Annotated in this window: 114 protein-coding genes, 5 pseudogenes, 1 riboswitch and 1 other annotated feature (2 of these 121 running past the window's edge); of the genes and pseudogenes, 44 read left to right on the top strand and 75 right to left on the bottom strand. The window is 40.6% G+C overall.

The features are described from left to right. The 3 genes from ABFG93_RS17215 to trmB all read right to left on the bottom strand — a co-directional run. Positions 1 to 183: the start of a DeoR/GlpR family DNA-binding transcription regulator gene (locus ABFG93_RS17215; protein WP_347549234.1), read on the bottom strand. The gene continues 570 nt to the left of window position 1, outside the view; only the first 183 of its 753 coding nucleotides appear in the window; it begins with the start codon at positions 181 to 183; its stop codon lies off the left edge, out of view. 145 nt (positions 184 to 328) lie between these two features. Next, positions 329 to 1,171: a YtnP family quorum-quenching lactonase gene (locus ABFG93_RS17210; protein ID WP_347549233.1), complete on the bottom strand. Its 843-nt coding sequence runs from the start codon at positions 1,169 to 1,171 to the stop codon at positions 329 to 331. 131 nt (positions 1,172 to 1,302) lie between these two features. After that, positions 1,303 to 1,944: a tRNA (guanosine(46)-N7)-methyltransferase TrmB gene (trmB, locus tag ABFG93_RS17205; RefSeq protein ID WP_347549232.1), complete on the bottom strand. Its 642-nt coding sequence runs from the start codon at positions 1,942 to 1,944 to the stop codon at positions 1,303 to 1,305. Positions 1,945 to 2,119: 175 nt separating this feature from the next. Between trmB and cydS the strand changes: the two genes are divergently transcribed. Next, positions 2,120 to 2,215 carry a cytochrome bd oxidase small subunit CydS gene (gene cydS, locus ABFG93_RS23165; protein WP_431522014.1) on the top strand — a complete coding sequence of 32 codons (96 nt, stop codon included), beginning with the start codon at positions 2,120 to 2,122 and terminating at the stop codon, positions 2,213 to 2,215. A gap of 95 nt (positions 2,216 to 2,310) precedes the next feature. Beyond that, entirely contained in the window at positions 2,311 to 2,589 is a 279-nt protein-coding gene (locus tag ABFG93_RS17200; protein WP_347549231.1) for a YtzH-like family protein, read from the top strand. Here the strand turns inward: ABFG93_RS17200 and ABFG93_RS17195 are convergent. The 5 genes from ABFG93_RS17195 to thpR all read right to left on the bottom strand — a co-directional run bounded on the left by ABFG93_RS17195 (position 2,573) and on the right by thpR (position 7,334). After that, the gene (locus ABFG93_RS17195; protein ID WP_347549230.1) at positions 2,573 to 3,370 is read right to left on the bottom strand and encodes a phosphotransferase family protein; all 798 of its coding nucleotides are present in this window, start codon (positions 3,368 to 3,370) and stop codon (positions 2,573 to 2,575) included. The genes ABFG93_RS17200 and ABFG93_RS17195 overlap by 17 nt on opposite strands. A gap of 136 nt (positions 3,371 to 3,506) precedes the next feature. Further along, positions 3,507 to 5,645 carry a type I pullulanase gene (pulA, locus tag ABFG93_RS17190; RefSeq protein ID WP_347549229.1) on the bottom strand — a complete coding sequence of 713 codons (2,139 nt, stop codon included), beginning with the start codon at positions 5,643 to 5,645 and terminating at the stop codon, positions 3,507 to 3,509. Positions 5,646 to 5,740: 95 nt separating this feature from the next. Then, positions 5,741 to 6,427, bottom strand: coding sequence for an LrgB family protein (locus tag ABFG93_RS17185; protein WP_347549228.1), 687 nt, complete (start codon positions 6,425 to 6,427; stop codon positions 5,741 to 5,743). A gap of 6 nt (positions 6,428 to 6,433) precedes the next feature. Next, positions 6,434 to 6,805 (bottom strand): CidA/LrgA family protein, encoded by a 372-nt coding sequence (locus tag ABFG93_RS17180; protein ID WP_347549227.1) that lies wholly within the window; start codon positions 6,803 to 6,805, stop codon positions 6,434 to 6,436. Beyond that, positions 6,786 to 7,334 carry an RNA 2',3'-cyclic phosphodiesterase gene (thpR, locus tag ABFG93_RS17175; protein WP_347549226.1) on the bottom strand — a complete coding sequence of 183 codons (549 nt, stop codon included), beginning with the start codon at positions 7,332 to 7,334 and terminating at the stop codon, positions 6,786 to 6,788. Before thpR ends, ABFG93_RS17180 begins: the two co-directional genes overlap by 20 nt. A gap of 196 nt (positions 7,335 to 7,530) precedes the next feature. Between thpR and cysK the strand changes: the two genes are divergently transcribed. Then, the gene (gene cysK, locus ABFG93_RS17170; protein ID WP_347549225.1) at positions 7,531 to 8,460 is read left to right on the top strand and encodes a cysteine synthase A; all 930 of its coding nucleotides are present in this window, start codon (positions 7,531 to 7,533) and stop codon (positions 8,458 to 8,460) included. 108 nt (positions 8,461 to 8,568) lie between these two features. Here the strand turns inward: cysK and pepV are convergent, their stop codons facing one another. Both pepV and ABFG93_RS17160 read right to left on the bottom strand, forming a co-directional pair. Then, positions 8,569 to 9,978: a dipeptidase PepV gene (gene pepV, locus ABFG93_RS17165; RefSeq protein ID WP_347549224.1), complete on the bottom strand. Its 1,410-nt coding sequence runs from the start codon at positions 9,976 to 9,978 to the stop codon at positions 8,569 to 8,571. A 5-nt stretch (positions 9,979 to 9,983) separates the two neighbouring features. Next, positions 9,984 to 10,994 carry a potassium channel family protein gene (locus ABFG93_RS17160; protein ID WP_347549223.1) on the bottom strand — a complete coding sequence of 337 codons (1,011 nt, stop codon included), beginning with the start codon at positions 10,992 to 10,994 and terminating at the stop codon, positions 9,984 to 9,986. A 411-nt stretch (positions 10,995 to 11,405) separates the two neighbouring features. Here ABFG93_RS17160 and ABFG93_RS17155 point away from each other — a divergent pair, with 411 nt between their 5' ends. Then, positions 11,406 to 11,645 carry a DeoR family transcriptional regulator gene (locus ABFG93_RS17155; RefSeq protein ID WP_159783850.1) on the top strand — a complete coding sequence of 80 codons (240 nt, stop codon included), beginning with the start codon at positions 11,406 to 11,408 and terminating at the stop codon, positions 11,643 to 11,645. A 111-nt stretch (positions 11,646 to 11,756) separates the two neighbouring features. On the opposite strand, the gene ABFG93_RS17150 is transcribed toward ABFG93_RS17155, so the two are convergent. Both ABFG93_RS17150 and ABFG93_RS17145 read right to left on the bottom strand, forming a co-directional pair. Beyond that, positions 11,757 to 12,365: a PRC-barrel domain-containing protein gene (locus ABFG93_RS17150; protein ID WP_347549222.1), complete on the bottom strand. Its 609-nt coding sequence runs from the start codon at positions 12,363 to 12,365 to the stop codon at positions 11,757 to 11,759. A 68-nt stretch (positions 12,366 to 12,433) separates the two neighbouring features. Next, entirely contained in the window at positions 12,434 to 13,138 is a 705-nt protein-coding gene (locus tag ABFG93_RS17145) for a pseudouridine synthase (protein ID WP_347549221.1), read from the bottom strand. Between the two features lie 115 nt (positions 13,139 to 13,253). Here ABFG93_RS17145 and ABFG93_RS17140 point away from each other — a divergent pair, with 115 nt between their 5' ends. After that, positions 13,254 to 13,679, top strand: a complete 426-nt coding sequence (locus ABFG93_RS17140; protein WP_347549220.1) for a DUF6884 domain-containing protein — start codon at positions 13,254 to 13,256, stop codon at positions 13,677 to 13,679. A gap of 74 nt (positions 13,680 to 13,753) precedes the next feature. Further along, complete coding sequence (locus ABFG93_RS17135) at positions 13,754 to 13,972, top strand: hypothetical protein (RefSeq protein ID WP_347549219.1); 219 nt, start codon at positions 13,754 to 13,756, stop codon at positions 13,970 to 13,972. 50 nt (positions 13,973 to 14,022) lie between these two features. On the opposite strand, the gene ABFG93_RS17130 is transcribed toward ABFG93_RS17135, so the two are convergent. Further along, positions 14,023 to 15,660 (bottom strand): putative polysaccharide biosynthesis protein, encoded by a 1,638-nt coding sequence (locus ABFG93_RS17130; RefSeq protein ID WP_347549218.1) that lies wholly within the window; start codon positions 15,658 to 15,660, stop codon positions 14,023 to 14,025. Between the two features lie 194 nt (positions 15,661 to 15,854). On the opposite strand from ABFG93_RS17130, the gene ABFG93_RS17125 reads away from it, so the two are divergent. Continuing rightward, positions 15,855 to 17,129 (top strand): NAD(P)/FAD-dependent oxidoreductase, encoded by a 1,275-nt coding sequence (locus ABFG93_RS17125; protein ID WP_347549217.1) that lies wholly within the window; start codon positions 15,855 to 15,857, stop codon positions 17,127 to 17,129. Between the two features lie 253 nt (positions 17,130 to 17,382). Here the strand turns inward: ABFG93_RS17125 and ABFG93_RS17120 are convergent, their stop codons facing one another. From ABFG93_RS17120 to ABFG93_RS17095, 7 genes and pseudogenes are all read right to left on the bottom strand, one after another. Then, positions 17,383 to 18,633, bottom strand: coding sequence for a DEAD/DEAH box helicase (locus ABFG93_RS17120; RefSeq protein WP_347549216.1), 1,251 nt, complete (start codon positions 18,631 to 18,633; stop codon positions 17,383 to 17,385). A gap of 126 nt (positions 18,634 to 18,759) precedes the next feature. Further along, positions 18,760 to 19,101: pseudogene (locus tag ABFG93_RS17115) on the bottom strand (lytic transglycosylase domain-containing protein); the annotation flags it as partial. Further along, entirely contained in the window at positions 19,096 to 19,386 is a 291-nt protein-coding gene (locus ABFG93_RS23160; protein WP_431522105.1) for a hypothetical protein, read from the bottom strand. The pseudogene ABFG93_RS17115 and the gene ABFG93_RS23160, both read right to left, overlap by 6 nt. A gap of 191 nt (positions 19,387 to 19,577) precedes the next feature. Beyond that, positions 19,578 to 19,922: a rhodanese-like domain-containing protein gene (locus ABFG93_RS17110; protein ID WP_347549215.1), complete on the bottom strand. Its 345-nt coding sequence runs from the start codon at positions 19,920 to 19,922 to the stop codon at positions 19,578 to 19,580. 26 nt (positions 19,923 to 19,948) lie between these two features. Beyond that, positions 19,949 to 20,257, bottom strand: a complete 309-nt coding sequence (locus ABFG93_RS17105) for a rhodanese-like domain-containing protein (protein ID WP_347549214.1) — start codon at positions 20,255 to 20,257, stop codon at positions 19,949 to 19,951. A 246-nt stretch (positions 20,258 to 20,503) separates the two neighbouring features. Then, positions 20,504 to 22,918, bottom strand: coding sequence for a leucine--tRNA ligase (gene leuS, locus ABFG93_RS17100; protein ID WP_347549213.1), 2,415 nt, complete (start codon positions 22,916 to 22,918; stop codon positions 20,504 to 20,506). A gap of 63 nt (positions 22,919 to 22,981) precedes the next feature. Next, positions 22,982 to 23,211: a binding site (T-box leader), on the bottom strand. Positions 23,212 to 23,402: 191 nt separating this feature from the next. After that, a complete protein-coding gene (locus ABFG93_RS17095) occupies positions 23,403 to 23,615 on the bottom strand; it encodes a hypothetical protein (protein ID WP_347549212.1) in 213 nt (70 codons plus the stop codon). A gap of 149 nt (positions 23,616 to 23,764) precedes the next feature. On the opposite strand from ABFG93_RS17095, the gene ABFG93_RS17090 reads away from it, so the two are divergent. Together ABFG93_RS17090 and ABFG93_RS17085 are read left to right on the top strand one after the other, a co-directional pair. Continuing rightward, positions 23,765 to 24,739, top strand: a complete 975-nt coding sequence (locus ABFG93_RS17090) for a TIGR01212 family radical SAM protein (protein WP_347549211.1) — start codon at positions 23,765 to 23,767, stop codon at positions 24,737 to 24,739. Next, a complete protein-coding gene (locus ABFG93_RS17085) occupies positions 24,736 to 25,308 on the top strand; it encodes a class I SAM-dependent methyltransferase (protein ID WP_347549210.1) in 573 nt (190 codons plus the stop codon). Before ABFG93_RS17090 ends, ABFG93_RS17085 begins: the two co-directional genes overlap by 4 nt. 29 nt (positions 25,309 to 25,337) lie before the next feature. Here ABFG93_RS17085 and ABFG93_RS17080 read toward each other — a convergent pair whose 3' ends face one another. The 3 genes from ABFG93_RS17080 to ABFG93_RS17070 form a co-directional block, all read right to left on the bottom strand. Beyond that, the gene (locus ABFG93_RS17080) at positions 25,338 to 25,640 is read right to left on the bottom strand and encodes a hypothetical protein (RefSeq protein ID WP_347549209.1); all 303 of its coding nucleotides are present in this window, start codon (positions 25,638 to 25,640) and stop codon (positions 25,338 to 25,340) included. 66 nt (positions 25,641 to 25,706) lie between these two features. Further along, positions 25,707 to 26,777: a tetraprenyl-beta-curcumene synthase family protein gene (locus ABFG93_RS17075; RefSeq protein WP_347549208.1), complete on the bottom strand. Its 1,071-nt coding sequence runs from the start codon at positions 26,775 to 26,777 to the stop codon at positions 25,707 to 25,709. A gap of 17 nt (positions 26,778 to 26,794) precedes the next feature. Beyond that, positions 26,795 to 27,613 (bottom strand): alpha/beta hydrolase, encoded by an 819-nt coding sequence (locus ABFG93_RS17070; protein WP_347549207.1) that lies wholly within the window; start codon positions 27,611 to 27,613, stop codon positions 26,795 to 26,797. Between the two features lie 90 nt (positions 27,614 to 27,703). Here ABFG93_RS17070 and ABFG93_RS17065 point away from each other — a divergent pair, with 90 nt between their 5' ends. The 4 genes from ABFG93_RS17065 (at position 27,704) to ABFG93_RS17050 (ending at position 30,432) form a co-directional block, all read left to right on the top strand. Beyond that, positions 27,704 to 28,219 (top strand): gamma carbonic anhydrase, encoded by a 516-nt coding sequence (locus ABFG93_RS17065; protein WP_347549206.1) that lies wholly within the window; start codon positions 27,704 to 27,706, stop codon positions 28,217 to 28,219. A gap of 70 nt (positions 28,220 to 28,289) precedes the next feature. Beyond that, entirely contained in the window at positions 28,290 to 28,508 is a 219-nt protein-coding gene (locus tag ABFG93_RS17060) for a hypothetical protein (protein WP_347549205.1), read from the top strand. A 225-nt stretch (positions 28,509 to 28,733) separates the two neighbouring features. Next, complete coding sequence (locus ABFG93_RS17055; protein ID WP_347549204.1) at positions 28,734 to 29,261, top strand: phosphatase PAP2 family protein; 528 nt, start codon at positions 28,734 to 28,736, stop codon at positions 29,259 to 29,261. 25 nt (positions 29,262 to 29,286) lie between these two features. After that, on the top strand, positions 29,287 to 30,432 hold the full coding sequence (locus ABFG93_RS17050) for a glycosyltransferase family 4 protein (protein ID WP_347549203.1): 1,146 nt from the start codon (positions 29,287 to 29,289) through the stop codon (positions 30,430 to 30,432). 250 nt (positions 30,433 to 30,682) lie between these two features. Here the strand turns inward: ABFG93_RS17050 and ABFG93_RS17045 are convergent, their stop codons facing one another. Continuing rightward, positions 30,683 to 31,303 carry an MSMEG_1061 family FMN-dependent PPOX-type flavoprotein gene (locus tag ABFG93_RS17045; protein WP_347549202.1) on the bottom strand — a complete coding sequence of 207 codons (621 nt, stop codon included), beginning with the start codon at positions 31,301 to 31,303 and terminating at the stop codon, positions 30,683 to 30,685. A gap of 123 nt (positions 31,304 to 31,426) precedes the next feature. Next, positions 31,427 to 32,623, bottom strand: coding sequence for a methionine adenosyltransferase (metK, locus tag ABFG93_RS17040; protein ID WP_347549201.1), 1,197 nt, complete (start codon positions 32,621 to 32,623; stop codon positions 31,427 to 31,429). Positions 32,624 to 32,842: 219 nt separating this feature from the next. Continuing rightward, a riboswitch (SAM riboswitch) is annotated at positions 32,843 to 32,952 on the bottom strand. A 466-nt stretch (positions 32,953 to 33,418) separates the two neighbouring features. On the opposite strand from metK, the gene pckA reads away from it, so the two are divergent. Then, complete coding sequence (gene pckA / locus ABFG93_RS17035) at positions 33,419 to 35,002, top strand: phosphoenolpyruvate carboxykinase (ATP) (protein WP_347549200.1); 1,584 nt, start codon at positions 33,419 to 33,421, stop codon at positions 35,000 to 35,002. 20 nt (positions 35,003 to 35,022) lie between these two features. Here the strand turns inward: pckA and ABFG93_RS17030 are convergent, their stop codons facing one another. Beyond that, the gene (locus ABFG93_RS17030) at positions 35,023 to 35,613 is read right to left on the bottom strand and encodes a phosphatase PAP2 family protein (RefSeq protein WP_347549199.1); all 591 of its coding nucleotides are present in this window, start codon (positions 35,611 to 35,613) and stop codon (positions 35,023 to 35,025) included. A 111-nt stretch (positions 35,614 to 35,724) separates the two neighbouring features. On the opposite strand from ABFG93_RS17030, the gene ABFG93_RS17025 reads away from it, so the two are divergent. The 4 genes from ABFG93_RS17025 (at position 35,725) to ABFG93_RS17010 (ending at position 39,327) form a co-directional block, all read left to right on the top strand. Further along, a complete protein-coding gene (locus ABFG93_RS17025; RefSeq protein ID WP_347549198.1) occupies positions 35,725 to 36,723 on the top strand; it encodes an ABC transporter substrate-binding protein in 999 nt (332 codons plus the stop codon). Positions 36,724 to 36,734: 11 nt separating this feature from the next. After that, a complete protein-coding gene (locus ABFG93_RS17020; RefSeq protein WP_347549197.1) occupies positions 36,735 to 37,511 on the top strand; it encodes an ABC transporter ATP-binding protein in 777 nt (258 codons plus the stop codon). Continuing rightward, positions 37,492 to 38,292 carry an ABC transporter permease gene (locus ABFG93_RS17015; protein ID WP_347549196.1) on the top strand — a complete coding sequence of 267 codons (801 nt, stop codon included), beginning with the start codon at positions 37,492 to 37,494 and terminating at the stop codon, positions 38,290 to 38,292. Before ABFG93_RS17020 ends, ABFG93_RS17015 begins: the two co-directional genes overlap by 20 nt. Positions 38,293 to 38,469: 177 nt before the next feature. Further along, entirely contained in the window at positions 38,470 to 39,327 is an 858-nt protein-coding gene (locus tag ABFG93_RS17010) for a cation diffusion facilitator family transporter (protein WP_347549195.1), read from the top strand. A 34-nt stretch (positions 39,328 to 39,361) separates the two neighbouring features. Here the strand turns inward: ABFG93_RS17010 and ytkD are convergent, their stop codons facing one another. Together ytkD and ABFG93_RS17000 are read right to left on the bottom strand one after the other, a co-directional pair. Beyond that, entirely contained in the window at positions 39,362 to 39,835 is a 474-nt protein-coding gene (gene ytkD / locus ABFG93_RS17005; RefSeq protein WP_347549194.1) for an RNA deprotection pyrophosphohydrolase, read from the bottom strand. A 162-nt stretch (positions 39,836 to 39,997) separates the two neighbouring features. Continuing rightward, the gene (locus tag ABFG93_RS17000) at positions 39,998 to 40,525 is read right to left on the bottom strand and encodes a hypothetical protein (protein WP_347549193.1); all 528 of its coding nucleotides are present in this window, start codon (positions 40,523 to 40,525) and stop codon (positions 39,998 to 40,000) included. A 151-nt stretch (positions 40,526 to 40,676) separates the two neighbouring features. Here ABFG93_RS17000 and ABFG93_RS16995 point away from each other — a divergent pair, with 151 nt between their 5' ends. Together ABFG93_RS16995 and ABFG93_RS23155 are read left to right on the top strand one after the other, a co-directional pair. Then, positions 40,677 to 40,835, top strand: coding sequence for a hypothetical protein (locus ABFG93_RS16995; RefSeq protein ID WP_347549192.1), 159 nt, complete (start codon positions 40,677 to 40,679; stop codon positions 40,833 to 40,835). 27 nt (positions 40,836 to 40,862) lie between these two features. After that, positions 40,863 to 41,537: pseudogene (locus ABFG93_RS23155) on the top strand (ABC transporter permease). Positions 41,538 to 41,903: 366 nt separating this feature from the next. On the opposite strand, the pseudogene ABFG93_RS16990 reads toward ABFG93_RS23155, so the two are convergent. The 3 genes and pseudogenes from ABFG93_RS16990 to ABFG93_RS16980 form a co-directional block, all read right to left on the bottom strand. Next, positions 41,904 to 41,975 (bottom strand): annotated as a pseudogene (locus tag ABFG93_RS16990) (YjcZ family sporulation protein); the annotation flags it as partial. A gap of 109 nt (positions 41,976 to 42,084) precedes the next feature. Further along, positions 42,085 to 42,423 (bottom strand): hypothetical protein, encoded by a 339-nt coding sequence (locus ABFG93_RS16985; protein ID WP_347549191.1) that lies wholly within the window; start codon positions 42,421 to 42,423, stop codon positions 42,085 to 42,087. 21 nt (positions 42,424 to 42,444) lie between these two features. After that, entirely contained in the window at positions 42,445 to 42,669 is a 225-nt protein-coding gene (locus ABFG93_RS16980; protein ID WP_347549190.1) for a hypothetical protein, read from the bottom strand. Between the two features lie 143 nt (positions 42,670 to 42,812). On the opposite strand from ABFG93_RS16980, the gene ABFG93_RS16975 reads away from it, so the two are divergent. The 3 genes from ABFG93_RS16975 (at position 42,813) to ABFG93_RS16965 (ending at position 46,493) form a co-directional block, all read left to right on the top strand. Continuing rightward, a complete protein-coding gene (locus ABFG93_RS16975; protein ID WP_347549189.1) occupies positions 42,813 to 44,990 on the top strand; it encodes a UvrD-helicase domain-containing protein in 2,178 nt (725 codons plus the stop codon). 123 nt (positions 44,991 to 45,113) lie between these two features. Further along, positions 45,114 to 45,302 carry a hypothetical protein gene (locus ABFG93_RS16970; RefSeq protein ID WP_347549188.1) on the top strand — a complete coding sequence of 63 codons (189 nt, stop codon included), beginning with the start codon at positions 45,114 to 45,116 and terminating at the stop codon, positions 45,300 to 45,302. Positions 45,303 to 46,196: 894 nt separating this feature from the next. Further along, complete coding sequence (locus ABFG93_RS16965; protein WP_347549187.1) at positions 46,197 to 46,493, top strand: DUF3817 domain-containing protein; 297 nt, start codon at positions 46,197 to 46,199, stop codon at positions 46,491 to 46,493. Between the two features lie 48 nt (positions 46,494 to 46,541). Here ABFG93_RS16965 and menC read toward each other — a convergent pair whose 3' ends face one another. From menC to ABFG93_RS16935, 6 genes are all read right to left on the bottom strand, one after another. Beyond that, positions 46,542 to 47,657, bottom strand: a complete 1,116-nt coding sequence (gene menC / locus ABFG93_RS16960) for an o-succinylbenzoate synthase (RefSeq protein WP_347549186.1) — start codon at positions 47,655 to 47,657, stop codon at positions 46,542 to 46,544. Next, entirely contained in the window at positions 47,645 to 49,117 is a 1,473-nt protein-coding gene (locus tag ABFG93_RS16955) for an o-succinylbenzoate--CoA ligase (protein ID WP_347549185.1), read from the bottom strand. The genes menC and ABFG93_RS16955 overlap by 13 nt, the downstream gene beginning before the upstream one ends. A 66-nt stretch (positions 49,118 to 49,183) precedes the next feature. Then, positions 49,184 to 49,999 carry a 1,4-dihydroxy-2-naphthoyl-CoA synthase gene (menB, locus tag ABFG93_RS16950; protein ID WP_347549184.1) on the bottom strand — a complete coding sequence of 272 codons (816 nt, stop codon included), beginning with the start codon at positions 49,997 to 49,999 and terminating at the stop codon, positions 49,184 to 49,186. Between the two features lie 40 nt (positions 50,000 to 50,039). Beyond that, complete coding sequence (gene menH / locus ABFG93_RS16945) at positions 50,040 to 50,852, bottom strand: 2-succinyl-6-hydroxy-2,4-cyclohexadiene-1-carboxylate synthase (RefSeq protein WP_347549183.1); 813 nt, start codon at positions 50,850 to 50,852, stop codon at positions 50,040 to 50,042. Next, the gene (gene menD / locus ABFG93_RS16940; protein ID WP_347549182.1) at positions 50,833 to 52,590 is read right to left on the bottom strand and encodes a 2-succinyl-5-enolpyruvyl-6-hydroxy-3-cyclohexene-1-carboxylic-acid synthase; all 1,758 of its coding nucleotides are present in this window, start codon (positions 52,588 to 52,590) and stop codon (positions 50,833 to 50,835) included. The genes menH and menD overlap by 20 nt, the downstream gene beginning before the upstream one ends. Next, positions 52,583 to 53,986: an isochorismate synthase gene (locus ABFG93_RS16935; protein WP_347549181.1), complete on the bottom strand. Its 1,404-nt coding sequence runs from the start codon at positions 53,984 to 53,986 to the stop codon at positions 52,583 to 52,585. Before ABFG93_RS16935 ends, menD begins: the two co-directional genes overlap by 8 nt. 412 nt (positions 53,987 to 54,398) lie before the next feature. Between ABFG93_RS16935 and ABFG93_RS16930 the strand changes: the two genes are divergently transcribed. From ABFG93_RS16930 to ABFG93_RS16920, 3 genes are all read left to right on the top strand, one after another. Beyond that, positions 54,399 to 54,680, top strand: a complete 282-nt coding sequence (locus ABFG93_RS16930; RefSeq protein ID WP_347549180.1) for a hypothetical protein — start codon at positions 54,399 to 54,401, stop codon at positions 54,678 to 54,680. A gap of 152 nt (positions 54,681 to 54,832) precedes the next feature. Beyond that, on the top strand, positions 54,833 to 55,777 hold the full coding sequence (locus ABFG93_RS16925; protein ID WP_431522013.1) for a 1,4-dihydroxy-2-naphthoate polyprenyltransferase: 945 nt from the start codon (positions 54,833 to 54,835) through the stop codon (positions 55,775 to 55,777). Positions 55,778 to 55,868: 91 nt separating this feature from the next. Then, a complete protein-coding gene (locus ABFG93_RS16920) occupies positions 55,869 to 56,249 on the top strand; it encodes a hotdog fold thioesterase (RefSeq protein WP_347549179.1) in 381 nt (126 codons plus the stop codon). Positions 56,250 to 56,500: 251 nt separating this feature from the next. Here ABFG93_RS16920 and ABFG93_RS16915 read toward each other — a convergent pair whose 3' ends face one another. Continuing rightward, entirely contained in the window at positions 56,501 to 56,659 is a 159-nt protein-coding gene (locus ABFG93_RS16915; RefSeq protein ID WP_347549178.1) for a hypothetical protein, read from the bottom strand. Positions 56,660 to 56,731: 72 nt separating this feature from the next. On the opposite strand from ABFG93_RS16915, the gene ABFG93_RS16910 reads away from it, so the two are divergent. Beyond that, positions 56,732 to 57,439 carry a thermonuclease family protein gene (locus ABFG93_RS16910; protein WP_347549177.1) on the top strand — a complete coding sequence of 236 codons (708 nt, stop codon included), beginning with the start codon at positions 56,732 to 56,734 and terminating at the stop codon, positions 57,437 to 57,439. A gap of 96 nt (positions 57,440 to 57,535) precedes the next feature. Then, entirely contained in the window at positions 57,536 to 58,087 is a 552-nt protein-coding gene (locus ABFG93_RS16905) for a DUF3231 family protein (protein ID WP_347549176.1), read from the top strand. Positions 58,088 to 58,154: 67 nt separating this feature from the next. On the opposite strand, the gene ABFG93_RS16900 is transcribed toward ABFG93_RS16905, so the two are convergent. From ABFG93_RS16900 to ABFG93_RS16880, 5 genes are all read right to left on the bottom strand, one after another. After that, entirely contained in the window at positions 58,155 to 60,179 is a 2,025-nt protein-coding gene (locus ABFG93_RS16900; RefSeq protein WP_347549175.1) for an ABC transporter ATP-binding protein, read from the bottom strand. After that, positions 60,180 to 61,931 (bottom strand): ABC transporter ATP-binding protein, encoded by a 1,752-nt coding sequence (locus ABFG93_RS16895; RefSeq protein WP_347552878.1) that lies wholly within the window; start codon positions 61,929 to 61,931, stop codon positions 60,180 to 60,182. A 350-nt stretch (positions 61,932 to 62,281) separates the two neighbouring features. Beyond that, positions 62,282 to 63,328, bottom strand: a complete 1,047-nt coding sequence (locus ABFG93_RS16890) for a M20/M25/M40 family metallo-hydrolase (protein ID WP_347549174.1) — start codon at positions 63,326 to 63,328, stop codon at positions 62,282 to 62,284. Positions 63,329 to 63,448: 120 nt separating this feature from the next. After that, the gene (locus ABFG93_RS16885) at positions 63,449 to 64,405 is read right to left on the bottom strand and encodes an aminoimidazole riboside kinase (RefSeq protein WP_347549173.1); all 957 of its coding nucleotides are present in this window, start codon (positions 64,403 to 64,405) and stop codon (positions 63,449 to 63,451) included. A 103-nt stretch (positions 64,406 to 64,508) separates the two neighbouring features. Then, complete coding sequence (locus tag ABFG93_RS16880; RefSeq protein ID WP_347549172.1) at positions 64,509 to 65,879, bottom strand: aldehyde dehydrogenase; 1,371 nt, start codon at positions 65,877 to 65,879, stop codon at positions 64,509 to 64,511. 204 nt (positions 65,880 to 66,083) lie between these two features. On the opposite strand from ABFG93_RS16880, the gene speD reads away from it, so the two are divergent. Continuing rightward, on the top strand, positions 66,084 to 66,476 hold the full coding sequence (speD, locus tag ABFG93_RS16875) for an adenosylmethionine decarboxylase (RefSeq protein ID WP_347552877.1): 393 nt from the start codon (positions 66,084 to 66,086) through the stop codon (positions 66,474 to 66,476). A 32-nt stretch (positions 66,477 to 66,508) separates the two neighbouring features. Here the strand turns inward: speD and ABFG93_RS16870 are convergent, their stop codons facing one another. Beyond that, complete coding sequence (locus ABFG93_RS16870; protein ID WP_347549171.1) at positions 66,509 to 68,338, bottom strand: terpene cyclase/mutase family protein; 1,830 nt, start codon at positions 68,336 to 68,338, stop codon at positions 66,509 to 66,511. Positions 68,339 to 68,482: 144 nt separating this feature from the next. Here ABFG93_RS16870 and ABFG93_RS16865 point away from each other — a divergent pair, with 144 nt between their 5' ends. Continuing rightward, on the top strand, positions 68,483 to 69,985 hold the full coding sequence (locus tag ABFG93_RS16865; RefSeq protein WP_347549170.1) for a hypothetical protein: 1,503 nt from the start codon (positions 68,483 to 68,485) through the stop codon (positions 69,983 to 69,985). A gap of 42 nt (positions 69,986 to 70,027) precedes the next feature. Here ABFG93_RS16865 and proC read toward each other — a convergent pair whose 3' ends face one another. Both proC and ABFG93_RS16855 read right to left on the bottom strand, forming a co-directional pair. After that, complete coding sequence (gene proC / locus ABFG93_RS16860; protein WP_347549169.1) at positions 70,028 to 70,822, bottom strand: pyrroline-5-carboxylate reductase; 795 nt, start codon at positions 70,820 to 70,822, stop codon at positions 70,028 to 70,030. A 79-nt stretch (positions 70,823 to 70,901) separates the two neighbouring features. Further along, positions 70,902 to 71,795: pseudogene (locus ABFG93_RS16855) on the bottom strand (cbb3-type cytochrome c oxidase subunit I); the annotation flags it as partial. A gap of 137 nt (positions 71,796 to 71,932) precedes the next feature. Here ABFG93_RS16855 and mobA point away from each other — a divergent pair. Then, on the top strand, positions 71,933 to 72,340 hold the full coding sequence (gene mobA, locus ABFG93_RS16850; RefSeq protein ID WP_347552876.1) for a molybdenum cofactor guanylyltransferase: 408 nt from the start codon (positions 71,933 to 71,935) through the stop codon (positions 72,338 to 72,340). Between the two features lie 270 nt (positions 72,341 to 72,610). After that, positions 72,611 to 73,744: a CapA family protein gene (locus ABFG93_RS16845; protein ID WP_347549168.1), complete on the top strand. Its 1,134-nt coding sequence runs from the start codon at positions 72,611 to 72,613 to the stop codon at positions 73,742 to 73,744. A gap of 77 nt (positions 73,745 to 73,821) precedes the next feature. Here the strand turns inward: ABFG93_RS16845 and ABFG93_RS16840 are convergent, their stop codons facing one another. Then, positions 73,822 to 73,992, bottom strand: coding sequence for a hypothetical protein (locus tag ABFG93_RS16840; RefSeq protein WP_347549167.1), 171 nt, complete (start codon positions 73,990 to 73,992; stop codon positions 73,822 to 73,824). An 87-nt stretch (positions 73,993 to 74,079) separates the two neighbouring features. On the opposite strand from ABFG93_RS16840, the gene ABFG93_RS16835 reads away from it, so the two are divergent. Then, the gene (locus tag ABFG93_RS16835) at positions 74,080 to 74,550 is read left to right on the top strand and encodes a divergent PAP2 family protein (protein ID WP_347549166.1); all 471 of its coding nucleotides are present in this window, start codon (positions 74,080 to 74,082) and stop codon (positions 74,548 to 74,550) included. Between the two features lie 370 nt (positions 74,551 to 74,920). Here ABFG93_RS16835 and ABFG93_RS16830 read toward each other — a convergent pair whose 3' ends face one another. Further along, on the bottom strand, positions 74,921 to 75,169 hold the full coding sequence (locus ABFG93_RS16830; RefSeq protein WP_347549165.1) for a hypothetical protein: 249 nt from the start codon (positions 75,167 to 75,169) through the stop codon (positions 74,921 to 74,923). 160 nt (positions 75,170 to 75,329) lie between these two features. On the opposite strand from ABFG93_RS16830, the gene ABFG93_RS16825 reads away from it, so the two are divergent. Beyond that, positions 75,330 to 76,448 (top strand): DEAD/DEAH box helicase, encoded by a 1,119-nt coding sequence (locus ABFG93_RS16825; RefSeq protein ID WP_347549164.1) that lies wholly within the window; start codon positions 75,330 to 75,332, stop codon positions 76,446 to 76,448. 69 nt (positions 76,449 to 76,517) lie between these two features. On the opposite strand, the gene ABFG93_RS16820 is transcribed toward ABFG93_RS16825, so the two are convergent. Both ABFG93_RS16820 and ABFG93_RS16815 read right to left on the bottom strand, forming a co-directional pair. After that, a complete protein-coding gene (locus ABFG93_RS16820; RefSeq protein WP_347549163.1) occupies positions 76,518 to 77,312 on the bottom strand; it encodes a TIGR00266 family protein in 795 nt (264 codons plus the stop codon). Between the two features lie 161 nt (positions 77,313 to 77,473). Beyond that, the gene (locus ABFG93_RS16815; RefSeq protein WP_347549162.1) at positions 77,474 to 77,860 is read right to left on the bottom strand and encodes a response regulator; all 387 of its coding nucleotides are present in this window, start codon (positions 77,858 to 77,860) and stop codon (positions 77,474 to 77,476) included. A gap of 284 nt (positions 77,861 to 78,144) precedes the next feature. Between ABFG93_RS16815 and ABFG93_RS16810 the strand changes: the two genes are divergently transcribed. Then, entirely contained in the window at positions 78,145 to 78,273 is a 129-nt protein-coding gene (locus ABFG93_RS16810) for a hypothetical protein (RefSeq protein WP_347549161.1), read from the top strand. Between the two features lie 97 nt (positions 78,274 to 78,370). Here ABFG93_RS16810 and ABFG93_RS16805 read toward each other — a convergent pair whose 3' ends face one another. The 4 genes from ABFG93_RS16805 to ABFG93_RS16790 form a co-directional block, all read right to left on the bottom strand. Next, complete coding sequence (locus tag ABFG93_RS16805; protein WP_347549160.1) at positions 78,371 to 78,994, bottom strand: YtxH domain-containing protein; 624 nt, start codon at positions 78,992 to 78,994, stop codon at positions 78,371 to 78,373. Between the two features lie 2 nt (positions 78,995 to 78,996). Then, a complete protein-coding gene (locus ABFG93_RS16800; protein WP_347549159.1) occupies positions 78,997 to 79,437 on the bottom strand; it encodes a DUF948 domain-containing protein in 441 nt (146 codons plus the stop codon). A 116-nt stretch (positions 79,438 to 79,553) separates the two neighbouring features. Further along, positions 79,554 to 80,108 carry an HD domain-containing protein gene (locus tag ABFG93_RS16795; protein WP_347549158.1) on the bottom strand — a complete coding sequence of 185 codons (555 nt, stop codon included), beginning with the start codon at positions 80,106 to 80,108 and terminating at the stop codon, positions 79,554 to 79,556. Next, the gene (locus ABFG93_RS16790; RefSeq protein ID WP_347552875.1) at positions 80,095 to 81,189 is read right to left on the bottom strand and encodes a DUF418 domain-containing protein; all 1,095 of its coding nucleotides are present in this window, start codon (positions 81,187 to 81,189) and stop codon (positions 80,095 to 80,097) included. The genes ABFG93_RS16795 and ABFG93_RS16790 overlap by 14 nt, the downstream gene beginning before the upstream one ends. Positions 81,190 to 81,533: 344 nt before the next feature. Between ABFG93_RS16790 and ABFG93_RS16785 the strand changes: the two genes are divergently transcribed. Both ABFG93_RS16785 and ABFG93_RS16780 read left to right on the top strand, forming a co-directional pair. Then, on the top strand, positions 81,534 to 82,070 hold the full coding sequence (locus tag ABFG93_RS16785) for a sigma-70 family RNA polymerase sigma factor (RefSeq protein WP_347549157.1): 537 nt from the start codon (positions 81,534 to 81,536) through the stop codon (positions 82,068 to 82,070). Between the two features lie 12 nt (positions 82,071 to 82,082). Then, positions 82,083 to 82,676, top strand: coding sequence for a hypothetical protein (locus ABFG93_RS16780; protein WP_347549156.1), 594 nt, complete (start codon positions 82,083 to 82,085; stop codon positions 82,674 to 82,676). Positions 82,677 to 82,714: 38 nt separating this feature from the next. Here ABFG93_RS16780 and ABFG93_RS16775 read toward each other — a convergent pair whose 3' ends face one another. Together ABFG93_RS16775 and ABFG93_RS16770 are read right to left on the bottom strand one after the other, a co-directional pair. Further along, entirely contained in the window at positions 82,715 to 84,010 is a 1,296-nt protein-coding gene (locus ABFG93_RS16775; RefSeq protein WP_347549155.1) for a DUF2254 domain-containing protein, read from the bottom strand. Between the two features lie 114 nt (positions 84,011 to 84,124). Continuing rightward, positions 84,125 to 84,430: a methyltransferase family protein gene (locus ABFG93_RS16770; protein ID WP_347549154.1), complete on the bottom strand. Its 306-nt coding sequence runs from the start codon at positions 84,428 to 84,430 to the stop codon at positions 84,125 to 84,127. 513 nt (positions 84,431 to 84,943) lie between these two features. Here ABFG93_RS16770 and proB point away from each other — a divergent pair. From proB to ABFG93_RS16755, 3 genes are all read left to right on the top strand, one after another. Beyond that, positions 84,944 to 86,086 carry a glutamate 5-kinase gene (gene proB, locus ABFG93_RS16765; protein ID WP_347549153.1) on the top strand — a complete coding sequence of 381 codons (1,143 nt, stop codon included), beginning with the start codon at positions 84,944 to 84,946 and terminating at the stop codon, positions 86,084 to 86,086. 32 nt (positions 86,087 to 86,118) lie between these two features. Next, positions 86,119 to 87,387, top strand: coding sequence for a glutamate-5-semialdehyde dehydrogenase (locus ABFG93_RS16760; RefSeq protein WP_347549152.1), 1,269 nt, complete (start codon positions 86,119 to 86,121; stop codon positions 87,385 to 87,387). 326 nt (positions 87,388 to 87,713) lie between these two features. Continuing rightward, positions 87,714 to 88,823: an NADH:flavin oxidoreductase gene (locus ABFG93_RS16755; protein WP_347549151.1), complete on the top strand. Its 1,110-nt coding sequence runs from the start codon at positions 87,714 to 87,716 to the stop codon at positions 88,821 to 88,823. A 349-nt stretch (positions 88,824 to 89,172) separates the two neighbouring features. Here ABFG93_RS16755 and ABFG93_RS16750 read toward each other — a convergent pair whose 3' ends face one another. The 16 genes from ABFG93_RS16750 to ABFG93_RS16675 form a co-directional block, all read right to left on the bottom strand. Beyond that, positions 89,173 to 89,802 carry a YczE/YyaS/YitT family protein gene (locus ABFG93_RS16750; protein WP_347549150.1) on the bottom strand — a complete coding sequence of 210 codons (630 nt, stop codon included), beginning with the start codon at positions 89,800 to 89,802 and terminating at the stop codon, positions 89,173 to 89,175. A gap of 170 nt (positions 89,803 to 89,972) precedes the next feature. Beyond that, positions 89,973 to 90,896, bottom strand: coding sequence for a peptidoglycan-binding protein (locus ABFG93_RS16745; protein WP_347549149.1), 924 nt, complete (start codon positions 90,894 to 90,896; stop codon positions 89,973 to 89,975). 679 nt (positions 90,897 to 91,575) lie between these two features. Further along, positions 91,576 to 92,619 (bottom strand): SDR family NAD(P)-dependent oxidoreductase, encoded by a 1,044-nt coding sequence (locus ABFG93_RS16740; protein ID WP_347549147.1) that lies wholly within the window; start codon positions 92,617 to 92,619, stop codon positions 91,576 to 91,578. Positions 92,620 to 92,845: 226 nt separating this feature from the next. After that, a complete protein-coding gene (locus ABFG93_RS16735) occupies positions 92,846 to 94,066 on the bottom strand; it encodes a sn-glycerol-1-phosphate dehydrogenase (RefSeq protein ID WP_347549146.1) in 1,221 nt (406 codons plus the stop codon). Between the two features lie 102 nt (positions 94,067 to 94,168). Further along, positions 94,169 to 95,152, bottom strand: coding sequence for a glycoside hydrolase family 43 protein (locus ABFG93_RS16730; RefSeq protein WP_347549145.1), 984 nt, complete (start codon positions 95,150 to 95,152; stop codon positions 94,169 to 94,171). A gap of 43 nt (positions 95,153 to 95,195) precedes the next feature. Then, a complete protein-coding gene (locus ABFG93_RS16725) occupies positions 95,196 to 96,335 on the bottom strand; it encodes a GntR family transcriptional regulator (RefSeq protein ID WP_347549144.1) in 1,140 nt (379 codons plus the stop codon). A 105-nt stretch (positions 96,336 to 96,440) separates the two neighbouring features. Continuing rightward, positions 96,441 to 97,931, bottom strand: coding sequence for an L-arabinose isomerase (gene araA, locus ABFG93_RS16720; protein WP_347549143.1), 1,491 nt, complete (start codon positions 97,929 to 97,931; stop codon positions 96,441 to 96,443). 36 nt (positions 97,932 to 97,967) lie between these two features. Beyond that, the gene (locus ABFG93_RS16715; RefSeq protein ID WP_347549142.1) at positions 97,968 to 99,656 is read right to left on the bottom strand and encodes a ribulokinase; all 1,689 of its coding nucleotides are present in this window, start codon (positions 99,654 to 99,656) and stop codon (positions 97,968 to 97,970) included. A gap of 24 nt (positions 99,657 to 99,680) precedes the next feature. Continuing rightward, the gene (gene araD / locus ABFG93_RS16710; RefSeq protein WP_347549141.1) at positions 99,681 to 100,370 is read right to left on the bottom strand and encodes an L-ribulose-5-phosphate 4-epimerase; all 690 of its coding nucleotides are present in this window, start codon (positions 100,368 to 100,370) and stop codon (positions 99,681 to 99,683) included. 340 nt (positions 100,371 to 100,710) lie between these two features. Further along, a complete protein-coding gene (locus ABFG93_RS16705; protein ID WP_347549140.1) occupies positions 100,711 to 102,051 on the bottom strand; it encodes an ABC transporter substrate-binding protein in 1,341 nt (446 codons plus the stop codon). A 141-nt stretch (positions 102,052 to 102,192) separates the two neighbouring features. Next, positions 102,193 to 102,834, bottom strand: a complete 642-nt coding sequence (locus ABFG93_RS16700; protein WP_347549139.1) for a YesL family protein — start codon at positions 102,832 to 102,834, stop codon at positions 102,193 to 102,195. Between the two features lie 43 nt (positions 102,835 to 102,877). After that, positions 102,878 to 103,717 (bottom strand): carbohydrate ABC transporter permease, encoded by an 840-nt coding sequence (locus ABFG93_RS16695; protein ID WP_347549138.1) that lies wholly within the window; start codon positions 103,715 to 103,717, stop codon positions 102,878 to 102,880. Continuing rightward, positions 103,717 to 104,679 carry a carbohydrate ABC transporter permease gene (locus tag ABFG93_RS16690; RefSeq protein WP_431522012.1) on the bottom strand — a complete coding sequence of 321 codons (963 nt, stop codon included), beginning with the start codon at positions 104,677 to 104,679 and terminating at the stop codon, positions 103,717 to 103,719. Before ABFG93_RS16690 ends, ABFG93_RS16695 begins: the two co-directional genes overlap by 1 nt. A gap of 60 nt (positions 104,680 to 104,739) precedes the next feature. Next, positions 104,740 to 106,251: an alpha-N-arabinofuranosidase gene (locus tag ABFG93_RS16685; protein WP_347549137.1), complete on the bottom strand. Its 1,512-nt coding sequence runs from the start codon at positions 106,249 to 106,251 to the stop codon at positions 104,740 to 104,742. A 391-nt stretch (positions 106,252 to 106,642) separates the two neighbouring features. Then, positions 106,643 to 107,755, bottom strand: a complete 1,113-nt coding sequence (locus ABFG93_RS16680; protein WP_347549136.1) for a GntR family transcriptional regulator — start codon at positions 107,753 to 107,755, stop codon at positions 106,643 to 106,645. A 198-nt stretch (positions 107,756 to 107,953) separates the two neighbouring features. Then, positions 107,954 to 108,115 (bottom strand): DUF6171 family protein, encoded by a 162-nt coding sequence (locus ABFG93_RS16675; protein ID WP_347552873.1) that lies wholly within the window; start codon positions 108,113 to 108,115, stop codon positions 107,954 to 107,956. On the opposite strand from ABFG93_RS16675, the gene ABFG93_RS16670 reads away from it, so the two are divergent. Then, positions 108,069 to 108,233 carry a hypothetical protein gene (locus tag ABFG93_RS16670; protein WP_347552918.1) on the top strand — a complete coding sequence of 55 codons (165 nt, stop codon included), beginning with the start codon at positions 108,069 to 108,071 and terminating at the stop codon, positions 108,231 to 108,233. The two genes, ABFG93_RS16675 and ABFG93_RS16670, sit on opposite strands and share 47 nt — an antisense overlap. On the opposite strand, the gene ABFG93_RS16665 is transcribed toward ABFG93_RS16670, so the two are convergent. After that, on the bottom strand, positions 108,227 to 109,708 hold the full coding sequence (locus ABFG93_RS16665) for an alpha-N-arabinofuranosidase (RefSeq protein WP_347549135.1): 1,482 nt from the start codon (positions 109,706 to 109,708) through the stop codon (positions 108,227 to 108,229). The genes ABFG93_RS16670 and ABFG93_RS16665 overlap by 7 nt on opposite strands. 731 nt (positions 109,709 to 110,439) lie before the next feature. Between ABFG93_RS16665 and ABFG93_RS16660 the strand changes: the two genes are divergently transcribed. After that, on the top strand, positions 110,440 to 112,809 hold the full coding sequence (locus ABFG93_RS16660; protein WP_347549134.1) for a LamG-like jellyroll fold domain-containing protein: 2,370 nt from the start codon (positions 110,440 to 110,442) through the stop codon (positions 112,807 to 112,809). A gap of 62 nt (positions 112,810 to 112,871) precedes the next feature. Here ABFG93_RS16660 and ABFG93_RS16655 read toward each other — a convergent pair whose 3' ends face one another. After that, entirely contained in the window at positions 112,872 to 113,189 is a 318-nt protein-coding gene (locus ABFG93_RS16655; protein WP_347549133.1) for a winged helix-turn-helix transcriptional regulator, read from the bottom strand. Positions 113,190 to 113,350: 161 nt separating this feature from the next. Between ABFG93_RS16655 and ABFG93_RS16650 the strand changes: the two genes are divergently transcribed. Together ABFG93_RS16650 and ABFG93_RS16645 are read left to right on the top strand one after the other, a co-directional pair. Continuing rightward, positions 113,351 to 114,199, top strand: coding sequence for an NAD-dependent epimerase/dehydratase family protein (locus tag ABFG93_RS16650; RefSeq protein WP_347549132.1), 849 nt, complete (start codon positions 113,351 to 113,353; stop codon positions 114,197 to 114,199). A 14-nt stretch (positions 114,200 to 114,213) separates the two neighbouring features. Beyond that, positions 114,214 to 115,230 carry an aldo/keto reductase gene (locus ABFG93_RS16645; protein ID WP_347549131.1) on the top strand — a complete coding sequence of 339 codons (1,017 nt, stop codon included), beginning with the start codon at positions 114,214 to 114,216 and terminating at the stop codon, positions 115,228 to 115,230. A gap of 48 nt (positions 115,231 to 115,278) precedes the next feature. Here the strand turns inward: ABFG93_RS16645 and ABFG93_RS16640 are convergent. Beyond that, positions 115,279 to 115,343, bottom strand: a pseudogene (locus ABFG93_RS16640) (SDR family oxidoreductase) (its annotated part continues 721 nt past the right edge of the window); the annotation flags it as partial.

Here is a 115,343-nt window from a genome sequence, read left to right as displayed (position 1 = left end):
AGAATGTAAAAGAGAAGCTCCACCATGAACACGTTTTAATTTACTATCTTCTTCCAATTGAAGAAGGTCTCTTCGTATGGTTGAAACTGATGCACCAGTGACTTCACTTAAAACATGCACAGTTGCTGTTTCCTGCTCTTTAAGAAATTGTAAAATGATGAAATGACGCTCAGCAGTTAACAAATCAACACCTTCCTTCTATTCTCATTATAATGAAAGCACTTTCATCAGTCAATCATTTTCGTTCAAAAACAATCATAAATAATCAAAAAAAGTCATTTATGTTCAAATCAAAAGGAAGACAGCTATTATACTGTCTTCCTTACTTTCATCTTTTTCGCTTCATTTCATTCGTAACACTATAGGTTTCATCCCATTTAAGAGCTCTGTAACTGGCATCGTGGTAAAATAGGAACCATGATTGTTTCCCTACAGCATCTTTAATCCACTTTTCTTTGGCATAAATTGATGTCATTGGATAATCATCATATGCCAGTACCCAGAGAGGGTTGGCATGTGCATGAGTTGGCATCAAATCTGCCATGTGGATCAAATGCTCTTCTCCTTCTTTCAATGTGATAATAGAATGCCCATCACTATGCCCGCCTGTATGGTGCATTTCTAAACCTGGTAATATTTCAATTGAACCTGTAAAGGTCTGAACTTGACCCTGAATCGCTTCCCAGTTCTCTTTCCAGTATGTATTCTTCGAACGGATATTGGGCTCTTTCATTTCACTCCACTCTACCTGAGAAGTATAAATCGTCGCATTTGGGAAAGTAGATGTGTAGCTTTCTCCATCTGGTTCTGTCAATCCGCTGGCATGGTCAAAGTGAAGATGTGTCATTAAAACACGATCAATATCCTCAACGGTCAGGGAAAGTTCCTCGAGTGATGTACGAATATCAGATTCTTCATTTACTCCATAGTTCTTTTTCTGTTTTCCGCCAAGTTTACCTTTACCGATACCTGCCTCAATTAATATATTTTCTCCCTGCCATTGAATGAGTATTGGATCCGTTCGAAGCTCAATTTGATTCTTTTCATTAACAGGGTATTTTTTACTCCAAAGCGGTTTTGGTACGACACCAAACATTGCACCTCCATCCATATGAGTTACACCACCTCGAAGCCATGTGATCGAAAGTGTTCCTACTTGTAAGTGCTCCATGAATATCCCCCTTTTTAAAGTTATTACCTTATTCTCTCACTAAAAGAAATCGCTTTCAATCCAATTCAAAATAAGCTCTTACCAACACCGTATATATACAGAACCAAAAAAAAGAACCGTTCGTGAACGGCTCAAGATCTAAATTGGGCTTCGCAACGATAAATTCGACTTCCCTTTGCAGAAAACTTCTCCTCATATTCGGTCATCACATTGTTTTCCATCTCACTACGATGCAAATCAAGACTTACTTGATTGAGGATCATTCCGTAAGCAGAGAAACTATGAAGAGAATATTCAAAAAGGCCCTGGTTATCTGTTTTGAAATGCACTTCGCCATCAGGCTTCATCACGAAGCGGTAAAGGTCTAGAAATGATTTGTAAGTAAGACGTCTCTTCTCATGGCGATTTTTTGGCCAGGGATCTGAGAAATTTAAATACACCCTGTTCACTTCATCTCCCTCAAAAATCGCTGTTAGATCCTGTGCGTTTTCATTCAAGAGGCGAACGTTTGTTACACCTTCTTCAATCAATTTCTCTAAAGCAGAAACCATCACACTTGCAGAAAGCTCCAATCCTACAAAGTTAACATCAGGATTTCGCTTCGCCATCCCGATAATAAATTGACCTTTACCAATTCCTACCTCCAGATGAATAGGATTGTCATTCTCAAATACCTCTTTCCAGTTTCCTTTTCTTTCAGGAGCGTTGGCTGGAACGAACTGTGGATGCTCGGCAAACATATCTTCTGCCCATGGTTTGTTACGTTGACGCATGATGTCACTTCCTTATATCTTCTTCCCGTTTTTTACACAATCGACATTTTACCACGAAATCATTAGAATAGAAAGGCTGTTTAACGGGTAAAAATTGTAATGCGATTGTTGAAAAATCATGAAGAATGCGAGAGAAAAAACGTTATGATAAGAAGTATGAAAGGAGAATGAATATATGGAAAATTTCCTCATTATTTGGGCTCCATGGATTGTTATCATTCTTTCCATCGTCGCTCTCTTCGGTTGGGGTGCTAAAGGAGACACACATTAAAAACACGGTTAACTCCGTGTTTTTTCTAGTTCAAGTGGGATAAATCCATTCATTCTGTACACGCTACTAAGTAGTACTGTAAAGGAGGAATGAAAATGCCATTATCCCATCAAGACCAACTCTACATTATGGCTGATATCTTGAATAACCATCACATTGATTGCACAGGCACATTATCTGAATGCCAACAAATTCAGAGACTAGCATCAGCTTTGCAACAGAATGCCGATGTAGCACCCGAAATAAAGGAAGTACTCCGTCAGATTGAAGAATATAGTACAGCGGGAGCGCACGAAACCGATCTGTTAATCCATATAGAAACCCACCGGCCTAATCTTAGCCAGTGGGTAGATACGATCAATCATTATCAATAAGCCGATAGTGATTTAAATTCTCAAGATCTTTTTTCCAAAATTCAACTTCCCCATACAGTCCTTTTAAATCATACCAGTAAATTGATAGAAGGGTCTGAGCCACCACGTACCAATACATGCGATGGCGAAGACCTTCTGTATTAGTAAGACCGTAGTGGCTAAGCCATTCGCTCCACTCTTCTTTTGGAACGTACCAGTAAAGAAGCATTCCTATATCAAGAGCGGGATCGGCTACGACTGCTCCATCCCAATCAATTAAATACAAATTCCCTTCCTCACTAAACATCCAATTATTATGATTAACATCACAATGACAAACGACCTTTTCAACATGCTCAAGGTCACTTTTATTTGATGATAAATAGGAAAGAGCTCTAATGACCTCCACATCTGTTCGATGGTGATCTTCAAATTTTTCCATGAGATCAAGGTAAATAACGTCTGGTGATAGGGGCTTTTTCCCAAGTCTATTAAGCATTCTAAGTAGTTCTGAAGACCGATGGATTTTGTACAGCATTTGTGCCACTCTTGGCTGCTTCATCTCATGTGACTTCAGTTCCCTCCCCGGTAGCCACTTCTGGGCTGTAATGACGTCTCCGTTCTCGAGGCGCTTGGTCCAGAGAAGTTTCGGTACGATACCTTCCGCCGACAAAACAGCCAGAAAAGGTGAGGAGTTCCGCTTTAGGAATAGTTTCTCGTCTCCGTATTGAGCTAAGTATGCTTCGCCTGTCGCTCCGCCAGCAGGTGTCACCTGCCAACCTTCGCCTAAAATGTTCTCCAACAATTTCACCTTCGATTCACGTTAGTTTGTAGATTCTGGAAGTTTTGCCTTTGTCTTTAGCGGTATTTCTCCGGACTTAGCTAAAAACCGTCTACGAATAAAAAATTATAACACAGGTTGAAGAAATCTTCATGTCTTAATCATTTGTCACAAGGACAAGAGTGTTAAACGGAGCCACAGTGAGAGCTTTTTCAGTCGTCCTTCTGATTGGTTCAACACCAGCATGACCCTCATCAGCAAGAATCCACTTCTCCCCTTCTCCTATATGAATAACATCAGCTTGAAAGCCCCCATTATGAACAACAATGATCGTTTCATTTGTTTCTTCCTGCTTGATGCGATAAGCAATTAATGGCCCCGGAGAGTCGAAAAATGAAATCCGGTGCATATCATGAAGTTCTGCCATCCGAAAAGCTGGAAAGTACTTTCGGATTGAGATTAGACCTTTAATATACTTCACATTTTCCTGAACAGCTCTCATTCTCTGCCAATCAAAACGGTTAATTTTATCAGGAGATTTATAACTATCCTCAACGCCATTCTTTGTTCTAAAAAACTCCTGACCTGCATGAATAAAAGGTATTCCCTGTGACAGGATGGTAATCGCTGTTGCAAGCCGATGCATGTTTTGCTTCACTTCTTCACTAACATCTGGATGACTCCTATTTAATCGATCCCATAACGTATGGTTGTCATGGCATTCTACATAGTTAATGGACTGAGAAGCGGTAATAAAATAATCCTCAACACTCCCCATTATACACTTCTTCACATCTTCTTTAACGGATAAATTTCCAGTCGCAAACCCTGTAGACCGGGTATCAAATAATTTACCCTTAACAGAGTCGCGAAAGTGGTCGTTAAAAAACCCGATGCGTGGCAATTCTCGTGCATGGGAGATCATGGCCTTTCGATGGTCCGGTAATATAGTATTCATATGCCAGCCTTCTCCAAACAACAAAATTGTCGGATCGATGCAATCAAGTGCATAACGAACTTCCTTCATCGTTTCTTTATCATGTATACCCATTAAATCAAATCGGAACCCATCAATACCATATTCCCTTACCCAGTAAACAACAGAGTCGACAATAAGCTTTCGCATCATCCTTCGTTCTGAAGCTGTATCATTTCCTACCCCGGTTCCATTTGAAGGCTTCCCACCCTGATCAAATCGAAAGTAATAACCAGGAACAATTTTTTCCAAATTTGAAGCGTGAAGCTGATAAACATGATTAAACACAACATCCATAATAACTCTTAACCCTTTTTGATGAAGGCTTGAAATCATTTCCTTCACTTCACGAATACGCGTATATGGCTCGTATGAATGTAGTGAGTAGCTTCCTTCTGGAACAAAATAATGAATCGGATCATAGCCCCAATTGTAAGAAGGCTCTGCCTTTGTTTCATCAACACTTCCAAAATCCTGAATAGGCAGAAGTTCAACGTGTGTCACACCAAGCCATTTCATATAATTAACCCCTGATGGAATGCCATTCTTTTCTGGTGGATCCTCAGTAAACGCTTTGTATTTCCCTCTGTTCTTCATACCCCCTCTGGCTTGAACGCTGAAATCCCTCACATGAAGCTCATAAATAATTGCATCAGATGATCTTGAAAGCGTTGGTTTATCCATCGGATCCCAGTTTTCAGGATTTGTTTTAGAAGCATCTACAACCATTCCAAACTTGCAATTCGAAGTAGCCGCTTTGGCATACGGATCCACGGTTTCTCTCAAATCTCCATTTACCTGCACACTGTAGGTGTATAATGTACCTTCCTGATAGGATGAAATACATTCAAAAACGCCTCGCTCCTGCTTCAACATAGGAATTTCTATCTGCTTTTCAAATCGATCGTTGTAAATGTTCACCACGACATCCGTTGCTGTTGGAGCCCATACTCTAAATATTGTTCCTGTTTCTGTTAAGATAGCCCCAAGTTCACCATCATAATAATAACGTTCGTCAAAGGCATCTGTTCTTACCACTTTCCCTGTAAAAACAAGACTCGACTCACCACTCGAATGAAGCAGGTAATAATCATTACCAGGAACATACTCAGAGCTAACTTGCAGAGAAACGAGTCGATTCTTTCCAAGTTTAGAATTCGCTTTTATTTCAATCGGAAGATCGAGATGACCATCAGTAAGAGAGTAGGCATCTTGAACATCTAACGAGATATCGGCCATAACTGTAATGGTTTGGAAGTCATCCCAATATGCTGTAAAAGCCTGACTTACTTTTTTAAATCCAGAGTAATCTCGTATCACACTAAACCCCATCCTTTGCTGAGATGCTTACAATCTCTGTCATTATCTATCTTATTTATAGAATCCCTTTTTGACATGTCGTCCGTTCACAATAATTAGGAAATCCATTTTAATAATAGTGGACCAAGAACGGAGACACAAAGGGCACATAAACCTAACACAATCGAACTGACTGCAGCCTCTTTTTGACCATATTCCAGTGCTTTAGCTGTACCAATGGCATGCGAAGCACCTCCCAATGCCATTCCAACTCCTAAAAAATGAGATATCCCAAGGATATTAAACACCCACGGCCCCGTAACGGCACCCCCAATCCCAGCGATCATAACGAAAATAACAGCTATAGCAGGTTCACCGCCAGACATGTTTGCTACTTCCATCGCAACAGGAGTGGTGACGTTTTTAGAAATGATTGTGTTTGTAATTAATTCGTTATAACCTCCAATTACAGCGAACCAGTAACCAGAAAGAATGCCAAGCAAGCTGGCTATTAACACAGTGGACAGGATCTCTACTTTATACTTATTTAGCAGCTTTCTTTGTTTATAGAGTGGAAAAGCGAGCGCTACGATCGCAGGGCCAAGCAATGCGTCTATCCACTGCCCACCGCTAAAGTATGTGTCATAAGTAACATCGAATGTTGTCAATAGGATAACGAGAAACACAGTACACGTTAATACCGGTATCATAAATGGGTATGGAACAAGCTGATAAAGCCTGCGGAACACGACATAAAGAACAAGTGTAAAAAGAAACCAGAAAATCATTTGCAATGCCATCATAACCATTTACTCCTTTCGATTCCCTAGTGTTTGCCCCATCCATCCTGTTACCCCCATCACAATCCAAGTACTTATGAGAACGATTGGGATTAGCCAGAGACTTTTTCCACTAAAGAAATCGAGGTGTTGCATGATCCCGACTGTCACAGGAATGAAAAGCAGAGGTAAATGGTTTAGCAATGCAGAAGCACCTATTGATATCCATCCGATTGGCACCCATTTTAAATAAAGGCCGATTAATAATAGAACCATCCCCATAACACTTCCAGGTACAGGAAGATGAAACGCATTTTGCAGAAAACTTCCGACAAGATAAAAACCAAACAGTAGGCCAATCTGTAAGGTGGTTACAAACAGGTTATAGCTCATTAAACGCATAAGACTCAACACATTGATATCGCGGCTTTTCATTTGGGGCTACTTTATAGAGCTTTAAAGAATAAACTTCTTGATTTTCACTTTTAAATACAGGCCAATCAGATGCTATCTTTCTGTCAGAAAAACGCCATTTCTTAGCAAGCGTGATGTGAGGACGGTACGCTCTTTGATCAGATACAAATCCAGCAGTCGAGCAAACAGCTACGACTTTTCTATGGAGCTGCTCTAATCTTTCGTTTATCTTAACTTCTGCAAAGAGGACGCGAGGTTGGTCCTTTGATCCAAATCCTGCAATTCGTTCAATTTCAATATTAAATGGACGGAAATTCTCTACCACGTTTTGTAAGCCGTTATGTAGAGAAAGCAATTGCTCTTCTGATGCTTGACCAAGGAAAGCCATTGTTACATGAAAATCTTCAGGATATACATGATGTTTATATAACCTTAGATCATAACCATGTTGAATCTTTTCTAGCTTATCTCTCAATTGTTGTTCAATAGGGAGAGCAATAAAATAATGAGTACTCAAAAAGTTCACTCCTTCTATCATGGTTCTATTCTATCAAAAAAACTGAATTCTCTTTCACTTTTTTACTTTAAGTCGACATCTTGTTCTTCCTAGGACAACTTTTGTTATAATGGGGAACAGTAAGTAGTCTGCTGCTCTTATACCAATGCTACAACTATAAGAAAGAACTTTATTCATTTAAAAAGGACGTGCTTACATGATCTATGAAAATATGGCTGATCTTATCGGCAACACTCCGCTACTTAAATTAAACCGTGTTCCGAATTCTAATGGAGCCAAAATTTATGCCAAACTTGAATATTTTAATCCAAGTCGAAGCGTAAAAGACCGAGCAGCCTACAATATGATTATACAGGCTGAAGAGAAAGGACTATTGAAAGACGGATCGACAATTATTGAACCTACATCCGGTAACACGGGGATCGGGCTTGCTATGAATGCTGCTGCGAATGGTTATCCTGCTATTATCGTCATGCCTGATAATGCTACACAGGAACGCATTAAGCTTCTAAAGGCTTATGGTGCAAAAGTTGTTCTTACTCCTTCATCAGAAAAGATGCCTGGAGCCATTAGGAAAGCTAAAGAAATTGCAGAGACAATTGATAATAGTTTCATTCCAATGCAATTCGAAAACGAGGCGAACCCTGATGCACATAGAACATCTACGGCGATCGAAATCATTGAAGGAATGAAGGAACTCGGAGTAACACCCGCTGCTTTTGTCTCAACAGCAGGAACCGGAGGGACAGTGACAGGGACTGGAGAAGTTCTAAAAGAACACTATCCAGACCTCACAGTTCATGTTGTGGAACCTGAAGGGTCCCCTGTACTTTCTGGAGGAAAACCCGGGAAACATAAGCTTGTAGGAACAAGCCCTGGATTTATACCTGATATTCTAAACACTTCCATTTACGATGAAATCATTCAAATCACTGACGAACAGGCTTATGAAGTAACGAGAAAACTCGCTCGCGAAGAAGGGCTTCTAGTTGGTCCTTCGTCAGGGGCTGCCGTTTATGCAGCAATGCAGGTTGCAGATCGCCTATCACCAGATCAAGTTGTCGTTACAATGACCTGTGATTCAGGTGAACGTTATCTCTCAAGTGATCTATTTAGTTCCTTATAATTTGCCCCTAGTAGGTTCTAACCATTAGTGGAGAATCAAAAAAAACCTCGCTATATGGAAGTTTCCTTTTATTAACGCCATGCCAAAACCGGCATGGCGTTTTCTCTATTATTTTGCAAGTTCATAGATAGCTTCGGCATAAATAGCAGCAGCTCTCAGTAAATCCGCTATATCTACATACTCATCTTTCTGATGTGCAACTTGAGGTTCACCTTTAAACAAGGCACCAAAAGCCACACCAGCTTTAAGGGAGCGGGCATAAGTACCTCCTCCGATTGACAGTAGCTCAGCCTCTTCACCTGTTTGCTTCTCATAAACACGTTGAAGTTTCTCGATTAGTTGATGATCTTTAGAAACATGATGAGGTGTCATATGATCTAGCACGTTCATTGACATTGAAAGAGGGTTTGTTACTCTTTCAAACTTTGCTGTTACTTCATTAAATTCACAGGTAACCGGATAACGAAGGTTTATCCCAATCTTACCACCTTCATTAAACGAATAAGAAAACGTTCCAGCATTCATTGTAAGGGTCCCAGTAACCTTATCCTCGAACTGGACGCCTAGACGCTCTCCATTAACATCGTCAACCAACCACTTAGAAATAAACCCTATATACATTGCCCCATTCTCATCAATGGGCTGGTTTTCGAGGAATGTGGAGAGCTTGAAGGCTGCATTAATCCCTTTATTTGGTACTGACCCATGCACTGATACACCATTCATTTTCAGGGTGAGCTCCCCATCAAGCGTGGCATCCCCATCCAGTTCATTTTCCATCAAATATAGCTTATATTCCTTTTGAATCTTAAGCAATTTCTCTTGATCACCTGCACAAACTGCTGATGCAAAATCTGGGACCATATTAAGACGCTCACCTGATTCGAAGGACTGAAGTGTAAGATCGCTTATATCCCCACCCAAAACAGGGAAAGTCCATTCAAAATCAGCAATTCCCTTTTCAGCATGAATGATTGGAAATACAGCGTCAGGAGCAAAACCCATAGAAGGCATTTCTTCATTCTTAAAATATGTATCGACACATCGCCATGAACTTTCTTCATCCGTACCTATAATCATGCGAATCCGCCTTGAAAGGGAAGGGAAAAGCTCTTTAACAATCATCATCGCCCAGTAAGAAGCAATAGTAGGTCCTTTATTGTCAATAGCACCTCTTGCAAAAAGTTTACCATCGCGGATCTCCGGTTCGAACGCAGGTGTTGTCCAGCCACTCCCGGCAGGGACAACATCAACGTGGCATAAAATCCCAATGAGTTCTTCTCCTTCGCCAAACTCCAGATGACCTGATACATGTTTCACATCTTTCGTTTGAAACCCATCACGCTTTCCTAATGCAAGCATATAATCCAGCGCTTCTCTGACCTCTTTTCCAAAGGGTGCTTCAACACTACTTTCTTCTTCGTTTAATACACTCTTAATTTCAAGCAGACCTTTTAAATCATTCAGAAGATGTTCTTTCCTCTTCAAGACTTCATCATGCCAGTTTACTGCACTCATTCCTACTACACCCGCCTTTTTAATTTGTCGTATACCCCTTGATCACAAATCACAAATAGTTTTGCATTCCTTGAAATCGCTTCGTCCAGACGACGATTAATATCCATTTTATCGCCATCTGCGATGAGGGTCGCACCCTCTTCCAACAGAGCATTGAATGCCTCCCGATAAGTCGTCCAATTTTGATGAACAGGTATTTCATATAAATTGTCGCCATAACTTCTACTTAAAAGTTGTGAATACACACCGGAAATTCCTTTTGTAAAAGCAGATCGAACCGCCATACGAGAAATCGCCTCGTGCGATAACACAAACTCATCTACTTGAACATGTCTGAAATTCTTAATGTGTTCTTCTTTCATTACTTCAACGGTAGTATGGATCTCTGCTGACAATCGTTCTATTGAACTCGCAATGATCAATGACTTCCCATCTGCTAGCAGAGCATCATAAATGCTATCATCTGAAAAAACAAGTACGGCCTTTGCGTTCATAATATCTGCTTTTCGAAGCACTGCTTCCTCAGCAGCATCCCCCTGAATGTAATGAATATGTTCTTCCAGGATAGGAGCCTTAGGCAGCTTATCAATAATGACAATTTCGCACTTCTCCGAATCCATGATCTCAGAAACTGCATAAGATGCTTTTTGTGACCAACCAATAATGACTATGTGATTATTACCCTCATATGGCACCTTTCCTTCCTCCCTTCTTTTTTTTATCTCAGCAAACCCATCAACAAATTTACCGATCACTACTCCAATCAACCCAATTCCTACAATATAGAGAAACATTGCATAGATTCTCCCGCCAATTGAAACTGGAAAATAATCTCCGTACCCAACTGTAGTGACGGTTGTCATTACCCACCATAACGCCTCGAACAGGGTAGGAAATGTCTCTGGCTCAATAAGACGCATAATCATTGCACTTACCAATACAAGGGCTAACGAAGCATAAAACAAGAAACGGTTATTAAGTTTGATCGCTTTTTTAATGAATATTCGTATAAACACAAGTATCCCCCTCTCCCCTTGATGATTCTATATCTATAAGAATAGCAAAGGAAGGAATGATAAGGAAGAAAGATCCAAATGAAATGAAATTTTTTGCCGAAATAACTGAATTATTGTAAAATAAACTTTAAAGAGGGGGTGTAAGTTATTTCGAAAAAGGGAAATGGCAATAAGAAAAATAAATAATGCCGATCAATCGCTTATCTTATGAAAGTGGTATGACCCTATTCGTCATTACACCAAGTTGTTCCCAATACATCCAGTTATCACTTCCAGACGCAATCGGAGCACTCAACCAGACAAACTTTCATGAAAAAAACGAAGGAATCCTTTGAAATTAAATATATCTTTACGTTTCCTTCATATGGTTTTAATAGTAGAAAACTATGCTAGGGATAAGGCGTTGATTACATGTTAGGGAGTGGTTCTTTGAGTATAACTTCAACTGATCGTATGATGACCCGTATCAAGTCTATCTATCTTTTTATTAGCAAGCATGGTACTGTCAGCACAAATGAGTTAGTTGAAGAGTTTGGGATTACCCAGCGAACAGTTCAAAGAGATTTGAACGTACTGGCCTACAATGAATTAGTCAAAAGCCCAAACCGAGGATTCTGGACAACCACGAGTAAGAGAGTTAAAGTAGGATAACAATTATAAGGACTGGCTTATTGACACCTTGTTGACGTAAGCCCTTGTTTTTGCCATTATTTATATCCATAAGAAAAAAGCCCATTCAAGGGCTTTTTTCTTATGTGAAGATTATTTTTTGAGATAATGATGATATCCTGCTGGAACAATCACTTTTCCGTGCTGAAAATTCACAGATTCATTCAATTTGAGATAAGGATGCTCGCTTGAAAGAAAATCAGATAAGAAACCTTTAGAAAGCTCTAACCCATCGATTTCGCCATCCGGTTTAATGACAACTTCTTTCACTTTCCCAAGTTCTTCTCCATCTTCTGTAAGTACTTCAGCCTTATGCAATGACGTGTAAGAGTGTTGATCAGCAAGGGCAGCGGATTGTACTTCTTCATTATGTTCGTTAAGCGTAATGCTATCTTGTTTCCACGTGAGCTGATTATAAGGAACAATGAGATTCTTATGCACGCCTTTCGTTTTACGATCATCATCAGTAACAGGATAGTTATCCGGAGTAAATTGCCCTCCAGATGCCTGGATCGAATGAAGCATTTCTCCCGCGTGATGATCCGGCACAGCATCTTTTTCGTTAGAAGCCTCTTTCCTATCAAGCTCAACATAGGTTACTCGACGTAAAGACGAATCAAAATAAATTTGCTTTACTTTAAATTCAGCAGTTGAACGACTGCTAAGTTTGCTACCGTTTAATTTTTCTCCAACCTTAATCATCAATATCCTCTCCCTCTCAACTGTCTACTCCTTGTTATTCCCTAGCTCAGTGAAAAGGAAACGAGAGATCACTTTTGTAGAAAGGCTACTTCATCTTCTGTTAGTTCTCGGTACTCTCCTGGTTCAAGATTGCGGTCAAGAAGAAGTTCACCCATTTGAATTCGTTGTAAATAAACAACCTTCTTCCCTACTGCTTCAAACATGCGTTTCACTTGATGAAACTTGCCTTCATGAATGGTTAATTCAATCTGAGAAGTTTCCCCTTCTTCAATAATGTTTAGTTCACCTGGCTTTGTAACATAACCATCATCAAGGGTTACGCCTTTCCTGAATGCTTCAACATCTTCTTCGGATACCATTCCGCTCACCCGTGCAAAATACGTTTTGGGGACATGATGTTTCGGTGATGTTAGATGATGAGCTAGTTTCCCATCATTTGTGATAACAAGTAAACCTTCCGTATCTTTGTCAAGACGGCCAACTGGAAATGGTTCAAAAACCTGATCTTCAGGAATTAATAAATCGATGACAGTTTCATCTTCATCTTCTGTCGCAGAAATAACGCCCCCTGGTTTATTCATCATCAAATAAATATATTCTCGATATTCTACGGGTTCATCATGTACGGTTACAATGTTAACCTCTGGATCAACATGTTGTTTCGGATCCTTTGAAACTTCTTCATCTATACGGACGATCCCGGTCTTGAGAAGCTTCTTTACCTCTTTTCGAGTTCCATATCCCATATTGGCAAGCAACTTATCTAAACGCATCAAATCGCTTCCTTTCCATAATTTTTCCAACATTTATTATTATTTTGAGCATAACTTGAGGGAATCAAGGGTATGTAAACGTTAAATGCCAAAATGCACGTTTGGAGTGAACAGAATGACAGAGAAAGTTGGACTTTTAGCAACTGCACGAAAGAAAAGCAACAAATCAGCACCTGTTACCGAGTTCTATCAGAGTCCTTTATTTCAAAAAACGCTTGAATACGCTTTGCACCACTATGACCGCATGTATTTCTATAATGCCAAAGACGGTCTATTATTACCAGACGATATAATGGATCCGTACGATGTTTCAATTAAAACATTTACACACCAACAACGAGAAGAATGGGCTCAAAAAGTGATTGAGCAATTCTCTTCGTATGAATCTTCCTCAAATATAACAGTATGTTTACATGGGGGCTCCGTCTACCGCAAACATCTCGAACCTCAGCTCAATCGTTTTGATTATTATTATGAAGTACCGCTCAAAGGTCTGGGCATTGGCGAACAGCTGAGCTGGTACCAGAAAAACTCAGTATAACACGTGACATCTGCCCAGCAACACTGCCTAATCTTCACATACACTATCTCGTAACCAAAAAGGGGGGATCGTGTATGTATGATCGACAGCAGGGGCAGAGTTATCAAATATTCCCAGGTTATCCAGGTGGACCAGGGTTCCCAGGCCAGCCAGGATATCCAGGTCAACCGGGATATCCTGGAAATATTGAACAACAGCTTCGAGAAATCGAACGCGAGCTAAGAAGACAGAATCGCCGAATTACACGCATTGAACGACAACTCGGCATTCGTGAAGACGAATACGGTTATTAATCATAACTGACGTATACCTTAAAAAATGAAGGCCCGTGGGCCTTCATTTTTTAACGGCGTTTTAAGAATGAGAATCGTTCACCAAGTACTAACCCAGCAAGATTTGAACGATAGGAAAGCCACAGATAAATAACTCCTCCTACTGTAATTCCAACTAAAAGATTAATAATGGAATAAAGCATGCTACCACCTTCACTTGCTGAAAGGTAAAGATTAGGCATAGCTGATTCAAGTGGTAATGTAGCTGCTTTTGCAGCAACTGCCATGATCCCAACAAAAATACCGATCAACAAAACCCTTCTAAAAATGAAGCCAAATTGATAATTGGTAAAACGCTTGATGATGAATATCGTAATAAGAACAGATGTTAATAGCCCGATGTTTGTAGCAAATATAGCACCTTTTCCTTCAAATAAAACAACGAGTGGATATGTTAATCCAGCTTTCAATCCTAAACCAGCTAATAAACTATAAACTGCAAACTTCTGTTTATTAACGCCTTGAAGAATCGCTGCTGTTACTGAAAAGAGTGCGAACAAAATCGCTGAAGGGGCGTACCACATTAACAATGAACTACCAAGGTCCTGATTAACGGTTGGATAAAGAACACGAAACACAGGATCTGATAGTACAGCTAGACCAATCGCAGCTGGCGTCGTAAGGAATAACAATATTTGAAACGTTTGTGTCAGCTGCTTCTGAAGAATCGCATCTTTGTTTGATGTAAATGATTTAGTAATTGCCGGGATAATCGTCATCGCAAGCGCTGTTGCAAGTGAAACTGGAATCATTATCAACTTGTGAGCAAGTCCCGTAATAATGGCAAAAACAGACTCATATGAAGGTTGATCATACCCAACACTCTTTAGGGCGGGATTTATTAGAAATGTATCAACCTGGAGATACAACGGAATCGCAAGACCTACCACTACAAACGGAAGGGCATACGTAATAATTTCCTTATACATATCTGAAAGGGAAACATTGTAATCCACTGTACTTTCAGCAAGATGCCGATCAAGTTCAGGCTTGCGCTTTCTGTAATACCAGAAGACTACCATCAGACCACCCACCGCGCCTACAAATGCACCAAATGTTGCATACGTGGCGGCAGTCGCTGCTTCACCGTCCATCACATTTATGATAATTACACTTGATGCAAGAATAAATACGATACGGAAAATTTGTTCAACAACCTGTGAAACCGCAGTTGGCCCCATGGATTGCAGCCCCTGGAAGAAACCACGCGTCAAACTCATGATCGGTACAATTAATAAAGCCATACTGACGACGCGAATAACGAGCGTAACATCTGCGATGGTGTTCCCTTCGCTTCCTTCGTCAATGACGATGCGAGCAATTGGTTCTGCCATTAAAAATAACGCAAGGAATGCGATGAAACCAGTGAACGTCATTAGTATAAGCCCTGATTTAAAGAGTCTTCTTCCTGTTCGATAATCCCCTAACGTGTGATATTTCGACACGAACTTTGAAACAGCAAGCGGAATACCAACAGTCGATAAGCTAAGCATAATCGTATATGGTGTATATGCATACTGATAGAGTGCTACCCCCTGTGTTCCAACCAGGGCAGTAAACGGAAACATGTAGATCATTCCCAGTACTCTAGAAAAAAGGGTCGCAGCTGTAAGCAGCATCGTCCCTCTGATCAAATTTGAATCAGACATTTCTCCAACTCCTACTTCTAACCATTCAACTATATATTTTCGTCATCTATCAACAATTTTCAACAGTTATAAAAATACACCTCTTCATTCTAAGCTATTTACCTGTTAACAACAATTATAAATTTCCGCGAAACTTTAATATGTATTGGAAATTGTGGTATGTTTGTCTGTAGCAAAATGAGAGAGGTGTAAGCATGAAATATGATGTCATTGTGATTGGCGGCGGTCCGTCCGGACTCATGGCGTCTGTATCAGCGGCGGAACACGGAGCATCTGTGCTGCTCGTTGATAAAGGAAACAAACTCGGTAGAAAACTGGCTATATCCGGGGGCGGAAGATGCAATGTTACAAATCGACTTCCGCTCGACGAGCTCATTAAATTCATCCCAGGTAACGGTAAGTTTCTATACAGCGCATTTAATATCTTTAATAATGAAGATATCATAAAATTCTTTGAAGATCTCGGCATTCAGCTAAAGGAAGAAGATCACGGGAGAATGTTTCCCGTCACAGACGATGCAAAATCTGTTGTGAACGCACTTCTAGACAAAGTACGGAAACTAAATGTGACCATTCAAGTAAATACGCCTGTTGAAAAGGTATTGTATCAAAACGGTGCTGTTTCAGGGGTAAGACTTCAAACAAAAGAAGAAATCACAGCGTCCAACGTAATTATTGCCGTTGGAGGTAAATCAGTACCACATACTGGTTCCACTGGCGATGGCTATGCATGGGCAGCAGAAGGTGGCCACACGATTACTGACCTTTATCCAACTGAGGTGCCAGTGACTTCAAGTGAACTTTTTATTAAAAACAAAGAACTACAGGGGTTATCCCTTCGAGACGTCGCCTTATCCGTTCTAAATCCGAAAGGAAAAGTGATCAAAACACACAGATGGGACATGATTTTCACCCACATCGGTTTATCTGGACCAGCGGTCCTTCGCTGCAGTCAGTATGTCGTGAAGGCAATGAAGAAATTCAATGCGCAGTATATCCCACTTCAAATTGATGCCATTCCCGATCAAAATGAAGAAGAAATTTATCGTGAACATATGAAAATCGCAAAAGAAGAGCCGAAAAAGGCCATTAAAAACATTTGGAAAAGCAAAGTACCAGAACGATATATGCTTTTCCTTCTTAATAAAGCAGAGTTATCACCTGAGACGACCTATGCACATTTATCAAAAGAAAAAGTGCGTGACTACGTCCGTCTTTTAAAACAATTCCAGGTCGCCATTGACGGCACACTGCCTATTGATAAAGCATTCGTTACCGGCGGCGGTGTATCACTAAAAGAAATACATCCAAAAGAAATGGCCTCCAAATTCACAGAAGGACTCTACTTCTGCGGAGAAGTCCTCGACATCCACGGCTACACAGGCGGATACAACATCACAGCAGCCTTCGTAACCGGCTACACAGCAGGAAAAAGCGCAGCGGAAAGAAAAGCGGAAGTGGCCGATTAGACCCGGCAGGCACTGGAGCCTTTCAAATTGAACACGTTCTTTGTGTTCGGTTTGAAAGGTGAAGTGACCGAGGGTCTAATCGGCCACTGCAGCTGGATCTCACGAAAAGCGAAGACGAGCGCTTAGAAACGGAGATATTGGAACGCTTGAACTGGAACACGCTTTTTGTGTTCCAGTTCAAGCGTGAAATAAGGAATTCTTAAACAAAACGAGAGGTAACTGCCCGATGCAGCTACCCCTCGTTTTTAATTCGTTATCGTTTCTTTCGATTTCTTCCACCGCTCCTACTTGATGAAGAGGGCTTACGAGATTGACGCTGACGGCCTCCTCTTTCATCGTTCTGTCTTCTTCCGGAATCTCGCTCTTCATGAGCTGGTAAAGCATTTTCAACCGTTTTACGCTCAAGCTTTTTCCCGATTCCTTTTTCAATCATTTGAATGAATTGCTGATCTTTCGATGCAATAAATGTATAGGCGGCACCATCCTCACCGGCACGACCAGTTCGACCAATACGATGGATGTAGCTTTCGGTATCCTGAGGAATGTCATAATTAAATACATGCGTAACACCCTCAATATCAAGTCCCCTTGCTGCTACATCGGTCGCTACAAGAAGCTGAATTTTCGCATCACGAAACCTCTTAATAACACCTTCACGCTTGGCTTGAGAGAGGTCACCATGAAGCTCATCAGATAAATATCCTTTGGATTTTAAGTCTCCATTCAACTTACTCACTCTACGCTTTGTTCGGCAAAAAATGATACCTAGAAACGGTCGCTCTTCGTCGATTGTTTCTGTCAATGATCCAAACTTTCTTCGATCAGTTGTTTCAATGACATATTGCTGAATTTCTTCTACTGTTTTACCCTTCTCTTTCCCTTTAATTGTCTTCGGCTTATGCATAAAACGTTTCGCAAGTTGTTTAATGTCGCTAGAAAGTGTAGCAGAGAATAGAGCAGTCTGACGATTTTCAGGTGTTTCATTGATGATATCTTCTACTTCTCGTAAGAACCCAATATGGAGCATTTGGTCTGCTTCATCAAGGATGAGAAAAGCTGTCTGAGACAAGTCGATTGTTTCTCTGCGAACATGATCGAGAAGGCGTCCAGGGGTACCAACAACAATGTGAACCTGTTTATTAAGACGCTTAATTTGCCTCTCTACATCTTGTCCTCCATAGACTGCAAGCACATTAATGTCATCGCGTCCCTCAACTAATTTCATTAATTCATTTGTAATTTGGATCGCTAATTCCCTTGTAGGCGTTACAATCAATGCCTGAACCTCTGGCGCCTCCGTATCAATCTTTTCTAAAATTGGAAGTAAAAACGCAAATGTTTTACCTGTACCTGTTTGTGCCTGTGCGATTACATCCTGTCCATTAAGCATGACCGGGATCGTTTCCCTCTGAATATCAGTAGGAGTATGAATCCCCTGTTCCTCTAACCGTTCAATAATCTGCTTGTCTATCTCTAATTCTTTAAATTCGTTCAAATTATTCACCTCATGTTTAGTATATCAATTGTTGCTTTCTTCTCTCAGAAATGTTGAATTCTTTTCTGTAGTAACACAAAAAGCTGCCTCCTTGACGACAGCCGGAGAGCGGTCGCTTGAGACAGCCATTTCTTATTATGCTAGATAGTTCCCCATTACTTTCGAAACGTAATTCTCTGTTTCCTTGAATGGCGGTATACCACCGTATCGATCAACATTGCCTGGCCCTGCATTGTATGCAGCAAGGGCAAGCTCTGTATCACCATTGTATTTATCAGTCATTTGCTTAATGTATTTAACGCCACCTTCAATATTCTGACGCGGATCGAAAGGGTCCTTCACACCCAGTGATGCCGCTGTAGCAGGCATTAACTGCATTAACCCCATTGCACCAGCACCACTTACACTCGATGATTTATAGCCCGATTCTTGCTTAACGATCGAATGTATTAGTTTAGGATCAACCTGGTACTACTCAGAAAGCTCCTCAATATATCCATCAATTTCGAGCGATGATGAAGAGTAGGAAGCAGACTGCGGTTGGACGATAGGAGCGAATGTATTTTCATTGTAAATATTCATAGAACTCATACCGGCAGGTGCCGGCTGTATTTCTTGTTCACTAGATTGATTAGTGAGAGCCTCTTCAAGCATGTCAGTAAAGGAAAAAGCTGATAATTGCTGATTCGCCATCACATTACCTGGGTGCAATTGACGCAATGCTTGTAAGTCCATCATAGCACGAATGAGTTCTGCCTTCATTTCAACACCTCGGTATAGTTGGTTCCCTCATTATAGCAGATACTTAAGAAGAACGAATCATTTTCTTCAAGTCTTTATACTTGGATCCTTAAGAAAAAGGTGTTATGATTAATTAATCTTATAGACTTACTAGGATTAAATATCAAGTTAAGCGCCTTTTAAGAGTGCTACTCCTAAAGGCGCAGACAGAACTATGAAGAAACGGTCATGTAATAAATAGGTTGCTTGCGCTGCTTCATCAAGATCTTGACAGCAAGTCGTGCTGCTTTTCGGTCTTCAGCAAGCACAATAATCTCTTTATCACATACATCGGTTTCCTTTGTCTGTCTTCCCAGGTAAGAAAGCGGAATGTTCTTAGCCTTCTCAAACGGCGCTCGGTGTGAAAGAATATAATCTCTCACATCAATCAAACAATATTTATCATCATCAAGCCGGTCAAAATTGATCGGTTTCATGTATGAATAGGGATAAAAAGTTCTCCATAATCCCAGTGTAAATACCGAAAAAGCAGCAACAACAGCTCCCCATAATGCCATTTCATCTCTCTCCTTTATAAGCAGGGCTACTTAACGTTTCCCTCCCATTTCATCATACCACCGACCATGTTCTTTACTTCATAACCATGTTCTTTTAAATATTCACAAGCACTTTCACTGCGTCTTCCAGATCTGCAAACCATAATGTGCTCTTCATCTTTGTTAATTTCATTCATTCGTTCTGGAATAGTGCCAAGGCGGATATGTTTCGCTTCAGGGATCATTCCCTCTTCTACTTCTTCATCCTCACGAACATCGATAAGTGATACTTTCTTTCCGTTGTTTAAAAGTTGTTGTACCTCTTCAGGTGTAATCGTCTTAATTTCATTACTCATAAAAGCATTCCCCTTCCATTAAGATCGAATATGATTTTCCATCGCTATTCACTTCAACAAAAACAATCGTACATGATTTGTAAGTGCAATACAAGAATTCTAGCTTCCTTCACACCACAGTTATATTCTTTCCAATTAATTTGGGTTATTCACTTCTTAAATATTTTTCAAGGCTATATCGCGAATGACTATTAATAAAGCTATTATTATAAAAACCCTCTCCTTTAAAGAAGAGGGTTCTCCACATTAGTTTGCTACGATGTTAACAAGCTTTCCTGGAACAGCGATCACTTTTCGAAGGGTTTTACCATCGAGTTGGTCTTTAATCTTCTCGTGCTCTAGTGCAATTTCCTGCATTTCGTCACGTGATGCTTCAGCAGGGATCGAAATTTTAGCGCGAAGCTTACCATTGATTTGAACAACAATTTCAACTTCATCCACTGTCAGCTTGCTTTCATCAAACATTGGCCAGTTAGCATATGCAAGAGTTTCCTCATGTCCAAGTGCCTGCCATAGTTCTTCTGCAAGGTGTGGCGCAATTGGCGAAAGTAATTTGACTAACCCTTCCATCAAGTTAACTGAAACAGTTTCCTGCTTATATGCCTCATTCACGAATACCATCATTTGTGAAACAGCAGTATTAAAACGAAGACCTTCCATATCTTCCGTGACTTTCTTAACCGTTTCATGGTAGACGCGTTCCATTTCCTCAGTAGGGGCTGCTTCTGTAATAGAGGAATTCTTAATATCACCCTCACCATACAAACGCCATACCCGATCAAGGAAACGACGTGCACCATCAAGTCCATTATTCGACCATGCAATGGATCCTTCAAAAGGTCCCATGAACATTTCATAAAGGCGTAGCGTATCGGCACCGTGACTTTCAACAATTTCATCTGGGTTAACAACGTTTCCTTTAGACTTACTCATCTTCTCATTGTTTTCGCCAAGTATCATACCCTGATTCCGAAGACGCTGGAATGGTTCCTTGGTAGGAACGACTCCAATATCATAAAGAACCTTATGCCAGAAACGTGCGTAAAGCAAGTGCAGAACCGCATGCTCCGCGCCACCAATGTACATATCAACTGGAAGCCAATCATTAAGCTTCTTTGGATCTGCCAGCATTTCATCGTTATCAGGATCGATATAACGTAAGTAGTACCAGCAGCTTCCAGCCCATTGAGGCATAGTGTTCGTTTCACGACGACCTTTTTTACCTGTTTCAGGGTCAACAACGTTTAACCAATCTTCAATATTCGCAAGCGGTGATTCACCTGTTCCTGAAGGTTTAATTTCATCCGTTTCTGGAAGGACGACAGGGAGATCTTCTTTTGGAACAGCACTCATTGTGCCATCCTCCCAGTGAATAATTGGAATTGGTTCGCCCCAGTAACGCTGACGACTAAAGAGCCAGTCGCGCAAACGATACGTGATTTTTTTAGTTCCTTTTTCATTTTCCTCTAGCCATATAATGCTCTTTGTGATCGCTTCTTCCTTCTCAAGACCGTTTAAGAAGTCGGAGTTTACATGTAGACCGTCTTCAGTATAGGCTTCTTGTGAAACATCTCCGCCATCTACAACCTCTTTAATTGGTAGTTCAAATGTGGTTGCGAATTCATAGTCTCGCTCATCATGAGCAGGGACCGCCATAATCGCACCTGTTCCGTAGCTCATTAAGACATAATCAGCGATCCAGATTGGAAGCTTCTCATTATTAATTGGGTTGATCGCATAGGCGCCTGTGAACTCACCAGTTTTCTCTTTGGAAAGCTCAGTTCGCTCAAGATCAGATTTGGTTTGAACTTTTGATCGGTACGCTTCTACTTTAGCTACTTGATCAGTTGTCGCAATTTGATCAACAAGCGGATGTTCAGGGGCAAGCACCATATAAGTGGCACCAAATAATGTATCAGGACGAGTGGTGAAGACGTCAATCGCTTCATCGTGATCAACGATCTTAAACGTAACTTCTGCTCCTTCAGATTTACCAATCCAGTTGCGCTGCATCTCTTTAATGCTATCTGACCAATCAAGTTCTTCTAGATCTTCTAGCAAGCGATCCGCATATTCCGTAATCTTCAGAACCCATTGTTTCATTGGTTTACGCACAACCGGGTGACCGCCGCGCTCACTTTTCCCATCAATAACTTCTTCATTCGCAAGAACCGTACCAAGCGCCGGACACCAATTCACGGCTACCTCATCAACATATGCAAGACCTTTTTCGTACAGCTTTGTAAAAATCCATTGTGTCCACTTATAATAACGAGGATCCGTTGTATTGACTTCTCGATCCCAATCATAAGAAAAGCCAAGCTCTTTAATTTGTCTTCTAAATGTATCAATGTTCTTCTTCGTAAAATCACGCGGGTTATTTCCTGTATCAAGTGCATATTGCTCTGCCGGAAGGCCAAATGCATCCCATCCTATTGGGTGAAGTACATTATACCCCTGCATACGCTTCATACGAGATAAAATATCCGTTGCTGTATATCCTTCTGGGTGTCCAACATGTAACCCAGCTCCAGATGGGTAAGGGAACATATCAAGGATATATACTTTCTCACCTTTTGCATCATTTTCAGTCTTAAATGTTTTCTTCGTTTCCCAGTAGTGTTGCCACTTCTTCTCAATTGTTTTGTGATCAAATGCCACTGTCACTCTCTCCTTCCAATCCTTACAGAAAAATAGAAAAACCTCCCATCCCCGTTGTTCATCAACAGGGACGAGAGGTTGAGAATCTGATGTTCACAATCACCCGCGGTACCACCCGGCTTAGTGCTAGAAACAGCACTCACTTCAGACCTTTAACGCAGGCATACGGGTTACCTTACTCCATTCAGGTTTCCGATTCAAAGGCGAGTTCATAAAGTTCTATGTTAACTTTCACCAGGCGTTAACTCTCTAGTAATAGAATCTTTATTACTATTCCTTATCATAATCTTTAGTTTCGTTAGTTAAGTATATAATTTGTATTGTATGAAGACTTGTGAAGATTGTCAAGAACATTATCAGAATAGACGATGTTTTTGTTTTTTATACATCTAAAGAAAGCACTTCCCCTTGAGGTTAATGATTTTGATAACAGTAGCTAACCTATAGCTTATAAGTAAAAAAATAACGCACCATTATCAGTGCGTTATCCCTCTCTATGCTTCTTCTGACTTGCTGATTTGTCTTTTGAATGTGGTTTGTCTTTCTCTTCTTGTTGTTCCTCTTTCAAATCTTCAAGCGGAATCGCATCGACATTCATTTCTGTTTCATCCTGATCAAGCTGATTTTCTTCTTTATCTGGAAGTTGTTCGGGGTTATTCGTTTTCCCTTTTTTATGACGCTTTTCATTATCTGCCATGTGATCACCTCTTAATTGAGTATAGTAATATGTACCACGCACCATATATCCCCAAACGTAATTACACTCATTTGGCGTATCAGACTGGACATGATAAACTTTTTCTATCTACTATTACACGGGTAATGGGTCCCAGGAGAGGAGTCCAAATGGACAGACAAAGAAATGACATCCCCACTCATTTCGCTTCAGAAAAACGTTACTATACCTTTAACAATTACTTACGCACGAAATTTGGTCATAAAGTAATGAAAGTTTCCTTGGACGGGGGCTTTGATTGCCCCAACAGGGATGGAAAAGTGGCTCACGGCGGCTGTACATTTTGCAGCGTTAGTGGATCTGGCGATTTTGCTGGTGATCGACGGGATGATCTTGTCACTCAGTTTCATGCTATTAAAAACAGAACGAATGAACGGAAATGGAAAGGCGCTAAATACCTGGGTTATTTTCAAGCCTATACAAATACATACGCCCCTGTTGAGGAACTACGGGAAAAATTCGAAGTAATTCTAAAGCAGGACGATGTTGTCGGTCTTTCAATCGCAACAAGACCTGATTGCTTACCAGATGATGTGATAAACTACCTTGCCGAGCTTAACGAGCAAACGTTTCTCATGGTTGAACTCGGCTTACAAACCGTTCATGATCAGACTGGCGACTTAATTAACCGCGCCCATGACTTTAAGTGTTATATAGAAGGTGTGGAAAAACTCCGAAAACATAACATTAATGTTGTCTCCCATATTATTAACGGTCTACCTGGGGAAACAACAGAGATGATGATGGAAACTGCCAGTACAGTTGCTCAGTTAGATGTTCAAGGTATCAAGATTCACCTTCTTCATCTTCTTAAGAACACAGCTATGGTTAAACAATATGAAAAAGGAATGCTCGACTTCCTAGACCAAGAAACCTACGTTAATCTAGTTGTTGATCAACTGGAAGTACTACCACAAGACATGGTGATTCACCGGATAACGGGTGATGGGCCCCCTGATTTATTAATTGGGCCAATGTGGAGTATGAATAAATTCAGCGTATTGAATGCAATACAGGATGAGCTCATTAGTCGAAACAGCTGGCAGGGTAAATTTTTCACGAAAGAAAGGATCAAAACAACATGACGCTTCAACGCATATTACCTTTTACAAGAACACTACTGGATGCCGTGCTCACGAAAGGTGACATTGCTATTGATGGAACTTGTGGTAATGGACACGATACCCTTTATCTCGCTGAATCCGTTTCAGAAACGGGGAAAGTATATGGGTTTGATATTCAGAAAGAAGCTCTAGAGTCAACTCACAAACGGCTTGAAGAAGCCGGTCAAACGGCTCAGGTCACATTGTTCCATAGAAGCCACGCTACTATAAATGATGTGATGGACACTGATGAAAAAGGGAAAGTAGCCGCGGCGATTTTTAACCTTGGTTATCTTCCAGGTGGAGATAAATCGATTGTGACAAACCCGGGGGAAACGCTTCAAGCAGTTACAAGGATACTTGACCTGCTACGCTCGGATGGACTACTTATTCTAGTCGTCTATCCAGGTCATCCTGAAGGAAAAATTGAAAGTAAATTGGTAACAGAGTTTACTTCACAACTGAATCAATCGCATTACCAGGTACTAAAATATCAATTCATCAATCAGGTGAATGAGCCACCCTATATTCTTGCCATTAGTAAAAAATAAGGCCGGTGTACTCGCACCGGCCTTCCGTTTCATAAAATTTTCATCGACTCAATATGTTCTTTCGTTTTCTCTGAGCCGAGCTTGTGAATAAGTGTATAAATTTGCTTCAAATGATCATCATAGTCGTCATTATTTTTATCTTCGTGATAGCTCATGGCCGGCACATGAGAGCGATAGAGCGAAAGACGACTATCTTTATCAGCAAGATCAAACAGTTCACTCAGTTTGAATACATCTTCCTCATCCGCATCAATTTCAAAATGATAGCCTGATGCCCCCTGATCTTCCAAAATTTCTCCTGAGCTCACTTCTACGTAATAACGCTTCTTCATGTAAAGAACCCCTTTCACAATCCTATAGGCTTCTTTTCTCACGAAACAGCGTATTTTATACCAATATTACTGAGAAGCTTTATGAAGTCTTCTGTACACCCAGCCATTAAAATAGAAAAAAATGCTTGATCGCCCACCATTCCGAATAATTTCCCTCGCTAATATACGGACGTCTTTTTGTGCCATTACTTTTCTGTCAGCAAGATAAATACCGAGTAACCCTCTGTTAATCAGGCGATGGAATGACGAGTGAGGAAGCCCTTCAACACTTTTATCAGCTTCCTTAATAAAGTGAGCAACTCGCTCAGCAAGCTCATCATTGTCTCTGTAATAAAAACAGAAATTCAAATCACCGCCAGCCCTGTCTTCCTCCTGATCAATGAAATAATCAAGCATAATATGAAGACCCTGCACCCATGGAAAGTAACCTTCTTTGATGACTTCTGTGCCACCTTCTGGGATCTTGTTACCAAGTGAATAGGAAACAAGACAGAATATGCCAAGAGTTGAACCTGCACATGCGGAGAATTCATTCCACGTCATATCTGGGAGCTGCTGTCTATGTTGTTCAAACCATCCCTGCAGTCTTGGAACACGATCTTCCTCCGTAACATGCTTATGTACTTGAAGGTCACAATAGTAATGACAGAGTTCAAGAAGAGCCGGTTGGACTTCTTCCTTGTTCGGCAATTCACGAATGACGCTCTGACATGTTTGTACTAGGGATAGGAGGTAGCCTCCATCGTTCTGTTCTTCTCTAAACCGGTAATAATCGTTTGAAGCTTCGATTTCAGGTGATAGAGCCTGATTCATCGATTCATGCAAAGCACTAAAGTCCGCTGGATCCAGTGAGGTACTTCGATCGCATAAATTATCCAGGTAATCGCTAATCGTTTGATAGGCGGCTATAAATGCAATCGACTTATCAATCTTGCCTCCTGCAAGAAGACCATAAATGGCTCCGCCTTCACAATGGAATGTTTTAGATTCGATACTATCGACTGCCTGTTTTCTTAGTTCTGGATCTGGGATTGCTTCAGCACGCTTCTTCCAATGTTCAAGCTCTTGATGTACCCTGGGTAATACACGCCTGTAAATACTATACATTAATGTCCAGGGATGATTTGGTACTTTCAAACAATTTCACTCCCATATCATTTATTTGCCGTCATGATCGTTTCTTTGTAAGTTAACATCTCAAGTTTTAATTCTACAAACGATCTGGCCGTTTTAAAAACCGCATCACGCTCCGGCTCATTAAATACTTCATGGTATAAACCATCCCACTCGCTATAAGCCTTATCTGTTAATGGTATTCGATTAAACCACGATACAACTGATTGTTTATCAACAATGCGGTCATCACCACCCTGCACCACGAGGAGAGGCTGGTTTGGAAAAGTCCTTGCTCCTTCACTAGCGATTTTAATCGCCTTTAAAAGTTCACGATACCACCTTACCGAAACTTTTTGGATCATTAGAGGATCATCCTGGTCACGCGCATGAAATTCTTTGTTTCGAGTCCCAATATTCGGTTGAAGTTTCGAATTTAATCTGAGCGACGGAACGATCGGATTTAACACTTTTGAAAGGATGTCTACTCCTTTATTAGGAGGATTCACAAGACCTACACATGGTGAAGAAAGAATCACACCAGTAAGCAAAAGTCGTTTTTCCATTATTGTACGAATTGATGCAAGGCCCCCCATACTGTGACCAAGTAAAAAAACAGGTAAATGAAACTCATGAGCTCGATTTATCCATTTTTCAATCGTTTCAATATATTGATCAAATGAATCAATATGCCCTCTTCTACGAGTACTTTCTCCTTGTCCTGGTAAGTCCCCAAGTACAACATGATAGCCCGATTCAATCCATTTTGAAACGAGCCAATCATAACGCCGATGATGCTCGTTAGCTCCGTGCACTAAAACGATCACTGCTTTTGCATACTCTGCTTCTTTAATCCTCATGTTAATAAGCCCCCTTATGTAGGTTCGAACAATTTGATACACTACTTTTGAAAAGGATTTCATCTATTATGAAAGAAAGTTGGGATTAGAATGATTTATGCTTACCGTGATAAAAAACCGAACATCCATGAAACAGTCTATATTGCGGATTATACTACCATTACAGGTGATGTGACAATTGGTGCACATAGCAGCATCTGGTTTAACACAACCATTCGTGGTGATGTGTCACCAACTGAGATTGGTTCACGAGTAAATATTCAGGACAATTGTGTACTCCATCAAAGTCCCAATAAGAAACTTATTCTCGAGGACGGCGTCACAATTGGACATCAAGTCATACTTCACAGTAGTATTATTCGTAAAAATGCATTAATTGGAATGGGCACGATTGTCCTGGATGGTGCTGAAATTGGAGAGGGAGCTTTTGTTGGAGCAGGGAGTCTTGTGCCTCCTGGAAAGAAAATCCCTCCGAATTCCCTCGCATTCGGAAGACCTGCAAAGGTTGTTAGAGATTTAACAGAAGAAGATATACTTGATATGAATCGAATTAGACGTGAGTATGTCGAGAAAGCCGCTTTCTATAAAGATCATAAACCTCTCTAGCAACAACGCATATTTCCTAAAGGATTGAGGAAAGTTAGCAATACAATCCTAATGGATAGAGGTGGCTTCTATGTACAAATTGACCATCGTTTTGATCGTGCTGGTCGTCATCACGCTTCTTATTGGGGCGTATATGACGTATCGACTTGGCCAAAATCAAAAAGGCGAGTACGATAATCAAGGAAATGCCCGAGTGAAATCATCTTTCTTCAGCAACCCGATTTTCCTCATCTATATTATTGCGGCTGCTCTTGCGATTGGATACGTTATTTATTTCACATTAGTTTAGTGAGAAGGATCAGGAAAATGTCCTGGTCTTTTTTTGTACGTGTGGGTTGGGAGTTAGTTTGAATAGAGCTACACAAAAATCGTGTTCCAATTCAAGAGTTCCAATACCTCCGTTTCTATACGCTCGGCTCCGCTTTTCTTAACAATTCTTTAAGATTTCTTTAATAGTACCACTAAATTTCTCCTATAAGATAGAAGTAACGCATAGGTTGAAGGGGGTTTATTTTTGAGCAAAGTAGTTGGGTGGCTTTATGAGAGGGAGTGTACGGTTTTTCGATTTGTGAATATGAAGTGTCATTCCAGGTATCTTACTTCTTTTTTCGGGCTAGTAACGCATGTTGGTGGCGCGCGGGCGACGATTATTAGTACGTTGCTATTATGCCTTTTATTGCCTTATCCTTATAAATACTGGGCGATTCAGAGTGCTTTTGCTCTGGCTTTGAGCCATATGCCTGTTCATTTAATTAAAAAGCACTATCCGAGACATCGTCCCTATCTTGCAATGCCTGATACGAAGATGCTTGTTTATCCCCTTAAAGATCATTCCTTTCCATCCGGCCATACGACTGCTTCATTTTCTGTTCTCACACCTTTTATTTTACATGTTCCCTCTCTTTCCCTGCCGCTAGCGACACTTGCCTGTCTTGTTGGGATGTCACGTATTTATCTTGGCCATCACTACCCATCGGATGTACTTGCAGGAATTTTACTCGGCGGCGGAAGTGGCATTCTGGCATTACTACTCTTTGGCTAACAAAAAGATTCGGGAGGGAAATTTAATGAAGTTAGCGCTTTTTACAGATACGTATTTCCCACAGGTAAATGGTGTATCACGTACGCTTGGAAGATTAACGACTTATATGGACCGACAGCATGTCGACTATATGCTATTTGCCCCGGATTGTCAGTCAGATGAAGACCTGTTTTCTAGCAATATTCATCGTTTCACGAGTATGGGGTTTTTCTTATACCCGGAATGTCGAATTGCACTACCTAAACTCACAACCATCCGTAAACAGCTTCAGGGATTTAATCCTGATCTACTCCATATTGCTACACCATTTAATATTGGCATGAGCGGAGTACATTATGGTAAAAAATTGGATATTCCCATGGTCGCTTCGTATCATACAAATTTCGATGACTATTTAAAGCATTATTACCTCGAATGGTTATCTCCATTCGTATGGAAATACTTGATGTGGTTTCACCAACCTTTTTCCTCCATTTTCGTTCCATCTATTGATACAAAAAAACGATTGACTCATAAAGGTTTTGATAATTTAAAGCTCTGGAGAAGAGGCGTCGATTGTGACCATTATACACCCGCCAGAAAAAACGCATCTATACGAGATCATTACAATATTAAAGAAAGATACATTCTATTGTTCGTTAGTCGACTTGCACCCGAAAAAAATCTTGAAACACTTCAGAAAATCATGTGGGCGCTCCCAGAAGAAATAAAACGCCAAACAAGATGGCTTGTGGTTGGTGATGGTCCTGCCATGCCTCAATTTAAAGAAAATCTCCCGGGGAATGTAACGTTTACTGGCTACAGGCAGGGTAGTGAGCTGGCTGAACTTTATGCCACGGCCGATCTGTTTGTTTTTCCTTCAGCTACTGAAACGTTCGGTAATGTAGCACTTGAGGCACTTGCTTCTGGAACACCGGTAATTGCTGCTAGAGCCGGAGGATTAACCGATGTGGTAGCTGGGGAGCGAAATGGAATTTTTTGTTCACCCTATAAAGAAAATGACTATACGGCCGCTATTACCCGTCTCCTCTTAGACGAAACAGAAAGAAAAATGATGGGATATGAAGGAAGACGGTATGCGCTCACCCAATCATGGGACGCCACCTTTGGAAGACTAATAGAAGATTACGAAACAACGATTGGAACGAAGAAAATCGCACAGTATGCGTAGAGAAAAGGAAGAGTAGCGATGAAGCTCTTTTATTAATGACTGAATTAAGCTCTCTACAAGATCTAAATTGGAGAATGTAAAGCATCTAAACCTGCCATTTACCATTACTTGTAGACGGCCATTATGTCTTAACTCTTGATAAAATGAGAGAGGTCGCTAACATCTATGACCTACCTCATTTATTGTTCGAGCGGTAGACCGAATATTTACAAATGACTTGGAGCCATTTCGGTTCAATCGGTTCAATGAATTAATATAGGCGCTCTGTGTAGCTTGTTTTAAGCGATTGAACAACTCGGTCATTAGGTATTTTCGCATGATCAGAGAGCATCCTGGAAGCTGGTGCGAGAGATTGAGTGACTGGCCATCGCTCCTGTACCCAGAGATGAGAGCGTTTGAACGCCTTTGCACAATGTATAAAGCACTCTTCTACTTCCACCCCGATACCTAGTAATGGTTCTTTCCCATTCACAGTACATGCTTCAAGAAGTTTTTTATTCTTCACAATGGAAGCCTTTCCATTCACCCGTAAGGTTTCTTCTCTCCCAGGAATCATAAATAATAGACCAACCTGTGGATTTTCAAGAATATTCCTTATCGAGTCTACCCGCTTGTTTCCCGGTCGCTCTGGAATAAGCAGATGCTTCTGATCAAGTACCTTAACAAATCCATGTGAATCACCGCGTGGAGACACATCACTCCCCTGTAATGAAGAACTAGCAATTGAGAGAAAGGGAGCATGAGCAATGAACGCTTCACAGTGCTCATCGATAAAAGGAATGACCTTATTTGCTGCAAGTTTGCTTGGCCCCCCAACAATATCTTCTAACTCTTGAACTGACTGAACCGTTTCTCCAAAAACTTCGTTCATTCATGATCACCTCTTCCAATAAATTCCTAAACTTCTTTCATTTTATCACACAGGAACGGCTATATTTTAAATTATGTTCTCTATATCAAAAAAAAGAAGCCCTGCGGCTTCTTTTCTTGAAATTTAAACTCCAGCACCCTGTTTGAGAGTGTCTGCACGATCAGTCTGCTCCCATGGTAGCTCAATGTCTGTACGTCCGAAGTGACCATAAGCAGCTGTTTGCTTATAAATCGGTCGACGAAGATCCAGCATTTTAATGATTCCTGCTGGACGAAGGTCAAAGTTCTCTCTTACAAGCTCAACGAGGCGTTCTTCAGAAACTTTCCCAGTTCCAAACGTATCAACCGCAATGGAAACTGGTTGAGCAACACCAATCGCATAAGCTAGTTGCACTTCACAGCGATCAGCAAGATCAGCCGCCACAAGGTTCTTTGCAACATAGCGTGCAGCATATGCAGCAGAACGGTCAACCTTAGTTGCATCCTTACCTGAGAATGCTCCACCACCGTGACGGGCATAGCCGCCATAAGTATCAACAATAATCTTTCTTCCAGTCAGCCCGGCATCACCTTGAGGTCCACCAATTACAAATCGTCCTGTTGGATTAATGAAATATTTTGTTTCATCATCAATAAGTTCAGCAGGTACAACAGGCTTAACCACGTACTCTTTAATATTACGTTGAATTTGCTCAAGTGAAACTTCAGGATGGTGTTGAGTAGAGACAACAATAGTGTCAACACGTACAGGTTTCCCAGCATCATCATACTCTACTGTTACCTGCGTTTTACCATCTGGGCGTAGGTAAGGTAGAATTTCTTCTTTTCTAACCTCACTCAAACGACGAGCCAATTTATGTGCAAGCGAAATAGGTAGCGGCATAAGCTCAGGTGTTTCGTTACAAGCGTAACCAAACATTAACCCCTGGTCTCCTGCTCCAATCTCGTCAATTTCATCATCGGACATCGTTCCTTCACGCGATTCAAGCGCTACGTTAACTCCCGCAGCAATATCCGCAGACTGCTCATCAATTGATGAAAGAACAGCACATGTCTCAGCATCAAAACCATATTTCGCTCGTGTGTATCCGATGGTTTGAATCGTTTCACGAACTACTTTAGGGATATCAACATAATGAGAAGTTGTAATCTCCCCGGAAACTAATACAAGGCCAGTTGTCACTGTAGTTTCACAGGCTACGCGCGCATTTGGATCATGCGCAAGAATATCATCTAGAATGGCATCTGAAATTTGATCTGAAATCTTATCAGGATGCCCTTCTGTTACTGACTCAGAAGTAAACAAACGACGATTACCCACTCAAGTACCTCCTTAAGGAATTGGATCCTATCTAATATTATGATGTAGTGTAATGGATACGGTACTTATTTCCCTATTATGCTTTGCCGAAACGAGAGAACGAATTCAATTTCTTATCGTTTATCCTTTTTTCTTTGCGTCATCAACCTCAATGACATTAAAAAAAGCCCTTCCCTATAAATTTTGAGGGAAAAGGAGCTGATATCTCATGCCTTTCGCCTCTTATCTTCCAAGACTATCGTCTTGCAGGTTAGCACCTGAATCCTTATGTATAGGAGTTGGTTGCTGAGCTTCATCGGGCCTGTCCCTCCGCCTGCTCGGGATAAGAGTATCCATTCTCGACATATAATAACGCAGTTAAAGGAATGTGTCAATTAGAAAAGCGAAGACGAGCGCTTAGAAAGAGATTGGAACTCATTCATGGGAACACGTTCTTGGTGTTCCTGTGAATGAGTGAAATATCGGAGTTTCTGCGAGTCGTAGCTGGATCCAACGAAAAGCGAAGACGAGCGCCTAGAAACGGAGATATTGGAACTCTTGAACTGGAAAGGAATTATCAGGACACCGAATGAGTAAAAAACACTCCCCCCTAAATACCAATAATCCCTCTAAAATTTTCTCTTCCTTATTAATAGAGTTCCAACTCAAACCTAAACAAATGTTTTCCGCCCTTTTTTTCACTTTTTATGCAAAAAATCCATAGATTAGTATAGAATAATTGAATAAATGTGTTATACTATTTTTGAGTTTAACACGTCAGTAATCGAAATATTTAATAAAGGATGGGTTTAACATATGAAAACAGCTTCCTTCTCCTCACCGTTATTGGATGCGATTCTAAATAAGAATAATCCGCATGTGAACTTATCAGTTTCTGAACTAATGGAGCACTCCCTCTTTAAAAATGAAGGGACATTATCATCAACCGGTGCACTTCGTGTGGAAACCGGTAAATACACCGGGCGTTCTCCCGGGGACAAGTTCATTGTAAATGAAGACTCCGCAAAGAACAAAATCAATTGGGAAACCAACCAATCCATTTCCGAAAAGAGTTTTGAAAACCTTTACACAAAAGTGCTGAATTATCTCGGTGAGAAAAAGGAACTCTATGTATTTAAAGGATTCGCTGGTGCTGACCAGTCCTCAAGATTGCCCATCCAGGTGATCAACGAATATGCGTGGCATAACCTGTTTGCTCATCAACTCTTCATTCGACCGAATGAAGCAGAATTAAAAGGCCATGAAGCTGAATTTACTGTTATTTCTGCACCAGGTTTCCAAGCCGACCCGGAAATAGATGGTACGAATTCTGAAACATTTATCATTATATCATTTGAAAAGCGCACTGTCCTTATTGGTGGAACCGAATATGCAGGTGAAATTAAGAAATCGATTTTCACTGTCATGAACTATCTTCTTCCTGAACGAAATATATTATCGATGCACTGCTCTGCTAACGTTGGGAAAGAAGGAGACGTTGCTCTGTTCTTCGGACTTTCTGGTACTGGAAAGACAACGCTATCAGCTGATGCGCATCGTTCACTCATTGGTGACGATGAACACGGATGGTCAATGAATGGCGTATTCAATATTGAAGGCGGCTGTTACGCCAAGTGCATTAATTTATCTAAAGAAAAGGAACCGCAGATCTGGGATGCGATCCGATTTGGAACTGTTCTTGAGAATGTCATGATGGATCACGGCACTCGTGAACCTGACTACGACAATACAAGTTTAACGGAAAACACACGGGCTGCTTATCCAATTGACGCAATCCCTAATATCGCCATACCGAGTGTTGCGGGTCATCCAAATACGATTATTTTCTTAACTGCTGATGCGTTCGGTGTGCTGCCTCCTATCAGCAAGCTTACAAAAGAACAGGCTATGTTCCACTTCTTATCAGGATACACAAGTAAGCTAGCTGGAACCGAAAGAGGAGTCACATCACCTGAAGCCACCTTCTCGACTTGCTTCGGAGCACCATTTCTACCTCTCCCTGCCTATCGTTATGCTGAAATGCTAGGAGAGAAAATTATGGAGCATGACGTACAAGTGTTTCTAGTGAATACAGGCTGGTCCGGTGGTGGATATGGCGTTGGTGAGCGAATTAAGCTATCTTATACTCGCGCAATGATTCAGGCGGCATTAAATGGAGAATTAGATCGCATTGAAACTGAAAGGGATTCAATTTTCGGGCTTCATATCCCGACTCATTGCCCGGGTGTACCTGCAGAAGTCCTACAGCCAAAACAAACCTGGGATGATAAAGAGAAGTATGATGAGAAAGCAAAAGATCTCGCAGCTCAATTCATCAAGAACTTCAATAAATTCTCGAATGTATCAGAAGAAATTAAGCAAGCTGGTCCAACCATTTAATCTGCGTTTGAAAAAGCACCTTAACGGGTGCTTTTTTCTATGTTAAACCAATGCAGAATAATAATTGTAAGTGAAAGCCAGAATCCTCCAGCACACCACCCAGCTAATACATCACTCATATAGTGAACTCTTAAATAGATACGACTAAAACCGATTAGACTTAATAACAGCACACCAGGTATTAAAATCCATCTCTCTTTTCTATAAGCTAGGTAAAACATGTATCCATAGAAGGCCATTGTAATCATCGCATGTCCACTTGGAAAGCTATATCCCCCTGCATCAATAAGCATTTCGACAGGCCTCGCCCTCTCCACATAGCTTTTCAACATTAGTGTAATGACTCTTACACCTAACAAATTAAACATTAATAGGATGATTTGATGTGGGCGTTTCCACCCAATCACCGCAAATAGAGCTATCAAAATCGGATATTGAATGTGGATTGAACCAATAAATGATAAAAATTCACAAAACTGAGTGAGCTCAGGCGTTTCCAACCTCGTAACTAAAGTTAAAACTGATCGATCCAATGAGTTTTCAAGAAATGGATGGATAAGGAATAAAATGACATACCCGATTGCAACGGCCACAAGTATTAATACTCTCATATCCCATTCCCCTTCTACATTTTCATATCGAACACACAATTTCCCAAAGCACATAGGCTATAGTATCTCAAACATGAGCCTATCTCATGTAATAACAGTGGGGGCTGTACGATGAAAAAGAGCTGGATAACACAGGTAGCCATCTTTACAAGCATCTTTCTTCTTTTCATTCTTTCTGCATGTGGAACAACTAGTGAGAATGATCAGGTTCGGGTAGCAGAGGTGACACGTTCGATTTTCTATGCACCACAATATGTTGCGATTTCTGAAGGGATTTTTGAAAAACACGGAATTGACGTAGAGCTCACGACCACGTGGGGCGGCGATAAAACGATGACTACACTTCTTTCAAACGGAGCTGATGTCGCACTAGTTGGTTCGGAGACATCGATTTACGTTTATGCACAGGGCACAGACGATCCTGTCATTAACTTTGCGCAGCTAACGCAAACCGATGGTACTTTTCTTGTTTCAAGAGAGAAAATTGATCATTTCGCGTGGGAAGACCTGAAAGGCAGCACCTTCCTTGGGCAGCGTAAAGGCGGGATGCCACAGATGGCGGGTGAATTTGTTCTTAAGAATAAAGGAATTGATCCACAGAATGATCTAAACCTCATTCAAAATATCGACTTCGCCAATATTTCTAGTGCATTTGCGTCTGGAACCGGGGACTATGTTCAACTTTTCGAGCCAACAGCAAGCGTATTCGAGGAACAAGGTGTCGGGCACATCGTCGCTTCATTCGGTAAAGAATCTGGTACAATTCCATACACAGTTTTTATGGCTAAAGAAAGTTATTTAGAGAAGAACCCTGATACCGCAAAACGTTTTACAAAAGCCCTTTATGATGCCCAGCAATGGGTTGATACACACTCAGCTGAAGAAATCGCCAAATCAATTGAACCATTTTTCCAGGATACAGATCTTGAACTTATCACAACCGTCGTTGACCGATACAAAAGCCAGCACTCCTTTGCAACAAATCCGATCCTTGATCAAGAAGAATGGGATAATCTCCAAAACATTATGGATGAAGCAGGCGAGCTTCCTGAACGAGTGGACCACAGTAAGCTCGTGAATAACCGCTACGCTGAAGATGCTCAAAAATAGGAGGAAATAAGATGTCTTTCCTTCAACTTGAATCTGTCACTCACGTTTATTTAACGAAAAGTGAAGCAAAGGAAGCCATTTCAGATCTCTCCTTTTCAATTGATGAGGGAGAATTTGTTTCCATCCTCGGTCCAAGCGGGTGTGGAAAATCCACCTTACTTTCAATCATCTCCGGATTAATACAATCGACTGAAGGGATCATTACCCTTCAAGATAAAATAATTGATAGACCCGGAGAGCGAATGGGCTACATGCTCCAACAGGATTATTTATTCCCATGGAAAACGATTGAAGACAATTGTTTTCTCGGATTAAAGCTTTTGAACCGACTTACAGAAGAGCGAAAAGCAAAGACATTAGAGCTGCTTGATGACATGGGGTTACGCGATGTTCGCCATGCCTATCCAGATCAACTTTCAGGAGGAATGCGACAGCGAGTAGCATTAGTACGCACACTCGCTACGGACCCTGACCTTCTATTGCTTGATGAACCTTTCTCTGCCCTTGATTATCAAACAAAATTAAAGCTTGAAGATCTTGTATTTATGACGTTAAAAGAACATAAAAAAACAGCGTTACTAGTGACACATGACATCGGAGAAGCAATTGCCATGTCAGATCGGGTCATTCTTCTTTCGCCACGCCCTGGAAAGATAGCCAGAACTTTTCAAATTCCTGCTTATCTTCGGGAGCTCATCCCTTTTGAGGCGAGGAACGACCCTGCTTTCCCTGAACATTTTCAGGAGATATGGAAGGAGCTCGATTCTCTTGAACAATCTCCAGCTTGAGAAGCAGCATTCGTCCTATATCCAAAAGTTAAAGCGGGAAAAAAGAGAAGTGTTAAGCTGGCAGGTTTTTATTCTCCTTGGGTTTCTCACTGTGTGGGAAGCAGCCGGACGAATGACCTGGATTGACCCTTTACTTTTCAGCTATCCAAGTAAGATTTTTTCTCTCTTCTACGCCAAAATAAGTGATGGTTCTTTAATCGTTCATACTGGTGTGACACTACTAGAAACGATTGCTGGTTTTATTCTCGGTACAGCACTTGGCACTATTTTTGCAACTGGATTATGGTGGTCACGAAAAGCATCAAGAATTTCAGACCCTTACCTTGTAGTGTTGAATTCCATGCCAAAAGTAGCGTTAGGTCCAATTATTATCGTAGCCCTCGGGCCTGGTTACCTTTCAATCATTACGATGGGGGCATCAATTTCCATCATAATCACTACCCTTGTGATTTACCATGCATTCCATACAGTCGAATCTAATTACGTAAAGGTCATTCGATCATTTGGTGGAAACAAACAGCAAATTTTTCGCGAAGTGATTTTACCCGCTTCGTTTCCAGCGATTATTTCTACGTTAAAGGTGAACGTCGGGCTTTCCTGGGTAGGTGTTATTGTAGGGGAATTTCTCGTATCGAAACAGGGGCTTGGCTATATGATTATTTATGGATTCCAGGTATTTAACTTCACACTCGTGTTATTAAGCCTGTTAGTCATCGCAGTATTCTCATCTATCATGTACCTCGGAGTAGAATGGTTGGAACGTAAATTAATCAAACATTAGCTTCTCATCATGAGAGGCTTTTTTTTGTTGCAAATGGGCAAACTAGTTAGCCCGAGCTTACAATACTGACATATGTCTACACGTCTAGCCACTGGCAAAATGATTGCTATAGACCTACCCGAATTCGATCTGCTAGCATAAAGAAGAACAAATTACTTATGAAAACAGGTGAAGAAAATGAATGAAGCATTGAGAGGCGTCTGGCTCAGTATTACAGCTTATTTAATTCTATCCGTTTTCAAGCTCGGTGCTGGCTATCTCTATGGTTCAGAAGCTTTGCTTGCGGATGGCTGGAACAACGCATCTGACATCGTAGCCTCCATTGCTGTCTTAATAGGGATGAAAATCGCCCTTAAACCAGCTGATCGCAATCATCCATATGGTCATTCCAGAGCAGAAACAGTTTCCTCACTCTTTGCGTCGTTTGTGATGATGGCAATTGGACTGCAGGTGCTTTTTCATACCGCTACCGTTTTACTGGATGGCCCAAAAGAGTCCCCTCCCCTTAATTCAGCCTGGATTGCATTAATCGGTGTTATCGTCATGGGGTCTGTCTATTTTTATAATCATAGACTTGCAACTAAAACAAAAAGCCATGGACTGATGGCCGCAGCAAAAGATAATTTATCAGACGCCCTGGTCAGCCTGGGCGCATTTATCGGTATTATTGGAGCACGTTTTGATATGTACTGGCTCGATCCTCTGACCGGATTTATTGTTGGGCTTATTATTTGTAAGACCGCATTCGGCATTTTTAAAGAATCCTCCCTTATGCTTACCGATGGTTTTGACAAAGAAAAGCTCAACGAAATTCAAGATACGATTCAGGCGATTGAAGGTGTGGAAGCCCTGGTGGATATTAAAGCTCGTATGGCGGGGAGCAGCGTCATTGTCGATGCGGTTGTTGAAGTGGCTCCGGAATTAAATATTGAAGAGGGTCATTCGATTACAGACAAAATTGAAGAAAAACTTGAGAAAGATCACGATATCCACAACACCAATATTCACGTTGAACCAGGAAAACGAAACCTATAGAAAAAAAGTCCAGGACGAGGAGACTGGACTTTTTCTATTTCACTTTCTTTAAATGTTGGAGACTATAGGAAAGCACCTTGTCCTTCATCATGAAACTGTAACGCTCATTAACTTGAAGGTTTTCAGGAAGCTGTTTTAAAAGCACAGGACCTTTTGTCTCCAAATAATCTGCCTTTGCAATTAGCTCCTCAATAACAGCATAGTAAACATTCTTAATGATTGTACCGCCTTTTCCTTCGACTCGGTACTGTCCAATAAATTGAAGATCATTCACAACACCGCCGGTCTCCTCAAACACTTCTCTCACGGCAGCATTCTCTGCGGTTTCCCCCTCCTCCACTTTTCCACCAGGAAATTCAATTCCCCTTCTGGAATGTTCAGTAAGAAGCCACTCACCTTCATAGCAACAGATTACCCAAACATGTTTGGGTGCTTTTGAAAAAGGCTGGTCTGAAAGAGAATATGTCACTTGGTTGTTATAATAGTCTGTAAACCTAAATTCGCTCATTTTATAACCTCGTCCTTTAGTTTCTTACTTTATTGTAAAAGAGTAATTGATTGTTGTCCAATCATCCTTTCAATTAAAGACACTGTTAAAGTTTGCTTTTGGTAAGACTCTTTCCAAAATCAAATCAAAAAGCGCACGGACAAATTGTCGCGCGCGCTTCCTTTATTTGATCGTAAAGTTTTTAATAATCCAGTGGTTATCTTCATACAGGAATTTAATTTCGATCGTGTATGAACCATAGAGATCAGATTGATTTGATTGAACTAGCTGATATTCATATTCGTTAAGCTGAGTAAGCTCATATGGGTTATCAGAATTCATCCATGGAAACAGCTCAGTTGGAACAATATAGAGCGCACCGTCCCGCTCTTCAAAATAAGAAGTTGTAATCTTTTTTGCCAGATCTTCAGAAGCAACTTCTCTCAGGTGATTGTTAATTTCTTCTTCAGAAGAAAAGTTTTTCACCTGATACTGATCGTCCGTGTCTTGAACGATGCGATTAATAAATTCATCAGAAAGCTTCTCAACTTCTAGCTTCTCGACTGCGATTGTTTTCGCTTCGGCTTTATTTTCGATCGAGAATAAAGAAATATTAGAATGATTTTCTGCTACCTTTGACAACTCTGCTCCACAACCCGCCGTTACGCTTAACATGCCAATTATCATGATTGCATTTATGTATTTCTTCACGGTAATCATCCTTTTTAGTATAGTAAAAGTGCGGTATAGTACACTCTTACCTTCCTAGGCAAGGTGTCAAACTAACCAGGGGGATTTTAAGTCTTTTTTACTACAACAAAGTCTATAACTTGCTTTATTTTAAATGATAGGAGCTAAGTCTTTGAAAGATCTATGGAATGAACGGTTTTCCATCTATGCCAGACATCGCCTCTTTTATATAACCTATATACTAAAAGGTCGATTTGTCATTGCCCTTTTAATGCCGCTACCTTTGGGAGTGCCTACTACAATCAACTACTCAATTGGTTGCCAGCTATAACGCCTATTCCAATTTTAATCGCAGTAGTTGAGCGCCGCAATCAGTCTACAGGGAGTTAAGCTTTTCCTTTTAGCTCCTGATGTCGTTTTCCTCACACCTTTTGAAGCTCGCTTAAAGCCAAATATTATTCGAAGCTATTTTATTTCGCTGCTCCGTTCATTACCATTGATTGCACTGGCTTATCTCATTTGTTTGCCACTGATGTCTGGATATTCACAGGGTCAGCTTACATTCGTAGCGATCTTAGTAGGTATACTTAGCATACTGTCTCTTTTCGGGCTATTCCTCTCTTATCAATCTCCATTTCGATTCATACGAATTTTAATCTTTATCGGGTCTTATTTTATTTTGATTTCTATTCTAAATGAGGATTATTTTACAGCAGCTTTGTTGATGTTCTTGTTCGTTTCATACCTCATGTTTCTTTATCAAAAAAGATAAAGACTTCGCTTTACAAAGCTAATCGAGCTTGAAGCTTCACAAACTGCTGCTTTCGAACAATTTGCAAACCAATTTATCGGTATCCCATCACTAAGAAATAAACTAAAGCCAAGACCCTACTTAACGTGGATCATTAAATGGATCCCCGTGAGGCATCCAATTGAATTCATCTATATGCGAACATTTATCCGAAAAGGGAATTACTTTTGGATTTATATGGGATTAGTCTGTATAGGGGCTATATTTCAGTTTTTACTTTAAAGAATCATTCTTCCTTTTTATTACTGTTCCTTTATTTCTCTGGCTTACAAAAAGTCACATTTATGTATTACGAAAAGAGCTGATTCGAGAAACGTTTCTCCCTCCTCTTCAACGAGGTGGTCCAACTTTAACCAGCAATTATATGGTATTAGTCTTATTGCTCATCCAAGCTATCCTGTACAGCCTCCTCCAGCTCCCTTCACTTCTTACCTGTATTATCATACTCGAAGGATTCGCCTCTTCTTATGTATTAATCCGAAAACACAAATGAACCGGCATCGGCCGGTTCATCCTTCACTAGCAATAAGGGTTGTAGTTAGCGCCGCCAACATTTCCTGGGCCCTGGCCATATCCACCAAGTGCGCCCGCTCCAACAATAATCAATAAGATAAACAGGACAACAATTAACGCAAAGCCTTTACCATATCCTCCGCTCATCTTTATCCCCCTCTATTCATTCTTTAACTACATTATTACAATATGTATGTGCTTTTATTTAGGAAGGGCAAGTGCGGAGTTAAACACAAAAAAATAGAGGCCGTGGCCTCTATTTTTTTGTATTATGATTGAGTGCAGACAGAACGCCCATTTCCTCAATTTTTTGCTTTGTTTCAGGAGTGCCTAATTGATGTACGATTCGATACAAATCGTAAATAGCTTCATCTGTCCAGTTACGATGGCTATCCACTTCTTTTTCTTTATAGTGATTCACTGAGAAGAAGTCATTCTGTTGTACATATTTCTGTGATCTTAGCTTCTCAATGACCCGTTCAACCTGTATAAGCTCTTCCCGGTTAGCCTTTATTTCAAAAGAATTCAGTTGGCTATCAATATTCGTTTCGTGAAGCTCACCTTTAGGTGTTACATAATACGTTTCTCGTACCATTGTTTTTCACCTCCATGGATATTAAACAGGACTAACTTCTGAGTGACTATACCCTTTATATTCGTGCCCTGCCGCATCGATTGTCTTTTCAACTGTGTCTAGACGAGAGCGAAATGCACCTACATCTCGTCCGTTATCTTTCGCCTCTTGAACACGTTCTTCATAATTTAATTCCTCTGTTGCTTCAGCTTCGACGTGAAATTGCTTCTTATCGTGATCTACAATAACTAGAATGAATTTCTCCATTGTCTGTACCTCCTAAATTTACCTATCCTGTTTGTGACATTACCCGTTTCAATCACATATTAATCTTTTCTTGTTAGGCGAAAAGTCATCGATTTGTGGTAAAATGAAGGGATGAATCTATAAAGATAGTTCAGGTGATGATCATGAATTTTACAAAAACGCCTCATCATGGGGTGACTGAATCCGACCTCTCTGCCCCTTTAACACCTTTAAAAGCTGCGCAAACATTTCAAAATAATGATGAGCAAGCTTTTTTTAATGCGCTTGAGGAAAAGGGAATTCGTTTAAACCAAAGACAGACAAAAGCAGTCCAGCATACAGAAGGACCACTATTAACAATAGCCGGTGCCGGTAGCGGGAAGACATCCGTTCTTACAGCGCGAACCGCCTTTCTGATAACAGTGAACGAAAAAAACCCGGCAAACATTTTACTAATAACGTTTACCCGAAAGGCTTCTGAAGAAATGCGCGAGCGTATTAGCTTGCTCCCAGGTGTATCGACGCAAGATGCCAGAAAATTAACAGCCGGTACGTTTCACTCGATCTTCCTTAAGTTATTAAGAAGTCTTGGGTACAACCAGAAGATTCTTAACAGCGAACGTCACAAGCAAATTATCATGAAGAATATTCTTAAGAAAATGAAAAGTCCAGAAGCATCTCTTCCAGAGATCATGCTTTCATCAATCTCATCTTGCAAAGTCAAGATGATGGATCCTAATGATGTTCCAGAAAGCAAAGAAACAAATGAATTAAAAGCTGCTTATTCTGAGTATGAAAAATGGAAAACATTAAACCGCTATATGGATTTTGATGACATCCTCGTCTTCACCTACCGTGAATTCTTACATAATCCGGAGCTTCTAGCCAAAATGCAAAATCGATTTCAATATGTACTTGTAGATGAGTTTCAGGATACGAATCCGATCCAATACGAATTAATCAAACAAATTGCAGCCCCACAAAACAACCTGTTCGTTGTAGGGGATGATGATCAGGTTATTTATTCTTTCAATGGAGCCAACAGCTCCATTATCCTTGAGTTTGATAAAACCTATCCTGATGCGGCGGTCGTCACACTTGATACTAACTATCGATCTGCCCCACCAATCGTCGGGCTTGGGAATCACGTGATTAAACACAACACTTATCGTCGCGCAAAGATTATGAATGCGACAGATAAAGATGGGGAACAGCCTTACTATCTTCGTCCAGCAACGACTGAGGATGAGGCAGGTCATATTCTGACTCATATTCGTGAGCAGCAGCGGAACTGGAAAGATATCGCAATCCTCACGAGGACATATACAAATGCGAGAGCGATCTTTGAACAGCTTATTGAACAGGATATTCCTTTCAATGCACAGGGAATGAAGCAGGTTTTCTACGAACAGTCTGTTATTAAAGGAATGATGGACCATCTTCGTCTTGCTTATGAACATCAGAATCTTGATGCAACAGCAGCGATTCTTCCTTCATTGTTCATTAACCAGGAAGCAGGAATGCGCCACATCGAAATGGAGAATTTTGTAGAACCGTCTGAATTTCCACTTACTCATTTAAAAACCTGGAAAACCTTGCGTGATTTTCAGAAAAAGTCAATTGATCGTCGGATGGAATTAGTCAAAGAAGCTAGTCGACATCAGCCGCAAAAAGCCATACAGCTTCTTCGTGATGATTATATGAAGCATTTAGACAACGCAAACGATGAAGCATTAACTGTTCACAAAACAACACTGAAAGAAATGATGGATGAGCTAGAATTTTCCAGCTCTCGTTTTGAAACGATTCCTGAATTTCTGGCTTACGTTGATCGCATTATTCAGCGTTTTAATGAACATAAGAAAAAAACGGGGACACCTAACGCAATTTCACTCCTTTCTATTCATCAGGCCAAGGGGTTGGAGTTTCCGATTGTTTATGTGATTGGTGCATCAGAAACCATTCTTCCGCACGTTTCTGCACTGAGTACGATGAAAGATAAAGAAACATCTCATAAACAATTGTATATGAAAAATCCCATCGCAGACTTAGAAGAAGAACGCAGGCTTTGTTACGTGGCCATTACAAGAGCAAAAGAAGAACTTTACATTAGTTCACCTGAAAAACATCTTGGCAAACAAACACCTGTCTCGCGTTTTTTAACAGATGCCTTTAAGAAAGTCGTTAAACAAGAAGGCAAAACAGTGAAAGCATGGGTATGTACGGGAGAATTCTGCAAAGGATGGATGAAAATAACGGATCAAGGAGAACCTAAAGAGAAACAGTGCCCACTGTGTAACCTGCCTATGATCATCTCACATAAGCCTGTTTCCACTCGTTAACTTATGTCACCCTGTTAAGCATTGTTGCGCTTTGATTACAGTTCATTTAAGAGAAGTTTAACGTGGCTTTTTTGATCTCCAAACGTGCTATAGTAGAAAAAAACGCGCAACAGGAGGGCTCCGATGAGCAGCATTCGTTATGAAACCATCTTTCAGAAACAGCTTGCAGACGGGACAGTCATTGGAATTATGGATTACCTTGAAGGCAAGCTGATTAGACTGAATTTAAATGACAAGGAGCCGGAGTATCTCAACCCGGAATTAAAAGAATTCTTTCAACAAGAACGGATGAAAGTAAATCCTAAGCAATAATAAATAAGTCAAGGAGTCTCCTGCTGGAGGCTCTTTTTTTAACGCTCTTCTTCGTATAAATACGAACAATTGATACATAATAAAAACATTTAATATGGTAGTAAACTAAATTCACTCGATCAGTAGTTATTTTTACCTATATTTATAAAAAAGGTTTGATATAAAAAATGAAAAGGGTATATCAGTAGTAGCAAAGGATATTGCTATATTAAAGGAGGAAGTCATTATGTTGAAACAAGTACTCGTTATTGTTGGTATTGTAGTCGTAGTTGCATTTGTTGTTAGCGCGTTATTCTAGAAAACAACAAAAAAACAACAAAAATTATCGTTATGAATCAAGCAATTATAATGACTAAATCAAGGAGGAATAGAAATGGTACGTACAATCCTAATGATTATTGGCGCAATTGCCGTAATCGCTGCAATTATTTCATTTATTTAATAGCAGACAGCATCAACGATATAGATCTTTTCCATATTTATATTTCAAAAAATCAGCCGGGCACAATGCCCGGCTGATTTTTCATTTTTCTTCAATCATTTTTCTTCATGTTATTCTTTACTTCATCGACTTTGGACTTAGGAATGTATATAAAGATCGCTTGCTTTTTGCTATTCATATAAATCTCCTTCAGGGTTATATTTATGATCATCCACATTCATTCTACTTTATTTATCCATCTATAAGCAATTATCACTTATAACTCTTATTGAAAACAATGCTATAGTACTAAAAGTTCTGTCTATGACAGTTCATTATAGTCACAACTGTCAAGAAATCGATAAATCTATCGCTTCTTTTGCTTCTGGTGTATTGATATACTGTTAGTAAACTGCCTGTATCTGTTTTTGTGAAAAGATCACAATAGAAGAATATGAAGGAGTGAGTTAATCTTGTTTAACCAACCATTAAAATTATTTCGAGGCGTCGGGTATGCAGAAGGGATTTCCTTTCTATTGTTACTAGGAATAGCGATGCCGCTTAAATATCTTATGGACCTCCCTATGGCGGTCACAATTGTAGGAGCATTACATGGGGGGTTATTCGTCCTATACCTCATCGTTATTCTTTACGTAACCATAGTGAAGCGCTGGTCGTTTACTAAAGCACTCCTTGCAGCTATTTCCTCTGTCATTCCATTTGGACCTTTTATTTTTGATGCACGTCTTGTTAGAAACTCCGAAGCATAAGGAAGCCGAACCACTCTGGTTCGGCTTTTTTGTGCATTGGTCCAATTACTAAAATAAAATGACCTCTTTCGATAAGGTAACACGCTCAAGTTCTTCTCGATTGATTTCGAACCCGATACCATCCCCGTCAGGAACGGCTATCAAGCCTTCATTCATTGTCACGGCAGGGAGAATAAGATCACGTTCCCAATAACGTGATGATGCCGAAACATCTCCTGGAATGGTGAAGTTAGGGAGACTGGAAAGCGCAATATTATGCGCACGCCCTATCCCTGACTCAAGCATGCCTCCACACCATACCGGAATACCGCGCTGAGCACATAAATCATGAATTTTCTTGCTGATGGACAATCCTCCAACTCGCCCTGGTTTAATATTGATCACCCCACAGCTTTCGAGATCAAGTGCCCTTCTAGCATCGTCATAAGATGCGATACTTTCATCAAGACAGATCGGTGTCACTAACTCTTTCTGCAAGATTGAATGATCAACGATATCATCTGCAGCAAGAGGTTGTTCAATCATTAAGAGTCCAAACTCATCAATCGCTCTTAGTCGGTCAATATCGTCTAGCGAATAGGCTGAGTTCGCATCCGCCATTAATTGGATGTCAGGAAACGCATTTCGAATGGCTTTAATAATAGCGATGTCCTGTGAGGGCTTGATCTTCACTTTAATGCGCTCATATCCTTCCTCAATGCGCTTGCTAATTTCGTAAAGCATTGCCTCTGGATTGGATGCCCCAACAGCTACTCCTGCTTTAATACTTGTAGCCAATCCTCCTAGCGCTTTTGCAAGACTGATTTCTTCTTTTTTGGAAAAAAGGTCCCAAATTGCTCCTTCTATCGCGAATTTAGCCATTGGATTCCGTCTGATTCCTTTGAAAAGTTTCTCCACCTCCGAAGGGTGTTTAAGCTGTGTATCCATTAACTTCGGTATCATAAAATCCTTTAGCATATGCCATGAAGTAACAAGTGTTTCTTCTGTGTACCAGGGGGAAGTGAATGCGACTCCTTCACCGAACCCTGTATACCCATCAGCGTCAATCACTTCAACGATGATAAGCTCTCGATTTGAGACCGTTTCAAGACTGTTCGAAAAAGGGGTTTTCAGAACCATTTTAACGTGATGGAGTATTACTGAATGGATGTTCAACTTGACCATTGTCCTCCTTTTTTAAGTAACGTTCGCTGAAGTTTATTAGCCCCATTTCTCGGAAGCTCACTTACAAATGAAATGCTTTTCGGCAACTTATATCCTGCCAGCCGTTCTGATAGAAATGCAAGCAGCTCCCCCTCTGTAACACCATCATCTCCTCTTACGACAAACGCAATTGGAACTTCTCCCCATTTCTCATCTATCATGCCTGTAACTCCTGCATCTTTTACCTCTTTATGTTCAAAAAGGGCAGCTTCTATTTCAGCAGGATACACATTTTCACCACCAGAAAGAATGAGATCCTTTCTGCGATCAAGGACGAATAGAAAGCCATCCCCATCAAGGTAGCCAATATCACCAGTGTGAAGCCAACCATTACGAAGCGAGAGCTCCGTTGCTTCTTTCCTTTTCCAGTAACCCTTTGTTACTGTAGGGCCTTTCACTAGAATTTCGCCGTGCTCCCCTTGAGAAAGCATTTTTCCATTATCGCTAATTTTCACCTCGGATGGAAATAGTGCCTTACCAGCAGACCCTTGCTTATCGAGCATATATTCGGGAGAAAGCGTTACAAGCTGTGAAGCTGTTTCTGTCATCCCAAACGTCTGAAAAACAGGAATATTTTTAGTCTCGCAAATTGAAAGAAGCGGGTATGGAGCCGGCCCACCTCCGAGAAGAACACAGCGAAGTGTTGAGGGATAATTTTCATCCGCAAGATCATCAAGCATCCGTTTTAGCATTGCGCTTACTACCGATACAACTGAGATACCCTCTTGTTGGATTGATTGATTAACGGAATGCGGGTCGAATCGAGGTTGGATGATCATCGTAACGCCATAAATGACACTGCGTAATAAAATTGAAAGTCCACTCATGTGAAACATTGGTACTGCACACAACCACCGGTCCTCGGTGTGAAGCCCGAGATTTAAACTGGAGCTTACAGCGCTCCACCAGTGATTTCCGTATGTGAGCATTACACCTTTTGGTTTTCCAGTAGTGCCAGAGGTATACATAATCGTGTGAAGCTGATCCAGCGAAATGATAGTCTCTAATTCATCTGAATTCGGATCGGGAATAAGCGCTTCCCAGATCACTAATGTCGAGTTCGCGTCTCCAAGCGCGTTCAGTGCCTTATTTTCAAGTTCGGCATCTGCAATCACAAAAGAAAGCTCAGCGTCTTCCACTTGAAACGATAGCTCCGGTCCTGTTAACCGATGATTCAATGGAACAATAACAGCACCAATATACATCAAAGCATGTAAACAGACTGCAGCATTCAATCCATTCTGCATCAGAAATCCAATATGCTGCCCCTTCGCTATTCCTTCATTTTTCATCCCATTTGCTATCCCAATTGATTTTTCATTTAGTTCTTTATACGTCAGTTGCTGATTATTTTCGATAACGGCTATTCTTTCAGGCGTCATTGAAGCACGTTTATGCAGCCAATTCGGCATCGTTTCCATCGTAAAACACCCTTTCCTCTCGTAAAAAACAGCTTGATGGGGCCCCATCAAGCTGTTAGCATGCTATTAAGGAAAACGCGGGAACTGTTTAAAGTCAGGCTTGCGTTTTTCTTTAAATGAATCGCGTCCTTCTTTCGCTTCATCAGTTGTGTAATAAAGAAGGGTAGCGTCTCCGCCCATTTGCTGAAGACCAGCAAGGCCGTCTGTATCTGCGTTAAGAGATGCTTTTAAGAAACGGAGAGCTGTTGGTGATTTATCAAGCATTTCTTGAGCCCACTGAACTGTTTCAGCTTCAAGCTGATCAAGTGGCACAACGGTGTTAACAAGTCCCATATCAAGTGCTTCCTGTGCATTGTATTGACGGCAGAGGTACCAGATTTCACGGGCTTTCTTATGGCCGACGATACGAGCGAGATAACCAGCACCATAACCTGCATCAAAGCTTCCTACTTTAGGACCTGTTTGTCCAAAAATAGCGTTGTCAGCTGCGATTGTTAAATCACAAACAACGTGAAGAACATGGCCACCACCAATAGCATAACCTGATACCATTGCGACAACCGGCTTAGGGATCACACGAATCAAACGCTGAAGGTCAAGAACGTTCAAGCGTGGGATTTCATCATCACCTACGTATCCACCGTGACCGCGCACACTCTGGTCTCCGCCTGAACAGAAGGCTTTGTCTCCTGCTCCCGCCAGAACAATAACCCCAATATCTGAGTCATCTCTCGCAAAAGCAAATGCAGTAATCAATTCATTAACTGTCTTTGGTCGGAATGCATTGCGAACTTCGGGACGGTTGATCGTGATTTTCGCAATTCCATCATACGTTTCATAAAGAATGTCTTCAAATTCTCTTTCAGTTTTCCATTCAATCATGTGAATGCTCCTTTCGTATGTAAAAAATGAAGTACAGTGGTTATACATGCTTTTCAAGAAAAGCTACTACCATTTTATCAAAGATTTGCGTTTGTTCTACATGTATTGTATGCCCTGCGTCATTAATTTGCACAATATCCGCTCGAGGAATAGCTGATGCCATCCTTTTCGCAATCGAAATAAATTTATTATCATACTCTCCCGTGAGCAATAGAACAGGAATTCCTAACTCATGTAAGGACTCCCAGTAGGATGGTTGAGCACCAGTCCCCATCCCGATTAAACTATTTGCAAGTCCTACCTCGCTATTTGTTATCCGCTGTTCTCTCAACTCACTCTTCAGAGCCTCAGATAGATGCTGCTGGGAAGAAAACAATGGAATCGTCTCCCAGTACGACACAAATTCAAGCATACCCTCATCCAGTATTTTTCTTGCCAGGGCATAATCTTTACGAATTCGTTCTTCTCGTTCCTCCACTGTCCGAAGACCTGGAGAACTGCTTTCAAGAAGAAGCGTTTTCACGTAGGAGGGATATTGCATAGCAAACGACAGGGCGAGCCTACCTCCCATTGAGTAACCAAGAAGATGAACATGGTCAAGCCGACATATATCAAGAATTTCTTTTAGAAAGCGACTCATCGCTTCCATTGTATATAACGAAGCATCGGCCGGTTTACTGCTTTCTCCATGTCCGATTAGATCAATAGCAATGATTCGATAGGAAGAAGACCATTTGTTAATAAAAGACTCCCAGGTTAACGCATTCCCTGTAAAACCGTGGAGAAGAACAATTGTTTCTCCTTTTCCCTCATCGATTATATGAAAGTTAAGATTATCGATCGAAATCTTCATGTGAAAGCTCCTTGCTCACGCGTGAGGTTGCCTCGTTAATACTGGCAAACACCTTTTTATGCAGCATGATGTTTACTTGTCGATCTGTCGGCACCTCTATAATGCTAAGACCTCTCTGTGCTGTGCTACCCTGAAACGCTGATCTGAATTCTCCCCAATTCGAAACCCGATCAAAGCTTGCTCCATAAAGGTTAGCCGTATGTTCATAATCCAGACCCAGAGGTGTTCCGAAGAGCTGTTCAAAATGCTTATCATACTGCCTTTGTGGGAGGAAGGAGAAAATACCTCCTCCATCATTGTTAACAACAATAATTGTCATATTTAAGTCATAGAGCTTCGCAAGAAGAAGTCCATTCATATCGTGATAGAACGATAAATCTCCAATCACAAGAACAGAAGATGAATACGAAACACTCGCTCCGAGTGCAGTTGACACAATACCATCAATCCCGTTAGCTCCACGATTCCCCATAACTTCCGGAGAATTATTCTCAGGTAAAAGGAAATTCTCAAGATCTCTGATTGGCATGCTATTGCCAACAAAAAGCAACTGATCAGCCTGCATTAATTTACTAAGCTCTCTAAACACGCTTCCTTCAAACAATTCCTCTTCCTCATATGAGGATAATAACCCTATTGCTTTAGCATTTAACGCCTGCCATTTTTCTATCCATCTTCCGTTGCTGGTATTTCTTTCAATGACACTTAGAAGACTCTTAGCAAAGCGAATTGGTGTGACTGATGGCATGTCGGAGCTCATTAGCGTCGGATCACGGAAGCCGTTCTCATCCACAACGACCTGTACAGCATCAGTTAGGTCTTTAATAAACAGCATATATGCTTTAGAAACAGGCATTGCTCCAAATCGAAGAATAACGTCAGGATGAAGCTCAGACGCTACCTCCCCTCTGAGAAGTGCATCGTAACTACTAATTAATAAAGGCTCACCCGGAATCCGACATTTCGAAAGGGGATCAGCAAGCACCGGGAACTGAAGAGCGTCCGCAAGCTTAAAGATAAAATCTGCTAATTCAGGATTTTCCTGTGGTCCAACTACGATCACTCCTTTTTTACTCTCTACCAGGTTTGCATAGTAAGTGATCGCTTCCTCATTCAGCATGGTTGTGTGTTCTGGAACACTCACCCAGGGCTCGTTGTTCACTCTACCATCAGAGAAAAGTCCTGAATAGGAAAGATCCGGTATAAGTGGGTCTCTGAATGGAAAATTCAAATGAACCGGACCTGCAGGAGCCATTGCCGAAACACTAGCAGCTCTTGAAGCCGTCGTTCTTATGTAGCGAATTAAATCTGGAGACGAATCCGGCACTGCCATTTCCATAAACCACTTTGGGAAGTCTCCGAATAACTTAAGTTGATTTATCGCCTGCGGTGCGCCGTTATCTCTTAACTCATGGGGGCGATCCGCGGTTAAAACAATGAGAGGAACTCGCGATTGAGCTGCTTCAATAACTGCAGGATAATAATTCGCACCTGCTGTCCCAGATGAACACAAAAGAGCAACAGGCTCTCTTCTTGCTTTGGCTATCCCAAGCGCGAAGAAGCCTGCTGAACGTTCATCGACGTGAACCCACACCTTTAAGGAAGGGTGCTCTGCCATGATCATTGCAAGAGGGGTTGAGCGTGATCCCGGGCTGATGACAACGTGTTTCACACCTGATCGAAACAATTCATCTACAAACGCCCCAACGTAGTTCGACAGTATTTCTTGATCAGTCATATTGATTTCCCCCAAGTGCTGTAAGCATAGGTTTAAACTTCATCTTTGTTTCTTCGTATTCACTCTGAGGATCCGAGTCTCCAACGATTCCACAGCCTGCATATAACGTAGCTTGATTCCCGTTAAGTAATCCAGAACGAATGGCAACAGCAAATTCGCCATTTCCTTGAAAATCCATCCAACCAACAGGTCCTGCATACCAGCCGCGATCAAGATTTTCAATCCGTCTAATTTCCTCAACGGCTTCTTCTTGCGGAAAGCCACCCAGAGCCGGTGTAGGATGAAGCCTCTCCACCATGCGAAGGAGACTTGTTCCCTTTCCAGCTCTTGCGACAACCGGCGTATATAAATGTTGAATATCCGGCGTTTTCAACAACTCTGGTACTGAAGGAACCTGTACAAATTCGCATTCTTCTTCCATAGCGGTACGAATCATTTGAACCACAAGGTCATGTTCGATCCGATTCTTCTTGTCATGTAAAAGAATGTTACCAAGCTCACCATCTTCTTCAGCAGTTTCCCCTCTTTGAATTGAACCAGCAAGACACGTTGAATAAACCTGTTGGCCATCTCGTTTTACCAATCGTTCAGGAGAGGCTCCCAAAAAGCATTGATTTCCGTACTCAAAAGCGAATAAATAGCTATCACTTTGTTGTTTTTTGAGTCTTTTTAACGTACGTGATGAGGAAAAGGAGTTGGAAGACTGTAGCTTAATTTCACGAGCAAGGACAACTTTTTCAAGTTTGCCTTCTCTAATACTAGCTGCAGCACTTTGCACTGTTTCTTTCCAATCATTCGGTCGTATTTCTTCTATAGAAAAGTCCTCACCTTTTAAATATGGCTCATCGTTTAAATCTGTTAATATGAGATGGTGCTTATTAAGTAACTTTTCGGATAAACCCTCTGCATCATCTTCTCCATTTACAATCGCATTAATCGTAAGCCAGGCATTATTTCCTGCAGACGTTATCATTAATTCAGGAAGGATCATTCCTCCCTCAGGAAAGTGATCCCAACTTCCGTTATCTGGTGCAGAGGGGTCAAATGAGAATCCCCCTAATAATACAGGTCCTACACCTGGTCTAGCAGGAGCACCATCAATAACAGAGGTTTGAAGGAATTCTTGCCATTCCTGCTCGATCATCCGAAATCGGTCTGAACGTGCCTCAAATTGCTTCATTCGTCCAAGACCAACTATGGTTGTATCATTATCCGGATCAGACCAGAAGGTGCGATCATTCTGATACCCTGACGAACCAGCTGCATAAAAGGAGAGGGGATCGACAGCAGCTATTGATAGCACCTGACTAACAAGCACGGACGTTCCCCGCTTTTCTGCCTTGCTTACACCTTGATGAAGCAGGCTATATAGTTCTTGATGTTGTATTGTAGACACCGTCTTCTCCCCCCAACTTTCTCTCCATGCAAAAGCGGACCGAGTCAGCCTCGGCCACAGTTACTTAAAGGATACACCTGTCTGGCTCAAACTGTCAACGAAGCGGATTGGACGCTTATCTATAGATTCCCCATCTCAAGAAAAAAAACCATTCCAATACTCCGCAGATGCCTCTTTCAAATTAAAATGGCTGCATAGACTGATAATGTGAAACTTCCTTCAGACTGGGCTTTGCTTTATCTCCTTCTGAAGGTGGGTTGAACAAATCGCACCTTTAGAAGCAGTTAATCTCCAACTAAACATCTTGATTGACTTACGTTTTGAGGTGGAGATTTCTTCCCCTTAAGGGTGTGATAAAAGTAGACACAGTTCTGCAGTTATTTTTGGAATACAATTTAAAGGAGGGTCTTACTTGTCCAGACACTATTATCACGGCGTCTGTCGTCAGCATATTGGACAATGTGTTGAAATTCAGTGTCATGACGGCCAACTGCACAGAGGTCATATTGAAGATGTAGACAACGAATTTGTTTACATTCGCCCCTTAAACCGAAATTGTGAAGGGCCAGAACATCCTGAAGGACCCGGTTTATTTTTCTTTGGGGCTTTTGCTGGAGGCTTTCTCGGAGGTCTATTAGGTGTAGGACTGGGAAGCATCGCGTTCTTTAGACCATATCCTCGACCTTATTATTAAACAAACAAAGCGGCTCACCATTCAAAAGGTGAACCGCTTTGTTTTTCTTTATATTTACAAAAGGATTGACACCCCTTCACCGTTTTTTTAAACTATAATGGTTATAGGGGTATTTCTAAGAAGTTTTAAGATTAAGGGAGAGACAAAAATTTATGGAAGAGAGTATGAAGAACAGCAAAGAAAAGCTAGGTAAAGTCTCGTCTCCAAAACCAACATGGCAGGTGTGGTGGCGACTACTCAGGCCGCATACATTAACCGCTTCCTTCGTCCCTGTTTTCCTGGGCACTATGCTTGCCCTTCAAGATCATACATTACATTTAGGATTGTTCCTGGCCATGATGGTCGCTTCTATTCTTATACAATCTGCAACCAACATGTTTAATGAGTATTATGATTTTAAAAGGGGACTGGATCATGCTGAAAGTGTAGGAATTGGCGGAGCAATTGTGAGAGACGGCGTAAGTGCTAGAACAGTTCTAAATTTAGCTTATATATTCTTTGGAATTGCTATCCTGCTCGGCGTATACATTAGTATACTGACTACATGGTGGATCGCCGTAATCGGTACAATATGCATGGCAGCCGGTTACTATTATACTGGTGGACCTTATCCAATCGCATACACGCCATTTGGAGAAATAGCTGCAGGATTATTTATGGGATTAATTCTCGTATTGCTTTCATTTTTTATTCAGACCGGTCACATCACGTTTGAAAGCATCCTGTTGTCTATTCCTATTTCAATCCTTGTCGGTGGAATTCTAATGGCAAATAACATACGTGATCTTGAAGGTGATGAGGAAAAAGGACGACAAACGCTCGCCATAATTCTCGGACATGATAGATCTGTTACCTTACTCGAATGGATGTTCATTGTTTCTTACCTGTGGATTGTTGGACTGATCATCACCATTGACTCGTCACTATGGCTGTTATTAATTATATTAAGCATTCCAAAGGCTTTTAAAGCGATTAGATTGTTTGAAGGTAAAACAAAAGCAACCCAAATGATGCCTGCCATGCAGGCAACAGCACAAACACATACACAGTTCGGCCTCTTAATGGCAATTGGATTATTACTGGCCTACTTGATTTAGAAAAAGGCAAAAGTTCTTGCGAACTTTTGCCTTTTTCTATGCCCGTGGTCGTGTATACTGAATAGGAATACATAAAATTGGGGGAGATTGGATGGAATTTGCGAACACCATGCTAGAAGCACTTGGAATTAAAGCCATTACACTAACACCTGAGAAGGTTGTTCTTGAAATGCCAGTAGGACCCAGCACACATCAACCACTTGGTTTTCTTCACGGCGGTGCGTCCGTTGCCCTTGCAGAATCAGCCGCAAGCATCGGCGGCACTCTGAATCTGAATACAGAAAACGAAGCAGCATTCGGAATGGAAATCAACGCCAACCACCTTCGCAGCAAAAAAGACGGCATCGTCCGTGCAATCGCCGAACCCATTCATATCGGAAAACGAACAATGGTATGGGAAATCAACATCGTCGACGAAGAAGAACAACTCATTTGCATCTCCAGATGTACCCTAGCAGTAAAGAGGTATTAAAAAGAAAAGCGAAGTCGAGCGCCTAGAAACGGAGATATTGGAACTCTTGAAGAGGAACACGTTCTTGGTGTTCCTGTGAAAGAGTGAAATATCGCAGTTTCTGCGAGTCGTAGCTAGATCTAACGAAAAGCGGAAGTGGCCGTTTGACCCGTCAGGCACTGGAACCTTCCAAATTGAACACGTTCTTTGTGTTCGAGTTGGAAGGTGAAGTGACCGGTCTGGCCACTGCAGCTAATAAAGAAATCCCGTCATCATTGACGGGATTTCTGTTCTATTTTCCTTTTACTCTCATCTCTATAATCTTCATGATAACTATCACTGATGGCATACTGACATTCATCACAAACCATTCTTCTTTTTTCCCACGGGAAGAGTAATTCTTTCTCACAGTAAATACATCCGTGATTCATTCAGATCACCCCCATTTAGTTTATGCTCAAAATCGGGATGAAAGACCAAAGCACCTTGAGGAGGAAGCAATTTTGAAATTACATATTCCGTTCTTTTTTTTGTTATTTATTCTTTTAGCTGCATGTAGTTCCACTTCCACCGACCAGATGAGGAAGGAAAATACGATTCCAGCAACGGTTGTTCGAGTAGTTGATGGCGATACGCTAAAAGTCACTGTCGAAAATCGCGAGGAAACCATCAGACTCCTCCTTGTTGATACACCTGAAACAAAGCACCCTTCGAAACCCGTCCAGCCTTTCGGACCTGAAGCTTCACAGTTTGCTAAGGATAAATTACAAGGGAAGCAAATTGATATTGAACTGGATGTATCCGAGCGTGACAAATATGGTAGACTGCTTACTTACGTCTGGATCGGAGACAGCATGTTCAATGAAATGCTACTTGAAGAAGGACTTGCAAGGGTTGCTTATATTTATCAACCAAACGTGAAATATGTGGATCAGTTCGAGAGCATTCAACGCGAGGCGCAAAAAGAAGCAAAAGGAATTTGGAGTATTGAAAACTACGTACAGGAAGAAGGATTTAACGAATCACCTACCTCCCCTTCACCCGAGAAACAGCCATCTGACGAATGTGAAATTAAAGGGAATATTAACTCAAAAGGCAATAAAATTTATCACTTACCAGAAGGCGCCTACTATGACATAACGGATGCGGAGAAAATGTTTTGTTCAAGCGGCGAAGCAGAAGATGCTGGTTTTCGTCCATCTTTGAGATAATGTGGGACTGATCTGCAACGCCACCTGATTACCTTACTTTTAAAGTACTACATAAATTCCCTCATTCTAAAACACTCTAGAATCGAGGAGGTTATTATGAAAACAATATTCAAATCAATGTTAGGTGTCATTCAATCTTATACAGATGATACACCAGAGTACCCTATGCATGTAGGTGAAGTAATGAACTGCTGGACAACCTTTGCAATTTTCAAAGAAGCTCAGGTGTTTTATCGAATCGCTTTGAACACGACTGAGGATCATCAGCTCAAGAAAATAACCCAGGAAATTTTCGATGGTTCTAAGGATCAGAGTAAATTAAAGACTTTTATGATTAAAGAAGGTGTACCACTACCTTCTACATCTCAAGAAAAACCAGATTCCAGTCCATCAACGATACCGCTTGGCTTTAAATTAACAGATGATGAAATTGCAAATGGTATTTCCCTGAAGCTGACTGCTGTTAATGTCTTATGCGCTAGTGCTATTTCCCAATCCATTAGGACTGACGTGGGCCTGATGTTTATCCAATTTCAAATACACATTTTAATGTTCGCTGCTGAAATTAAAACGTTAATGGAGCGAAGAGGTTGGCTTAAAACGCCTCCTTATTACTTACCACCAGGAACGCCATCACAAAAGCCGTAGCATGGCTACGGCTTTTATAATGCTCTTTTTCCTCTCGACATTTTGGGTTAGCAGGTTAAAGGAAACGCTATACTGCCTGCTCGGTTTTTTTTCCCTGTTGAAGTTGGTACATTTGATAATACCTGCCTTTCTTCTTCATCAACTCATCATGATTACCACGCTCAACAATCTCTCCCTGATGGAGAACGAGAATCTGATCGGCTTCTCTTATCGTTGATAGACGATGAGCAATGATAAAGGTTGTTCTTCCTTTCTTCAAGATATCCAGGGCACGTTGAATAAACATCTCGGTTTCAGTGTCCACATTTGAAGTCGCTTCATCTAAAATTAAAACAGCCGGATCAAATGCTAATGCTCTTGCAAATGAAATGAGCTGACGTTGACCTGATGAAAGCGTACTCCCCTTTTCAATGACCGGCTCATCAAAACCTTTCGGAAGAGAACGAAGAAGCTGTTCAGCGCCAACATCACGCAATGCCTTCTCTACTTTTTCTCGTGAGATGGAAGGGTCATCAAGGCTTACATTCGATGCAATCGTCCCGGTGAAAAGAAATGGATCCTGAAGTACAATCGCCATATGCTGTCTTAGCTGCTGCTTCGGAATATCCTGGATATTCATTCCATCAATTGAGATCATCCCTTTTTGATTATCATAAAAGCGAAATAATAAATTCATAATTGAACTTTTACCTGAACCCGTATGCCCGACCAGCGCAACGGTTTCGCCTTTTTTCGCTTCAAAGGATAAGTTCTTTAGTACATACTCATCTTCTTTATAAGCAAATGAAACCCCTTGGAACGAAACATTCCCTTCATAGCGTTCAAGCTTTCCATCTGAAACGTCTTCCCCTTTTTCATCCAGTAGCTCAAACACTCGGTCAGCAGCAACTAACGCTTGCTCGAGATTCGCTAGTTGATTCACCATGTTTGTAACTGGTTGGAACAGGCGATTGAGGTAATCAACAAAGGCATATAATACGCCAAGACTAATCATAGACCCAGCCGTTAGCGACGCGCCTCCAAAATACCAGATCAACGCAACGAATGAAATGTTTCGCAGGATATTAACAAGATTATGGGACATCAATGAATTCAAGTTCAAAAGCTTGTTTTGATACGTAAAATGGCTATCATTTAACTGTTCGAATTCCTTCTCAGTCTTATCCTGACGCTTAAACGCTCTGATTATTGACATTCCCTGAATGGATTCATTGATCATGCCATTAATATCGCTGATTCTTGTACGAATGACTTTATTGAATTTAGAAGCGTATTTTCGATAGACTGTTATCCAGATCGCTAACAGAGGAACAATCGTGAGTGTAATGAGAGCAAGCTTCGCATCCAATAGAAATAACGCAATAAAAATCCCCGTCATATAAACAATACTCGTAAAAAAGGTTGCGAGCACTGTCACGTACAATTCACGAATCGCTTCCGTGTCATTAGTGATCCTTGCAACAACTTTTCCGGCAGGAAGGTTATCAAAATAATTAATATGCAACCGCTGAATTTGCGCATACACATCCGTGCGCATCTTTTGAATAATGCGGTTTGCAGACGTTTGCAAAAGAAGACCCTGACCGTATTCGAAAAAGGAGGCAAACACAAGCAATCCTAAATAAAGCGCAATAAGCCAGATCATCGGTTCGATTTGAGGGTAGTAAAATGCAAGAAGTTCATCATTACTAAGTTCTTCAGCCTGATAACGCTGCTCCTCTCCGTCCCTTGTAATGATTAGTGTGGTGTCGTTGATCGAACGCTCACCATCAAAGGCAATTGGTTCATTGACAAAGAAATAATCACGCCCAACTTGAAGAACCCTAACTTCGCTTCCTTTTTCTTCTCCACTCTTAAAGTGGTCACTTCTTTTATACCATTCTCCTTCATAATTAACGGCGTCCTCTCCTTGATCAGCTTCATACCAAGGATATTCAATCCCGAGAATGTGCACATCAATCATCCGCTTTGCGATAAACGGGCCAGAGAGCTCTGCTGCAACAGCCACTGTCAGTAAAAGAAGTGCGATAATGATGCTTTTCTTCAAATAGAGTGCATATTGCACTAAACGCTTTCCTACATGTCGATTCATTTACAGCACCTCCTTCAGCGAATCTTCAAGCTGCTGCCGATCATACTGTTCTTTATACCATCCATTTGTTGTAAGCAATTCTTCATGGGTGCCTTCTTCAGTGATCTTCCCATCATCAAGGACAACAATCCTATCTGCATGCTGAACGCCAGACAGGCGGTGTGTAGCAATAAACGTTGTTTTTCCAGCACGCTCACTACGAATGTTTGAAATGATCTGAGCTTCTGTTTTTCCATCCACAGCCGACATCGCGTCATCGAGGATCAAAATCTCAGGATCTATCATTAGCGCCCTTGCAATCGAGACGCGCTGCTTTTGTCCTCCTGAAAGCGCAACTCCCTTTTCGCCTACAAGCGTTTCCAGGCCATCAGGAAGCACATGAATATCTTTCTTAAAATCAGCTAAGCGTAATACGCGATCGACATCCTGATCCGTTCCTTCACTTTTTCCAAATAAGAGGTTCTCACGCACTGATCTCGAGAAAAGCATTTGATCCTGCGGAACATAGCCAATCCAGCTTTGCAGGGTGCCAAGTGATACTTCTTGAATCGGAACCCCTGAAAAACGAATGTTTCCTTCTCCTACCGGATACTCCCGTAACAGCTGTTTCAGCAATGTGGTTTTACCACTTCCAGTCCGTCCTACGATCCCAAGCGTCTGCCCCTTCTTTAATGTAAACGATACATCCGATAAGTTTTTAACAGATGAGGAGGGGTAAGTGAAGCTCACGTGTTCAAACTTGATTGTACCTGGTGATTCGAGAAGCGTTGGCTTTTTGTGTTCTTTGACATCTTCCTCATGCGACAATGTTTCCATCACACGGTCAAGCGATGCATTCCCTCGCTGCATAACATTGATTAGCTCACCAACCGCGATCATCGGCCAGATCAGCATCCCGAGATAGACGTTGAATGAAACAAGCTCTCCAAGCGTGAGTACTTTATGAAAAACGAGATAAGCCCCATATCCGAGACCAATTAAGTAACTGATACCAACAAGAACCTTGATCGTCGGTTCAAACAGAACGTCAATCTTTGCAACATCTATGTTCTTTTTGTAAACATCTTCTGTAAGGTTCTGGAACTTCTGCTGGTCTGCCCGTTCCTGGACATAAGCCCGTGTTACCCTTACCCCTGCAATGGATTCCAGAACCTGATCATTCATATGACCAAAGGAATCCTGCGCGGCAGTAAAGCGCCTGTGAATGATTTTTCCGTATTTATTCATTGCAAGCGCCATTAGTGGTAGAGGTAAAATAGCTGCAAGTGTTAGCTGCCAGCTAATTAACACACCCATCGTGACAAGAATAATCACCATGAAAATCGTTGAGTCCACGAGCGTCAATATTCCGAAGCCCGCTGTCATCGAGACGGCTTTGAGATCATTTGTCGCCCTTGCCATTAAATCACCCGTACGATTTTTCTCATAAAACGAAGGGGTCATCTTGAGAAGGTGCTTCATAAATTTCGACCGCAGGGTTCTTTCAACAAGAAAAGCTCCACCAAAAAGCTGATACATCCATACATAATTAACTAGATAAACAACGATCAATAAACCGCCATAAAAGAATAAATAATTTCTTAAACCTTCCCACGTTAGACTACCAATGTTAATTTCATCAATCGCCATTCCAATGAGCTTTGGTGGAATCACTTCAAGCAATCCTCCAAGGATTAACAGAAAAATGGCAATGCCGTAGCGTTTCCAATGCTCCTTAAAAAACCAGCTTAACTTTCGTAAAATTGCGAACAATAATATCACTCCAATCGCTATCATATAGTAAATACAGCCTATGGATCCGATTCTAACTCCATTTTCATCATTCCCTAGAATCCATGACATTTCTTTAAACTCCATTAAAAAAAGACATAACCGCGTGCGGTTATGTCTCGTTACTTCTTTAGACATAGAACAGGGCACACGTCAGACGCATGCCGAATTCTTATGAAATCATAAGACTATCATTTCTGGCGAGTGCGACTATGAGTACATGAAGTTAATTGAGTTAAACCTTTCATTACACGTTTCATAGCACACACTCCCCTTCACCGTTTTTTTCACTCTGTCAGTTTAGCACCATTGTCACAATTTTGTCAATATTATTATTTACTTAACGGATTAACACTTTCTTCACCTGTTAAATTTGCAATCATTTCAACAAGCAAATCGATTTCTTCTTGCATGTCTTTCAAGCTCACTGTTTCGACTGGAGCATGCATGTACCGAAGTGGTAACGATACAAGCGAAATAGGCACCCCATGTCCCGTCAAACGAAGCTTATCAGCATCCGTTCCTGTCATCCGCGGCGTCAACTCATACTGTAAGACAAGGTCAAGTTTCTTCGCGGCTTTTTCAAGAAGCTGATTGATCTTTATATTAATCGGAGCACCCTTAGCTAATACAGGACCTCCTCCAAGGTCTACTTCTGTATGTTTGCTTGAATCAACTCCTGGATAATCTGAAGAAAACGTTACATCACAAGCAATTGCCATCGTAGGTTGAATACCAGCACCTACAAAATACGCACCGCCCATATTCGTTTCTTCATTTACCGTGCTAACCGCATAGACCCCAACCTTCGGATTCCGCTTCGCAACTTCACGAAGCACCTCTGCTACAATAAACGAACCTGTTCGATTGTCGAGACCTCTTCCGCTAATCCTATCATTCAACAGAAACTCGACATCACGCTTATACACAGCTAGATCACCGATTTGAACATATTTTTCGATTTCTTCTTTTGTGTTAGCGCCACAATCTATGTAAAGATCCTCGAATTTAAACTCTTTTGCGCCACCATGATGCTCAGCATTAACGCCAAAAACACCTGTTAATTTACCGTACGTACCAAGAATTGTCACCTTCATGCCAATGGCCGGCTTTTGACTAATACCGCCAAGCTTTTCAACGCGAATAAAACCATTTTGATCAATGTGCCTTACCATAAATCCAATTTCATCACAGTGACCAGCTAGAAGAACTTTGAATTCAGCATCTGGATTAACGATACCAATTGCATTTCCCGCATTGTCTGTTCTCATTTCATCAGCAAACTCCGTCACGTAATCCATCCATTTGTGCTGAATTTCCATCTCTGCACCTGATGGTGATGGGGTTGACAGTAAGTCTAGCAAAAAATCCTGGTTCATGAAAAACACCTCCGTAAGATTTAAAAACCCATTTTATTGTATCGTACCACTTTGATTCAATCTAGTTTGCCCTTCTATTTAAATACCAAAAAACACCCCGCTATGAGCGGGATGTTCGTTTTACTTAGAATCTTTCAGTAGGATATCTTCTACTTCTGACCTTGTTGGCAATGCCGTCATCGCGCCTTTTGTAGCTGCTGCTAATGCACCGGAAACACTGGCGAACCTTGTCATTCTCTCAAGCTTTTCTCTTGTTAACTCAGATAGCTTTCCCTCATATTCATTAAATCCATGAAGAATCCCCGAAACAAAAGCATCTCCAGCACCCGTTGTATCAACAGCTTTCACTTTCATAGCCGGCACTCGAAGCGAATATTCCGGTGTGAAAACAAGACTTCCTTCTTCGCCCATTGTAATAAAAATCACTGGGATTTTATAATGAGAAAGCTTTTTAATACCCGCTTCGATATTTTCTTCACCTGTAATGAAGGTAAGCTCCTCTTCAGAAAGCTTCAGAATATCAGCTTCAGAAAGCATGGAAACAATCGTTTCTTTCGCACGCACTTCACTTTCCCATAGCCCAAGACGTAAGTTAGGATCATATGAAACGAGCATGCCATTCTTTCTAGCTGTTTCAACGGCCTTCTTTGTTGCACTACGAGAAGGCTCACTGATCATTGAGATCGAACCGAAATGAAGGATACGATGACGTGCAAAAACATCATCACTTATTTCCTCTGCATTCAAAAAGCGATCCGCACTTGGATTTATGTAAAAATCGAAACTACGCTCTCCATTCTTAGCATTAGTAACAAAGACAACTCCAGTTCTTGCTGACTCCGTAAGGATCATTGTCGATACGTCAACACCATAGTTCTGCAATGTCTCTTGAAGAAAACGCCCTAGAACATCATCGCCTACTTTACCAAGAAATGTAGATTTCACACCTAGACGAGCTAGTCCCACTGAAACATTTGCGGGGGCGCCTCCGGGGCTTTTCTGATAGGTCAGATTATGATGATCAAGAGGAATGAAGTCAATTAATGCCTCTCCCAGACTGATAACACCTTTATTCATCGTTACTTCCTCCTATACGAAACAGTCGTTTAATACTGCTTTTCCGTTATCATATCATGACCTTTTACAAGACTAAAGAAAAAAGGAAGGGAATGCCCTCTTCTTAACCCATGATTCGTTTGATCATTTTCAAACCATTTTTAGCTGATGGATAACGGAATGAAAAATCAAATTTCGTCGTTTGTTTAACAATGCTTTTTTGATGAGAGAAAGCTTCAAAGCTTGCTTTTCCATGATAGCTACCTGTACCGCTTGATCCCACTCCGCCAAATGGAAGGTAAGGAGAAACGATATGCATCAGTGTATCGTTCATACATCCCCCCCCAAATGAGAGTGAAGATGTGATTTTATCCTGTTTCTGTTCCGACTCTGAGAAGAAATAGAGCGCAAGGGGCTTTGGTTGGTTGCGCACTTCTTCAATAACTTTATTAAGATCCGTAAATTCAAGAACGGGGAGAATTGGCCCGAAAATTTCCTCCTGCATGACAGGATCATCCCAGGAAATGTTCTCCATAATTGTTGGTGTAATTACCCGATCATCCGCTTTATGCTGGCCTCCAATTAACACATCCCCGTTAGAAAGAAACCCTTTCAGACGGTCAAAATGTCTGTCACTTACGAGATGAGCATACACTTCACTTGTTAATGGATCTTCCCCATAAAATTCCTGAAGGGCTTCCTGCATGTGAAGAAGCAACACCTTTTTCACATCACTATGAACATACAAGTAGTCCGGCGCAATACAGGTTTGTCCTGCATTCGTGAATTTACCCCATAGAATCCTTTTTGCAGCTAGTTTAAGGTTTGCGTCTTTATCCACAATAGCAGGACTTTTTCCACCAAGCTCGAGCGTAACAGGAATTAACTGTTTTGCTGCCGCCTCCATTACAATCTTGCCAACTGGCACACTTCCGGTAAAAAAGATATGATCAAACGCCTGTTTTAGCAATTCTGTACTCGTCTCAACCCCTCCTTCAACGACAGAAATGTATTTATGCGGATAAATTTCTCTGATCATCTTCCCGATAACAGCGGATACTGCCGGAGTAAGCTCGGATGGCTTTAGAACAGCACAATTACCAGCTGCAATCGCTCCAATAAGAGGAGCAAGCTGTAGCTGGAACGGATAGTTCCATGGCGCTATAATTAACGATACGCCGTATGGTTCTTGATGGATCAGGCTTTTTGATCCAAGGTGAGTTACCGGTGATTTTACCTTCTCAGGATTCATCCATTCTATTAAATGCTTTAAGGTAAACTTGATTTCTTCAAGCAGAAAACCAATTTCTGTCGTGTAAGCTTCCCACTCCGATTTGTGCAGGTCATCTTTAAGAGCTTGGATGACTTCTGGTTCGTATTCTTTAATGGCATTTCGTAGTGTTTTAAGCTGCTTTTTCCGAAATTCAAACGATTTTGTTTGGCCACTGTAAAAATAATCTTTATGATGTTGGACGAGTTCAGGTAAACGTTCCATAGCGCTATCTCCTTTGATCCCCTCTGTTTGTTCTTTAGTTTAAACTTTTAAACTAATTGAGTCAAGACATGTACTTTCTCTTAATTCATTCAGTGTAAAATCCAAAATTCCTGTTTAACAACTCCCTGTGAAGGGGAGAACCCTGTATAAATCAATTTCCTGTAATCAACACTATAGGAAGCAGTATAAAGGGAGGATCTTACCATCGAAACCTTAGGTCATCATATCATTGCTGAAATGTGGAATTGCAATAAAGAAAAGCTAAACGACCTTACTTATATAGAAGAAACATTCGCAACCGCTGCTCTTGAAGCAGGTGCAGAAATTCGGGACGTCGTTTTTCATCCTTTTGAGCCCCAGGGTATAAGTGGTGCCGTTATTATCGCAGAGTCTCATCTCACGATCCACAGTTTTCCTGAACATGGCTATGCCTCTGTAGATGTGTATACATGCGGCGATCAAATTGATCCTACCGATGCAACGAACGCCATTGCCAAAGCCCTTGAAGCCAGGACCATTCACACTGTTAAAATTCCACGTGGAACAGGAGAAATAACCGTGAAGGAAATTGAGAAAAGCGGTATCAAAAGCCTATAAGAATAGAAGGAGTGCGCATGGCGCACTCTTTTTCATGTCGCTTCACTTAATTTTCGATAGTGGACTAGTGCAAGGAGGGGCCAGATTATTTCATAGCTGTGATAGTAAATATAGAAGCTCCCCGGTAAACCAGCACCAGTAGGGTAAGTTCGCTCCTCTTTTGTGAACGAATCCTTCAATAGGTACTCAACACCGCGTTTCAACACGTCACCTTGATGTTGACAGACTGTCAGCGCATCCACCGCCCATGCTGTCTGTGAAAGTGTACTATGTGAGAGTGAAATAAAACGCTTCTTCTCATAACTTTGACAAGATTCTCCCCACCCGCCATCCTTCGACTGAGTGCGTTTAAGAAAAGCAATTCCTTTTTCAATTGCGGGATGATCATTGGCTACTCCTGATGCCTTTAAACCTGTTATAGCAGCCCAGGTGCCATATATATAGCAAACACCCCAACGTCCATACCATGATCCATCTCTTTCCTGATGTTGAACAAGCCAATTAATGGCCATTTGGATCGAAGGATGCCCCATTTTCAATCCAGCATAGTTGCAAAGGAATTCGAGTGTTCTACCAGTTAAATCTGCCGTTGAGTCATCCGGGAATGACGATTGTGCTCCATCGATGGGAAGATCTTTCAACAGAAGGGCTTTTCGATCTGGCTCAAAAGCAGGCCATCCACCATCTTTATTTTGCATTGCAATCACCCAGTTAAATCCATTTTGCCATTTTGTCTGATAACCAGGATTCATTAAGGTAGGTACCGTAATGGCTCTAAGGGCAGCGGTCGTATCATCTACATCCGGATGGGTCGTATTCCCCTCTGAAAATCCCCATCCTCCTGGAGAAACATTTGGTCTCTTATCAGCCCAATCTCCTGGTTTCGTTTGCTGGTGTTGTAGCAAATAATAAGTCACCTTTAAGATAGAAGGTGAGCTTTGAGCCATACCCGCTTCTTGGAGCACATAGGAAAGTAATGCTGAATCCCAGATGGTTGAAGGAGAATTCTGAAGATGGGATTCATTTAAACAAAACATACCCTTCAAGCCATTCATCGCATTCAGAATAGGATTAGAGTGACGTTCATAACCGATGGCAAGCATCGCATAGATCATAAAGAAAGTAGCGGTAGCATAATTAAATAACGTCCCATCTGCTTCAATTCTCTGAAGCATATACTGTTCTGCACGTTTTCTCGCATGGTAAATGAGATGGGATGGAAATTGGACAGCCGCATCCCAGGCAGAGGTGATTACCCCTCCTAATATACGCTCCTCTACTTGCAAGTGGGATAAATCAGGAGTCCACCTCGTTTTAATGGAATAACGATAGTCCTGTGCAAGAATGATAGGGGCAAAATGAACCCTGGCATATGAACTTAAATCATAGAAAGACACCGGAAAGGATTCTGGCAAAAGCATAAATAGCATTGGAAAATGGCAGAGACGGGGCCATTTAATATGTCCGTTCAAGGCAAGAAAGATTTTTGTAAGTGTATCTGTACGTTCCATCCCTCCCCACTTCTGAATGTATCGTTCAGCTTTCTTCATTCGTTCATCATGGCGACTGATCATCCCTGAAAATAATAGGCTGTGGTAAGCCTGCACGGTTGTGGAGAGATTCCCTTCGTCATCACCGGATAACTTCCAATACCCTCCCCTTGACTGCTTATCAAGAAGCCGGTGCACAAGTTGTTCCAACAGGCGTTCTTCTGAAAGTTCAAGAGTGCGAATCAGTACGATCATCATCGAATCAGTCACAATACTATTTTCAAAACAGAACTTAAATGCTCCCTGATCACTCTGAGAAGATAGCGCTTTTTGAATGAGGTCCCCAATACGCTCCTCGAGCATATTATCCATTGTCATCATACCTCCTGAATTCAGCTAACGTATACTATTCACAAAATCTTTTGGCGATTCCACATAAAAACAATAGTGAATTTTTTGAAACTTGTGTAAAATTCATACGTATGTAATGGTATGCAACGTATAAGGAGGGAAACAATGAAACGAATTGGTCTACCTATATTAACCGGACTCATTATTTTACTTCTCGTTTTTCTTCACCAGCTTTCCATTCTTCAAGAACAACCTGATGAGAATTGGAGCCGTACTGTTGATCTTGGAATAGCTGCTGAAGATAGTGAAATGTTCGTCCAGAATCAAGAAAATCAATCCACAGTATATGTCAGCGGAGACCCCGCTCGCAAAGCTATTGTGAACGAAAATCTGGATGTCATAACGGAAAACGTCTCTTACTCCATTCCAGAGGGATACTCTTTTTATATGGATGAAGAACAAGCACTATTTAAAAAAGGTGATGCGCTGATATATTCCAAACAGGGAGAGGAAAAAACAATTGTAGATGGAATCGAAGGAATGAATGCTTCTGATAACGGTATTCTCGCCTGGTCCAAACACCAGCTTTACTTCGTTTCCCCAGAAGGAACAATTCTTTCAGAAAAAGAACTATCACCATACATAAAAAACACTGTTTTAACAGAGGACGGAAAAGCACTACTTTACGTTCAAACGGAATCAATGAACCAATTCCTCACACTCGAACAGGGTGAAGACCCTGAGCTAATCTATGAATCAATTATCTCAACAGGTGAATTGTTTAATAATCTACAAGCCATTAATTTAAATGATGGCTTAGCTTTCACGTATACTGCTGTCGCAACAAGACAAGGGACAAGGGTTCTCAATACGTACTACGGTGAACGGGCAACTGGAGAAGAAGCTGACGTTCATCTTATTAAAATCACTAATGCAGAGACAGGAGATAGCTTCTCGCAGCCTAACTATTTCACACTAACGAAAGTAAATAATGCTCCTCATCTCGTGTTTAGTGCCAATGGTGAAATTTCACCAAAACGAGAGGTAATCAGCATATATGAAGCCACGAAACAAAAAGGCGAATGGGTAGCTTCAAGACGTAGTACAAGTGAAGAACTATCAATTCGACCGATACCCGTTTCTGACAATGCCATGATCTGGATGGATAAAGAGAAAAGTGGATTCGTCTTTCACGGTGCGTCTACCTCACAGAATGTCATCGACCAGAGTAATACAACTGACGGGGAGGACTTAAAAACCGCTCTCTTCTATACATTTACAGCCATCGTTGGGATGTTCGCGATGCTTGCCTTTTCGTTCGGCTTTCTTATCCTCCCGGCTGTAGTGTTGATGTATTTGTACTTTGCGAACACAACAGCGATTGAACAGGATAAGAAGTGGGTAGAATGGACAATCATTCTACTATGTGTTGGATCTCAGATGCTCTTCCTTCCTTCTATCCTGGATGGACCTTTTCAGTACCTTGCCCCTAACTATCTTACCTTTGAAGGAGCCGCTTACGTCTGGCCTATTATCATCTTCCTAGCTTCCTTTATGATTAGTCGTCTTGGTCAGGATCAAGAATGGACCATTCTACAGCGGACATCTTATCAACTTGGTCTCAATCTCGGAATTGTTATTTTTCTGCTAGGACCTTACATTCTTTAAATTCAAAAGAGCTTGCCCGGGATGATCCCGAGTAAGCTCTTTTTACTTTGCCTGTTCTGCTGCTTTTTTATTAACAGCTAACACAGCTTCATAAAGGAGTTCTCTATAATTCCCTTTCTCTAGAACCTCAAGTCCAGCGGCGGTAGCGCCTCCTGGCGTTGTCACTTGATCGCGCAGCTCACTAGCCTCCCGTCCATCTTTCAGCATAGAAGCTGATCCGAAGATCATTTGCACCACTAGCTTCCTTGCCACCTCTGATGATAGTCCGTATGTTTTAGCTGTTTGTTCGAGCGTTTCAGCCATCTGGTAGACAAAGGCAGGCGCGCTCCCTGTTACAGCTGTTAAATCATGGATTTGTGCTTCCGTTAACTCAGCCGATTCGCCAATCGAATCCAGAATTGTTTGAAGCACATCGCGATGTTCGGGTTTCACGTGTCTTCCGCATGCGAAAAGAGACATTGATTCTCCAATGTCAGCCGCTGTATTCGGCATAATCCAGGCTGTCGGGAGACCAGGTAATGATTCTTCAAGCACGGAAGGACCAATACCAGCTGCAACAGTAATAATAAATTGATTGCGAACCCTGCCTGTCAGTTCAGAAAGTACGGCAGGATGGGCAGAAGGAGGCATTGCAAGAATAATAACATCATGATCTGCGATAACTTCCTGCCAAAGTGCTGTTTCTACGTTATACGTTTTCTTTAAATGGGAAAGTCTTGACTGATCCGACTGATTTGAAACCGTAATAGTTCCAATTGTAGTTGACTGTTTAAGACCTGAGAAAATAGCCTCCGCCATTCGTCCAGCGCCAATAAACAGGATATTCGGTTTATTCATATGTATCCCTCCTAATTCCTCCTTACTATATCAAATCGATGAACGATAGAAAAACGCCGGCTCATCGCCGACGTCTTCTTTACCAGAATTTAAATCCAGGGGAACCCGGTGGTGCGTGTTCAATCATATGAACAACCGGCACAGTATATGCCACTAAGATGAGTATTGTAGCAATCCCAATCCAAAGCCGCCAGTTTTCCAGAATAGCAGGCGTTTTCTCTGCCCATTCTGCAACTTCTCCGATCGGAAAGTCCTCTTTGCCTTTCGGTGCGAAGAAAGCAAGATCGGTAATAATATAGATGAGAAGTAGAATCGCAATAAAGAGAATAGAACCACCAACAGCCATTGTAACTTCATAGGGAATCCATCCAAGCGCATCTGGATGGTCCTGATACGTTGTATAAGCTGTTCTTCTTGGTGCACCAAGCAAGCCAACAGTATGCATCGCACCAGACATAAAGAACATACCGACTGCCCATAGAATCGTTTGGAGGTTCGCAATCTGATGCATTCTGCCTGTTAACACGCGACCAGTTAAATGCGGAATCATCCAATAAGCAATTCCAAAGAAGGTAAGTGCAACGCTTGATGCAACCGTAAGGTGAAAGTGTCCCGTTACCCAGAGCGTATTATGGACAATTTGGTTCATCTGGTTACTAGCATTTATAATTCCGCCAGCTCCAGCTGGAATGAAAATCAACATACCAACCATCGGGGCAAAGAATCTTGCATCCTTCCATGGTAGTGAACGAAACCAGCCGAAAAGTCCTCTCGCTCCTTTTTTCCGACCAGCGATTTCAAACGATGCAAACAGTGAAAAAGCTGTCATCAGTGATGGCACGATAACCATAAAGGTTAGGACAACCTGAAGGTATTTCCAGAATGGAGAAATGCCTGACTCCAATAGCTGATGGTGAAACCCTACAGGTATGGAGAACAGTAAGAAAAGAACGAATGATAAACGAGCAAGGTTAGACCTATATAGAACCATGGCGAGGCTTTTAATGGCGCATAGAAGGTGTAGAGTACCGTCCCTTCATTTAATAAAATCATCACGGTTGTTAAAGAGGTTCCAATCGTCATCACAATGTAACCCAGCCAACCCATTCGATAAGGCTGGTAGGAATTATTTTAGCCGGTGGCCCCAACGGCCAACATAAATCCCTTCTACTGTACGATAAAGAACCAATAATCATTCATCAGATTAAAGAAATGAGCAAGCTTGCAGGTGAAATTATCATCGTTACTAACACACCAAGAGAATTATTGCCATTCGTTCCTGCTAACATTCGTATCATTACTGATTTTTATCACAATCGGGGGCCGCTAGGAGGATTACAAGCTGGTCTATCACTTGCAAGAGCAGATGTGGCGTGGGTAATCGATGTAACAAACATCTTTCCATCACGTAACATAGCCCATAAGCTTCTTAAACTTTTAGGAAAGCGGAATGCAGATATAGCCCTTCCCCTAATCAACAATAAACTCGAACCTCTCCAGGGGGTGTATCGTACATAGACCAAGGACGTACTGTCAGAACTTATAAAGCAGGGACCTTCTTCTTTCTCCGTTTATTTTGACAGAGTTAGTACTGTCTCGCTTAACATTAGCCTGCTTCATTAGGGTCAGGTTCCTTATCTCTACATTAGCCACGGTAATAGTATCGTGGCATTTGTCCATTGATGGAGGCTCAGAGAAAAAGAACTCTCTATTTAAAAGGAGATAAAGAGATTGTGTCGAATACCGTCAGTACATACTAACAACTAACTACAAATAAAGGTGATTCTTATGAAAAAATGGACGCTCTTTTTTTCTGTTCTTCTTTTACTTGTATCGGGCTTGGTTTTCTTTTTACTGAATCAAGAAGATGCATCTCCCGAGCATACTCCAGAGAACCTTGCCGCTTATCGGGATGACATCCGATCAACCGATACCCCATCTATTGGGAGCTCTTCATTAACGCTTGCTGCCGTTGGAGATATTCTCATACATGATCGCGTATACGAAAACGCCGTCGAAGGTAGTGACTATAATTTTTCACCGATGCTTAAAGGCGTTCAGAAGTATTTAGAAAGTACAGACATCACGTTTGCCAACCAGGAAACCGTGATTGGAGGAACTGCAATCGGTTTGTCTTCTTATCCTTCCTTTAATAGTCCAACTGAAGTTGGTGATGCTCTAAAGGCTTCTGGTGTAGATATCGTTTCAATGGCTAACAATCACACCCTTGACCGTGGAGAAAAAGCGATTCAAAATGCAATCAAGCACTGGAATAATCTTGGGATCCTTTACACAGGAAGCTATGCTTCAAAGGAAGATCGCAATAAAATCAGAACAATTGAGCATGAAGGGATATCCGTCGCTTTCCTTGCTTATACATACGGAACGAACGGGATCAGTCCACCATCAGGAAAACCGTATCTTGTAAACTATATTGATAAAGATCTCATTTCAAAAGAGATCCAGGAAGCGAAAGCGATTGCAGATACGGTTGTAGTAAGTATTCATTTCGGTAATGAATATGAGCGTTATCCGAATCACAATCAACTATCTCTTGCTTCACACATTGCTGAAGCAGGGGCAGACCTTATTCTGGGTCACCATCCACACGTTCTTCAGCCTCTGGAATGGATTCAGACGACTGATAACAGGCGAGTACTAGTCGCCTATTCACTCGGCAATTTTCTTTCTGGACAGCGATTTGACTATAAAGATATTGGCGGAATTCTTAAGCTGACAATTAAGAAAGAACAATTCAGGGGAAATTCAACCATTACAGTTGAATCTCCTTCTTTCACCCCAACCTATGTAGATGAGAACTATCATGTCACTCCCCTCGGTGAGTCGAAACCAGATCTATTAGAAGAAATCAATCATCACATGAAACAGTGGATACCTGACTTACAGGTGCCGGAAATGTAGCAAATGCCTGTGATAGGTACATACTGGATATATTAATCTCCAAAAAGAAGCGGGGGATGATTTTCGTCAACACCTACTTATGATTTATATTGGATAGTTTCATTCATAAAGCTGTCCAAGTCACTTAATTCTAATGTTGTTGCGATCGGGACTAGTTTATCTAATATTGCCCTGTAACCGTTGTGTTCAGCTGCCAAAGTAGTAAGAGCCGTTCGAATCATCTCGGCTTCCCGTTCTGTAATATTCAATCCCATCTACTCCTTTCTAACATCCTTTTTATTATTTTCACTATTTCCCTCATAATACTATCTCTTTCTTGCCAGAATATTATTGAGGTGAATGAAATGAATCGAGGGATTGGTGTGGCGCTTTCCGCTATCACATTTGCACAATCATTAAAGATCCTTACACATAAAGCCCAAACTGGAAAATGGGATTGGCGACCTCTCTTTCAAACAGGCGGTATGCCGAGCTCACATTCTGCAGGGGTATCAGCTCTTGCAACGTATACCGCATTAAAGACAGGTAAACAATCCATAGAAACAGCTTTAGCGGTAGTCTTCGGAGTGATTGTAATGTACGATGCCCAGGGAATTAGACGTCATACAGGAGAAATAGCTCAGCTAGTGAACGACCTTGATGAAGATATTGAGCTTCTATCTGGTCATTATCCTGATTTATTTCACGCCAGGAGAGATGTAGAACTCAATGAATTGCTTGGACATCAACCTGCAGAAGTTGGTGGAGGAGCAGTTCTCGGAATAGCTCTCGGATTAATTAGCTACTATACAAGAATGAAAAGATAAGAAATCTTGACATAACCAAACAATCGTGTATAATATGAAGTTGGGATATTAATTACCCAATATTAACAACTAGCTCCTTTAAAATAAGGAGAACTAAAATTCATAACTGGAAAGGTATGAACAGCATGATTCTAATTGGCTTGTATCAAGTTAATGGCCATACTACAATTGCTGTTGATCCTCCTCAATCACACTGGCACGGCTACGGAGCCGTAAGGATGGAAGAGAGGTAGGGCTTTCGTTGTTTGAGAGATCAACAGATCTCTATGGTATGTTTACCGCGGCAATGAAGGAGTTACTGTTAATAATTACCGATCGTTATATATAAAACGAAGTAAGAGCGCATCCTAGCGATGCGCTCTTTGTCAATTTACACAGTTTTCTTCTCATTGGTTTGAACGATGATTGCTGCAATAACACCGCCCGTATATAAAATAGAGGAGATTATGCCACAAATTCCAAATGCCCCCATAGCAAAGATCCACCTAAGAGGATGTGGTTCTTCAATTGTTGCATAGTCAGGCAAATTATTTCCAAGCGTAATGCCAATAAAGATAGCGGCAACTATGCCTGTAATTAATGTATACACTGCCATTTTTCTAAGTAAATATCCGTTCACAGTCATGACCTCCTTTCCTTGTTTCATTCCCTATCGCGTTGCAACAAAACATAAAGGAAAGGACCATCCAAGAGTGATTAAATGGATATGTGGAATGAAAGGTATTGCAATGAAACATCTATGTTAAAATAAGTGCACACGATATTAAAGGAGTAAACTAATGAAAATGTTTGATCAACATCCATTTCTTAAAGATAACTGGGAAGCTGCAGGCTTTACTGACCTGTCAGAAGTCCAGGAACAAGCCATCCCTCGTATTTTAGAAGGTGAAGATCTTCTTGTAGAAGCTCCGACGGGGACAGGGAAAACTCTTGCCTACCTTCTTCCAATTATTCAAAAAATGGATCCGGAGAAGAAAAACACGCAGGCGATTATCCTTGCTCCAACACGAGAACTTGCGATGCAAGTATTTGAAGTCGCACAGGTTTTCTTAAAAGGGAGCGGCATGGCTGCAGCTTCGCTCATTGGTGGTGCCGCTTTGAAACGTCAGCTTGATAAACTAAAAAAACATCCACAGCTCGTTGTTGGTACTCCAAATCGCATTGCTGAATTGATTGATATGAAAAAGCTTAAAGTACATGAGGTTAAAACCATCGTAGCAGATGAGGCAGATCAGGTTCTTCACCCTTCTACGATCAAAGACGTTTCATTCATTACCCAGTCAGCTCTTCGTGATTGCCAGCTGCTCTTTTTTTCAGCTACACTTAGCGATAAAGTGACTCAACAGGCGAAGCAACTGTCTGATAACCCTTCTGTCCTAAGCATTGTCGCGACTGCTGAAGAGAAGAAAGCAATTGACCACAGCTACTATGTGACAAACCGACGAGAAAAGCCCGAATTACTGAGGAAATTAGCCCGAAAAGAAGGCGTCAAGGCACTGGCTTTTGTCAATAATAGTAACTACCTATCGCGTTTGAAAGACATTCTTGCAACGAAGAAAATTTCGTTTGATGTGTTAGATAGCTCTACGAACAAAACCGAGCGAAAAAATGTCTTAAATCGTTTCCGCAACGATCAAATTCAACTTCTATTAACAACAGACCTTGCAGCAAGAGGCCTTGACATCGATAATATTACCCACGTCTTCCATTACGACTTATCTGAGGATGCAAGAACGTATCTGCATCGTTCAGGGCGAACTGGACGAATGGGTAAAGAAGGATCAGTCGTTACCCTGCTTCTTCCCGGTGAAGAAAAGTATCTTGAGAAAATTACTCAGAAATTAGATCTTGAACTAACGAGAAGAAACGCGCCTCAATCACGAGGAAAGCGAAAATAACAGTGTTATTGTATAAAAAAGCTGCCTCCATTTGCTGAATAGTGAATGGAGGCAGCTTTTCCTTATTCATTAGTTTCGATCACCATTTAACATATCAAATAACCCTCTTGCCATGCTTCCTTCTCCTTTAGAGCCGCCATTCTGAGGCATTGCAGCAAAAACTCTGCTCGCAAGACGGCTGAAAGGGAGAGACTGAACCCAGACTGTGCCTGGCCCTTTCAGGGTGACAAAGAATAATCCTTCTCCTCCAAAGAGTGCCGTTTTCACGCCCTTCACAAACTCAATATCGTACTGTACCTCCTGAGTCAAAGCAACAAGACAACCCGTATCGAGCCTAAGCGTTTCACCTGGCTGGAGCTCTTTTCTATGTATCGTCCCTCCAGCATGGACAAATGCCATTCCATCGCCTTCAAGCTTTTGCATGATAAACCCTTCTCCACCAAAAAATCCTGTCCCAAGCTTTCTCTGAAGCTCGATCCCAACTGAGACCCCTTTTGCAGCTGCAAGAAAGGCATCCTTTTGACATATGATCTTCCCATTCCATTCACTAAGATCCATTGGAATAATTTTACCCGGATAAGGAGAAGCAAATGACACGCGTTTTTGATCCGTGCCCTGGTTCGTAAAGGCTGTCATAAACAAACTCTCTCCAGTAAGTACACGTTTTCCAGCACTGAACAGTTTCCCTACCATACCGCTGCGTTGCTCACTACCATCACCGAAGATCGTTTCCATTTCAATGTTTTCTTCCATCATCATAAGACCACCAGCCTCGGCTACAACCGTTTCTCCAGGATCAAGCTCTACTTCAACGAATTGCATATCATCCCCGTATAACTTGAAGTCGATTTCATGGTTGTTCATACCTCTCATCCCCCTTTTTAAATTTCTATTACTCTACGTTTCGAAAAATAATTTAGTTTCAAGAATATTATTTAAATAGTTTTGTGATTTGGCATGAGTCAGAAGCAAATATGAACCAGCAAAAAAACCTGCCTTACAAACAAAGCAGGTTACAAGCAATCTTATTTAGATCGAGCCATCTCTTTTGCATCAAGTGGAATGATTCGTTTCACCGTTCGACTCACTTCTTCGATATCAAAAGGCTTAGCAAAGTGGGTAATCGCACCTAGTCTCATAAATTCCTTTACAAGCTGAAGTTCGCCATAAGCCGTCATAAAAATAACTTGTACTTTTTCATCAAATTCTTTCAACGATTTAAATACTTCTATTCCGTCCATACCGGGCATTTTAAGGTCAAGCAACACGAGATCAGGAGATTCTTTTCTAACAATCTCAATTGCAGTCATTCCATTTGCAGCCTGGAGCGCCTGATACCCTTCTTTTTTAAATAGCTCACTTAACAGAACTCGAATACCATACTGGTCGTCCACTATTAATATTTTCTTCATTTTATGCCCACCTTTTTGCAAAATAGTCTCAGATCATGTGTCTTCCTATCAATATTGTGCATCAAAAAGGAGAGCATTGGAACATCTTCGCCGAAATTAGTCATAAGGTTACAAATCTCGCATATTTTTGCTAAAACTACCGTTCATTATTAAGAAATGAAAGCGCATTATTTAGGTTTGGCCGTCTTTTTTACCATTTTATAACTATTTGAGTGTTTTATGTTTTAAGTCAAACCGAAAGGGAATTGTAAGATTAGTATAAAATTAGGAGGGTTTATGAAACCATGAATGGTCCATCGAAGCAGGACATTAAAGCAATTGAGAAAAAAGCAAAGCAGGAGCAAAACGAAGCCTCTAAAGCCAGAAGCGTCGTACGAGAAGCAACAAAAGCAAATTCAATCCACTCTTCTTAAGTCACTGACCATAAGAATCGCCTTTAATAGCAGGGGAGTAATTCCTCTGCTTTTCATTTGCGCAAAAAAACAACCGCGAAAGGCGGTTGTTTTTGTTTTATTTGCGATATGTTCTCTTAAGCTCGAGTTCAGCTGCTTCATCAAGCGTTTCAGGGTGCTCAGGGTCTCTTGCGAGCGTTCGTTCAACGTCTTTTTCGATAACCTCATCAAACGTCTCTGCACCTTTTGTTTCAACGATGATCTTCTCAACATCACGCTCCACAACCGTTGAAACTGGTACTTCTGTTTCGTCTAATTCTGCTGCACGTTTTTTGGAATAACCACTAACGAGCATGTCTTCTTCTGCCCCGCCATTGTCTGTGTTACGATTTTTCACCTTGGACACCAGGTCATTCGACTTCGTTTTCACAGATTGAGCGAAAGCAGAAGATTTTTCTTTCACGTTCCCCGAAACTTCTATACTCTTATCCTTCGCTTTCGTCACTCCACCACTAATATCATTTCGAAGATCTTTACCAGATTTCGGTGCAAGCAATACGCCTGCTGCTGCACCTACAACACCGCCTGCAAGTGCTGCGATAGCTGGTCCTTTTAACTGACTCTCACGCTTCTCAGGAACTGATTGATCAATCCGAATAACTTCTCTAGTAGAAGATGAATATCCTTCAGGTGCAGGTTCACGTTCAACTTTCACATCATGATTAAATTTGGATTCCTTCATTGTTATCTCTCCTCTTTAACAGATTGAATATTCGATTTCTTAATCCGATACTTTTCCCACATTTCCAGAGCAGTACTGCCCCAATTCGCCGCTTCTGCTGCTGTTCCCTGCTTTTTGTCAACGCCTTTTTCTATCGATTTTCCTAACTTCGAAAAAGATTGCGTTAAACTTCTGAGAGAATTTCCTGTATCCTTCACTGATTCAAAAACAGGCTGAAATTGACCAATTTTTGTTTGAACATCATCAGTAAGAACGTTTGTTTTGTGAAGAAGCATGGTCGTTTCCTTCGTCAATCCATCAACTTGTCCCTGTAATGAATCGATCATTTCTGCTGTGTTTGATAATGTTTTCTCAGTAGACTTTAATACTTTAATAAGAAAGATACTTAATATCGCAAACACAAGTGCAATAACAGCTATGGCTACGTACAAAATAATTTCCACTATAAGTCCTCCTACTTTTCGAATATAGTTATCAATACCCGTGATTAGGAAAGATAATCATTAAATTCAAAAAACAGGCCAATGGAAATAGTTTGGTTTAATACAACTACACCTAATTAACTAGAAAAGACACGATGGGTTTGATTCTTCAGTTTATTAAATAATGGATTGGCCGCTTCTTCAGTTGATAAGTTCGTCATCAAACTTTCGTAGATTGATTCATAATACCACCTTTGCTGATCACGTCCTCGATTAAATCGTTGCCAGACTAATTTCCCTTCTTGTTCATAGTCGTATAGAATCGTAGTTAAATTATGAAGTTTGTCTGCGCAGGCAATTTGCTTGATCGAATAAGAAGCCGTTTTAAGTTTCTCGATCGTATGCCGCTTACGATCTTCCCACGGAAGACTTTTATCGGGCTCTGAGCAACCCAGAACAAGATTCGCAATTTCGATTCCAAATTCCGACTCAAGCTCATTAAAGCTAATCGACGTATCTTCTAGTACATCATGAAGAATACCTGCTGTTATGACTTTTTCTTCAGCCCCTGCCTCAATTAAATAGAATCCAACTGTCACCGGATGTGAGAGGTAAGGTAGTTTTGACCTTTTTCGGTATTGCCCGTCGTGTGCGATCGCGGACGTTTCAATAGCTTTCTCAATGATTCTCATAGGTCGGGTCCCCCTTCGCGTTATTACGCTTTATTGAAAATCGCTTTTGATAAGTAACCAATCTCCATATCCACTCCACTAGCCCATATCGAAAATACTGGAGCCAGATTCTACTGAACACAATTTGCAGTAAGAAAATAGCGATTACCAGGCCTACACCAGTACTTACCTCTATCGTTCCATACTGGCCAAGCCCATAGCTATAGAAGATAAGCGTGCCTATGAGCGACTGCAGTAGATAATTTGTCAGCGCCATCTTACCCATCCACTCAAAAGGCTTGACCCTCTTACCCGAATGATAAACCAATGAAATGGTTGCCATGTAAAATAAAGAAACCAGTGGCCCACCAAGACTGTCCTGAAGATGGGTGAAAGCAAAAGAATCGAATAAAAAAGGACTTAGCTTAACCGCAAATCCGAAGCCCCCGATCACCATGAGCTTTTTAACAATCAAAAGCGAATCGGGCGCTCCATTAAACCATCCCTTCTTCGCGAATCCTGCACCAAATAAGAAATACGGAAAAATCGAGAACAATAGGAAGACTCCATTGATGCCTCCATTCACATAGTACCAGTCACTTAGCCGCTGGCTCATTATGTCTAAATAACTACCCGAGCCGTAAATGGAAATAGATTGTTGGATAGCAGTTGGGTTATGACTTGTAAAATCAGTACTGCTAAACGGAAGCATAATTAAGAAAAGAATGATGGCATAGAAAAGCCAGATCACAAGGCCGATATTAATTAGTGAATGGCCTTCCAAACGGATGAAAACGAGAAGAAGGAGTCCACTTAAGCTATAGGTAAAGAGAATATCCCCGTGCCAGATGAACGTAAAGTGCAGAACACCAAGTAAAAATAAAAACAGCATTCTCTTCAGCATAATTGGTAGTAATGAGGCCCCTTTATCAATGATACGTTTTCGTAGAATGACAAACCCGTACCCAAACAAGAAAGAAAACAGAGGGTAAAAGCTTGCCTGTGCAAAGATATCGATTACATTCATCAGAAGTTGGTTCCATTGATTCCCCCAATAACCTAACTGATCAACGTACATCCATGGTGAATGGAAATCGACCATATTCACTAAAAAAATCCCCAGGAGCGCAAATCCACGCATGGCGTCAATTGAATGAATTCGTTCGTTTGATGAAATGGGGCTAAGTTTTGATTGTATCGTTCTCATCCTCTGTTTAGTATGACTTCAGTCTCGTTTTTTCGTTCCACATGAAAGAGACATTAACCTTCTATCTTGATGTACCCATTATAACCGACCCATATTATTTCAGGAAAAATTGTATCCAGTTGTATTCAATTTATTCTATAATGAGCACACACACAAATTATGGAAATAGACTTTATTTGAAACCCTTCATAAGTGAACATCGTCTTTTAGTTGAAGGGCTAAAGGAGGAAGGCGCCGCCTTGGGGAATAAACAACCAGCAGAAGAACCAGACCTAGACCTCACTAATAAGGAAGTGACTCTCGAAACCATCATGCATGATTATGGTGAAAGTGTCGTGTGGCTTGCCTTTAGTTATTTGAAAGATAAAGGGAAGTCCGAAGATATAGCGCAGGAAGTTTTTATTACATGCTACACAAGGTTAGAAACCTTTAATAAAGAAGCATCCCTTAAGTCATGGGTTTTAACAATTACGGCAAATAAATGCAAAGATGTACTCAAAAGCTGGCCCCATCGAAATATCGTATTTGGTCAATCGCTGTTAGGAACTTTTAAACATCCGGATTCAACTCCTGACATGGAATTAATGGGGTCTGAGGAAAACAAAGAACTCACCAGGAACATTCTAAAGCTCCCTATTAAATATAGAGAAGTGATATTCTTACACTATTTCGAAGAATTAAAAGTTCAAGAAATCAGCGAGTTTCTTTCCATTAAAGAGAATTCTGTCAAAACTAGACTCAGGCGGGCAAGAATGCTCTTAAAAGAAATGTATTAAGGAGGGGTATCAATGGAAGATCGACTTGAAAAGCTTCGCACCAAAATGCTCGATACAAAGGCAGTATCGTTTGATGATCGACACAAACAAAACATTCTCTCTACAGTAAATAGAGCCCCCTCCGCTAAAGGATTCTTAATGCTTCTTAAAGAAAACCTGCCAGCCTACCTGACTTATGTCGTCCTACTAATCATGTTAACAGGAACGGGGCTTTTCGCAGCCTCTGAAGCTGACCTGCTTCCTCTAAACGCTACGCCTGATCAGGTGAAACTTACCAAGGAGGAGTTATACAACGATGTATTAGGGTCTATAACTTATATTGATGACGAAAATGATCGCTATCAAGTACGATCCATCGCATCCACTTACCTCGCTAACTTTAACAACTGGAGAATTAGTGAAATGAATAGTCAGATTGAAAACCATCATGCCATCCTAATTCAAGGCAAAATTACTGAAGGATACTTTAATATGACCACTTTTACCTTATGGATTGAACCTAAGACCGGCCTGCCTTTAAATTTCGTCATTCGAAATCAAGAAAGCAGTGTGATAGAGGAATTCACCGTGCCACGTGAAGCAGTTTCAAAAGGAATTGGAAAGTAAATGAAGACATTCGCTCAACGGAACGAATGTCTTCATTATTACTTTTTACAAATATCATTAAGTACATCTGATGTATGTTCAAGTAGCGCACGATCAAGACCAGGTAACTCGTCCAGATCAATACTATTCATTAAATACTCATGAAACCGTTGGACATCCTGCTTAATAGATTGACGCTGTCCTTCCGCTGTCAATATGAGAGCATCTAAAATTCCGTTCAGTACCGACACATCATCTTTGCCGTAATGTCGAATTAGATAAAATGACTTATATAAGTATTGAAAAAATGGCTTCGGTGTTGTTAACACGCGAAGATTACGCGAATCATCAAAAAACGATTCCTTCGGGTGATACGTCTCGCCAATTTTGGAAAGGATGGTGCCGATTCGATTTGTACAATTGATCGCTGTATGAGGATCATTAACTGATGGTGAAATGGCTCGTAACGCTATTTCAACAAGCTTTTGGATGGAAAACTCTAAATCCTGATCATTGATACGCTCTGACCCAATCGCTATCGTATTTAAAATCGTGTTCTCCGAGAAGGAAGAAGGATCCGCTGGCCATACTGTAGCAATTCGAGAACCGCTCTTTACATAGTTACCTACGTCCGAATCTAAACGAATAACACCATCAATATCAGTGCCTATCTTGATTAATTTTTCATATGGGATAAATTGAATATAGCCCATCCTTTTGCTATATATAGGTACTCCCTCGACCTCTCTTAGCTCCCGTTCTTCCCAGCTATCCCACTTTTCAAATGTTGCTCCATCATGAAGTTCTGCTTTTGTATCCACTAAATGTAGAGATCTTCTAGTGATTTTTTCAATTAAATTGTTTACTTGGACAAACGTTGCAGAATGATGAATGAACAAGACGAAGAACAAAAGACAAGCAATAGCCAGGATCACCGTTAGTAACGGAGAAATAAGAATTCGACTGTCTTTCCCTGTTAGAAGAAGCATATTTACAAGTGAAAAAACAAACCCTGCTACAAAAACACCAAGAACATGCTGTGTAAAACGATCAGAGATAAAATCCTGAAGCGTTCTTGGTGAAAATTGAGAAGAGTATGTCGTTAAGACGACCATTATTGATGAAAACGAAATTGTTGTCATCGTTAGAATGGCTGTCACAAGCGGCGCATAGAGTGAGGATGCCACTTTTTCAGTAGCTAAAAATACCTTTGTCATGGTTCCATCAAGCTGAGATATGTAAACAATATCAATCCATGTACTCAGTGCAACGACGACGAGTGAAAGCAAGCCGTATACAATCGGAAGAAACCAGAAGCTATTGCGTAAATTAATAGATGTCTTGGAATAATTCATAATTAAAATATCCTCTTCAATAGTATGTCATTTTATTCTTGTTCCCTATCTTAAAGAAACATACCCACATTCATTCACATGGATATCATTACCATTCTATTTGATGCCCCCTCGCTAATAAACAAATGGTATTAATCGATAACGTTCTTTCCCCCATTCACGATAATAATCACCGATTGACTCAACAAGCATGCGTTCTTCCACGCCGATGCGATACAGCAATATAGGTGTGAGTAATAGTATAGAGATCAAAATCCCGACCCACGTCCCAAAATACAGTGGAATGCCTACCAAACTTAGAAGCAACCCTGTATAAAGAGGATGTCGTAATATCCTGTATGGTCCTGTGCTCACAACATCGAGTTTACTCTCTACAATAACATTTCTAATGGATAGACTAATTCCGAGAAGAATCAACAAATAGAAAACTGTTCACTCCTTTTCTTACCTCGCTTCATTATAAATTCACCAATCCAAATAACTGTTAATAGAACAAACAGCATATCCAGGAAGGTCATTGTCAGCGCTCCTTTTTCACATCATTACAGCAGTATATCAGACTTCAAATACCCTGTCTGATCCTTCCATGGCGCTCTTGCATAAAATAATTCTTTTATTCATCCTATTTATGAAAACCCTTACATAAACGCGTTATTTAAACTTACAAGTATACAAACAAACGAATAATTTGGATAAAAATGTTAATAAACCGCTACTCCCAGTCCGTAAATATAGTGGTAAGAACTCCTCTCATCTTCTAAGCGTATGTAACATGAGTTTAGAATGGGCATCGTCCATATTCTTAGTTATTCTCCATGTATTCGGACTATTTGGGCGCCTCGTGTTGTAAGCAGTTAACCGTTTGTTATACTCATAGAGTCAATTGATTAAAGCAATCACACATTTAACGGCAAGTTATATAGGAGTGAAATAATGAATCTAAACGACGAAAAGAAACGAATCGTAATTAAAATCGGAAGCAGCTCTTTAACGAGCAGACTTGGGGACATTAGCCGCAGAAAACTTGAAAGACTAGTTGATGACATCGTAATGCTTAAAGATGAAGGACATGAAGTTCTACTCGTATCATCAGGGGCAGTAGCCGCCGGCTATCGCCGTCTAGGATGCCTTGAACGTCCAACTTCCCTATCAGAAAAGCAGGCCGCCGCATCAATCGGTCAAGGACTTTTAATGGAAGCTTACTCAGAACGCTTCATTTCACACGGTTATACTGCTTCACAAATTCTGATTACGCGAAGTGACTTTTCTGATCGCAAAAGATACAACAATGCAAGAAATACCATTAATGTACTACTGGAACGCGGAATCGTTCCAATTGTTAATGAAAATGATACAGTTACGGTTGAACGCTTAAAATTCGGCGATAACGATACACTTTCAGCAAAAGTTGCAGCGCTTGTAAGTGCGGACCAACTCATTATTTTGTCTGACATTGATGGACTATATAGTGACGATCCAAGGAAGAATCCAGATGCAAAACTACTTGAACACGTTACAGAAATCACACCAGAAATTGAAGACTCAGCCGGTGAACCAGGAAGCTCAGTTGGAACTGGCGGAATGAGATCAAAAATCGATGCAGTTAAAATCGCTATGGCTTCCGGTACGCCATCCTTCCTTGGTAATGCTACAACAAAAGGGATTATTTATAATGCTGTTCACGAGTCGGCTAAAGGAACTTACTTTACGCCTGAAGGAAAGACAGAACTCGACAATAAGAAACAATGGATTGCATTTAATTCAGGTCCTGAAGGAGAAGTCATAATAACGGATAAAGCAAGCTCTGAAATTTCTGAGCACGAACGTAGTCTTCAACCCGTTGGTGTCCACTATGTTCATGGACACTTCAAACCAGGTGCCGTTGTCAAAATCACTGACATGGATGGAGAAGAAGTTGGACTCGGTGTTACTAATTATTCTTCCAAGCACCTTAAAATGATTAAAGGATTGTCAACAGAAGAAATCTCTGAGTTAATCGACATTTCTGTTAAAGAAGCCGTGCATATTAATGACTTTGTTTATCATGACCAACTAGCTATTCCACTCGGATCATAATAAAATAAAAATAAAACTACAGGAGGCGTTTGATGACTACTCTAGATCCAACTACAAAAGTAAATGTTAAAGAACAAGCAAAGCAGGCACAGGTGGCTTCCAAAGCCCTCTCCCTGCTTACGACGGAAGAAAAAAATCAAGCACTCTTAATTATTGCTGATGAACTAGAAAAAGAAACAGATTATATTCTCAAAGAAAATAAGAAAGACCTTGAGCGCGGGAAAGAAAAAGGGTTTACAGAAGCCTTTATGGATCGTTTAAGCTTAACGGAAGAACGCGTTAAAGAATTTGCGAACGGTCTTCGTGAAGTCGCAGACCTTGAAGACCCAGTTGGAGAAGTTATCTCTGATTGGTCACTTGATAACGGCATGCAGGTGGAACAGGTGCGTGTACCGCTTGGCGTTATTGGTATGATTTATGAAGCTCGTCCTAACGTAACCGTTGATGCGACTGGTCTTGCATTAAAGTCTGGTAACGCTATAGTTCTAAAAGGCGGTTCTAATGCGCTCAATTCTAATAAAGGGATTGTTCGTGTGATCCATGCAGCACTTCCCAAAACTAAGATTCCCGCTGAAGCAGTTCAGTTAATCGCTACAACAGATCGAGAAGCCACAAGCCAGCTCTTTACGATGAAAAAGCATATTGACGTCCTCATTCCTCGTGGAGGCGGAGCATTAATTAACACTGTTGTTAACAATGCAACAGTACCTGTATTAGAAACTGGCGTAGGAAATTGCCACATTTATTTCGATCAGGCAGCTGACTCAGAAAAAGCGATTAATATTTTAATAAACGCAAAGACAGATCGTCCTGCTGTTTGTAATGCTGTTGAAACGCTTATCGTGCACAAAAAGTGGCTTGAAGAGAACCAGGATCTTCTCGAAAAATCTCTAGCTGACAATAACATTAAAGTGCACGGTGATGAACACATCGTGAACACATTTAAAGATGCCGTACTTGCAGACGAAGATGACTGGAGCAACGAATATCTTGGACTTGAAATTGCTATTAAGACGGTCGAAAATACTCAAGAAGCAATTGACCATATCGAACAATATGGTACGAAGCACTCTGAAGCCATCATTACAGAAGATTCTAAATCCGCTTCGCTATTCCGTAGTCTAGTAGATGCTGCAGCCGTTTATCACAATGCCTCTACGCGTTTCACTGACGGATCTGCTCTTGGTTTTGGTGCAGAAATCGGTATTTCGACTCAGAAACTACATGCAAGAGGACCAATGGGTCTCCCTGCTCTAACAACAATTAAATATTGCATGACAGGTAATGGCCAAATTCGATAAAGTGAAACTTCCGTCAGAGGTGGGATTGATTCAACCCCTCTGATGGTTAGTTGAATCAATCGGACCTTAAGGGACAGTAAAATTCAACAGTGTAACTCCTTCGTAAAGAAGGGGTTATTTTTTTACTCTGATACATCACTTACAAATGAGTAACCTATAGGGATGAGCATAACTTTCGTTAATTTACAGTATACCCCTTATAATGGTAACCGACTGATAGGTAAAACATCGGACCTCTTGGGGACATATTAACCTCTACTTAAACGTGTATAGTATCCAAAGTACGGAGGTAGGGATTACTTGGATAAAAAGAAAGGATGATAGTCATGACCTATGAAAACTTGTATTCTTCAGAGCAACTTGGGAAGCTTTCATTGAAGAACCGCTTTATCGTTGCACCGATGACTCGTATTACAGCTACTGATGATGGTAGTGCGACAACAACAATGCGTGATTACTATGAGCGCTTTGCAAAAGGAGGTTTCGGTGCTGTCATTACGGAAGGGATTTATACAGATGAACTTTACAGTCAGGGCTATTTAAATCAACCCGGTCTAACGAATAAAAATCATATTGAAACCTGGAAAAACGTCATCTCAGCTGTTCATGATTATAATACACTGATCATCGCTCAACTGATGCACGCAGGTGGACAGAGTCAGGGGAATGCTTATACAGATATAACCATTGCACCTTCTGAAATCCCTCCAAAAGGTGAGCAGCTTGGCTTTTATGGTGGGTCTGGGACGTTTGATACTCCCAAAGCTCTATCATTGGATGAAATCAAAGAAGTTCGTCATTCCTTTATCCAAGCAGCTCGTCATGCAAAAGAAGCAGGATTTGATGGTGTTGAAATACATGGCGCAAACGGATACCTTCTTGACCAGTTTTTAACCGATTACTTAAATCACCGGTCTGATGAGTATGGTGGAACTCTCGAAAATCGCTTGAATCTGATCGTTGAAATTATTGAAGACGTTCGAAACGAAGTTGGAGAAGACTTTACTGTTGGGATCCGTCTTTCTCAAATAAAAGTAACTGATCCTGCCTATAAATGGCCAAAAGGTGAGGAAGCAGCAAAAACCATCTTCTCTACTCTTGAGCAAGGTCTCGATTATATTCATGTGACCGAGCCGGATGCTACTCAATCTGCGTTTGGAGATGGAACGAAAACATTAGCAGCTGCGGCAAAAGCATATAGTAGCATACCTGTTATCGCAAACGGCCAGCTTGGTGACCCAGAAAAGGCGAGTAGCTTGGTTAGTCAAAAAGACGCTGATTTTGTAAGTCTTGGCACAAGCGCGCTTGCTAATCCTGATTACCCTAACCGTCTCGCAAGTGGAAAAGATCTAAAAGTATTTGATTTTGAAAGTACCCTTCTCCCTCTTGCTTATATTAAAGAACACGAAATAAAAGCAGAAATCGTAAAAACATAAATAAATCCCTCTCCAATCTTTTTGAGAGGGATTTATTATGAAATCATTTTCAATAAACGACTTTCAAAATCGGATTATTTCATTCTCTACTTTTCTTCAAATTTATTTGTGATACAAGTTAATAAGGAAGTAAGCGACCTGACATCAATTTCAACAGATCACATTAAACATACAAAGAATCTCAACAAACAAACATTGAAAACGATCATAGAACAAATTGATTCCAGAATCAGTAGGCTTCTTTTTACAAGAATTGCGTGAAACAAGATTATGATATTTTCATTGAGTGATGAAAAGAGAAAATTTCTGCTAATAGAAAAGCCTGCCATCTCTGGCAGGCTTTTCGTCATTAATAGGAAGATTCTTTTGGGGAAGGCGGATTCTGATAGGCAAGCACAGTTTTACATTGTGGAAGTGCAAAATGAATGATTTTCCCTAACATATAGGCAATCAATAAGCTGCCTATACCAACCGGGCCACCAAGCGCCCACCCCAGCAACAGTATAGCAACTTCAATTCCATTTCTAACCCAATCAATTCTCCAACCGGTCTTTTCAACAATAAGAAGCATAATCCCATCGCGTGGACCAGCTCCAAGCCCAGAAGTAACATATAACCCAATACCATATCCAAGTACGATCACACCAGCTAGGAAGACAATCGCCTGTGCAAGTAACGGTTCTGGATCAGGGAGGATGTATAGAAAGAAGTCAATAAAAAATCCGAGAAGCAGCATATTTAGAAATGCCCCTGCCTGCGGATACGACTTAGTATAAAGTGATGTAAAAACCAGTAATAGAAAGCCAGTAATAATGGACCAGCTTCCAATTGTTAAGCCAAACTGCTTATATAATCCATAATGGAAAACATCCCAGGGACCTATTCCAAATGTTTTTCCCTTAATCGTCATAGCAATACCAAGGCCTAGAATGGCAAGACCTATGAAAAAGAATGCCCACCGAATGATTGTATTACGCATTAAAAGTTCCCTCTCTTGCACCACAAATTTAAACCTTTGAAACTATATCATAGGAGTGAAAACATATAAACCACCCGGCAAACTAGGGTATATCCTCTGTTATCTGTATTTTTAAAGCTCAAAAAAACTGCCTGATTAGAGAATCAGACAGTCGGTTAATTGCTATATAATTAGTTAAGCACCGTTACAGTAACTGTCTTACGACCAAAGTCTAGTGCATCCTGGCGATCGGCCATAAATAGATCAATGCGATTTCCCTGGATAGCACCGCCGGTATCACCAGCAATGGCTTCACCATAACCTTCTACATGTACTTTAGATCCTAGTGGGATAACGTCAGGGTCAACAGCGATTACTTTTTGATTTGGATTAGCTCTCAAATCAATTCCTGTAGCTGTTACACCTGAGCAACCTGTACAAAATGCTGTGTAAGCTGTTGCTTCAACTTGTATTTCCTGTCCACTCGCTTCTGAAGATTTGCTTTCAGTGTTTGATTCTTTAGCAGGCGTGGAATTAGAAGTAGTAGATGTTTGAACTGCTTCTTTATTAGCTGCTTGCTTAGGTGCAGGAGTGCTGCCACCAGTTAATGCAGACCACGTATTTTTACCTGCAATACCATCAACTGAAAGACCGTTATCAGCCTGGAATGCACGTACAGCTTGTGCTGTAATCGGACCATAAATTCCGTCTACTGTGTAGTTATAATATCCACCAAGCTCTTCTTGTAGTGCTGAAACGGAATGACCGCGGTCACCCTGTACTAGCGTGCGTTGAGCTTGTCCATTATTTACGTTTTGAATTGCTGAGAATGTATTTGGACCTGCGATGCCGTCAACCGAAAGACCGTGATCTTTCTGGAATTGCTTTATAGCACCTTCAGTAATTGATCCGTAGTATCCTGTAGATTCATCATAGTTGAAATACCCTTTGGCTGACAGTACATCCTGTAACTCGACGACGTCGCCGTGTTTTTCACCATAAGAAAGTGTTTGATCTCCTAGTGCCGCCTCTGAAACTACCGGACTAGCAAACATCATTCCAGCTAGTGCTGTGGATGTTACAACGTTCCTTACAATGTTTTTACGAGCTACCATGTACACATTCCTCCTGAGAGTTTTTAATATTGGTGTTGTTTTGTTTTTTTCTCAATCACCCATGTTCCACATGATACCAGGCCAATATAACACAGTGATTTTAGTCCAATAACAAGTCGGTTACATAAATATGACAGATTAATACGGAATTTATAACATTTGCACAAATTAGTACTTTAGTTCTATTTACATGAGGGTTTTATTACAATTGTTTCAATAAATGCGGAAAAACCTTATTTTTTGGTTCTTCAAAAAGAACGAAAACAAAAGAAACTTTTATATAATCATGTAAATAAAGGATTTGATAGACTTTTTTTCCTATGTCAATTGCGCTACTCTAAACACATCCATTGTTCATTTAATAGAAAGAATGATTCCTTTAATTAATAGAACCACCTATTCCTTTCATTCGTTGACAGCAAGTCCCCATATGTTCCTCGATTAGAATTTCCATCATCCAAGAACACTACATAACCATTTAAAGTAATTCTCTCTCCATCCTGGGATCTAGTCCAACATCATAAGAGCGACATTCTCCCTACTACTATGTTAGTTCTATAACAAAAAAATAACCCCACCTGATTAAAGGTGGAGATTATTTCGTGTTTATGAAAGTAATTAAATTATCTACCCATGCTTTCACGTAATCCTTTGACAAAAATCAGGCGGTTCCAAGTACTTATCTACCAGCCGAGATGATCGTCCTTAAGACATCCTCGTTCATGTCAAGGGGTTCAAGATTGCTCTCCTGAAGTAATTGTTTCGTATTCGAATCATCAAAGGTTAGCGTTTTTTCTAAATATTTACGAAAAACTTTCATAGGTTCATTAAACTTCATTTCTTGTTCTGTAAGCTCCCCATCATAATTAGTGGGAACTAATTCAACCTGATCAAAATCAAGCCCTGCTTTTAAAAATTCAAAAACCATTTGATTCGTAGGAGGGTTCGAATTCGTAATATGATAAATTTTATCACTCCTGGAATGCTCCAGGGCAGCCATCAAGACATTGATTACATAGTCTACCGGAACCAAATTCTGAGCTGTATGTTGAGCACATAAGAATTTGATCTTCCCATCCAGTGTTTCCTTTTTCCGTTGCATTCTCTTTTTCATGATTTCAAAGCTTCTGATCACACCATATAAGGCAAATGTTGTCTCTGCTTCTCCCGTTTTGGAATCACCAACAATAATAGATGGCCTGAAAATACTGACATGGAAGTAATCTTTATAGTCAAATACAAGATGTTCGGCATGACATTTACTTTCTTCATAGTAATTAACGAAACGGTTATTGATGGGATGCAACTTTTCACTTGCATACAGTTGATGTCCCAGCGTATACGCCGTACTAACATGGTAAAACTTCTTTGTTTTAATCGCTTTTGCAAGCTCTAATATGTTCCTTGTACCGTTCACATTTATATGGAATGTTGATTCCTTTTCACTATCATCAAAAGAAAGATACGCTGCGATATGATAAACAGAATCAATGGTGTCTTTTAATACACCCAACGTTTCTCTGGAGACCCCCACCTGATCTTTCGTAATATTCCCTTCCATAATGAATAAATTGCTTTGCAGTTCAGTTGGTAATGACTTTATTAAGTTATCAGCTTTTCGCTCATTCCGAACTAATGCATATACTGTATGCCCTTCCCTTAGTAGCCTTATCGTCAGTTGCTTCCCTACAAACCCCGTGGCACCTGTTAAGAGTATATTCATGTTGTTATTCCCCTCACCTAACCTATCTATTGAAAACCTTAGTAATTTAAATTTGATTTGTTACACATTCTTAAAAGTTTAGCATAGAAACCTAAATTAAACATCAAGAATGGAAGGGTTATCATGATAATATTTCACAAAATGAATAAATAGAAAGAACCCCATGCCGAGCAAGGGGGTTCGCTGCTATGAAAAGACTAATCTGTTTCTAGTACTACAGCTGTTATCAACATGAACCATTAGGATTGGGTACAGACTTATATAAGTCGATTGCAGAAATATGAAGGTTGTTCAACATTTTAAGCCCGGTATACCTTTCCCGAAGATGGTGGGCTTCAGATAGAGCGTTTGAAAGCAGAGACTCTGATATTCCTAAATCACTTGTAGTCATTGGAGCTTCTAGAACTCCTAACCATCCCATTAGCTGCTCCTCGGTTGGCAGTTGAGAATAAGCCTCCTTTATTTCATCCCACATTATGATTTTATCTTTTAATTCCATTTCAGCATTGTCTTTCACTAGCTCTCGATAAATCGCAGTCATAATAACTGTAGCTACCCCAACCTTCTCGCCATGAAGCAAAGCTCTCTTTCCTTGCTTAATATAGTTCATTTCCCAGTAGTGAGAAAGGTGATGCTCAGCCCCAGAAGCTGGTCTTGAATTACCAAGGATCATCATAATCACTCCCGAAGTTATTAGGGATTCCATTAAAGTATGAAGCCCCTTTGAGCTCAAGCTTGCGATCTCGTCGACCTGTTGAACACAAACTTCCAAAGCACTACTAGTGATTGCGGCAGCACTTGAACAATAAGGTTCGTTCCCTAACAAATGAGATACTTTCCAATCTGCGAGAGAGGTAAATTTTCCAAGCATGTCACCGTACCCGGCTGCCGTCATCCGTTTAGGAGCGTTTTTCAATATCGACAAATCCGCAAAAAGGGCAATAGGACATACCGTTTGAATTGTTTGTTTCACACCTTTTAATATTAATGGCGCGCCGGCTGATGTAAAACCATCTACTGAAGCTGCTGTTGGAACCGAAATCATTGGAACATTTCGCTGTTGGCATATAAATCGAGTAATATCATGTAAAGTACCTGATCCAATTGCAATGATCACATCAGTGTTATACGGTAAGTCTATTAATACCTGAACCAGTGTTTGTTCGTCTGCTACAACTTCTCCCAGTTGATTTGTTTGAACCGTACAAACATAAGCGTTGATGCCAATTTCATTTAGGCTATCAGTAACTTGATTTCCAGCTGCCAGAAAGGTATTAGCATCACATACAATACTTACAAATTGATAATCCTTAGATTCAATATAAAATGAGAGATTACTTAAAACGTTATGACCTATATCTAATCGTTCAAGCGGAATAGAGTGATGCTTACGTCCACAATCACAGTTTTCCATTTTATTTTGAATAGTTTCAAGAATATCAACCATATTTTCGACACTCCTTTACTAATTTAAATCCTTCCAATAAAATTTCAAAATATTTATGTTAAAGAAAGGCATATTGTATGTTCAGTGAAAGACACCAATCTATTAATTAGATTGGTGAGGTGGTTTCCTTCGATTAGGCTCAGGATTTCCAAAGGCAGGCCAACCTTTATCATTCCAATTAAAAATCTGAGCTCTGGTGTGCCTATTGGGATCATATAAAGGATCGCCTTCAATCTCTTTATAATTTCTTGCATGGTAAATGAGAACATCATGTTTTCCGTCTTCAGATACCGTAAAACTATTATGACCAGGTCCATATTGACTAGTTTGTTCATTTGTCTGAAAAATTGGTTCTGAATGCTTTGTCCATGCTTCCGACTGTAGAAGGTCACTATCTTCTGAAGCAAACAATAATCCCATACAATAATGATGGTCTGTTGCACTTGCAGAATAGGTAATAAACACCATACCATTTCGTTTAATCACCGCTGGCCCTTCGTTAACTAGAAACCCAATCTTCTCCCATTCATATTCCGGTGTTGCAATCATTACCTGCTCCCCTGAAAGAGTCCAGGGATTCTTCATTACTGAAATATACAAATTCGAATTGCCTTTGATATCTGGATCTTTCTGCGGCCATACGAGGTATCTTGTTCCCTGATGCTCAAACGTTGTGGCATCAAGAGCAAAAGATTCCCATTTTGTCTTAATTTTCCCTTTTTCTTTCCACTCCCCTTCAATGGGATCTGGAGAAGAATTTTCAAGCACATACATGCGATGATCAAATAAGCCATTATTCGTTTCTGTACTTCTGGCAGCCGCAAAGTATATATACCATTTACCTTCTATATAATGAATTTCCGGAGCCCAAATATTAGCGCTGAGGAGTCCTTCATCGTACTTTATCCAGGCAGTTACTGGCTCCGCTGCATCAAGTCCTTCAATCGTTCGTGATTTTCGAATTTCAATTCGGTCATATTCTGGAACAGATGCAGTAAAGTAATAATAACCATCTGAATGTTTGTATATCCAGGGGTCCGCTCTTTGCTTAACAATAGGATTGTGGTATACCGACTTTTCTATCATAATCTTCTCTCCTTTAGATACAGTTTAGATTATTATGAGTGTACTATTGTACGTTGAGTTTACTAGTATTCTTTTCTGTGTTTCTTCCTATAGTAGATTGATTAATAGTAAGCACAGGTCGATAAACAGTCGTTTTAACCTCCGCCCAATCTTTCTTTGTTTTCGACACCTTATTGTTTATCAATCGGATGATCATTTTCGCAGCATCTTCTCCCATCTTGTTTTTCGGATGCTGAATCGTTGTTAACTTTACCTCGGAAGCCTGCGCAAGAAAGGAATCGTCATGGCCAACAATAGATATATCATCAGGGACACGTAAATTACTTTCTCGAAATACCTCAAGTAACATAATGGCAAGTTCATCGTTATAACAAACGACTGCACTTGGAAGATTATTCCTTAAAACTATTTCTTTCAATTTTTTCACTGGCCTGGTCATTTTTTCCTCAGAATTATAGGTAATAATATTAGAGGGATCAACAAGAAGATGATGGTCACGGTGAGCTTTGATATATCCCTTCATACGTTTTAAGCCCTGTACGTCATCAACTTTGAAAAAACCAAGAATATCCCGATGACCTAATTGGATTAAATGGTCTGTCTGAATATATCCCCCTTCTTCATCGTTCATGATTAAACTTGGAGGCTCAAGCTCATCGTAGAAAGCATTTATCATTATATAAGGAATATTTAGACATTCGAGATTAAAATAATAATGTAAATTGGGATTTAGGAATGCACTTTTTGTAGGTTCAATAATTACTCCGTCAATTTTCTGAGCCAAGATTTTTTCGAGAATGCGTCTCTCATTCTCAACACTATTATTTGTGCTGTATACACTTACCTGAAAATCTCGATGACTTAAGTAAGATTCTGCTCCACGAATAATGGACGGAAAAATATAATCTGAAAGATAAGTTGTTATAATTGCAATCTTTTTGCTTTTTGTTTGAGAAATCGTTTCGCGCGCAGACTGCTCTGCACAAAAGGTTCCTGAGCCCTGTTCACGATATAACCATCCTTCTTCTACTAATTTTCCAACCGCTAATCGAATTGTATGACGACTCACCCCAAATTTCTTGATTAATTCATTTTCAGAGCTGATTTTTTGGTGTGGAATATAAGTGCCATCTAAAATCTTAGACTTAATTATTTCTTTAACTCTATTGTATTTAGTCTGCACTTAATCATCCCGCTTCCAAAAGTAATATAAACAGATTAGTGTTTTAATAGTACCTTGCTATCATTCATTCTTCTCACCACAGGAGGTATTCCTTACTTTGGCACTTTATGAAAGTCTACGAGCAATATCATTCCATTTTAATTCATTTTGAAAAGGAATGACCTTTGTATCTTGATTGATAAAAACACATTCAACGTCTGCCATAACTGACCAATCATATAATTGCTCAGGAGTAATCTTAAATGAGAAAACAGTGTGATGAGCTCCCCCAGCATGAATCCACGCTTCTGCAGCTTCGGTTAGTGAAGGCTCTGGCTTCCATAATACTTTTGCTACCGGTAGATTAGGCATTTCATCCATCGGTTTCACGGCATTTACCTCATTTATAACAAGACGAAAACGATGACCTAAATCGATGAGCGACGCATTGATTGCAGCCCCTTCATCTCCATCGAATATCATTCTTGCAGGATCCTGTTTACCCCCAATTGATAATGGATGAACTTTTATTTTCGGCCTGGTTGAAGCTATTGTTGGACAAATTTCAAGCATATGTGAACCTAAAACCAACTCATTATTTGGTTCTAGATGATAAGTATAATCCTCCATAAATGAGGTTCCTTTATTCTGCGCCATAATTTTCATCATTCGAAGCAATGCGGCCGTCTTCCAATCGCCTTCTCCCCCAAATCCATACCCCTGTTCCATAAGTCTTTGAACAGCGAGACCTGGCAGCTGCTTCATACCATGCAGATCCTCAAAGGTTGTGGTAAATGCAGAGAAGCCTCCTTCCTCAAGAAATGCTTTCATGCCAAGTTCGATACGAGCTTGCTCAAGAATTGACTGACGGATAGCAGGCGTGCGATGAGCTTCAGGGTCGATCTCATACACCTCCTCGTATTCTTCGTACAATTTACTAATCTCCCTCTCGCTCACATCATTTATGCGCTGCACAAGATCACCTACACCGAAACCAGATACAGACCAGCCAAATTTAATCTGAGCTTCTACTTTGTCACCTTCCGTAACAGCAACTTCACGCATATTGTCACCAAAACGTGCAACCTTTAAATTCTTTCCATCCGTGTAAGCAACTGACATATCCATCCAGTCTGAAATTCTTCTCTTTACTACCTGGTCCTGCCAGTGGCCAACAACTACTTTGCGCGCGATATTCATTCGCGCACCAATAAAGCCATACTCACGATCGCCGTGAGCTGATTGATTCAAATTCATGAAATCCATATCAATCTCTTCCCATGGAATGTCACGATTAAATTGTGTATGAAGATGAAGTAACGGCTTCTTTATTTCCGATAACCCTGCAATCCACATTTTGGCAGGAGAAAATGTATGCATCCAAGTTATGATTCCGGCACAATTTTCGTCTGAATTCGCTTCTATACATAACCTTCTGATCGCATCAGCTGTTGTAAGCACTGGTTTATATACGATTTTAAAAGGAAAATCCCCATCTTTCTCCCATCCTGTAACGATGTGTCTGGAATGATTCTCTACCTGCTTAATCGCATTCTCACCATAAAGATGCTGACTTCCCGTAACAAACCAAAATTCATATGCCTTCGTTTTTAACATGCTTTTTCCCCCTCTATTTTGTGGCTAGTTGCCAAATTATTGAACCGTTGAAACTTCTATTTTTTCATCTTTAATAGCTTTTAGACGTTTCATTACATCATTTTCCCCACGACCGAAGTAATCGTGTAGCTTCGTATATTCTTCGTAGAGCTTCTCATATGTCCTTACATTTTCAGGGATTGGTTTGAAGGTTTCTTCCTTTGTATGCCCCATTTTCCTTGCAGCTTCCGTTATCGTTTCATAACCGCCCCGTTCAATTCCTGCGGCAACAGCTCCAAACATAGCTGCACCAAGAGCCGGAGTTTGCTTAGAAGCTGCAACCTTAATTTCCCGGTTTGTGATATCAGCATAAATTTGCATAAGGAGATTGTTCTTCTGAGGTAACCCCCCACAAGCATATAGCTCATTAACTGTAACGCCGTTTTCATGAAACGCATCTACTATTTTTCTTGTTCCAAAAGCAGTAGCTTCTAATAAAGCTCGATAAACCTCTTCTGGTTTTGTAGAAAGTGTATATCCAATAAGAAGACCAGATAATTCCGTATCAACCAGGACGGATCGGTTACCATTCCACCAATCAAGAGCCAGTAATCCTGTTTCCCCTGGTTTTAGAAGAACCGCTTTATTTTCCAACCATTCATGAATGGTTATATTCTCTTTCTTCGCTTCATCATTGACGTATGCCGGCACGGATCGATCCACAAACCAGGAAAAAATATCACCAACCGCAGATTGCCCTGCTTCATAGCCAAAGAAGCCTGGAATAATGCCATCCTCAACCACTCCGCACATCCCCTCAACTCGTGTCTCTTTTGTTCCTAACAGCATGTGACAGATTGAGGTACCCATCGCCATTACAAGCTTTCCAGGTGTTACAACCCCTACACCTGGAACAGCTGCATGAGCATCAACATTCCCTACAGCTACAGCAGTACCAGGATTTAACCCCAATAAAGCCGCCATTTCTTCAGTAAGCTCACCAGCTTTTGTCCCCAGGGGCACAATCTCTCCACGTAGCTTCGTTTCTACTAACGTCTCCATGGCAGGATCAAGCGCTTTAAAGAAATCCTTCGGTGGATAACCTTCATCCTTATGCCAGAGTGCCTTGTATCCTGCTGTACAACTGTTCTTCGTCACATTTCCAGTCATTTGCAAAACAACCCAGTCAGTCGCTTCAAGGAACCGATCCGCCTGATGATATATGTCAGGATCTTCATTAAGTACTTGCCAAATCTTTGCAATCATCCACTCGGAAGAAATTTTCCCACCGTATCTTGAAAGAAAATCCTCTCCTCTTTGTTCTGCGATCTTGTTTAATAGATTTGCTTCATTTTGAGCAGCATGGTGTTTCCATAATTTCAGCCAGCTGTGCGGCCTTTCTTTTAATTCAGGTTTAAGAGATAGAGGATTTCCAAGTTCATCAACTGGAAGCATAGTGCAAGCAGTAAAATCAATCCCAATCCCAATCACATCGTTCTTGTCGATTCCAGATTGTTTAATAACTTCAGGTACAGAAGTAGTCAATACATCTATATAGTCAAGAGGATGCTGCAAAGCCCATTCTGGCTCTAGTCTCACATTCGATCCAGGAAGTCTTTCATCGATCACACCATGACGGTAATTCGTTACATGATCGGCTACTTCTATTCCATTCTCAAGGTCAACGAGCACAGCACGTCCAGAACCCGTACCATAATCAACTCCAATAGCATATTTTGTAGTCATACCTGTATCTCCCCTCCAAAGTGATTATTTCTGTCCGTAGTAAGCGTTTACACCATGCTTCCGCAAAAAGTGACGGTCTAATAAAGTTTGATCCATCTGTTCCGCATAAGGATTTAATCGAAGTGTTTCTGAAGCCATTTTCGCTACTTCTTCTAATACAACAGCATTATGGACCGCATGATTAGCGTCCTTCCCCCACACAAAAGGAGCATGAGAATCAACCAGTACTGCAGGAACTTTATCAGGATCAAAGCTTTTAAATAATTCCACAATGACATTTCCAGTTTCTAATTCATACTCCCCATTAATCTCTTCCATGGACATCCTTCGGGTACAGGGAATTTCTCCATAAAAATAATCTGCATGGGTGGTACCAAAAGCCGGAATGCTTTTCCCAGCCTGTGCCCAACTGGTTGCCCAGGGTGAATGAGTATGAACAATGCCAGCAATATTAGGAAACGCCTTATAAAGAATCAAGTGAGTCGGTGTATCGGATGATGGCTTTAATTTTCCTTCAACTATATGGCCATCCATATCAACAACCACCATATCCTCTTTTTTCAAATTTTGATAATCTACTCCACTTGGCTTAATAACCACAAGTCCGGCCTTACGATCAATGCCACTTACATTCCCCCATGTAAACGTAACCAATTCATGTTGAGGTAATGCCAGGTTCGCCTTTAGTACAGCTTCCTTCAAGTCTTCTAGCATATCACTCTCTCCCATTCATCTAATGTACTTTCATTATACACTCGTACGTACAATATTTCACTTGTTTTTTGAATAAATTTGTATGTTTTAATTAACTTCTTGGCATAAACCCTTAATCTGTTGATCCATATACATATAAATTCAAGTTTTCATTGAATAAACTTCACTTTTTCTACCATATTTTTTTCGGGATTTCCTAACTTTTCTTTCTCTAACACCCAATATAAAAATGAACTTGAATAAGTTGTACGTTCGAGATGAAGAGCAACTATATAACTGATAAATGAACACAAAAAATATGCAAGGTGCATGTCTATGCACCTTGCATTTATCTTTTGTCTTATTTCATATTACTTTCAAGGGTTTCTTGAGCCTGTTTAAGAGCTTCATCAGCCGTCTGTGAATCCTGGCGAATAACATTATTAAAGACATTCGTATTAAATTCATTCGCCACATCAGGAGTGTTTTGAGTAATGTTCACAGCGTTTACTTCATCTTTAATATCAAGAAGTGTGTCAAAAATATCATCTCCGAAATACTCATAATACTTATTATCTTCTCTGATCGCCTCGCTTTCCCAAACATCCCAACGCGGAGGGTCAAATCCTAGCACCTTCCACAATTGAACGTTGGCTTCCTCAGTTAGTTTGGCAAATGCCAGAAATTCTTTTGCAAGCTCTTCATGCTCTGTTTGATTGGTAACGACCGTACCAGTACCACCCATTCCTGCAGTTCGCTTGCCGCCTTCCTCCCAGGCAGGCATTGGTCGAATGACCATTTTACCTTTAAGATCTGGCATATAGTCGATAAAGCGTCCCATAAACCACATCGGCATTGTCACTGAAGCTGCCCCCCCTTCGTTCATGAAAGCATAATATTCCTCAGCATGGTGCTCTCCTCCAGGAGTCAATTCTGCAATTTTTTGTTCATATACCTGATCATGTAAAAAATCCAAGGTCTTTACATTAGTCTCATTGTAAACAGTTAATTCTCCCTCCTCATTAAAAAAATCAGAGTCCTGTTGTGAAATCATCGCCCACATATTAAGGTAATCCGCGGTGTCTATTGTTGTCATAACAGCATCTGTATTTTCTACTACCTTTTTCCCTGCTTCATTGTAATCTTCCCATGTTTTGATAGAATCAATATCCACACCCGCAGCATCCATTATTTCTTTATTATAATACATAACCGATGCACCTACATGAGTAGGCATACCATAGTATTGATCGTCCTTCGCATAAATATCAAATCGGGATTCAACAAATTTATCTTTTACCGGCTCTACATACTCGTTCATTGGAAGCAACTGCGGTTCACCCTGTAAGAAATTGGGGAATCGGCTAATTTCAATATCAGCAATGTCAGGTGCACCAGTACCAGATTGGAGGGCTAAAAGTAAGTTATTATGCATCTGGTCGTACGGATATGTTTCAGCGACTAACTTAATTGGCTTATCAGGATTCGCCTCATTCCAGCGAGGAACCGCATCTTTAAAGAAGTCCATATGCAATTCAACGAACGTCCAGTATTTTAATTCTGTTGCATTCTCTACATCATCACCAATTACTTCTGATTCTGTAGCTTCTTCCCCACTTGAACTGGAGCCTCCCCCGCTACAAGCCATTAAGAATAATGTGATCAATCCAAACATTAGAACAAGCAAGCCTTTACGTTTCATAATTATCCCCCTTTATTATTTTAAGAAATAGTAATGCATTGAAACGCCTGGATGGACCACCACCTCCTAAATAAAAGTCCTTCGAATTACTTCGTCCTCTCAACAGAATGCGCTTTCAAATAATAAGAATGGTGTTCTCAGTTACTCTGGAACAACCATCGGAAAGGTAGAGTGCAGGTCCAGTTTTTGAAACACCTGCAACGAAAGCCACATGCATCCGACTGAGATGAAACCTATTGTGAAAAAAGGAATCAGCCCTGGAAAACCTAACGAGTAATAGCAAATAGCAAAAACAACAACCCCGCTCGCAAGAGTAAAATGAATTTTCGTAAGTCCAACCACAAACGCATTTTTCAAATGCTGCTGCCATGTTGCATCATAATGAGCCAACATTGGGAATGTCCAAAGAAAGACAATGACATAAAAGAAACATATAAGGTAGAATGCAAATGGAATTATAAACATTACTTCACTTGTAGAGCTTTCTAGCAGTCGATAGTTTAGATAGAGTAAACTTCCGATTACAGTAAGCAGCCAGCCAATGATGTTTGCTTTAGTAAATTCCTGTCGATAAATACCTTTGAATGTTTTCCAAATTTTGATGTCCTCGTCTCCCATTAACCACTTTCTCGAAACTCCCATTGATGCCACCAGTGCAGGAAACACACCACCTACTATCAAACCTCTAAGAGAATAAAGAAGCCAGAGACTATTTAATAAAGCAAGTCGCATAATCCAATGAAGAATCACGTCCAATGTCGTTACGATCTGATTACCATTCATCCTGCATGCCACCTTTTTTGTTTTTCAGAAGTATGATCTTTGTCTATCCTTTAACTCCTCCTACAGTAAGACCAGCAACAAAGTAGCGTTGAAAGAAAATAAATAGGATAATAATTGGCACTATAGTCATTACAGATCCGGCAATTAAGACATCGTAATTATTGCCGTATGGTGTTAACAAAGTTGCAAGACCTATTGGGAGCGTAAACATATCATTTGACCGCAATACAATTAATGGCCATAAGAAATTATTCCAACTCCCAAGTCCCAGCAGAATCGCCATCGCCGCAAGAGATGGTGTCATTAATGGAAGCATAATCTTAAAAAATATTCCGTATTCAGTTGAGCCATCAATTCTTGCTGCATCCATCAATTCCTTCGGCAATCCGAGTGCATATTGTCTAAAAAAGAAGACAGCAATTGGGGCTACAACAGCCGGAAGGATAGCTGCAGTATAGGTATTAACAATTTGCATATTAATCATAAGCTGAAAAAGTGGCAGCATCAGTATTTCAAACGGTACCATCAAGATAAATAAGACAAGAGTAAAGAATAGTGTTCTACCTTTAAAATCATATAAGGCAAGAGCATAACCAACCATTGAGGAGAAAAAAAGTGAAAGAACAATGGTTATGGCCGTTATCGCCACGCTATTCCAATACCATCCCCAGTAATCACCTGCTTGAGTAAAGATATAACTGTAGTTATCCACATTCAGTGTTTTCGGATCAAACGTCAGGCTAATTCCATTACGCATTAATTCAGAGGCTGGCCTAAACGAAGAAAGCACCAAGCTGAGGATTGGGAACAACGCGATTAACGCGATAACAACAAAACTAAGATTAACAATCCACTTTAAAGCTCTGTTATGATTTCGCTTCATTAAGCACCCTCCTTTTTAAATGCTCCCGTTAAAATTAGTTGAATAAAACTAATGAGAAAGATAATCAACATTAAGATAACACCGACAGCTGCTCCAAATCCCATATCGTTTTGTTGGATCCCCTGTTGATAGAGATAGCCAACGACCGTTAATCCAATATTCCCGGGTGAACCCGCTTCCCAGAACACAAAACTTTCTTCGAACATACGGAAACCATTAATAATGGAAATTGTCGTAACAAATATCGTTATTGGTTTCAAAAACGGAAGCGTTACATATCTAAATTTCTGCATCATTGTTGCTCCATCGATATCCGCGGCTTCGTATAAATCTTGAGGCACATTTTGCAATGCAGCAAGAAAATATAAAATGTTAACACCCATCCATTTCCAGCTGCAAAGCAAGACCATCAGGAACATACCTGACCAAGCGTTATATCTCCAATCTACTGAGGATAAACCAATCCAGTTTAGCACCTGGTTTGCTGCAGCCGTGTCCGTTTCCCCAAACATCAAGCGAAAGACCATACCAGCAACAATTGTAGAAGCTAGTGCTGGGACGAATAGAGATGCACGAAAAATTGTTTTAAATTTAACAAACTTAGAATCAAGGAGTACGGATAAGATAATCGGCATGACTACCAGAATTACAACAGTAAAAAAGACATAAATGCTTGTATTGGATAAAGCCTTATAAAAGGTAGGATTAAACACTCTAGAATAATTATGGAGACCAATGAAAGTAATTTGCCCTGGTAACACGCTTTGAAAGCTCATAATAATTGCTTTTATTGTTGGATAGAGAGTAAGGAGCAGAAAAGAAAGGATAAATGGTGTGATAAAGATATACGGAACAACCTTTTTAGAATTCAGAAAGCTCAAGAATCGGTTAGGTCTTTTCGCCATCTGGATTTGCCGCTCCTGTTTTTCATTATGCTTGGAACTTGTAGACGCTGGTAACATAAGAACCCCTCCAGAGCATTTTATTTCTCAAGGGACCGTAACTAGGTCCCCTAAGCTAATTTACGACTTTTTCAAGCGAAGGACATTCCAGGAAGTTTTTGAAAGCCTGGCTTCTAAAATTCCGTTTTCAAGAGCGGACTCTCCATTACGATGTGGAGCTACTGCCTGCTCAGAAGCCGTATTTATAGCCTTCAAATCATCATTTTCAAGAACAATGTGCTCAACTAGTCGATATCCTTCGAAGCTTCTTACATCACTGGAAACGGTAATGGCCTCTTCTAAGTGTTTGTTCACCATAAAAACGGTAACTTCATCTTTTTCCTCATTGTAAACAGCTGCACTATCGATATAAGGAACATCTGTGAAATCTTTACTGTCATACTTTGGTGATGAAAGGATCGGTTTCAACGATATACCTCTACCGTAAATAGAAGCATGCATATAAGGATAGAAAATAGTTTGCTTCCAGGAGCGCCCGTTGTTCTCTGTCATAATTGGAGCAATAACATTCACCAATTGAGCCATACAAGCCATTTTAACTCGATCTGCATGTTGTAAAAATGTAATAAGCATACTCCCTACTAGAAGAGCATCTTCGAAGTTATAGTGGTCTTCCAACTGGGGAGGAGCGATCGTCCAAGGTTCAATTTGCTTATCAGATTCCTTTGAGTGGTACCAAACATTCCATTCATCAAAGCTTAAGTTAATTGTCTTTTTACTACGATGCTTGGCTTTTATATAATCACAGGTCGAGATCACTGTTTTAATAAAATGATCCATATCCATGTTTTTCGCCAGGTAATTCGCAGGATCATTTTGATAGTTTCCATAATATTGATGGAGCGAAATATAGTCCACTTCGTCATAGGCGATGTCCAAAGTTGTCGCTTCATATTCTGGAAAGGTCGCCATTCCTGTATTTGAACTACCACATGCTACTAGCTCAATTGTTGGATCAACTAATTTCATTGCTTTTCCTGTTTCCTGAGCTATTCTGCCATATTCATATGCTGTTTTATGACCAACCTGCCAGGGACCGTCCATTTCATTGCCAAGACACCAGGTTTTGATGCCGTGGGGGGCATCATAACCATGTGATTTTCTTAAATCGCTCCAATATGTACCTCCTGGATGGTTCGTGTATTCCAATAGGTTTCTTGCCGCATCAATTCCCCTTGTTCCCAAATTAACTGCCATCATTACCTCAGCATTTACTTTCTTAGCCCAATCAGCAAATTCATTAGTGCCTACTTCATTTGTTTCAATTGTTCGCCATGCAAGCTCTAAACGACGAGGACGATCTTCTCGAGATCCTACCCCATCCTCCCAATTATAGGCAGAAACCATATTACCACCTGGATATCTTACAATTGGTACCTGCAACTCTTTAACAAGGTCAATAACATCCTTACGAAATCCCTGTTCATCCGCTTCAGCATGCCCCGGTTCATATATCCCTCCATAGACAGCTCGTCCCAGGTGTTCAATAAAAGAACCATAGATACGTTCATCCACTTTAGCAATCTCATAGTTTTTGTCCAAAATCATCTTTGCTTTTAACATTTCCGCCATGCATAACACTCCCTTTTTAATACTTCTTTAATTTAATGAAAATTCTTGTTCATTGACTCAGAAGTCTATCCTGGATTGTAGACGCTTTCATTATCTTGAATAAAATTACTTAAGTATTTCTATCCTGCACTCTAGATAGAAGCCAACTCTTACAAACAATGTACGAACATATAAATCACCACCCTAATTAAAGTGGTACGTATAAGTTGCATAAATAAATTATATAGGACAAAATTCGATAATTCAATTGTTTTTTGAATATTTAATAAAGTATTCTGTCATTCTATTGTTTTTAATGTTTAGTAAAATGAAATCGTTCCCTTTTGAATGTGTTAACCAAAAAAAGCGCTCCATCCGTAAACGGATGAAGCGCCAAACATCTAAGGATTCCTTACAATGCCTTAGTAGAATTCCTTATGATAAGCTCAGGTTCATAAACGATAGAGTCATTAGAATCATTGGACTTTCTTTGAGTACCGCTATTTTCTTTGATTAAATTTATAATGACTTTTGCAGCTTGTTTCCCCATTTCGCTTTTCGGATGCTCAATTGTTGTTAGCTTGACCTCAGACACCTTAGATAAAAAAGAATTATCATAGCCCACTATAGATATATCATCCGGAACTTGTAGCTGATTCTCTCGAAGCACGTCCAACAAGTTGATCGCAAGCTCATCGTTATATGAAACAATTCCAGTCGGCCTCTCATCCGCCGATTTCGCCACCATTTTTCTGAGCTTCTCAGCAGGCTTTTCGTTCTTTTCACTAGTATCATATGTAATAATAAGATTCGGATTAATCGGTATGTTGTTAGACCGATGTGCTTTTAAGTATCCCTTCATCCTTTTCGTTCCCTGAATATCATCCGTTTTAAAGAAGCCAATGATATTTTTATGCCCCAGTTTAATCAGGTGCTCGGTCTGAATAAAGCCTCCTCTTTCATCATCCATTACAATACTTATTGGTTCAAGCTCATCATAATAAGCATTAATCATAATGTAGGGAATATTTAAACGTTCAAGGTTTAAATAATAATTAATATTAGGGTTAGAAAAAGCACTCTTAGTAGGCTCGATTACGACGCCATCATATTTCTGAGCAATAATTTTTTCCAAAAAACGTCTTTCATCCTCATGATTATTATTTGTACTAAATAATGTAACCTGGTAACCATTTTCACTTAAATAGGCTTCAGCTCCTCTAATAATAGAGGGAAAGATATAGTCAGAAATATAAGTTGTAATAATCGCTATATTTTTCGAGCTATCTCCCTTATCGCTAACTTCATTTCCAGATCTGTCAGCACAAAATGTGCCCGCCCCCTGAGCTCGATAAAGCCATCCTTTACTAACAAGATCTCCTATCGCTAATCGAACTGTATGTCGACTTACATTAAACTCCTTCATCATTTCACTTTCCGAACTTATCTTTTGATGAGGACGGAAGGTTCCATCAAGTATCTTAGACATAATTGCTTGCTTTACAATATTGTATTTCGTCTCCATATAAACACCTCAACTAACTGGCTTATTCGTACAATTATCTATAATTAAATTATACCACCTTGACCATTCAGTTGACTAATTAGACTTATAATGTTGTCCATACACCCTTTAACTTCTAACGATTTTAAGAAAAAAACAGTAGTTAAGCAAAACGCTTAACTACTGGTCCTCTTCTATAACCTATCCATTCCAATTATTCTACCATTTCGCCTTCCCAGGATAGGGACAGCTTTTATCAATAAAGCCTGCTCGATAGCGTACTAAACTTCCACAATGCATACATGTTGTCCCATATTGAAGAGAAGGACAGCTGTTGCATACCTCCAATCTTTCCCTGTACTTTTCTTCTGTTACCCTTATGACTTCTGAAATGGAAGAAAAGTATCTGTTAATCGTCTCCGCCGTTACGATCACGCTTGCTGAGCATCCTTTACAAGGTTTGCTTTCTTTCACGATTCAACCATTCCTTTTCTATTGATCGATTGTTAATACTACGACTGCCATAGGCGGAAGTTCAACCTTGAAGTGACCGTTTTGTCTAACAAAGTTTTCGAACACCTGAGGCTTTACATTTTCAGGTTGTTCGAATGAATTATAAGCATTCATTAACTGTGAAGTTAAGATTCTGCCAGTGATGTTAGATGTTGTAGAGCTTATACCACGAAGCTGTAACTGAATTATCGCATCCTTTTCATGATCCACATTGCACAGGCTTACATGTATTTTTCCTTCCGAATTCTTTGAGGCTGAAATACTAACCTGAGGAAGATCACCTTTATAGGAGACCATCTCGGAATCTATAGCTAGAAGCTCAGCATCCTGATGCACTTTAAACATCTCAAACACATGATAAGTTGGGGTTAAAAGTATATTTTCTCCTTCTGTTAAAATCATAGCTTGCAGGACATTTACTGTCTGAGCAATATTTGCCATTTGGACGCGATTGCAATGTTTATGAAAAATATGGAAGTGAAGGCCAGCAACAAGAGCGTCACGAATTGTATTTTGCTGGTAGAGGAAGCCGGGATTTGTGCCTTGCTCCACATCAAACCACGTTCCCCATTCATCAATGATTAATCCTACACGCTTTTCAGGATCATACTTATCCATAATCGTTCCATGCCTTGTAATTAACTCATCCATATGCAACGCTTTTTTCATCGTAATAGACCATTCATCCTCTGTAAATTCGGTAGCAGAACCTTTACCTTTCCAGAAGTCACCAGGAATTGTGTAGTAATGAAGACTTAGCCCATCCATCATTTTGGATGCTTCTCTCATAAGAACCTCTGTCCAATTATAGTCATCCACGTTTGGACCGCCGGCTATTTTAAATAGTTGATTATCACCATAATCACGCACATATGTCTGATAGCGTCGATAAAGATCAGCATAATATTCAGGACGCATATTGCCCCCACAACCCCAGTTTTCATTGCCAACTCCAAAATAGGTCAATTTCCAGGGTTCTTCCTGTCCATTTTCCTGTCGCCAATTTGCCATTGGAGATTCCCCATTAAAAGTCATATACTCTACCCATTCCGACATTTCCTGGACCGTACCACTTCCAACATTTCCACATATATATGGCTCACATTCAAGCATTTCACATAACATCATAAATTCATGTGTACCAAAATGGTTGTTTTCTACTACTCCTCCCCAATGGGTATTCACCATTCTTTTTCGTTCTTCAGCTGGCCCCACACCATCCTTCCAATGGTATTCATCCGAAAAACAACCTCCAGGCCATCGGAGCACGGGAATATCAAGATTTTTAAGGGCAAAGAGCACATCATTTCGAATCCCATTTGTATTCTCTATCGTGGAATCTGCCCCAACCCATATCCCTTCGTATATACACCTCCCAAGATGTTCAGAAAAATGCCCGTAAATATTTTTATTGATCTTACCCTTCGTGATATCCGTATTAATCGTTACGTTATTAACCAAATCGATCCCTCCATGTTTTTGCCTATTGATTTACCTTTATCTGGTCACTAATTTTCTACCACGTATTGTTATTTTAAAATTTCTATTCAGACTAGCTTTGACCAGTCAGCCTTTGGTAACTCTCCTAATTCCTCCTTTCCTATTAAGTGAAATCCGAACAATTATCAGTGAGTTCCTAAAGCGCTGTTATTAATAAAGTTACCGTTTAAGACTAGGTTACCTGAGAATCTTTGTTTACTATTATATACTTGTACGAACAAGTTTTTCAATATTATATTATTTTAAGATCTTCCCATCATTTCTCTACACATGCTTACACATCGTTTAAAATTGTAGATAAAATGGATATATAAATGGAATATTATATGATCCAGGTACTATATTAGCTCTCTCTAATCGAATTATATATACGTACATTTTCCTATTTTACCTCGTATTTAACGATATATATTGTACATGAATATCAACTGTTGTATTGTTTACTCATTGACAACATTGTTCAATTCTATTGATATAAAACATTACAGGAGGGAGTTGATAAAGCCGATATTAAATTGAGTGCTAGAGTAATAACCTCACCTTCCCAACTTCAGATCGTTTTATGATCCCATTTCTTTTAACTACGACCACTTACGTTATTAACCAATTCACAAATTTAGCTTTTGAGAGGAGCACTAAATGCAATGAATCTGGTTTCCATTAGAAGATTTCTTTTTGGAGGTTTATTAATTATGTTAATCGCTATTTTGACAGCGGTTACAAACTTCTCTGGAAATACTCTTTATCATGCAGAAGGCAAAGAGAAAACGCAGGAAGGTAATGATGCACAACAACCTGTCCCACCAGTGTTTAAGGATGCATCTGTCCACGATCCGTCAGTAATAAAACTAAAAGATACTTTCTATGTTTTCGGCTCTCACCTGGCTGCAGCGAAATCACAGGATTTAATGCAGTGGGAGCTTGTTGCATCCGGAGCAGATGCGGAAAACCCTCTATTTGATAATGTAAAAGAAGAATTAAAGAAGACATTTGATTGGGCACAGTCGGATACTCTCTGGGCAGCTGACGTTATACAGCTCGATGATGGTAAATTCTATATGTATTACAACGCTTGTAAAGGGGATTCACCTCGATCAGCCATGGGCGTTGCAGTTAGTGATAACGTTGAAGGACCATATGAGGATCAGGGGATTATTTTAAAATCCGGTATGTGGAATGAACCAGGGGCTGATGGAACAATCTACGATGCAAAAATTCATCCCAATGTGGTAGATCCAGATGTTTTCTATGACAAAGATGGTGCATTATGGATGGTGTATGGCTCCTATTCTGGCGGAATTTTCATTTTAGAAATGGATCCTGCAAAAGGCATGCCTCTTCCCGATCAAGGATATGGAAAAAAGCTTACTGGCGGAAACCATAGCAGAATTGAAGCACCTTATATTCAGTACAATGACGAAACCGATTACTATTATTTATATCTGTCTTTTGGAGGCCTTGATGCTTCAGGCGGCTACAATATGAGAGTGGCACGTTCGAAGAACCCTGATGGCCCTTATTATGACGCAGCAGGCAATGCAATGATTGATGTAAAAGCCGATCCAACTCTTCCACTTTTTGATGATCGTTCCATCGAACCATATGGCGTTAAGCTTATGGGAAATTATTTATTTGAGCGGAAAATTGGTGAAGCTGGAAGCGGCATAGGAACAGGTAAGGTTTCTCCAGGTCATAATTCTGTCTACCGTAACCCAGAAACAGGAGAACAGTTCCTAATCTTCCACAGCCGCTTTCCTCAGAAAGGTGAAATGCATGAAATTCGTGTTCATCAAATGTTTATGAATAAAGAAGGATGGCCTGTGGTTACACCTTATCGCTATTCAGGCGAAACGCTTACCAAGGTAAAACGACAAGATCTTACTGGCGAATATAAATTCATTAATCATGGAAAGGATATCTCTTCTGAGATTAAAGCCTCTGAAAGGATTACATTAAAAAATAACCATAAAATCACTGGCGCTGTTAGTGGAACCTGGAAAAAGACTGGACATAATAGAGTTTTGCTAACAATAGATGACAGCCGCTATCAAGGAGTATTTCTCCGTCAATGGGATCCATCTTCTGAGAGCTATCGGATGACATTTACTGCTCTTTCAAAGGAAGGGGAGACAATATGGGGAAGTAAAATGAAGGAATACTCTCCAGAAAAAATTGTAGCTGCTGTACACCAGGACTTAACTCTTGGAGATATTGAAAATGTTGTTCAAAACCTTACATTGCCTGCTGAAGGTATGAGCGAAACGGAGATTTCCTGGGCAACTTCAGATTCAGAAGTCGTAACAGCAGAAGGCATTGTGACCAGACCTGAGCCAGGAGAGAATAATGCCACAGCAACGTTAACAGCAACTATTACGAATGCAAACGTTACAGCTACAAAGAGCTTTTCTATAAATGTTTTGCCTAAACAGCCAATCGGCATAACAGCTAACTTCTCTTTTGACAACAACCTAATGGACGAAACAGGAAACTATGAGGAAGGAACCATTACTGGGAATCGAATTGACAAAGATGGCGGAACGATTACCTATTCGAACGGTAAAAGTGGTCAAGCCGCGGTATTTGATGGTACTTCCGGCATTCGCCTTCCCGACGGCATCCTTTCAAGTCATAGCTATTCAGTCTCACTCTGGTTAATGCCTGAACAGCTTACAGATTTTACAACTGCTTTTTTTGGAGCAAAAGATGAAAACAACTGGGTCAGTATCGTCCCCCAAGGACATGGAGGCGCAAACAATAATACTATGATTTGGGCTGCTTCAGAAAGTGGGTGGTATGATGCAAATACAAATTTAAAAATTCCTACAGGAGAATGGACACATCTTGCTTACACAGTAAACGAAGGAATCATTAAGGTTTATGTTAACGGGGTTGAACAATTTTCTGGCAGCGGCTTCCCGGATATCTTTAAAGCAAACAGTATGTTTAGCCTAGGCGTTAATTGGTGGGACACCCCATTCAAGGGTTTAATGGATGAATTGCGTATTTATGAAGGTGCCTTACCAGCTGAACAAATCGCTGAACTAGAAAAGGTGCAAAGATAAAGGGAGGACAGGACAAAAAAGCAAGAATTTCCGAAGAATGGTTTTTCTTGCTTTCCCTGCCGTTATCCCCATTTTGCACCCCAACTTTTCATCTCTTTAAGAATTTTATGTAACTCCTGCCCTTTTTCCGTTAGAGAATATTCGACGGTGACAGGCACTGTTGCAAAAGCTTCACGAGTCAATATTTCATTTTTCTCTAGATGCCTGAGGGTATTTGTTAATGCAGTGGGACTGATATCCTTAATTCTTCTTTGCAATTCACCGAATCGCCTTGTGCCTTTGAATAATTCTTTCAAGACCAAAAAAGACCATTTCCCACCAATAATATTAAGCGCTTTCTCAATCGAGCACTCAACTTGTTCATCCTTTATAGGGTTCATTCTATGTCCCCTTCCGATTATGTAGTTACTCAATATTTTGTAGTAACTTCTTGTACGTTTATTATATCAAATAATATTCAGTACTTTCAATTAATGGGTGAAAAGTTACACTAGTAAGAACAAAAGCAAAAGTCAAACAATAATGATCAGGAGGTTAAATCATGAGTAAAGTAGTGATTACAGGAGGAAGCGGTCTGCTTGGCCCGTGGGTTATTAGAGAATTCTTAGAAAAGGGATACGAAGTTGTAAACGCAGATGTGAAGAAGCCTGAAGTACAACTATGTCCAACAATTATTACCGACTTGAACGACCTTGGTCAGGTATATGGAGCACTTGAAGGAGCAGATGCTTTTGTACATACTGCCGCTATTCCGGTTGCATATTCGCATCCAAATGAAGTGACCTTTAGAAATAATGTGATGGCCAATTACAATATTCTTGAAGCAGCCGGAAACCTGGAGATTAAGAAGGGAGTCATTTCCTCAAGTGAGTCCTCATACGGGATGGTTTTCTCCAGGAAAAACTTACTGCCTAAGTACGTTCCAGTTGACGAAGACCATCCACAGCTACCAGAAGACAGCTACGGTCTATCAAAAATTGTGAACGAGAAAAATGCTGAAATGATTCATAATAGAACTGGCATGTCGGTTATTTCACTTAGGTTGGGAAATATCATTACCCCTGAAATGTATAAACGTTTCCCAGACTTCATTCATGATCCAGAGCAGAGGAAAACAATCTTATGGAGTTATATTGATGCACGGGATGCAGCAACTGCATTCAGACTTGCTATTGAGACAGACAACTTGGGTGCTGTGGAGCTAAACATTGCTGCCGATGACACCAGTATGGACATTATGAGTAAGGAATTAATGGCAGCCGCATTCCCCGAAGTAAATGACTTCCGTGGAGAATTGAGCGGATATGAAACGCTTCTTTCGAACAAGAAAGCGAAGAAGCTATTAAATTGGCAGCCTATTCATGAATGGAGAGATAATATTCAACTTTAAGGAGTGAAACGACTATGAATTATCGTTACCTTGGAAAAACAGGACTCAAAGTCAGTGATCTATGTCTCGGCACAATGACTCTCGGAAGAGAAACAAACGAAGAAGATAGCTTTAACATTCTGAACCGGTTCATTATAGAAGGTGGAAATTTCATTGATACGGCAGACGTCTATACACAAGGTAGCTCTGAAGAAATCGTTGGAAAATGGCTACAAACTCAAAAGCGTGACGATCTTGTCCTTGCCACAAAAGTTCGTTTTGCCATGGGTGATGGCCCTAATGATAGCGGTTTAAGTAGAAAGCATCTTCTCACAGCTGTAAAAAATAGTCTTCAACGTCTGCAAACAGATTACATTGATCTTTATCAAGTGCACGCATGGGATCCCAGGACACCTCTAGAAGAAACATTAAGTACCTTAAATGAACTTGTTAAAGAAGGGCTTGTTAGATACATCGGAGCAAGTAACTTTAAAGGCTGGCAACTGCAAAAGGCCATTGAAGTAAGCCGAATGAATGGATGGGAATCTTTTGTTTCCCTTCAACCTCAATATAACCTATTAACCCGTGCAACTGAATGGGAACTAATTGACATTTGTGAGAATGAAGGATTGGGCGTCATTCCATGGAGCCCACTGCGAGGAGGATGGTTGAGCGGAAAGTTCCATCGGGATCTCACACACCCTCCTTCTGATTCGAGAATTAGCCTCGCTGAAGAAAAGGGCTGGGGAGAAAGCTGGAGTAATTACAATAACGAATTCACCTGGAACGTGATTGACACACTTTTCGAGGTATCAGAGGACGAACAAAAGACACCTGCACAGGTGGCGCTTAATTGGCTTCTGCAAAGACCAGGGGTGACAGCTCCCATTATTGGCGCAAGAACGATGGAACAACTGGAAATTAACCTCGGAGCTTCTGGTTGGAGCTTGAAAGACGAAGCCATGGACAAACTTAATAAAGTAAGTGAACTGGCTGTTACTTATCCGTATGACCAGGATGCAATTGAACAACGAATTCGAGGAAGAGAATAATATTATAAAAAACCACTTGAGCGTCCATTACAGCGCTCAAGTGGTGATTTATTTTATTAGACGAAGCTTATGAAAATCTGAATCTTTTTCATCTTTGGTCTTACTTTGCAATT

Source organism: Pseudalkalibacillus hwajinpoensis (assembly GCF_039851965.1).
Classification (GTDB): Bacteria; Bacillota; Bacilli; order Bacillales; family Guptibacillaceae; genus Guptibacillus; species Guptibacillus hwajinpoensis_E.
The sequence above is the reverse complement of the archived record's forward strand: the minus strand, read 5'-3'. Positions and strand labels throughout refer to the sequence as shown.

Coding starts and splice junctions, on each gene's coding strand:
- ABFG93_RS17210 (WP_347549233.1), bottom strand. CDS start 1,171: ATGGAGCACTTACAAGTAGGAACACTTTCGATCACATGGCTTCGAGGT.
- trmB (WP_347549232.1), bottom strand. CDS start 1,944: ATGCGTCAACGTAACAAACCATGGGCAGAAGATATGTTTGCCGAGCAT.
- cydS (WP_431522014.1), top strand. CDS start 2,120: ATGGAAAATTTCCTCATTATTTGGGCTCCATGGATTGTTATCATTCTT.
- ABFG93_RS17200 (WP_347549231.1), top strand. CDS start 2,311: ATGCCATTATCCCATCAAGACCAACTCTACATTATGGCTGATATCTTG.
- ABFG93_RS17185 (WP_347549228.1), bottom strand. CDS start 6,427: ATGATGGCATTGCAAATGATTTTCTGGTTTCTTTTTACACTTGTTCTT.
- ABFG93_RS17180 (WP_347549227.1), bottom strand. CDS start 6,805: ATGCGTTTAATGAGCTATAACCTGTTTGTAACCACCTTACAGATTGGC.
- cysK (WP_347549225.1), top strand. CDS start 7,531: ATGATCTATGAAAATATGGCTGATCTTATCGGCAACACTCCGCTACTT.
- pepV (WP_347549224.1), bottom strand. CDS start 9,978: ATGAGTGCAGTAAACTGGCATGATGAAGTCTTGAAGAGGAAAGAACAT.
- ABFG93_RS17155 (WP_159783850.1), top strand. CDS start 11,406: ATGTTAGGGAGTGGTTCTTTGAGTATAACTTCAACTGATCGTATGATG.
- ABFG93_RS17150 (WP_347549222.1), bottom strand. CDS start 12,365: ATGATTAAGGTTGGAGAAAAATTAAACGGTAGCAAACTTAGCAGTCGT.
- ABFG93_RS17145 (WP_347549221.1), bottom strand. CDS start 13,138: ATGCGTTTAGATAAGTTGCTTGCCAATATGGGATATGGAACTCGAAAA.
- ABFG93_RS17140 (WP_347549220.1), top strand. CDS start 13,254: ATGACAGAGAAAGTTGGACTTTTAGCAACTGCACGAAAGAAAAGCAAC.
- ABFG93_RS17135 (WP_347549219.1), top strand. CDS start 13,754: ATGTATGATCGACAGCAGGGGCAGAGTTATCAAATATTCCCAGGTTAT.
- ABFG93_RS17130 (WP_347549218.1), bottom strand. CDS start 15,660: ATGTCTGATTCAAATTTGATCAGAGGGACGATGCTGCTTACAGCTGCG.
- ABFG93_RS17125 (WP_347549217.1), top strand. CDS start 15,855: ATGAAATATGATGTCATTGTGATTGGCGGCGGTCCGTCCGGACTCATG.
- ABFG93_RS23160 (WP_431522105.1), bottom strand. CDS start 19,386: ATGAAGGCAGAACTCATTCGTGCTATGATGGACTTACAAGCATTGCGT.
- ABFG93_RS17110 (WP_347549215.1), bottom strand. CDS start 19,922: ATGGCATTATGGGGAGCTGTTGTTGCTGCTTTTTCGGTATTTACACTG.
- ABFG93_RS17105 (WP_347549214.1), bottom strand. CDS start 20,257: ATGAGTAATGAAATTAAGACGATTACACCTGAAGAGGTACAACAACTT.
- ABFG93_RS17095 (WP_347549212.1), bottom strand. CDS start 23,615: ATGGCAGATAATGAAAAGCGTCATAAAAAAGGGAAAACGAATAACCCC.
- ABFG93_RS17090 (WP_347549211.1), top strand. CDS start 23,765: ATGGACAGACAAAGAAATGACATCCCCACTCATTTCGCTTCAGAAAAA.
- ABFG93_RS17085 (WP_347549210.1), top strand. CDS start 24,736: ATGACGCTTCAACGCATATTACCTTTTACAAGAACACTACTGGATGCC.
- ABFG93_RS17080 (WP_347549209.1), bottom strand. CDS start 25,640: ATGAAGAAGCGTTATTACGTAGAAGTGAGCTCAGGAGAAATTTTGGAA.
- ABFG93_RS17070 (WP_347549207.1), bottom strand. CDS start 27,613: ATGAGGATTAAAGAAGCAGAGTATGCAAAAGCAGTGATCGTTTTAGTG.
- ABFG93_RS17065 (WP_347549206.1), top strand. CDS start 27,704: ATGATTTATGCTTACCGTGATAAAAAACCGAACATCCATGAAACAGTC.
- ABFG93_RS17060 (WP_347549205.1), top strand. CDS start 28,290: ATGTACAAATTGACCATCGTTTTGATCGTGCTGGTCGTCATCACGCTT.
- ABFG93_RS17050 (WP_347549203.1), top strand. CDS start 29,287: ATGAAGTTAGCGCTTTTTACAGATACGTATTTCCCACAGGTAAATGGT.
- ABFG93_RS17045 (WP_347549202.1), bottom strand. CDS start 31,303: ATGAACGAAGTTTTTGGAGAAACGGTTCAGTCAGTTCAAGAGTTAGAA.
- pckA (WP_347549200.1), top strand. CDS start 33,419: ATGAAAACAGCTTCCTTCTCCTCACCGTTATTGGATGCGATTCTAAAT.
- ABFG93_RS17030 (WP_347549199.1), bottom strand. CDS start 35,613: ATGAGAGTATTAATACTTGTGGCCGTTGCAATCGGGTATGTCATTTTA.
- ABFG93_RS17025 (WP_347549198.1), top strand. CDS start 35,725: ATGAAAAAGAGCTGGATAACACAGGTAGCCATCTTTACAAGCATCTTT.
- ABFG93_RS17020 (WP_347549197.1), top strand. CDS start 36,735: ATGTCTTTCCTTCAACTTGAATCTGTCACTCACGTTTATTTAACGAAA.
- ABFG93_RS17010 (WP_347549195.1), top strand. CDS start 38,470: ATGAATGAAGCATTGAGAGGCGTCTGGCTCAGTATTACAGCTTATTTA.
- ytkD (WP_347549194.1), bottom strand. CDS start 39,835: ATGAGCGAATTTAGGTTTACAGACTATTATAACAACCAAGTGACATAT.
- ABFG93_RS16985 (WP_347549191.1), bottom strand. CDS start 42,423: ATGGTACGAGAAACGTATTATGTAACACCTAAAGGTGAGCTTCACGAA.
- ABFG93_RS16980 (WP_347549190.1), bottom strand. CDS start 42,669: ATGGAGAAATTCATTCTAGTTATTGTAGATCACGATAAGAAGCAATTT.
- ABFG93_RS16975 (WP_347549189.1), top strand. CDS start 42,813: ATGAATTTTACAAAAACGCCTCATCATGGGGTGACTGAATCCGACCTC.
- ABFG93_RS16970 (WP_347549188.1), top strand. CDS start 45,114: ATGAGCAGCATTCGTTATGAAACCATCTTTCAGAAACAGCTTGCAGAC.
- menC (WP_347549186.1), bottom strand. CDS start 47,657: ATGGTCAAGTTGAACATCCATTCAGTAATACTCCATCACGTTAAAATG.
- ABFG93_RS16955 (WP_347549185.1), bottom strand. CDS start 49,117: ATGGAAACGATGCCGAATTGGCTGCATAAACGTGCTTCAATGACGCCT.
- menB (WP_347549184.1), bottom strand. CDS start 49,999: ATGATTGAATGGAAAACTGAAAGAGAATTTGAAGACATTCTTTATGAA.
- menH (WP_347549183.1), bottom strand. CDS start 50,852: ATGAAGATTTCGATCGATAATCTTAACTTTCATATAATCGATGAGGGA.
- menD (WP_347549182.1), bottom strand. CDS start 52,590: ATGACTGATCAAGAAATACTGTCGAACTACGTTGGGGCGTTTGTAGAT.
- ABFG93_RS16925 (WP_431522013.1), top strand. CDS start 54,833: ATGGAAGAGAGTATGAAGAACAGCAAAGAAAAGCTAGGTAAAGTCTCG.
- ABFG93_RS16920 (WP_347549179.1), top strand. CDS start 55,869: ATGGAATTTGCGAACACCATGCTAGAAGCACTTGGAATTAAAGCCATT.
- ABFG93_RS16915 (WP_347549178.1), bottom strand. CDS start 56,659: ATGAATCACGGATGTATTTACTGTGAGAAAGAATTACTCTTCCCGTGG.
- ABFG93_RS16905 (WP_347549176.1), top strand. CDS start 57,536: ATGAAAACAATATTCAAATCAATGTTAGGTGTCATTCAATCTTATACA.
- ABFG93_RS16900 (WP_347549175.1), bottom strand. CDS start 60,179: ATGAATCGACATGTAGGAAAGCGTTTAGTGCAATATGCACTCTATTTG.
- ABFG93_RS16890 (WP_347549174.1), bottom strand. CDS start 63,328: ATGAACCAGGATTTTTTGCTAGACTTACTGTCAACCCCATCACCATCA.
- ABFG93_RS16885 (WP_347549173.1), bottom strand. CDS start 64,405: ATGAATAAAGGTGTTATCAGTCTGGGAGAGGCATTAATTGACTTCATT.
- ABFG93_RS16880 (WP_347549172.1), bottom strand. CDS start 65,879: ATGGAACGTTTACCTGAACTCGTCCAACATCATAAAGATTATTTTTAC.
- ABFG93_RS16870 (WP_347549171.1), bottom strand. CDS start 68,338: ATGGATAATATGCTCGAGGAGCGTATTGGGGACCTCATTCAAAAAGCG.
- ABFG93_RS16865 (WP_347549170.1), top strand. CDS start 68,483: ATGAAACGAATTGGTCTACCTATATTAACCGGACTCATTATTTTACTT.
- proC (WP_347549169.1), bottom strand. CDS start 70,822: ATGAATAAACCGAATATCCTGTTTATTGGCGCTGGACGAATGGCGGAG.
- ABFG93_RS16845 (WP_347549168.1), top strand. CDS start 72,611: ATGAAAAAATGGACGCTCTTTTTTTCTGTTCTTCTTTTACTTGTATCG.
- ABFG93_RS16825 (WP_347549164.1), top strand. CDS start 75,330: ATGAAAATGTTTGATCAACATCCATTTCTTAAAGATAACTGGGAAGCT.
- ABFG93_RS16820 (WP_347549163.1), bottom strand. CDS start 77,312: ATGAACAACCATGAAATCGACTTCAAGTTATACGGGGATGATATGCAA.
- ABFG93_RS16815 (WP_347549162.1), bottom strand. CDS start 77,860: ATGAAGAAAATATTAATAGTGGACGACCAGTATGGTATTCGAGTTCTG.
- ABFG93_RS16810 (WP_347549161.1), top strand. CDS start 78,145: ATGAATGGTCCATCGAAGCAGGACATTAAAGCAATTGAGAAAAAAGCA.
- ABFG93_RS16805 (WP_347549160.1), bottom strand. CDS start 78,994: ATGAAGGAATCCAAATTTAATCATGATGTGAAAGTTGAACGTGAACCT.
- ABFG93_RS16795 (WP_347549158.1), bottom strand. CDS start 80,108: ATGAGAATCATTGAGAAAGCTATTGAAACGTCCGCGATCGCACACGAC.
- ABFG93_RS16790 (WP_347552875.1), bottom strand. CDS start 81,189: ATGGTCGATTTCCATTCACCATGGATGTACGTTGATCAGTTAGGTTAT.
- ABFG93_RS16780 (WP_347549156.1), top strand. CDS start 82,083: ATGGAAGATCGACTTGAAAAGCTTCGCACCAAAATGCTCGATACAAAG.
- ABFG93_RS16775 (WP_347549155.1), bottom strand. CDS start 84,010: ATGAATTATTCCAAGACATCTATTAATTTACGCAATAGCTTCTGGTTT.
- proB (WP_347549153.1), top strand. CDS start 84,944: ATGAATCTAAACGACGAAAAGAAACGAATCGTAATTAAAATCGGAAGC.
- ABFG93_RS16760 (WP_347549152.1), top strand. CDS start 86,119: ATGACTACTCTAGATCCAACTACAAAAGTAAATGTTAAAGAACAAGCA.
- ABFG93_RS16755 (WP_347549151.1), top strand. CDS start 87,714: ATGACCTATGAAAACTTGTATTCTTCAGAGCAACTTGGGAAGCTTTCA.
- ABFG93_RS16750 (WP_347549150.1), bottom strand. CDS start 89,802: ATGCGTAATACAATCATTCGGTGGGCATTCTTTTTCATAGGTCTTGCC.
- ABFG93_RS16745 (WP_347549149.1), bottom strand. CDS start 90,896: ATGGTAGCTCGTAAAAACATTGTAAGGAACGTTGTAACATCCACAGCA.
- ABFG93_RS16740 (WP_347549147.1), bottom strand. CDS start 92,619: ATGAATATACTCTTAACAGGTGCCACGGGGTTTGTAGGGAAGCAACTG.
- ABFG93_RS16735 (WP_347549146.1), bottom strand. CDS start 94,066: ATGGTTGATATTCTTGAAACTATTCAAAATAAAATGGAAAACTGTGAT.
- ABFG93_RS16730 (WP_347549145.1), bottom strand. CDS start 95,152: ATGATAGAAAAGTCGGTATACCACAATCCTATTGTTAAGCAAAGAGCG.
- araA (WP_347549143.1), bottom strand. CDS start 97,931: ATGTTAAAAACGAAGGCATATGAATTTTGGTTTGTTACGGGAAGTCAG.
- ABFG93_RS16715 (WP_347549142.1), bottom strand. CDS start 99,656: ATGACTACAAAATATGCTATTGGAGTTGATTATGGTACGGGTTCTGGA.
- araD (WP_347549141.1), bottom strand. CDS start 100,370: ATGCTAGAAGACTTGAAGGAAGCTGTACTAAAGGCGAACCTGGCATTA.
- ABFG93_RS16705 (WP_347549140.1), bottom strand. CDS start 102,051: ATGAAACGTAAAGGCTTGCTTGTTCTAATGTTTGGATTGATCACATTA.
- ABFG93_RS16700 (WP_347549139.1), bottom strand. CDS start 102,834: ATGAATGGTAATCAGATCGTAACGACATTGGACGTGATTCTTCATTGG.
- ABFG93_RS16695 (WP_347549138.1), bottom strand. CDS start 103,717: ATGAAGCGAAATCATAACAGAGCTTTAAAGTGGATTGTTAATCTTAGT.
- ABFG93_RS16690 (WP_431522012.1), bottom strand. CDS start 104,679: ATGTTACCAGCGTCTACAAGTTCCAAGCATAATGAAAAACAGGAGCGG.
- ABFG93_RS16685 (WP_347549137.1), bottom strand. CDS start 106,251: ATGGCGGAAATGTTAAAAGCAAAGATGATTTTGGACAAAAACTATGAG.
- ABFG93_RS16680 (WP_347549136.1), bottom strand. CDS start 107,755: ATGGAGACGAAATACAATATTGTAAAGCAAGCAATTATGTCTAAGATA.
- ABFG93_RS16660 (WP_347549134.1), top strand. CDS start 110,440: ATGTTAATCGCTATTTTGACAGCGGTTACAAACTTCTCTGGAAATACT.
- ABFG93_RS16655 (WP_347549133.1), bottom strand. CDS start 113,189: ATGAACCCTATAAAGGATGAACAAGTTGAGTGCTCGATTGAGAAAGCG.
- ABFG93_RS16650 (WP_347549132.1), top strand. CDS start 113,351: ATGAGTAAAGTAGTGATTACAGGAGGAAGCGGTCTGCTTGGCCCGTGG.
- ABFG93_RS16645 (WP_347549131.1), top strand. CDS start 114,214: ATGAATTATCGTTACCTTGGAAAAACAGGACTCAAAGTCAGTGATCTA.